Origin of the sequence: Sphingobium sp. LB126, assembly GCF_002795205.1 — a bacterium.
Taxonomy (GTDB): domain Bacteria; phylum Pseudomonadota; class Alphaproteobacteria; order Sphingomonadales; family Sphingomonadaceae; genus Sphingobium; species Sphingobium chungbukense.
Window position 1 is genome coordinate 3,005,042 of the sequence record NZ_NETV01000001.1, and the last position, 114,476, is coordinate 3,119,517.

Consider the following 114,476-nt stretch of genomic DNA (forward strand, 5'->3'; position numbering starts at 1 on the left):
GTCGAGATCGAGAATCTCGCGCAACTGCATTTCGCCATTGTTGAGCGCGGTCGACCATTCGATGATCGCGTTGAAGGTGGTCGGGCTTTCGCACAGACCCAGGATCATCGTGTCGCGACCGGCCTCGATCCGCTTGGCGATGGCGATTTCACCCTCACGGCTGAGGAGTTCCACCGCACCCATTTCGCGCAGATACATGCGCACCGGGTCATCGGTGCGGTCGACGGTCTCTTTCTTCTTCTCGGTGACGGGGCGTGGCGAGCCGTCGTCATCGGCGCTGTCGTCCGCGCCGTCATCGTCGCCATCGTCGCGCTGATCCTCGCCGTCCTCGCCGGCTTCCTCATTTTCGACGATATTGACGCCCATCTCGTTGAGCGCGGACATGATGTCCTCGATCTGCTCGGAGGACATCTGGTCCTGCGGCAGGGCGTCGTTCAACTCGTCATAGGTGATGTAGCCGCGCTTTTTGGCACGGGCGATCAGCTTCTTGACCGACGCTTCGTTGAGATCCAGCAGCGGTGCATCGCCGGTATCCGTATCCTCGCCCGCACCCTTGCTGTTCGCCTTGCTCGCCATTTATTCGCCTTAACTCCGTCGACCCGAAAGGGCCAAACCAAATCATACCCGCCGATCCGGACGGATCGAATCAAACCCGCCGATCCGGATGGATCGGATCAAACCCGCCGATCCGGATGGATCGAATCAAACAATGTCTTCGGACTGCGCCAGTTCCGCCAGGCGGCGATCATGATCCAGTTTCAACTGCCGGACCCTTTGCTGCTCGGCAAAGCTGTCCTCGTTGAGATCATCTCTCGCCCGCCGGGTGGCTTCCGCCAACGCCGCCTCCAACTCCGGTCCCTGTGCCATCACCCGAATGGCCTCATCCAGATCGCGCTGCACGCGATCCGAGTCGGCCTTGCTTCCATGAGGAGTGAATGTGAACGTGTCGGCCCGGAGCATCCCCTTTGCCATATTATACACTTCACCTTGCCCCAATATGGTAAGGAGGCCATCCGTTTCAACTGTTTCTTTGCTGAAGGATGCCGCGATCATCACGTTCAGCAGTTCCGCGAGCACCGCATCGCCGATATGAAGCCCGGAAAGCATTTCCCGATGCAGCCCAATCTGCTCCGGATGCCGCAGCAGACTGGCGAGAACGGCCCGCAAAAGCCGCTGTTCCATTCCGCTCTCGCCGATCGACCGAGCCTCATTTCCCGCCGGAGGGAGAGGGGGCTTCCAATTGCCCCGACGGTCCCGTTGCCACCCCGGTCGCGTACCGCCGCCACGTTGATGCCGGGGGGCAAAGGCGGGCCGCGCAAAGAATAGCGTATCGTAACGTTCGCGGAAGGCATGGATATAATGCGCGCGCACGTCCGGATGGGTGATGGCGTCGGTAATCGCGGAAAGCCGCTGCTTGAGTGCGGCGCGCTGTTCCGGGGTATCGAGTGGTGCCGCTGCGCGCTCATATTTCCACAGGCGCTCCACCAGAGGTTCGGCGCCGACCAGCACGGCTTCCATCGCTGCGGCCCCCTCGGCACGGATCAGGTCGTCCGGGTCCTGTCCGGCAGGAAGCGTGGCGAAGGCAAGACTCATTCCCGGCCGCAACAAGGGCAGGGCGCGCGTCGCGGCCCGGATGGCGGCTTTCTGCCCCGCTGCATCGCCGTCAAAGCAAAGGATCGGTACTTCGGCCATCTTCCAAAGCCGTTCGATCTGATGCTCGGTCAGTGCCGTGCCGAGCGGTGCCGCCGCCTCGCCGAAACCCGCCTGCGCGAGCGCGACCACATCCATATATCCTTCGACGACGATGACCCTTCCGGCCTGACGGCTTGCAGGTGAAGCCCGATCGACATTGTAGAGGGTCCGTCCCTTGTCGAAGAGCGGCGTGTCCGGCGAATTGAGATATTTGGGCTCGCCCGCGCCCAGGATTCTGCCGCCAAAAGCGATTATGCGGCCCCTTATATCGCGGATCGGCAGCATCAATCGCCCCCGAAACCGATCATAAGTGTCGCGCTCCCCGTCGGGATCGATCAGCAATCCCGCTTCGATCAACAAAGGCTCGCCAAATTCCTTGAGCGCAGCCTTGAGCCGTCCGCGGCCATCGGGAGAAAATCCGAAGCCAAAGGCCTTGGCGGTCGCGGTGCTTATTGCCCGCTTCTGGAGATAGGCCCGCGCCTCTGCTCCCTCGATGCCGCCAAGCTGCTCCTCGAAAAAGGCCTGCGCCGCGGCCATGACATCGTGCAGCCCCTTGGCTTGTTCCTGCCGCTTGGCCGCTCTGGGATCGGGGGCGGGGACGTCCATGCCCGCCGTTGCGGCAAGTTCCTTCACGGCTTCCATGAAGGGCAGGCCGCGCTGGTCGGTCATCCAGCGGATCGCGTCTCCATGCGCTCCGCAACCGAAACAGTGATAGAAGCCCTTCTCGTCATTGATCGTGAAACTGGGCGTCTTCTCATTGTGGAAGGGACAGCAGGCCTTATATTCACGGCCCGCCTTCTGCACCTTCACCGTTCGCCCGATCAGCGTCGACAAGGATGTCCTGGCCCGCAACTCATCAAGAAAGGCCGGAGAAAGACTCATAAGCTTTTCCTAAAGCGAGCCCATCACCAGAGGAAGGGGCTTGATTGGTCGTTCTTAACTCAAGGCCGCCTTCACCAGCCCGCTGGCCTTGCTCATGTCGATCACCGATCCATGACGCTCCTTCAGCACGGCCATGACCTTGCCCATATCCTTGACGCTCGCGGCGCCGACCTCCGCCTTGATTCCTTCGATCACCGCGCGGGTCTCATCCTCGCTGAGCTGTTGCGGCAGGAAGCTGTCGATCACGTCCAGCTCCGCCTGTTCCTTCGCCGCCAGTTCATCACGCCCGCCGCCCTTGAACATCTCGATGGATTCGCGACGCTGCTTCACCATCTTCTGGAGCACTTCGACCACGACCGTATCGTCGTCCGGCACGCTGGAGGCCGTGCGCAGTTCGATATCCCGGTCCTTCAACTTCGCCAGGATCAGCCGCACGGCGGCCAGGCGATCCTTCTCCCCGGCTTTCATGGCTTCGATCTGGGCACTTTTGATGGCGTCGCGAATCATGCGAATGAATCCTGTTTCTCGGGAAAGGATCAGATATAACGCCAAAAGAGATTTTTAACAGGAGTTGACCGCAGGGCCTCACCCGCATACGTGACCGGCCGTTTAACCCGCTCGAGACGGGTTCCCGCAAAAGCATAAAGGACGATACGACCATGGCTGACGCCAAGACCCTCATTGTGCCCAAAGGAGCGACAGGGGTATTGGTTTTCGCCGATGGCTCCGCCGTCTTTGGCCGCGGCTTCGGCGCGACCGGCGATGCGGTGGGCGAGCTGTGCTTCAACACGGCGATGACCGGCTATCAGGAAGTGATGACCGACCCCAGCTATGCGGGCCAGATCGTCACCTTCACCTTCCCGCATATCGGCAATGTCGGCACCAATCTGGACGATGTGGAGGCGGATCTGCCTCATGCGCTGGGCTGCATCGTGCGTCAGGACGTCACGGAACCCAGCAATTTCCGCAATGTCGAACCCTTCGACCAGTGGATGAAGGAAAAGGGCCGCATCGGCCTGGCCGGCGTCGACACCCGCGCCCTGACCCGCATGATCCGCCTGAAGGGCGCGCCCAATGTCGTGATCGCGCACGATCCCGAAGGCAAGTTCGACCTCGAAGCCCTCGCCGCGAAGGCCGCCGCATGGCCGGGCCTCGAAGGTATGGACCTCGCCATCGAAGTGACGCCCAGGGAAAGCCGCCTCTGGAAGGATGGCGTGTGGCAGCTCGGCCATGGCTATGGCCTCAATGAAGCGGGCGAGGAAAGGCCCCATGTCGTCGCCATCGACTATGGCGCGAAGAACAACATCTTCCGCAACCTCGTAAAGGCCGGAGCCCGCGTCACCGTCCTGCCTGCCACCGCAAGCTTCGAGCAGGTGATGGAGCAGAGGCCCGACGGCGTCTTCCTTTCCAACGGCCCCGGCGATCCGGCCGCGACCGGAGAATATGCCGTGCCCGTCATCAAAAAAGTGCTGGAAGCCGACAAGCCCGTCTTCGGCATCTGCCTTGGCCACCAGATGCTGGCGTTGGCGGCGGGCGCGAAGACGATCAAGATGCACCAGGGCCATCGCGGCGCCAATCACCCGGTCAAGCGCCTGTCGGACGGGCTGGTCGAGATCACCTCGATGAACCACGGCTTTGCGGTGGACAGCGACACGCTGCCCGCCAATGTGAAGCCGACCCATGTGTCGCTCTTCGACGGCAGCAATTGCGGTATCGAACTGACGGATAAAAAGGCCTTCTCGGTCCAGTATCACCCCGAAGCCTCGCCCGGCCCGCAGGACAGCTTCTACCTGTTCCAGCGCTTCGTAGAGGGGCTTAAGTGAGCCTCAACCTGCCCCCGGTTGACGAAGCCCGCCTCGCGGCAGAGTGGGAGGCGGACAAGGCCGTCCTCGCCAATCTCGCGGCCAATGGCGACGTGGCGCGCATAGCCCGCCCGGTCGACGTCAGCTTCAAGGGCAGCGAGAAGGATTTCGAGCGTGTCCTGACCATCGCCAGCCAGTTCGGCTTTGTCGAACTGGACCGCGAGGAGGATGAGGATGGTGACCTGTTCCTCTTCCTCGAATGCGAGCAGCCGGTCGATGAACAATCGATCCGCGCGCTGACGAAGAAATGCCTCCAGATCGAAATTCTCTGTGGCGTCGAATATGACGGCTGGGGCTGCGAGGCCCGGTCCGGACACGTTCATTGACCGCCATTTTGCCCATCGTGCGCGCCAGCGCTTTCCACAGTTAAACCAGAGGCCGAATAATGCCCAAGCGCACCGACATTTCCTCCATCCTCATCATCGGCGCTGGCCCGATCATCATCGGCCAGGCTTGCGAATTCGACTATTCGGGCACGCAGGCGGTGAAAGCGCTCAAGGAAGAGGGCTATCGCATCATCCTGGTGAATTCCAACCCGGCCACCATCATGACCGACCCGGAATTTGCCGACGCGACCTATGTCGAGCCGATCACGCCCGAAATCGTGGCGAAGATCATCGAGAAGGAACGTCCCGACGCGGTGCTGCCGACCATGGGCGGCCAGACGGCGCTCAACACGGCGCTGGCACTGTTCAATGACGGCACGCTGGAGAAGTATGGCGTCAAGATGATCGGCGCCGATGCGCAGGCCATCGACAAGGCCGAGGATCGCCTCAAATTCCGCGACGCGATGGACAAGATCGGGCTGGAATCCGCCCGCTCGCGTATCGCGCACACGATGGAAGAGGCGATGGAGGCGCTGGAATTCACCGGTCTGCCGTCCATCATCCGCCCCAGCTTCACGTTGGGCGGTACCGGCGGCGGCGTCGCCTATAACAAGGAAGAATTCAAGCGGATCGTCAGCGAAGGCCTCGATGCGTCGCCAACGACCGAAGTACTGATCGAGGAATCGCTGCTCGGCTGGAAAGAATATGAGATGGAGGTCGTCCGCGACCGGAACGACAATGCGATCATCATCTGCTCCATCGAAAATGTCGACCCGATGGGCGTCCATACCGGCGATTCCATCACCGTTGCGCCCGCGCTGACGCTGACCGACAAGGAATATCAGATCATGCGCAACGCGAGCATCGCGGTGCTGCGTGAAATCGGCGTGGAAACAGGTGGTTCGAACGTACAGTTCGCAGTCAATCCGAAGGATGGCCGCCTGATCGTCATCGAAATGAACCCGCGCGTTTCCCGTTCCTCGGCGCTGGCGTCGAAGGCGACCGGCTTCCCCATTGCGAAGGTCGCGGCGAAGCTGGCCGTCGGTTACACGCTGGACGAGATCGAGAACGACATCACCGGCGCGACCCCGGCGTCGTTCGAACCCACCATCGACTATGTCGTGACCAAGATCCCGCGCTTCGCCTTCGAAAAGTTCAAGGGGTCTGAACCGCTGCTCGGCACGGCGATGAAGTCGGTGGGTGAGGTGATGGCCATCGGCCGGAATATTCATGAATCGATGCAGAAGGCGCTTCGGGGGCTGGAAACCGGCCTGTGCGGTTTCAATGAGGTCGATCATCTGGTCGGTGCGCCCAAGGACGACATCATCGCCGCGCTGGCCCAGCCGACGCCGGACCGGCTGCTGGTCGCCGCGCAGGCGCTGCGTGAAGGCCTGACCGTTGCGGAAATCCACACCATCGCGAAGTTCGACCCCTGGTTCCTGGAACGAATCAAGGAGATCGTCGACGCCGAAGCCGAAATCCTTGCCAACGGCCTGCCGCAGGATGCTGACGGGATGCGCCGCCTGAAATCCATGGGCTTTGCCGACAAGCGCCTTGCCTATCTCGCGCTCAAGTCCGCCAATTTGCGCGGCATGGAGCGGGGCATCGCGCGCGGTTCGGGCTTGATCCACGACGCGGTCAAGGCGATGACCGGCGGCGTCACCGAGGACGAAGTGCGCGCCCTGCGCCACAAGCTGGGCGTGCGTCCGGTCTTCAAGCGCATCGATACCTGCGCCGCGGAATTCGAGGCCAGGACGCCCTATATGTACTCGACCTACGAAGCGCCGATCTTTGGCGAGGCGGAGAATGAGGCGCAGCCCAGCGACCGCAAAAAGGTCGTGATCCTGGGTGGCGGTCCGAACCGCATCGGGCAGGGCATTGAGTTCGACTATTGTTGCGTCCACGCCTGCTTTGCGCTCAGCGAGGCTGGCTATGAGACCATCATGGTCAACTGCAACCCGGAAACCGTGTCGACCGACTATGACACGTCCGACCGCCTCTATTTCGAGCCGCTGACCGCTGAAGACGTGCTGGAAATATTGAGCGTCGAAATGGCGAACGGCACGCTGGCGGGCGTCATCGTCCAGTTTGGCGGCCAGACGCCGCTGAAGCTGGCGCAGGCGCTGGAGGATGCGGGCATCCCGATCCTGGGCACCTCGCCCGACGCCATCGACCTTGCCGAAGACCGGGAGCGTTTCGCGGCGCTGATCGACAAGCTCAAGCTCAAGCAGCCCGCCAATGGTATCGCCCGCAGCCGGGAGGAAGCGATCGCGGTCGCCAACCGCATCGGCTACCCCGTGCTGATGCGTCCGTCCTACGTCCTTGGCGGCCGCGCCATGGAGATCGTCGACGGTCAGGCGCAACTGGAGGAATATATCGCCACCGCCGTTCAGGTGTCGGGTGACTCCCCGGTGCTGATCGACCAATATCTGCGCGATGCGGTCGAGGTGGACGTCGATGCGCTGTGCGACGGCGACGATGTGGTGGTCGCGGGCGTGCTCCAGCATATCGAGGAGGCGGGGGTCCATTCAGGCGATAGCGCCTGTTCGCTGCCGCCTTACAGCCTGTCGGACGACATCATCGCGGAAATCGAGCGTCAGGCCGACGTCCTCGCCCGTGCCCTGTCGGTGCGCGGCCTCATGAACATCCAGTTCGCGGTCAAGGATGGCCCAGAAGGACAAACAGTCTATCTGATCGAGGTCAATCCCCGCGCCAGCCGCACCGTGCCCTTCGTGGCCAAGGCGATCGGTACGCCCATCGCCAAGATAGCGTCGCGCGTCATGGCGGGCGAGAAGCTGAAGGACCTGCCGAAGATCGACCGCAACGCGATCAGCCATATCGCAGTCAAAGAAGCCGTCTTCCCCTTCGCCCGCTTCCCCGGCGTCGATCCGGTCCTGTCGCCGGAGATGAAGAGCACCGGCGAAGTCATGGGAATCGATAGCGATTTTGCAACGGCCTTCGCCAAGTCGCAGCTTGGCGGCGGCACCGTCCTGCCGAAGAGCGGGACGGTATTCGTTTCGGTCAAGGACAGCGACAAGCCGGTCATCCTGCCCGCGGTGCGCAAGATGGCGGATCTGGGCTTCACCATCATCGCCACGGGCGGCACCGCCCGCTATCTGGAGGAGCAGGGCATCGCCGTGCAGCCGGTGAACAAGGTGGCGGAGGGGCGCCCCCATATCGTGGACAAGATCATCGATGGCGACGTGGATCTGATCTTCAACACGACGGAGGGCTGGCAGTCGCTGAAGGACAGCAAGGAAATCCGCACCAGCGCGCTCCGCGCCAAGGTCGCCAGCTTCACCACGGCGGCGGCTTCGGTCGCTGCGGCCGACGCGATCGAGGCTCTTCGGGGGCATGCCCTTGAAGTGCGGTCGCTCCAGTCCTATTATCCCGTGTCGCAAGCCTGATCCCCTGCATAGGAAACACGCTGCGGGTGGCCCCAAGGTCGGGGCCGCCAAAGGGAAGTTTTGACGAAGGATTTGCAAGAATGGCGACCGTCGAGAAGATGCCGATGCTGCAGATGGGCTATGACAAGCTCAATGCGCAGCTCCGCGAATTGAAGGCCGAACGGCCCTTGATCGTGGATGCCATCGAGGAAGCTCGTGCGCACGGCGATCTGTCCGAAAATGCCGAATATCATGCGGCGAAGGAACGCCAGGGCCAGGTTGAAGCCACCATTGCGGACTTGGAAGACAAGCTGTCGCGCGCCCAGATCATCGATCCCACCACCCTGTCCGGCGACAAGGTGGTGTTCGGCGCGACCGTCACCTTGCTCGACGAAGACGAGAAGCCGGTGAAATATCAGATCGTGGGTCAGGCCGAGGCGGATGCCAAGGCGGGCATGATCAGCTATAACAGCCCGCTCGGCCGTGCGCTGATCGGCCGCCAGATCGGTGAAGAGGTTGAAGTGTCCGTCCCCTCGGGCGACAAATTCTACCTGATCGACAAGATCGACTTCATCTGAAATCCATGAAACTGCCTGTCGGGCACATGACCAACTGGATTGCGGCGATCACTTTCGTCGCCTTCCTGCTGGTCTATCTGACCGGGCAGGTCGACAATGCCGCGATCATCGCCGGCTTCATCCCGGCGCGGGTCGAGGATGGCGCGCTGCTCGCGGGCATGGCGGCGGTGCCTGTATGGCTGACACCGATCAGTTGCACGCTGGTCCACGCCAATTGGCTGCACATCGCCTTCAACCTGTTCATGTTCGTCTTTTGCGGACGGCAGGTGGAACATGTGCTGGACAAGGGCGCGACGCTGATTCTGTATGTGGCCGGGGCCTACGGTGCGACGGCATTGCAATGGGCGATCGATCCCCATTCGACCAATCCCATGGTGGGAGCGAGTGGGGCGATTTCCGCGATCATCGCGACTTATGCGCTGCTTTACAGCCAGCAGAATGTCCGGCGCATCGGACCGCTTTCGGCCAGCCTGGTGCGGGCTCTGTGGCTCGCGGCCAGTTGGATCGCTATCCAGTTGATGATCGGTTTGGCCACGGCTGGCGGATTTGGCGACCTGGGCCAGATCGCGATTGCCGCGCATATTGGCGGCTTTCTGGTGGGGCTGGTGCTGACGCGCCCGTTGCTCCGCTGGCGCTTTCGCAAGCGGCCCCAGCCCCTGTCCTGAAAAAGCCCTATTCGGCCGAGGGCAATTCCGGTTCGAGCAGCTTGTGCAGATGCACGATCACATAGCGCATTTCGGCGTCATCGACCGTACGCTGGGCCGCCCCTCGCCATGCATTCTCGGCCGAGGCATAATCGGGAAAGACGCCGACCAGATCGATCGAGTTCAGATCCTCGAATTCCAGCGTCTGGGGATTTGCGACGCGACCACCCATAACAAGGTGCAGCTTGCTCATGGTATCTTATGTTCTCCTGTTCGATGAACGGGAACATTAGCAGGCCGCTCGTCCCCATCCAAGGGGGACGGCGGGCATATCGGCATGCTTTTGATGAAGAAGCAATTACGTTTTGGGCAACCGCGCCTTCAGAGCTGCGCTGAGCGCGTCGATCTTGCTGGCTACCAAAGCCACGGCGTCGTCCGTGAGGCGGGAGGTCCTGCCCCCCAGATCGGCCGAAGCGGCTGCATTCTTGGCCGATGAAGCGGCTTCTTTGGCCCCTTCGCCGACATCGTGCAGCACTTCGCCAGCGCTCGATTTCAGGCTTTCGGCGCTTTCCCCCGCAGCTGCGCGAGCGGCCAGCGCGGCCTCGATCACCTTGGCGCCGGCGGTGGATGCAAGGCCGGGCAGGGCTTGCATCGCCTTCCGGCTCTTGGGGAACATCCATGCAATGATCGCCCCTGCCGCCACGGCACCTGCGACCGCGGCGACCGGATGTTCCTGCACGATCTCATTGGCGCGCGCCGCCACCCGCTGGGTGCGGTCGCGCGCATCGGCATAGGCGGACGTCGCCTTGTCGAGCGCTTTGTCGCGTGCGTCCCCGGCTCGTTCCCGGCCGGCCTGGATCAGATCGCCCGCGCTTTCCCTGGCACGATCCGTCGTATCGCGTAACAGGCCCGACGCACTTTCCGCCATGTCGTTCGCCGCTTCACGGGCGCGCGTTATTTGAGAGCGGATATCAGCCATGGTCAGTCTCCGAAGTCTCGTCTGTGTGGTTGCTGATCCGAACGTATATCCGTCGGAAAAATGTCCCAAGGGGGCGCCGCATCACATAAAGGGCGAAGGCGCCCAACGCTGCCGCGGTTGCGGCCGGTCGTTGCTGTACTTTCGCCGCGGCATAGGCGGCGCCGTCCAGAACGGTTTGGCTGACCTTGACCTTGGCGTCATGTTTCAGCCGCGCCGGGGCGACCCGCTCCCTGGCGGTCTGCATGGTGGAGAGGAAGGTCGCCTTGCGCTCCTCTGCCCTATTTGCCGCCGCTTGATAGGCTTCTTCCCGGCTCATGATTTGACGGCCTTCTTCATCCGATCGATCCGTCCCTTGGCGAACAGCAGCAATATCAGGGCGAGGAGCAACCCGCCGCCGACGACGATGCAGATGGCCCAACCCATGCCCACGAGCGGTGCGAAAAAAAGAATCCCGCCGACCATAGAGGCCACAAGGCTGGCAAAGATCAATATGATGCTGACCCCTGCAAGGATCAGCGCCTCGCGGACTCCTGCGCCGATGATTCCCGCGCGTAGCTTCTGCCGTTCGACCTCCGCCTCGGCATAGGCGCGCCCATCGGTATATAGGCGCGCCCAAACATCACGAACGGACTCATCTCGCACGGATTCATTGCGGCCGGACTCGTCCTGCCCTTCGGAGCGCATGGGATCTTGCGTCAAAATATCCTCCGCCCCGGTAACAGGAGCTTTGATTTCATCATTTGGAATCAAGCGCTCAGGCGTCGTCGGATCCCTTGGCCAGGCGCATTAGCACGAAGCCGACCACGGCTGCCGCCCCGATCGCAACGGCCGGGCTCTTGCGTACGAAATCCCGGGCTTCGGTCATGAGTTCGTCGACATCCTTGCTGTCGAGCGTCTTGGCGGCGCCAGCCACCGATTCGGCCGCCTGTCGGGCATAATCGCCATATTGCGGCCCAAGCTTGGCATCGACCGTGCCGGCCGTGTCGGAAATCAGCTTGGCCAGGCTTTGCATTGCCGATCCGGTCTTGTCCTTGGCGACGCCTGCGGCCGATTTGGCGGTCTTGCTCGCCTGTTCCTTCAGCGGATCGACATGGGCTTTCCAATCGACGGCATTCAGCTTGTCCACGGCGGATTTGGCCGCTTTTTCGGCCTGGACCTTCAAGGGAGCGATCTGTGCGGTCCAGCCGTGCGCGGCGGCGCCGTTGCCTGGCTTTTTGGGGGCCTTGGCCTTGCGGGTGGCGGCGGTCTTGACCGGCGCGGCCTTCACCGCCTTGGCCGGCTTTGCCTTGGGTGATGAGGCACTGGGCGACGGCGTCTTGGCGGACTGGGGAGTGCCGGCTTTTCTGGTGCGCTTGGCGGGCGGGGTTTCCGGGGTGTCGGCCATCGTCCTAAGTCTCCCTTTGAAAGATACGGTGGAATCCGTGAAACGGTCGGGCGGCATTTTTCCAAATGCTTCGCCACCGTCCACAGTTCCGTTGCCGTTACTATTTTGAGCATCGGCATTTTTCGAGTCCTTGCAAGCCCCCGCATTGCCAAGCGGAGAGGGCGTGGCTAAGCGGGGCGCGAAAAGCGACCCAGAGCCCGTCCGCAGAGCCATTTCAAGGAGCGATCCATGACCGCCATTCTCGATATTCACGCCCGCCAGATCCTGGACAGCCGCGGCAATCCGACCGTCGAAGTCGATGTGATGCTGGAGGATGGCAGCTTTGGCCGTGCCGCTGTACCCTCTGGCGCATCGACCGGTGCTTATGAAGCGGTGGAGAAGCGGGACGGCGATAAGAGCAAATATCTGGGCAAGGGCGTGCTCGCCGCCGTCTCCGCCGTCAACGACGAGATCGCCGAGCAGATCATCGGCCTCGATGCCGAGGACCAGGCCGAGGTCGACGCCGCGATGATCGCGCTCGACGGGACGGAGAATAAGTCGAACCTCGGTGCCAACGCCATTTTGGGCGTCAGCCTTGCCGTCGCCAAGGCGGCGGCCGACGCGCGCGGCCTGCCGCTCTACCGCTATGTCGGCGGCGTCAACGCCCATGTCCTGCCGGTGCCGATGATGAACATCATCAACGGCGGCGAGCATGCCGACAATCCGATCGACTTCCAGGAATTCATGATCATGCCGGTCGGTGCCGAGAGCATTGCCGACGCCGTGCGGATCGGTTCGGAAATCTTCCATACGCTCAAGAAGGGCCTGCACGACAAGGGGCTGGCGACTTCGGTCGGTGATGAAGGCGGTTTCGCGCCCAACATCGCCTCGACCCGTGATGCGCTCGACTTCATCATGCTGTCGGTCGAGAAGGCCGGTTACAAGCCGGGTGATGACGTCGTGCTCGCGCTGGACTGCGCGGCGACGGAATTTTTCAAGAACGACAAGTACGAGATTTCGGGCGAAGGCCTTTCGCTCAGCCCGGTCGAAATGGCCGATTATCTGGCAGCTCTTTGCGCGGACTATCCGATCAAGTCGATCGAGGACGGCATGAGCGAAGATGATTTCGAAGGCTGGAAGGCGCTGACCGACAAGATCGGCGGCCAGGTTCAGCTGGTCGGTGACGACCTGTTCGTCACAAATCCCAAGCGCCTGGAAATGGGCATCGGCAAGGGGCTCGCCAATTCTCTGCTGGTCAAGGTCAACCAGATCGGCTCGCTGACCGAAACGCTGGCGGCCGTCGACATGGCGCATCGCGCGCGCTATACGGCGGTCATGTCGCACCGTTCGGGCGAGACCGAGGATGCGACCATCGCTGATCTCGCCGTCGCAACCAATTGCGGCCAGATCAAGACGGGTTCGCTGGCCCGCTCGGACCGGTTGGCCAAATATAACCAGCTGATCCGTATCGAAGAAGAATTGGGCGACATTGCCGTTTATGCGGGCCGTTCAATCTTCCGTTAATTCCTTTTTCGATCACTGGCCGCAACGACAGTAAAATTTCGCTTGCGGCCAGTCCGTCCCTGTGATTCAACTGGTCCATGGCGCATATCGCGAAACTCCGCATGTTGCTCTTTTCGGCTTTCGGGCCGGCGATTGCGGTGCTTCTTCTTCTTTTCTTCGCCGGCTATGTGGTGTTGGGTTCCAACGGCATCCTGGCGTGGGGCGATTATAAGCGACAGCTGCACAATGCGCAGGGCGAACTGAAGCAGGTCCAGGTGCATCGGCAGGAACTGAAGAACCGGGTGGATTTGCTCAATCCCCGGCGCGTCGATCCCGACCTCTCCGACGAACTGATCCGGCGGGAGCTGGGCGTCGTCCATCATGATGAAGTCATCGTCCCGCTAAATTGATCGTTCGGCACGGCTGATTGATCGTCTTGCCTTGCTTTGATGCCCCATGCCGCGTTGCATTTTGGGGCCTTCTGCCGCTATACCCGCCTTCCTTCCATCCTCACCCACGCAAAAGGATAATAGCCTTGGCGAAAACAACGACGCCGCGCCCTGCACGCGCGAAGGCAGCCAAACCAGCAGGTGCGGATCACAACCGTTTACGGCCTTCCTTGCCTGAGGATTATGAAGCGACGCGAGAGGAGTTGCTGGAATTTTACCGTCAGATGGTGTTGATCCGTCGTTTCGAGGAGAAGGCGGGGCAGCTTTACGGCCTGGGTCTGATCGGGGGCTTTTGCCATCTGTATATCGGGCAGGAAGCGGTGGCGGTGGGCATCCAGTCGGCGCTGAAGCCCGGCAAGGACAGCGTGATCACCGGCTATCGCGACCATGGGCACATGCTGGCCTATGGCATCGATCCCAATGTCATCATGGCGGAACTGACCGGCCGGGAAGCGGGCATTTCGCGCGGCAAGGGCGGATCGATGCACATGTTCAGCGTCGAGCATAAATTCTACGGCGGCCACGGCATCGTCGGCGCGCAGGTGTCGCTGGGCGCGGGGCTGGGCTTTGCGCACAAATATAATGGAGACGGCGGCGTGTGCGTCGCCTATTTCGGCGACGGCGCGGCGAACCAGGGCCAGGTCTATGAAAGCTTCAACATGGCCGAGCTGTGGAAGCTGCCGATCATCTTCGTGATCGAGAACAACCAATATGCCATGGGCACCAGCGTCAACCGCTCCTCGGCCGAGGACCAACTGTATCGCCGGGGCGAGAGCTTCCGCATTCCGGGCATCCAGGTGAACGGCATGGACGTGCTCGCCGTGCGCGGCGCGACGGAAGAGGCGCTCAAATGGGTGCAGGCGGGCAATGGCCCGATCCTGCTGGAGATGAAGACCTATCGCTATCGCGGCCACTCGATGTCGGACCCGGCCAAATATCGCTCGCGCGAGGAAGTGCAGTCGATGCGCGAGAAGTCCGATCCGATCGAGGGGGTGAAGAAATATCTCACCGCAGCGGGCGTATCCGAGGACGAACTCAAGACAATCGACCAGGACATCCGCAAAATCGTCAGCGACGCGGCGGACTTTGCCGAAACCTCTCCCGAACCGGAACTGCACGATCTGTATACCGACGTGCTGGTGGAGCAATATTGATGGGTATCGAGATCAAGATGCCGGCGCTGTCGCCGACGATGGAGGAAGGCACGCTGGCGAAATGGCTGGTGAAGGAAGGGGACGAGGTCCGCTCGGGCGACATATTGGCGGAGATCGAGACCGACAAGGCGACGATGGAGTTCGAGGCGGTGGATGAGGGCCAGATCGGCCGGATCGTCGTTCCCGAAGGCACCGAGGGGGTGAAGGTGGGCACCGTCATTGCGACGATGGCGGGCGAAGGGGCGGGCGAAGGGGCGGATGACGCGGCAGCGCCTGTTCCGGCTCCCAAGGCGGAAGCGCCCAAGGCTGAGGCGGCTCCCGAACCAAAGAAGGCGCAGAGCGGTACGGCGAAGCTGGTCCCTGAGGCGAAGGCGACCGTCAAGGACCCGGCGCTGCCCGAGGGCACCGAATATCTCAAGACGACGGTTCGCGAAGCGCTGCGCGACGCCATGGCGGAGGAAATGCGCCGCGACGAGCGGGTCTTCGTGATGGGCGAGGAAGTCGCCGAATATCAGGGCGCCTACAAGGTGACGCAGGGCCTGCTGGAGGAATTTGGCGACAAGCGGGTGATCGACACGCCGATCACCGAATATGGCTTTGCCGGGATCGGCGCGGGCGCGGCGATGGGCGGGTTGAAGCCGATCGTCGAGTTCATGACGTTCAACTTCGCGATGCAGGCGATCGACCATATCATCAACTCGGCGGCCAAGACCAATTACATGTCGGGCGGCCAGATGCGCTGCCCGATCGTGTTCCGTGGCCCCAACGGCGCGGCGAGCCGGGTCGCGGCGCAGCACAGCCAGAATTACGGCCCCTGGTATGCGGCGGTTCCCGGCCTGATCGTGATCGCGCCCTATGATGCGGCCGATGCCAAGGGGCTGCTCAAGGCGGCGATCCGCTCGGACGATCCGGTGGTGTTCCTGGAGAATGAGCTGGTCTACGGCCGCAGCTTCGATGTGCCCAAGGTCGACGATTATGTGTTGCCGATCGGCAAGGCGCGGATCATGCGCGAGGGCCGGGACGTGACGCTGGTGAGCTATTCGATCGGCGTGGGCGTGGCGCTGGAGGCGGCGGAGACGCTGGCGGGCGAGGGCATCGATGCGGAGGTGGTCGACCTGCGCACGCTGCGTCCGTTGGATACCGCGACGGTGTTGCAGAGCCTGAAGAAGACCAACCGCCTGGTGGTGGTGGAGGAGGGCTGGCCGGTCTGCTCGATCGCCTCGGAGATCGCGGCGGTGGTGATGGAACAGGGCTTCGACGACCTCGACGCCCCGGTGCTGCGCGTCACCAACGAGGACGTGCCGCTCCCCTATGCCGCCAACCTCGAAAAGGCCGCACTCATCGACCCATCACGCGTCGTCGCCGCTGTCAAAAAAGTCTGCTATCGCTGATAATGACGAGGAGGGGTGAGAAGTCTATCGCTCCCCCTCAGCTACAAGTGGAAGCTGTGACATTTTCCGGATTGTAAATGCCCACGCCGCCGGTTGGCCCAGCATATTCGCGATTGTCACGAACATACATCTCGGCTGTTTCGACCATGCTCGACAAATTGATCCAGCGTGATCCGACAAGCGGCTGATATCGATAGGCCACCTCTGCGAGGATGATGGCGCCGCCTTCCGGCGCCTTCAATGTTTGGCCGTTTATCGCTATCCCCGTCAAATTGGTGTCGCCTTGTTTACCGAACCCCGACGAATAACCGAGACTGCCCCGGCATCTTTGCCAACGAATACGATAGCGATCGGTCGTATTAGGATTTGCAACCGGCTCAAGGCTTGTCAGGATGACTTTGCCGTTGGTGAAAAGGCCGAGAGCTGAACCTTGAAGATCGGCTCCTGTCATCAGGTCGTTTATCTGGGCTTCCGTTATCTGCTTGGTCGACAGAAGATCGCCTGTTCCAATGCGTGAACCATCATCGGCAAGGCGCAGGGCCAGTTGGCTGACACGCATCTTGGTGACGGTGTAATTTGCGAGTTCGGCGGCCGTAAGCGTGGCCACCAGAACGAAGGGTAGGCAGAGTGCGAATTCGACCACTGCAATGCCCTTTTCCGTGTGGCGGAGCCTTGATGCCCAAGTTGGAACATGCTTGGAAAAATCGCCTTTCCATCTCATGGGCAATTCCTCACGACCGGGACGGGTTCTCCAGGCTTTTGACCATAGGGCTGGTTCGTCAGAACGGTCTTTGCTGAGAGATGGACCTTGCCGGACAGACCAATCATTTTGTCGAGCGGAAAAAATCGCGGATATTGTACATCGACAGTCAGCACTACGGCTGCCTGGGTGCCGCCCTGGCCTGCGCTGCCTCCATCCGCATCCCGTACGCCATTGGCGTTATTGTCCTGAAACGGTTCTCCACCATCGCAGATGCCGTTCCCGTTATTGTCGTTATAGGGTTCGGCTACAGCCTGAGCGGCTTTCGTATAGGAATAGAAATTGCGTCGACTGATGGTAACGTCGGCGTTTGCCGCCAAACGCTTTACCTGGGTTTCGATCTTCTGGTTGATGGCCACTTGCGTGCCTTCTTCCTGTCCGCTTTCCAATGTGGAATCCCGCGCGGCTTTCTGGACGACACCCTGGAGCACACCCTGCATATAGAGGGTATGGGCTAGATCGAGCGCGCCCAGCATCAGCAGCAGGAATATGGGTGCAATCAACCCGAATTCCGTGATGGCGGTGCCGTCTTGATCGCCGAAGCGACGCAGGGAATGAGTGAGCGAAGGCCGGGTCATCAACTTGTCAGCCTTAGCTGGGAGATTTGATTTGCAATATTGCGGAAAGTAGTTTGCAGAGCCGAAGAACTGCGGGCCGAGAAGAAGCGGTCGGTGCTGGCGCAAGTCTTCAACATATTTTCAATAGTGGTATTGGCTGTCCCAAACCAAACTACCCATAATGTGGTGTTGGGCATATTTTTTACCGCGGCGCAAATTGCCTGTGTACGGGCATTGACCTGTTGGGTCAGAGTTCCGGTTGTTGAGCATCCATCTGTCGGTTCGGTATTGGGATCCGTCTGCCGACGATCGTACCAAGCTATTCCATAGGCTTGGTAGTTACCAACACTGGTGCAGGCTTCACCATCGGTCATGAAGATCATATGCCGTTGGATTTCCCCGCCGCGCGCCGTGGTCGCATTGTCCGCGGCAAATAAACCGGTCGGTGACATTAATCTCGCACCCCAAAGCATACCGATGTCATGATAGGTGTTCGATCCAGGCGTAAGGGAGTCGACATAGCTATCGAAAGCGGATGCATCCGGCCAACTCTTCAGCCGCGAAGCTGGCGTTGTACAGGCATAAGAGCCGGTGCTAAAATTGGTGAAGGTGGTGATCTCATTAGTGCTACGCACGCTGTTGTTATTATAGTCAGCTTTTCTTTGATAAATCAGCTGGCCGAGTGCCGGAGCCCATCGGCTGCTATCTGAAAAGCCTGGTGGCGTGTTCACGTCGAGATCCAGAGCCCCATATGGAATCGGCATATAAGAGCTTGCCCGAACGGTTTGCCTCTCTTCTATACAGCCATCCCATGTAAATGTTTTGTTCACAAAGCTGTTACCGGTCGCCGTGGTGAGGGAGGCGGGTTCCGCCCAACCGTCCCCATTCTTCAGCGCGCGAATGTCGAATGTTACGGGATGATAATACCACGCGCGAAACATCTGGGCGTCGCCATCGGTATAATTCACCCACTGAAAGGTATAAGTTCTTGTAAAATCTCTGGATTTTGTCCTATATTTGCAATTGTTGTTACCGCTTTTCCAACTGACAAATTCACGCTGAACGTCCTGCCAGGTTTGAGTCGCTTCCCAGTTACCGTGACCCTGGATGCCTCCATTACTCTCGTTTTTACCAAGGCTCATTGCCGCGCCCGACTTAACTTGCGTGATTTCGGCAGGAACCGTATAGCTGTTTTGGCATTCCGCTTCGCTTGTGGTCGTCGCGCTTTTGTTGGACCAGTTAATGTCTGGCCAATCTTTCTTAGATCCATCAACAAAGCTCACCGGGCGGCCGTAGACTGCGACTATTTCCCTGGATTGATAAGTGGCGTTATCAACAAACCAATTGGATGGAAGCAATTTACCAACATTTACATTGGTATCGTAAGGCACGAAGCCGAAACGAATTTGCGTTTCCGTGCTCGTTCCTCCAGAGGGGGCGCCGCCATCGCAAGTCGCTATTGTGTCCAGGCGCGCGACGATTTCGTAAAAACAACGAACTGCGCGTTGCAGACCGACGATCTTGTCTTCCGTGTCACCTGGGATGGGGCTGCCCATGGATCCCGTAACGTCGAGTACGAACATCACGTCGGTATTCGGAAGGCGCATTTCAGCGTCGCATGCAACTTCGATGGTTTTGGAAGCAATACCGAAAATGCGCATAATCGCCATGGGAAGTGGGACGGATGCCGTGCCGGTAACCTTTCCGGCGGATTCGTTGAACGACCGCATCACGGTTCCACTGCCATAGGAACCTGGCCGGAAATTGGCGTCGAACATTCCCGTGGCGGCGTTCAGGGCCTGATTGTTGTTGGCGGCCCATGCACCGCCCCCCATGGTCTTGCGCCCCGCCAGCGCCCCGGCATCGCAGGCTTGTTGCAGCCTGGCCTTGGTCAAATAGATGCGGCTCATATCGACGCCGCCGCCAATGAGGCCCATAAGAGGAAGAACCGCCGCTGCGACCATCGCCAGCGTATTTCCCGCCTGATTGTGATAAAGTCGCGTCAGTGTAAACAGTGTGCGCTTGATCCTATCGCCCATGATCCGTTTCGCCTCAACTTGCCCCGCACCTCCAATTCGGGCAGGGCTGCCCCCGCCCAACAAAGGGCATTTGACCGGATCACTATGACGCTTGGGGTTAAAAAGCTGATAATTTCGGCAAAATCCATTTCTATTGATATATGCTAATGGTTCATTATGAGCGCTGATCTTTCGCCATTTGCTCTATTGCTAAGCGCCTATGCGGGCCGTGACATTTCACGTCATCGGTTCGTCTGGGCACTCGATGCGCGGTTCGCGCGTTTGATAACTACCACCAGCGAGCCGATGATCGGTCAGATGCGTCTTGCCTGGTGGAACGATGCATTGACCGATCAAAGCGGCGCGAAGGGCCAAGGCGAACCCTTGATCGATGCGCTGCGGCAAATGGGAGCAATACCGCTGCATGGGCTTTCGCAATGGCTCGATGGCTGGGAGGCCCTGATCGGAGAGATCGACCTCCATGCCTATGCGGAGGGGCGAGGCGGTGGTCTGTTTCAGGCCCTGGCTGGTGAGAGCGATATTCCCGCCTGGCTGACTCAGGCAGGAGCGGCCTGGGCGCTGTGGGATCTGTCGGGGCATAGCGGTGATCCGGACATGGCCGAAAGGGCGATCGCGATGGCGCAGGCCTATCTCATGCGTGAAGAGCCGGTCTGGCGCAGCGAATGGCGCCCATTGCGCATTGCCTACCACCTCGCGCGCGAAGATATCGCGAAGGGGCGTTGCGCACCGACGGGATTGACCCCTGCGCTGTATCTGAGATTGATGCGTGTCGCGCTGATGGGACGATAGGGGGATTTGAGGTGGGGCGAATTTTGGCGGGCGCGATGGCCGCGCTGCTGTTGGCGGCTGGCGGGCTGTTTTGGTGGCAGGGGCGGGCGAGCAACGAAGCTGTCCCCCAACCGCTGATCGGCTCTCCACCTCCGCCCGTCGTTGACGCATTGCCGGAAGGCGATCCCGATGCCGTCGGGGATGCGCCGCCCATGCCCGGAGAAGCATCCCCGCAAAGCCGGGAGCAGAAGCGCTTCGGCCGGTATGATCGCAACCGGGACGGCGTCATCACGCGGATCGAGATGATGGGCAGCCGGGTAAAGGCGTTCAAGGCACTCGACAGCAACAACGACAATCTCCTCTCTTTCGAGGAGTGGGCCGTGACGACTTCGGATCGCTTCGCGAGCGCTGACGCCAATGGCGATGGCAAGCTGACGCCCGCCGAATTCGCCGCCACCGCGCCGCAGCGGAAAGCGGCGCCGAAATGCAAATGCTGAAACGTCAGGCGGGCTGAAACTCGCCCAGCCATTGCCCCAGGGCGGCGCGGGCGCGGGCGGTCATGGCTTCCTTGCGCTGCTTTTTCTTGACGTCGCTCAGCGGCGGGAACAGGCCGAAATTGACGTTCATCGGCTGATAATCCGCCGTTTCGACATTGCCGACGACGTGGCCCAATAATGCCCCCAGTGCCGTTTCAGGCGGCAAGGCGGCCAGCGGCCTGCCCAATATCTCCGCCGCCGCAAAGCGTCCGGCAAGCAGGCCGATCGCGGCGCTTTCGACATAGCCTTCACAACCGGTCACCTGCCCGGCAAAGCGGATATGCGGCGCGCTCCTGAGGCGTAATGTGGCGTCCAGCAGCTTGGGGCTCTGGATGAAGGTATTGCGATGCAGCCCGCCCAGCCGCGCGAATTCCGCCTTCTCCAATCCAGGAATGGTGCGGAACAGTTCGCTCTGCGCACCGTGCTTCAGCTTGGTCTGGAACCCCACCATGTTCCACAATGTGCCCGACGCATTGTCCTGACGCAGTTGCACGACGGCATAGGGCCAGCGCCCGGTGCGCGGGTCATCCAGGCCCATCGGCTTCATCGGCCCATGGCGCAGCGTTTCGGGACCGCGCGAGGCCATCACCTCGATCGGCATGCACCCTTCGAAATAGGGCGTGTCCTTTTCCCATTCCTTGAACTCGGTCTTTTCACCATCGATCAGTCCCTGGACGAAGGCCTGATACTGCTCCTTGTTCATGGGACAGTTGATGTAATCCTTGCCTTCGCCGCCACCGGGGCCGATCTTGTCCCAGCGATTGGCCATCCAGCATTTGTCCATGTCGATGCTGTCGAAATGCACGACCGGGGCGATGGCATCGAAAAAGGCGAGATGATCGATCCCCGCGGCCTGGCCGATGCTGGCCGCCAGCGACGGAGCCGTCAGCGGGCCGGTCGCAACGATCGTCATGCCTTCGGTCGGAAGGGTGTCGACCCGTTCCCGTACGATTTCCACATTGGGATGTTCGGAGAGTGTACGGGTGACGCCATCGGAAAAGATATGGCGATCCACTGCCAGAGCCGATCCGGCAGGCACCTTGGCCGGTTCCGCCTGTGCCATGATGAGCGATCCCAGCCGCCGCATTTCCTGATGCAGCAGGCCGACCGCATTCTTGTCCGCGTCGTCGGAGCGGAAGCTGTTGGAGCAGACCAGTTCGGCGAGCCCTTCGGTCTGGTGCGCGGGCGTCATGTCGCCGCTCCCGCGCATTTCCGACAGGCGGACCTTCATCCCGGCTTGCGCCAACTGCCATGCCGCTTCGGACCCGGCGAGACCGCCTCCAATGATGTGAACCTGATGCATGGGGGGACCCATGGTCCCCTCCGCGTCGCAGGTCAACCGCTGTTCAGGCCGCTACCAACTTCGCCTCGCCGTAAAAGGCGGGTTCGTCCAATATCCCTTCGCGCTTGGCGACGACGGTAGCGACCAGTACTTGCCCCGCGACATTGACGGCGGTTCGCCCCATGTCGAGGATCGGGTCGATGGCGAGCAGCAGGCCCGCGCCCTCCAGCGGCAGGCCCAGGGTGGAAAGAGTGAGCGTCAGCATGACGATCGCACCGGTCAGTCCGGCGGTCGCCGCCGATCCCACGACCGACACGAAGACGATCAGGCCATAATCCGCCGCATGCAGGGGAATGTTATAGAAATTGGCGATGAAGATGGCGGCCAGCGCGGGATAGATGGATGCGCAACCGTCCATCTTGGTGGTCGCGGCAAGGGGAATGGCAAAGGCGGCATAGCCCTTTTCGACACCCAGCCGTTCCGTCACGGTTTCGGTGACGGGCATGGTGCCGACCGAGGATCGCGATACGAAGCCCAGTTGGATCGCCGGCCATGCCTTGGCGAAGAAGGGCAGGGGTTTCAGGCCATTGGCGATCAGCAGCAGGGGATAGACGACCAGCAACACCAGCGCGAGACCGAGATAGACCGCGCCTGCGAAAGTGCCGAGCTGGGCGAGCGCGCTCCAGCCATAGGTGGCGATCGCGCTGCCGATCAGCGCGGCCGATCCGATGGGAGTGAGGCGGATGATCCACCCCAGGATCGCGCGCACGACTGCGAGCAGCGACCGCACGAAGGCCAGGAACGGTTCGGCCTTGTCCCCGACCTTGAGCGTCGCGAGGCCCACGGCGATCGAGATCACCAGAAGCTGGAGGATGTTGAAGGAAAGGGTCGTGGTGGCGCCGGTTTCCGCGACCTTGGTGCTGGCCGACAGGGCGAAGCTGTTGCCGGGGACGAGGCCTTTGAGGAAATCGAGCCAGCCGCCCATGGAATCCGGCTTGCCGACCGGCAGCGCCTGGTCATGCAAGCCGGCGCCCGGCTGGATGATCAGGCCGATGGCCAAGCCGATGATCACGGCGATGAGCGCGGTGAAGGCGAACCAGAGCAGCGTCTGCCCCGCCAGTCGCGCCGCGTTGTCGAGCGCGCGCAGATTGGCGATCGAGGCGACGATCGCTGCGAAGACCAGCGGCGGGACGACCGCCTTCAGCAGCGAGACGAAGATCGATCCCGTCGTCTTGAGCGCTGTCGCCAAACCGTTGAGTTCGCCATTCGGCCCGGTTCCCAGCGACCGCGCGACAAGGCCGAGCGCCAAACCGAGCGCCATGCCGGCCAGGACCTGAAATCCGAAACTGCGATAGTTGAGGGCCATGGTTCCATTTCCTCGCGACAACCGGCGCGCGATATGGGGAGCGACCTCGCCAAATGCGCACAAGCAATTCTTTATGGGGATGAACGCGGATAAGGACGCCCTCTTTCCGCAGTACTGACGTCCAAACGGATTGGCCGCCGCGATCCGCTATGCCACACGGAATGGCGAAATCCAGCATGGAGATGCGATTTGTTGAGAAGATGGGTGGTTCTGGCGGCGCTGCTGTTATCCCAGGCCGCGCAGGCAGCGGGCGATCCGCTATTGGCAAAGGCGGTGTTGATGAAATCCATCGCTTTCCGCACCGTGGAGGGGGAGGGACAGGTTCCCGCGCTGGCCGCCTATTACGCCTCGATATTGAAAGAGGCCGGATTTGCCGGCGCGGAGATCGAGATCACGCCCATGGGTGAAACGGCTATGCTGGCCGCGACGATCCAGGGCAGCGATCCCCGGCTCAAGCCGCTGTTGATGATCGGCCATATGGATGTGGTGGCGGCGAATGCGGCGGACTGGAAGCGCGATCCTTTCGCGCCGGTCGAGGAGAAAGGCTATATTTTCGGCCGGGGAGCGGAAGACAATAAATATGATGTCGCCATGATGGTGGCGACCATGGCCGGGTTGAAGCGCGCGGGCTGGCAACCACGCCGTACCGTTACCCTGCTGCTGTCGGGGGACGAGGAAACCCATATGGCGACGAGCCGGATACTGGCGGCGAAATACAAGGATGCCGAATTGCTGCTGAACGGCGATGGCGGCGGCGGCCTGCTCAACGAAGAGGGGCGGCCGGTGCTGTATCAGTTGCAGGCGGGGGAGAAGACCTATGCCGATTTCGAGATCGGCTTTACCGATCCGGGCGGCCATAGCAGCGCGCCGACGCCGGGCAATCCCATCTATCGCATGGCGCGGGCGATCGACCGGATCGCGGCCTATCGCTTCGCGCCGATGCGCAATGAACTGACGAAGGCGTCCTTGCTCCTGTCTGCCGACCGGATCGGCGGAGAGGTCGGCGTCGCCATGCGGAGCTATGCGAAAAACGGCGACGCAAGGTCTGCCGATCTTCTGTCCGAATATCCCGAATTCATCGGGCAGGTGCGGACCACCTGCGTCGCCACCATGGCACAGGCGGGACATGCGCTGAACGCCCTGCCGCAAAGCGCGAGGGTCAGTGTGAATTGCCGTATCTTCCCCGGTGTCGCGATCGAGACGGTCAAGGCCGAGCTGGAGCGGGTGGTGGCGGATTCGAGCGCGTCGATGACAGTGCTGGACGATCCCGCGGGCAGCGATGCCTCACCGTTGCGGGCGGATGTGATGAGAGCGGTGACGGCGGCGATCTCGGCCCGGCATCCGGGCATTCCGGTCATTCCCACCATGTCGGCGGGGGCGACGGACAGCCTTCATTTCCGGGCGCTGGGCGTCCCCTGCTATGGGGTGTCCGGCCTGTTCCAGCGGGGCGAGGACGGTTTTGCCCATGGGCTGGACGAGAGGGTTCCGGTGGCCGGTATCCCGGCGGCGCTGGGCCAGTGGGAAAGCATTGTGAAGGCGCTGGCGGGGTGAAAAGTCCATGAATGCCATGGCGAAATGAAAGGGGTTCGCCATGGCATTTGTTTCGGAAATGAAACGGTATTGAGTTACCCGCGCTCTGCCGCCACGCTGTTCGCGGCCGACAGCACGGCCTGGACCGAAGCGGTCGCGATGTCGGTGTCGGTGCCGATGCCGAAGATGGTGCGGCCGTCGGGCGTGCGGCATTCGACATAGGCGGCCGCCGCGACGTCCGTGCCCGCGCCGATGGCATGTTCGCTATAGTCGGCGACCTCCAGATCGACGCCCAGCTCGTCGCGCAGAGCGGCCAGCACGGAAGAGATCAGGCCGTTGCCCCGGCCGGAAATGCTCCGTTCGCCGCCCTTGTGCGCGATCTTGCCGGTGAAGATGCGGTCGCCCGCGGCGCCGCTCTCATGATAGTCGATCAGGCTGTAGGGCTGCTCGCCCGCCAGACGGTAATGGGTTTCGAACGCGCCCCAGATGTCGGCGGCGTTCAACTCGCGGCTGCTCTGGTCGGCCAGCGCCTGCACGACCTTGGAGAAGTCGGCCTGCATCCGCTTGGGCAGTTTCAGCCCCTTGTCCTGTTGCAGCACCCAGGCGACGCCGCCCTTGCCGGACTGCGAATTGACGCGGATCACCGCTTCATAGTCGCGGCCCAGATCTTTGGGGTCGATCGGCAGATAGGGCACGTCCCAGATCTGGTCGTTGCGCGCCTCCTGGCTCGCGAAGCCCTTCTTGATCGCGTCCTGATGGCTGCCGGAAAAGGCCGTGAACACCAGTTCGCCCGCATAGGGATGGCGGGGATGGACCGGCAACTGGTTGCAATATTCGACGGTCTGGATGACTTCGTCGATGTCGCTGAAATCCAGGCCGGGATTGATGCCCTGGGTGTACATGTTGAGCGCCACCGTCACCAGGTCGCAATTGCCGGTGCGTTCGCCATTGCCGAACAGGCAGCCCTCGACGCGATCCGCGCCCGCCATCATGCCCAGTTCCGCCGCCGCGACGCCAGTGCCCCGGTCATTATGGGTGTGCAGCGAGATCACCACGCTGTCGCGCCTGGAAATGTTGCGGCAGATCCATTCGATCTGGTCGGCATAGATATTGGGGGTAGCCGCCTCGACCGTGGCGGGCAGGTTCAGGATCAGAGGGCGATCCGGCGTCGGGCGCAGGATGTCCATCACCGCCTCGCAGCATTCCAGGCTGAAATCCAGCTCGGCGGTGGAGAAGGTTTCCGGCGAATATTCGAAATGCCAGTCGGTGTCCGGCTGCTTCGCGGCATTGTCGCGCAGCAGCTTGGCGGCGTTGATCGCGATTTCCTTGATCTGCGGCCGGTCCATCTGGAACACGATGTTGCGCCATGCCGGGGAGACGGCGTTATAGACGTGGACGATGGCCTTCTTCGCGCCGCGCAGGGATTCGAAGGTGGTGGCGATCAGGTCTTCGCGGGCTTGCGTCAGCACCTGCGGGAACACGTCGTCGGGGATCGCGCCTTCACGCACCAGACCGGAAATGAAGTCGAACTCGGTGGCGCCCGCGCTGGGGAAGCCGACCTCGATCTCCTTGACGCCGACCTTCACCAGCAGGTCGAAGAAGCGGCGCTTCTTTTCCGCGTTCATCGGGTCGATCAGCGATTGGTTGCCGTCGCGCATGTCGGTCGACAGCCAGCGCGGCGGCGCGGTGATGACGTTCGAGGGCCACTGGCGATTGGGCAGGTCGACCTGCGGGAAGGGCCGGTATTTCAGCGAGGGATCGTTCAGCATCATGGGAAAGCTACTTCTCTGCATACGGGCGGCCGCAGCCTGCCCGGTGGTACGACTATCTGCTTGATTATGCCCTTAGGCGTATGGCCGCGTCATTCAAGCGAAGAGCAGCACAAATACCACGCCTAAGGGCGTGTAAGTCGTAGCAGGGGAAGAAGCGCGCGCTGCATGATGGGGCGGCTTTACCCGGAGTTGGGGGAAAGCGCAAGGTTGGTGTTCTTTGTGGATGAGGGGGAGCGGGCCTGCGGCCCGCGCGGTCCTTTGGACCGCAACCCCCTCACCCAGCTACGACTAGGCAGCAAGCTGCCAAGTCTGCGCAGCCCTCTCCCTCAAGGGGAGAGGGGTATTGAGGCGCTTATTTCTGGAAGGCGACGATGATCTTCAATTCCACATTGTCGCCGACCATGGGCACGCCATAGCCCATGCCGAAATCGCTGCGCTTGATCGTGGTGGTGGCGACGAAGCCGACATTCTCCTTGCCGCCCATCATCGCCGGGGCCTTGCCCGCGCCATAGAATTCGGTGTCGAGCGTCACCGGCTTGGTCACGCCCTTGATCGTCAGGTTGCCGCTGATTTCCGCTTCCGTGCCCTGTACCTTCACGCCGGTCGAGACGAAGGTGGCCTTGGGGAATTTCGCGGAATCGAAGAATTCCGGCTTCATCAGATGTTCGTCCAGCTTGGCGATGCCGGTCTTCAGGTTGGTGACGGGAACCTCGACCGAAACCTTGGCGGCGGACGGATTCTTCGGATCGAGCGTCAGCGTGCCGGTCGATTCGGAAATGACGCCCATATTGTTGGAAAAGCCCATATGGTCATAGGCGAAGACGATCTGGGTATGGCCGGGGTCGATGGTATAGCTGCCCCCCGTGACGCGCGCGGCGTCCTTTGCGCCGGGGGCCGCGGGCATTTGCTGGGCGACGACGACGCTGCCGCCGGCAAGGGCGATGAGCGCAGCGGCGGGGATCAGATATTTGCGCATGAAGGATATTCTCCGGAAACGTTCAGGGGACGCTGCCAGAATAGGCAACGTCCCCCGATTGTTCCAGAGCCGTAACCGGAAACAAAGGGTTACCGGTTGAGACCTCTTAGGCGTTTGCATCAAGCCGCCCTGGACCCCGGCCTTCGCCGGGGTGACGGCCGATGCGTGGCCGTCAGTTCTTGTCCTTGTCGACCAGCTTGTTCGCGCCGATCCAGGGCATCATGGCGCGCAGCTTGGCGCCGGTTTCCTCGATCGGGTGGCGCTGGGCGGCGATGCGGCTGGCCTTGAGTTCCGGCTGGCCGGCGCGGTTGTCGAGCACGAAGTCCTTGACGAAGCGGCCCGACTGGATGTCGGCCAGGACGCGCTTCATTTCCTTCTTGGTTTCTTCGGTGATGATGCGCGGGCCGGTCTTGATGTCGCCATATTCGGCGGTGTTCGAGATCGAGTAGCGCATGTTGGCGATGCCGCCTTCATACATCAGGTCGACGATCAGCTTCAACTCGTGGAGGCATTCGAAATAGGCCATTTCCGGGGCGTAGCCGGCTTCCACCAGCGTTTCGAAACCGGCCTGGACCAGCGCGGTAGCGCCGCCGCACAGCACGGCCTGCTCGCCGAACAGGTCGGTTTCGCATTCCTCGCGGAAGTTGGTTTCGATGATGCCGCTGCGGCCGCCGCCGACGCCCGAAGCGTAGGAGAGGGCGATGTCATGCGCATTGCCGGTCGCGTCCTGATGGACGGCGATCAGGCAGGGCACGCCGCCGCCGCGCTGATATTCGCTGCGGACGGTATGGCCCGGACCCTTGGGCGCGATCATGATCACGTCGACGTCGGCACGCGGCTCGATCAGGCCGAAATGCACGTTGAGGCCATGCGCGAAGGCGAGTGCGGCGCCGGGGCGCAGATTGGCGTGGATGTCGGCGGCATAGATGGCGGCCTGATGCTCGTCGGGCGCCAGGATCATGAGCACGTCGGCCCATGCGGCGGCGTCGGCGTTCGACAGAACCTTGAAACCGGCGCCTTCGGCCTTCTTGGCGCTGGGCGAACCGGGGCGCAGGGCGATGGCGACTTCGGTGACGCCCGAGTCACGCAGGTTCTGGGCATGGGCGTGGCCCTGCGAGCCGTAGCCGAGGATGGCGACCTTCTTGCCCTTGATCAGGCCGATGTCGGCGTCGCGGTCGTAATACACCTTCATTTGACGTTCCTTCTTTCAGTTCGGTCGGCGCCTTGCGGAGCCTGGATTTGCGGTGAGGGGGAACCACCTGCGCGCGGGGGAGGGGTTTTCGCCCTCACCCTCCCACCGCTGCGCGGTAGGCCCCTCCCTCTCCCGGTGGGAGAGGGGTTATTTCCCTGGAGCGCACCGCGCTCCAGCTATGTGTTGTCGCATCGTTGGCGCAGAAAACCGGTGCCCACTTTTCTGCACGATGCTTCAGTTCGGCTCCTTGCCGCGGATCAGGCCGACGACGCCGGTGCGGCCGACTTCGACCAGGCCGATCTGCCGCATCAGGGCGACGAAATTGTCGATCTTGTCGGTGGTGCCGGTGATCTCGAAGATGAAGCTCTCGATCGTGGTGTCGACCACCTTGGCGCGGAAGACGTCGGCCAGGCGCAGCGCCTCTATCCGGTCCTCGCCCACGCCAGCCACCTTGACCAGCGCCAGTTCGCGCTCGACGAAGGGGCCGTTGTCGGTGAGGTCCGTGACCTTGTGCACCGGCACCAGCCGGTCGAGCTGGGCGATGATCTGGTCGATCACCTTAGGCGGCCCGCTGGTGACGATGGTTATGCGGCTGATCGCATGGTCCGGGGTGATGTCGGCCACGGTCAGGCTGTCGATATTATAGCCGCGCGCGGTGAACAGGCCCGCGATGCGCGCCAATATGCCCGCTTCGTTCGAAACCGTCAGCGACAGGACATGCCGCTCGCTATACTCTTCCTGAATATGCATCAGATCGTTCCGTTATCCGCTTCTTCGCGCGATTCTCCGCCTTCATGGCGCTGCGAAATCATGCCCGTGAAGGCGTAGTGCCAACTGCCGTCGTCCCTGTGGGCGAGACGCACCGGAAAGCCCGCAATCGCGTCGAACATCCGTTCCAGATGCTCGCCCACATAGCGGGGGCTGACCAGCAGGCGGCCGATATGGCGTTCGTGAAAGTCGAAGCCCGTATCCAGATGAACTTCCCAATCCTCATTTTCGGGATCGCTATGGTCCACCGTCCAGCCCGTCAGTTCGGACGTGCCGGCAATCCGTTCGAAATCGAACGGTTCGCTCACATGAATGCGGAGCTTGAGATGTTGCGTCACATCCCCATCCTCACACCAGCGCCTTCGCCTCATCCGACAGGGTGCCCTCGACCTGGCTGGGGTCGAGCAGCATGTCGGTATGAGCCGCGCCCGACGGGATCATCGGGAAGCAGTTGGAAAGCTTCGCCACGCGGCAGTCCACGATCACCGGGCCGGGCGTGTCGATCATCTGGCGGATGCCCGCTTCCAGTTCCTGCGGGCCTTCGATGCGGATGCCGGTCCAGCCATAAGCTTCGGCCAGCTTCACGAAGTCGGGCAGGCTGTCCGAATAGCTGTTGGAATAGCGGCTTTCATAGGTCAGTTCCTGCCATTGGCGGACCATGCCCATATATTCATTGTTCAGGATGAAGATCTTGACCGGCAGGCGATATTGCGTGGCGGTGCCCATTTCCTGGATGTTCATCTGGATCGAGGCGTCGCCCGCGACGCAGACCACCAGGCTGTCGGGATTGCCGACCTGCGCGCCGATGGCCGCCGGGAAGCCATAGCCCATGGTGCCGAGGCCGCCGGAGGTCAGCCATTTATTGGGTTCATCGAAACCGAAATGCTGGGCCGCCCACATCTGATGCTGGCCGACTTCGGTGGTGATGATGACGTCCTTTGCCGACCGTGAGGCCTTGTAGAGCTGCGCGATCGCCTCCTGCGGCATGATCTCTTCGTGGCTGTCGGGATAGGCGAGGCAGTTGCGCGCGCGCCAGCCGTCGATCCGGGCCCACCATTCGGAAAGGTCCGCCGCCTTGTGGCCACGATCCTTCCACAGCGCGATCATGTCGGTCAGCGCGCTGGCGACATCGGCGATGACGGGCAGATCGACCTCGACCGTCTTGTTGATCGAGCTGCGGTCGATGTCGATGTGGATCTTCTTCGCGTTGGGCGCGAAGGCATCCAGACGGCCGGTCACGCGGTCGTCGAAGCGGGCGCCGACGCAGACGATCAGGTCCGCCTTGTTCATCGCCCAATTGGCTTCATAGGTGCCGTGCATGCCCAGCATCCCGACCCATTGCGGCGCGGAAGCGGGATAGGCGCCCAGGCCCATCAGCGTCGATGTGACGGGCGCGCCGGTCAGCGCCGCGATCTCCCGCAGCAGCGTGGACGCTTCCGGACCGGAATTGATGACGCCGCCGCCCGTGTAGAAGATCGGGCGCCGGGCAGCCGCCAGCATCTCGACCGCGCTGGCGATCGCGGCCGGGTCCGCCTTGGTCTGCGGGTGGTAGCTGGCATGCTCGAACGTCTCGGGCTTTTCATAAGGCGCCGTCGCGATCTGGACGTTCTTGGGAATGTCGATGACGACCGGGCCGGGGCGGCCGGTGGTGGCGATATGGAAGGCTTCGTGGATGACGCTGGCCAGCTTGTTCGGCGACTTCACCAGATAATTATGCTTAGTGCAGTGGCGCGTGATGCCGACCGTGTCCGCTTCCTGGAAAGCGTCGGTGCCGATCAGTTGCGTCGGAACCTGGCCGGTGATGACGACCATCGGGATCGAATCCATCAGCGCGTCGGTGATGCCGGTGACGGCATTGGTCGCGCCGGGGCCGGAGGTGACGAGCACGACGCCGGGCTTGCCGGTCGAACGCGCATAACCCTCCGCCATATGGGTCGCGCCCTGTTCGTGGCGAACGAGCACGTGGCGGATCTTCGGATGATTGAAGAGTGCGTCATAAATGGGCAGCACCGCGCCGCCCGGATAGCCGAACACGACCTCGACCCCCAGGTCGATCAGGCACTCAACCAATATGTCCGCGCCGCTCTTTTCGGCCACGATAAGATCCTTCCGCTTGATGCAGGTGGGCCATCTGCGCCAGATCAGGCACGATGGCAAGGCGGCTGCGTCTATTGGACATAAAATGGCAAGTCAATAGTTATTGTTGTAATTTTATTACCAGTTCATCCACAATTTTATCATCTATTGATCGTGTTTCGCGGGGCCACGCCGCCGGGGGTTGGCGGGAAAACCAGGTATATTGGCGCTTGGCATATTGGCGCGTGGCGATCCGTCCCCTTTCCAGCATGGTTTCGCGATCGATCGCGCCCCGCAGCCAGTCCGCGATGTCCGGAACGCCGATCGCGCGCATGACGGGCAGGTCGGCCGCGAGTTGCCGCGCGAGCAATGCCTCCACCTCCGCTACGGCGCCGCCATCGATCATCTGTTCGAAACGCTGGTCGCATCGCGCGATGAGCCAGTCGCGGGGGGGCAAGAGGATAAGGGGCGACAGCGTTATGCGGTCGCCTATGCCGCCGCTCTTATATTGCTGCCACGCCCGCAGGGGCTTGCCGGTCGAGCGGATCACCTCCAGCGCACGGGCGACGCGGGTGGTATCGGCCGGGGCAAGGCGGGCAGCGGCTTCCGGGTCTTCGGCGGCGAGGGCCGTGTGCGCCTCCGCCACCGGCATGGCGCGAATGGATGCGCGGATATCGGCATCGATGTCGGGAACCGGAGCAATGCCGTCGAGCAGCGTCCTGAGGTAGAGGCCCGTGCCGCCGACGAGGATGGGAAGGCGCCCTTCATCAAGTGCCCTGTCCACCTCCAGACGCGCCTCGGCGGCCCAGCGCGCGGCCGTGCAGGCTTGCGCGCCGTCGATATGGCCGAAGAGGCGGTGCGGGGCCCGGGTCATTTCCGCCGGCGAGGGGCGGGCGGAAAGGATCTGGAGGTCGGCATAGACCTGGCTGGCGTCGGCATTGATGACGACGCCATTCGCTGCGCGGGCGAGCCGAACCGCAAGCGCGCTCTTGCCGCTGGCGGTAGGCCCGGCAATAAGCGCGACGCGTGGGCGGGATTCGCCCTTCGAAGTATCAGGAGTATCCATGTTCGTCGCGACCTTAGTGGCAAGTGCGGCCTTGAGTCAGGACAATATTGCCGAGGCCGTCGGACGGCTGGCAACGGCGGGGTGCGCGCCCGTCGATAGCCAGTGGCTGGACGAGGACAAGGCGGCCGACATTTTCTTCGGGCAGGACCCGGTCGCGGCGCGGGCCGCCCTGACAGATGTGGGCGAAAAAGTCGACGTGATCGTCCAACTGGCCGAGGGGCGCGAGAAGAAACTGCTGATCGCGGACATGGATTCCACCATGATCACGGTCGAGTGCATCGATGAACTGGCCGATTATGCCGGGATCAAACCGCAGATCGCGGAAATCACGGAGCGGGCGATGCGCGGCGAACTGGATTTTGCGGGCGCGCTGCATGAGCGCGTGGCATTGCTCAAGGGACTGGCGGACGGAGCCATCGACCAGTGCCGGACCGAGCGGGTGAAGATCATGGGCGGAGCGAAGGCCCTTGTGCGCACGATGAAGGCGCGGGGAGCTAGGACCCTGCTCGTATCAGGTGGTTTCACGCGCTTCACCGGGCCGGTCGCCGAAGAAATCGGCTTCGACGCTGCCGTTGCCAATGTGCTGGAGATTGCGGACGGAGCGTTGCTGGGCACGGTGACGATGCCGATCGTGGACGCGGCGCGCAAACGCGCCGAACTGGAAGCGGCGATCGAGGGAGGGATCGATCGGGCCCTGACGCTGGCCGTGGGCGATGGCGCCAACGACATTCCCATGATCCAGGGAGCCGCGCTGGGCGTCGCCTATCATGCCAAGCCCAAGACAAGGGAGGCGGCTGGCGCGGAGATCGTGCATGGCGACCTGTCCGTGCTCCTCTATGCGCAGGGCATCGCTTCGGCGGAATGGGTCGACGGCTGATCGGTCTTCGGCACGGTTAAGCGCTGCTTAAGCACCGTTCGTCGTCATTTCGGGCCGGTAATGGAATCGAATTCCACCTTCGCTCGTTTCACCTGCGCTGCACTCCGCAGTGTCCAAATCTAGCCGGCGCACGGTCCTCGTAGCGCCAAGGGAGAGGGTATGAAAATCAGGTTATTGGCACTTCTCGGCGGTACGGCGCTTGCCTTGAGCGCCTGCGCGTCGACGAGGGATGAACCTGTCGCACCTGCGCCGCCGGTCGGTCCTGGGGCGATCAGCGGCACCGTCGCGGCGGACCGCAACGGCGACGGCATTGTCGATGGCTATTATTCGCCCGACGGCATGTATCATGAGATCCAGGGTCCGCCCTGTCCGCCGCCCCCGCCGCCTCCGCCGCCCTCGCGTCGTGGAGAACGCGGCTGACAAAGGCATCTGTTCGGGCGCGGCATCATCGCCGCGCCCCTTTTCATCGGATGATATGGGCTTCGGCACTGTTGCTTGCCCCCTGGCCCGGACAGGTCATCGCACAATCCAGCGCGACGTCGGAAGCCGCACGGACCAGCGTGGCCGCTGAAATCCGTTCGTCGGTCGGCGGGAAGCTCAGGGATTTCTACGGCCCGCGCGGCTATTGGCCGCTCTGGATCGAAAAGGGCAAGGTCGGGCCGCAAGGCGACGCGCTGATCGCCCTTATGGAGGGTGCGGATGCGGATGGGCTGAAACCCGGCGATTATGATCTCCGCGCGTTGAAGAGGTTGAAGGGCGACGCCGATGCGAACGGCGATCCCAAGCTTCTGGCGCGTGCGGATCTTGCCTTTTCCAAGGCCTTCGCCGCGTTGGTGAGCGACATGCGCAAGCCTTCGCGCAAGGTGAAGGTGCGTTATCTCGATCCGGAGGTGGAACCGAAGGACGAGGAGCCGCGGGAGATATTGCGGGCCGCGGCAGTGGTGCCATCCTTTGTCGATTATGTGAAGGATATCGGCTGGATGAATCCCTTCTACGTGAAGCTGCGCAAAGCGCGGACGGGGTTCGCCGAGAGGTGGAGCGGCCTGCCGCAGGTTGCGCTACCGGCCGATGTGAGGCTGCGTCCCGGCATGAAGTCCGGCGCCGCGCCCTTGCGGCGGCGGCTGGGGCTGGAGAGCGGCGCTGCCTATGACAAGGTGCTGGCCGCGAAGGTGAAGGCCTTCCAGGGCGACCATGGCCTGAAGCCCGATGGTGTTGCGGGAACGGCCACCATTGAAGCGCTCAATCGTGGTGACGGCTATTATGATCGTTTGATCGCGCTCAATCTGGAGCGCGCGCGGTTGCTGCCCGGACCCTATACGCGGCATGTGGTGGTCGACGCGGCCTCCGCGCGGCTCTGGTATTTCAGCAAGGGCGCGCAGGACGGCACGATGAAGGTCGTGGTCGGCGCGAAGGAAAGCCAGACGCCGATGATGGCGGGCATGGTGCGCTATGCGACGCTCAATCCCTATTGGAACGTGCCGTCCGATCTGGTCGAGCGCAAGCTGGCGCCGAAGATGCTGAACGGCGCATCGCTGACCAAATTGCATTACGAGGCGCTGTCCGACTGGAGCGTCAATGCGCAAAGGCTCGACCCGGCGAATATCGACTGGCGAGCCGTGGCCGACGGCCGGACGGAACTGCGCGTGCGCCAGCTTCCCGGCGGCGACAATGCGATGGGGAAGGTCAAGTTCATGTTCCCCAATGACCTCGGCATCTACCTGCACGATACGCCCTCGCGCGATCTTCTGGCGAAACCGGCGCGACAGTTCAGCAATGGCTGCGTGCGGTTGGAGGATGCGCAACGGCTGGGGCGCTGGTTCTTCGGAAGGCCGCTCAAGGCCGAGAGCGACAAGCCGGAGCAGCATGAACCCTTGCCCCAGCCGGTGCCGGTCTACCTGACCTATCTGACCGCGATAGCTTCGGGCGATGGGGTGCAGTTCCTGCCCGATGTCTATGGTCGGGATGTCATGTAGCGCCCGGCAGCCGCCGACGCATCGGCCTGGTTCGGATCATATTCTAAGAGTGCGCTGCGTGAAATCGTACGCAGGCCGCGCGCTCCAAGCTTTTGTTGTCGCATCGTTTCAAGCGCAAAACCGGTTCCCACTTTTGCGCACGATGCTTTAGAGCGCGCTGCGCTAAATCGTACGCGAGCCGCACGCTCTAAGCTTTTGTTGTCGCATCGCTTTAAGCGCAAAACCGGTTCCCACTTTTGCGCACGATGCTCTAGAACCCGGCCATCAGGCCGTCGATCGCCCCTTGCAGGATATAGCTCGCCGCAAGCTTGTCGACCAGTTCGCCCCGGCGGGCGCGGCTGGCGTCGGCTTCCAATAATGTCCGCGTCACCGCCTGGGTCGACCAGCGCTCGTCCCACAGCAGGATCGGCAGGCCCAGGTCCCCGATATTGCGTCCAAAGGCGCGGCTGGCCTGGCTGCGCGGGCTTTCGCTGCCGTCGAGATTGAGCGGCAGGCCGATGACCACGCCCTTCACCTGCTGCTGTTCCATGAAGGCGGCCAGCGCGACCTTGTCCTTGCTGAACTTGCCGCGCGACACGGTATGGGCGGGACTGGCGATCGACCAGCCCGCATCGCACAGCGCAAGGCCGATCGTCTTGGTGCCCACATCGAGACCGATCAGGCGGCCACCATGCGGCAGGGCGTCGCGGAAAACCGCGCGATCGGTGGTGAGGATGGGCATGTCTACTTCTTCAGAAAGGCGGCGAGCCGTTGCTTTGCGTCTTCGCGCACATCGGCCCAGAACAGCGCATAGTCATAGACGTGATAATTATTGCCCGGCAAGGTGAAGGGCCCCATGTCCACCGGCTCCCCGATCATCAGCACGCCGCTGGTGTCGCAGCGCGCCGGGACGATGCCGGGAAGGAGCCGGGTCGGCATGTCGGCGTTCCGGGCGTCGAGCGTGCCGCGATTGGCGCTGGCAGGCGCAGCGCCGTTGAAGGCTCCGGTGATCGGATTGGTGCAGAGCATGTGCGTGCCCTTGTGCGGCTTGCCGGTGAAGCTGGGTTTGCGCTCGAAGCTCTCGATCACGGCGGAAGGATCGGCCGGTTCGGCATAGCTTTGCCAGCTCACGATGCAATGCGACTGGGCGCGCCGCGCGCAGGCGGGCAGGCCCAGGGCAGGAAGGTCCGCTTCGACCGAGATCGGCCAACCCACGGCATAGACGGCGGCGACGCGGTTGGCGACGGGCTTGCCGGCGACCTGTTCGCGCAGAAGCCTGAGCAGATGGAGAGACCCCTGACTGTGCCCGGCAAGGATCAGCGGCCCGTCGGGATTGGCTTTCAGGAAGGCGGCGAAGGCTTGGCTGACGTCGCGATAGGCGACGGCGAGCGCCTGCTCTCCGGCGGGCTTGTCGGTCAGGAAAGCGCCGTAATTGGCCTGGCGATAGCGCGGAGCCCAGATCGAGCCGACGGCGTTGAACGCGCTGGCTTGGCTCTTCACGAACCGCCGGGCGGTGTCGAGCGAGTCCCGGTCGTCGAGGCGCATGTTCCAATGCGCGCCGCCCAGCGTGGTGATGTAGGAGGTCGGGTGGATGAAGAAGACCGCCGCCTTCTGTGCCGACGGCGCGTCCTTCACGCCCTCCGGCGTCCAGAGGGCGGGATTGTCCTTCGCGATGTCGGGGCGGGCGATCCACATCTTGGGATCGTCATAGGCTTGGGCGGGAAGCGGAGCGATCTGCGCGAAATCCTCCCGCGGCACCATCACCATGCGGATCAGTTGCATGCCCCAGATGCGATAGGCCAGCAATGCCGCGATCACCAGCACGATCAGGCCGGCAACGACATAGAGGAACTTGCGGGCCAACAGGCGCTCTCCATCATGGTGGTGTGTTTCTGTCTGGCGCAAGCGCGCCATGCGCGCAAGGACTTGAAGCATAAGAGCGCCAATGGTAGCGGCGGCCCATGTCGATAGACCTTCAGACCGTGAAAAAGATCGCCAGCCTTTCGCGCATTTCGGTGACCGACGCCGAAGCCGAAGCCATGGTGCCCGAACTCAACAACATCCTGGGCTGGGTGGAGCAACTGGGCGAGGTGGACGTGACCGGCGTCGAGCCGATGACCGCCGTCATCCCCAACCATCTGCGCCTGCGCGAGGATGCCGTCACCGACGGCAATGTGCGCGACAAGGTGCTGGCCAATGCGCCGCAGGCCGAACATGGCTTCTTCGCGGTGCCCAAGGTGATCGAATAATGACCGAACTTACCAATCTGACGGTCGCGGAAATCCGCGACGGCTTCCGCGCAGGCGACTTTTCGGCGCGCGAAGTGGCGCAGGCGTTCAACGCCAATGTCGCTGCCGCCAAGGCGCTCAACGCCTTCATCGTCGAGACGCCGGAAAAGGCGCTGGAAGCCGCCGATGCAGCCGACAGGGCGAAGGCCGCGGGTGAGGCGCTGAAACCGCTTTCGGGCGTGCCGATCGGCATGAAGGACCTGTTCTGCACCGAGGGCGTGCAGACGACTGCCGCCAGCCACATGCTGGAAGGCTTCACGCCGACCTACGAGTCCACGGTTTCGAAAAAGCTGTGGGATGCTGGCGCGGGGATGCTGGGCAAGCTCAACCTCGACCAGTTCGCCATGGGATCGTCCAACGAGACGAGCTATTTCGGCAATGTGATCTCGCCCTGGAGGCGGGGTGGCGGCGACAATGCCGCTTTGGCGCCGGGCGGCTCATCGGGTGGGTCTTCGGCGGCGATCTCCGCGCGGCTGTGCCCGGCGGCGACCGGGACCGACACCGGCGGGTCTATCCGCCAGCCCGCCGCCTTCACCGGCATTTCGGGCATCAAGCCGACCTATGGCCGTTGCTCGCGCTGGGGCATCGTGGCCTTCGCCTCGTCGCTCGACCAGGCAGGGCCGATGGCGCGGACGGTGCGCGACAATGCGATCCTGCTGGAGACGATGGCGGGCTTCGACCCCAAGGATTCGACTTCGCTCGATCTGGCCGTGCCGCAGTGGGAAGCCAATCTGTCGAGCGATCTCAAGGGCAAGAAGGTCGGCATTCCCAAGGAATATCGCCCCGATGGCCTGAACGCGGAAATCTCCGCCATGTGGGATCGCGGGATCGAATGGCTGAAGGACGCGGGCGCCGAGGTGGTGGAAGTGTCGCTGCCGCACACGAAGTACGCGCTGCCGACTTACTATATCATCGCGCCTGCCGAGGCTTCGTCGAACCTCGCCCGCTATGACGGCGTGCGGTACGGCCAGCGCGACCTGCCCGATGGAGCGGGCTTGCAGGACATGTATGCCGCCACCCGCGCCTTGGGTTTCGGACCGGAGGTCAAGCGCCGCATCATGATCGGCACCTATGTGCTCTCGGCGGGTTTCTACGACGCCTATTATACGCAGGCGCAGAAGGTGCGGGCGCTGATCGCGCGCGATTTCGAACTGGCGTTCGAGAAGTGCGACCTGCTGCTGACGCCGACCGCGCCCAGCGCATCCTTCGCGCTGGGCGAGAAGCAGGCCGATCCGCTCGCCATGTATCTGAACGACGTCTTCACCGTGCCGGCTTCGTTGGCCGGTTTGCCCGCCATGGCGGTGCCGGGTGGGCTGGACGCGCAAGGACTGCCGCTGGGGCTCCAGATCATCGGCAGGGCGCTGGACGAGCAGACCGTGCTGAATGCGGGCCTTGCGATTGAAGAACGCGCGGGCTTCACGGCGCGGCCGGAGAAATGGTGGTAAGCAATCCGTGCTCCTGCGAACGCAGGAGTCCAGGGCCAACTGGCTCTGCACTCACCCTGGGTTCCTGCCTTCGCAGGAACACTTGAGGACAAGAATATGACTGAATCAACCTATCGCATTCAGGGCGCAACCGGCGAGTGGGAGGTCGTGATCGGCCTGGAAGTCCATGCGCAGGTGACGAGCCAGGCGAAGCTCTTTTCCGGCGCGGCCACGGCTTTCGGCGCGGAGCCGAACACGCAGGTGTCGCTGGTCGACGCCGCCATGCCCGGCATGCTGCCCGTGCCGAACCGGGAGTGCATCCGTCAGGCTGTGCGTACCGGCATGGCGATCGAGGCCAAGATCAACAAATGGTCGCGCTTCGACCGCAAGAATTATTTCTACGCGGACTTGCCGCAGGGCTATCAGATCAGCCAGCTTTATCACCCGTTGGTGGGAGAAGGCGCGATCGAGATCAGCCTGGACGACAAGAATCCCGACGCCGCGACCAAGACGATCGGCATCGAGCGCATCCATGTCGAGCAGGATGCGGGCAAGCTGATGCACGATCAGCATCCGACGCGATCCTATGTCGACCTGAACCGTTCGGGCGTGGCGCTGATGGAGATCGTGTCGAAGCCCGACATGCGTTCGCCCGCCGAGGCCGGGGCCTATCTGTCGAAGCTGCGGACGATCCTGCGCTATGTCGGGTCGTGCGACGGCAATATGGATCAGGGTTCGATGCGTGCCGACGTCAATGTTTCGGTTCGCAAGCCCGGCGACCCGTTCGGCACCCGCACCGAGACGAAGAATGTGAACTCGGTCCGCTTCGTCATGGCGGTGGTCGAGCATGAGGCCAGCCGTCAGGTCGACGTGCTGGAGGCCGGCGGCAAGGTGGTGCAGGAAACCCGGCTTTACGATCCGGACAGGAATGAAACGCGTTCCATGCGGTCGAAGGAAGACGCGCATGACTATCGCTATTTCCCGGACCCGGACCTGCTGCCGCTGGAACTGGACGATGCGTTCCTGGAGGAATGCCGCCAGTCGCTGCCCGAACTGCCGGACGCCAAGCGTCAGCGCTATGAGCAGGCGCTGGGCCTTTCCGCCTATAATGCCGCGACCCTGACCGCCGACGCCGACACGGCCCGCTGGTTCGAGGCATTGCTGGCCGAGGGCGCGCGCATCCAGAAGAAGAGCGAGGGCGAGGTTGCCAAGGCTTCGGCCAACTGGCTGCTGTCGGAGCTTTACGGCGCACTCAATCGCCTGGGCAAAAGCCTGGATGACAGCCCGGTGGGGCCTGAGGAGGGCGCGGAACTGCTGGCCCTGGTCGCGGATGGCACGATCAGCGGCACCATCGCCAAGCAGGTGTTCGAGATCATGCTCGAAACCGGTGAGCGTGCACCGAAGATCGTCGAGGAAAAGGGCCTCAAGCAGACCAGCGACACTGGTGCGATCGAAGCGGCGGTGGCCAAGGTGCTGGCCGACAATGGCGACAAGGTCGAGCAGTACAAGGCGGGCAAGGAAGCGCTGTTCGGCTTCTTCGTCGGCCAGACGATGAAGGCGATGCAGGGCAAGGCCAATCCTCAGGTCGTCAACGAATTGATCAAGAAGGCGCTTGGCTGATCAGTCCATTTTGGTGCGATCTCTGCGTGGCAGGGATCGCACCATCTGTACGTCGGCCATTTGCCGTTTTAAGCCCTTGAATATAGCCGCAATGAGTCGGGGGACGCGGCTGTAAACGGGGGTCATTTCATGCGTTATATGTTCGGTTACGCCGTCTTGTGCCTGCTGCTGGGCTGTCTGTCGCCCACGGCCATGGCGCAGGAGAAGTCCGCCGTCCGGCAGGGTTTCGTTCTCGATCCCCATTCGACCAGGATCCTGCTGTTCCGGCCGAAGGTGACGGTCGGCAGCCAATCGACCGCGGGCATGTTCGAGCCCAATGCCGACTGGACGCAGCAGGCGCGCGACAATCTGGATATGGCGCTGGGGGAGGCGCAGCAGAGGCTGGGCAATGAGATTGTCGTGCCGGACGATGTCCTGGGGCAGCAGGCCGAAAGCCTGGCGGAATATCAGTCGCTGTTCGCCATTGTTGCGCAGTCGGTGATCGAATTCCAGTTCTTCCCCGGCAACCGCCTGCCGACCAAGAAGCGGAAGGATGCGGCGTTCGACTGGACGCTTGGCCCCGGCGTGTCCGCGCTCGCCGCCCGATCCGGCGCGCGTTATGGCCTTTTCATCTTTACCGAAGATCAGTTCGGGTCGACCGGACGCAAGATTTTTCAGGTCTTTGCCGCCATGGGCGGCGTCGGCATCCAGTCGGGCCAGCATAAGGGCTTTGCCGGGCTGGTCGATCTTTCCAACGGCGATCTGCTGTGGCTGAACGCCGATCTCCAAATGGGCGGCGACGTCCGCACCGGGGAGGGCGCGCGCCGCCGCGTCGCCCAGTTGCTGGAGGATTTCCCCGGCAGCACTGCCGACTTTGCCGCCGCGGCCCAGTGAGACGGGTCTTGTTGCGGGCGATCCCGCTCCTGGCGCTGATGCTGCCGGTTATGGCGACCGCTGCCCCGACGCCTGCCGATCTGCCGCCCTATATGCAGGCCTATCAGCCGCAGGGCACGGATGAGCGCGGCCTCTGGATGCTGGCCGACGAGGATGAACGGGACCTCAGGGATTCGAAATTCGTCATCAACGATCCGGCATTGCAGGCCTATGTGGGCAGCGTGTTGTGCCGGGCGGTGGGCGAGGATCGCTGCCGGGGCGTGCGCATCTATCTGGTGCGGGTCGCTTCCTTCAACGCCAACATGGCGCCCAATGGGGCGATGCAGGTGTGGAGCGGGCTGCTGCTGCGGGTCCGGAACGAAGCGGAACTGGCGGCTGTCCTTGGCCATGAATTCGCGCATTTCGAACTGCGCCACAGCCTTGCGGGTTTCCGCCGTCAGCGTTCGGCCACGGACATTGCGGCCTGGGCTGCCTTTCTGGGACAATATGGTCCGACCATCCAGCAGGCCGCGATCGGATCGATCTTCCAGTTCAGCCGGGAGCAGGAAAAACAGGCCGACCTTCTGTCGCTCAAATATGCGATCCAGTCGCCCTATTCGGCGCAGGCCGCTTCCCACATCTGGCAGCGATTGATGGATGAGGCGGACGCGACCGCCCTGGGCCGCAAGCAGCGCAGCCAACGCTATGACCGGGTCGCCTTCTTCTCGACCCATCCGACCAATTTGGAGCGCGCTACCTATCTTTCCACCCTGTCCGCCGATGTCGCGGCAAAGCCGGAGGGGACGGAGGGCTATGCGGCGGCGCTCGCCAAATGGCTGCCGGATTTCCTGTCCGACCAGTTGAAGCTCAACGATTTCGGCGGGACGGAATATCTGCTTTCCTCGCTGGCGGGGGATCATTGGAGCGCGCCGCTGCTCTTCGCCCGCGCGGAACTCTACCGGTTGCGGGGCAATCCGCGCGATCTGGTGGCGGCGGCGGATTTCTACAAATCGGCCCTGACCGTTGATTCCGGCCTTTCGGAGGCCTGGCGCGGATTGGGCCTGTGCCTGATGCGCGACCGCCGGCAGGCCGAAGGGGCCGCCGCACTCAAAAACTATATCCGGCTGCGTCCGCAGGCAGCCGATATTTCCATGCTGAACGCAATGATCGGCGAATAGGACATCTCCCATGGCGAAACGAATTTTTTCCCTTCTGGCCGCGATGGGCGCGGCATTTTCGGCCCAGCCGCTGATGGCGGGCAATGCGTTGATGCCGGCGGGCACGTCGGTTGCCGTCGCCAAATCGGCGCTGACGGTCACGCCGGAGCGCGAGTGGAACCGGTTGTCGGCGCGCCCCGGCCGCAATTCGGAAACATGGACGCTGGACGGCGACGACCTCAACGGCGTCAATTTCTACAGCATCGAAACGGGGCGTACCCTGTTCCGGGAAGTGAGCAAGAAGACGAAGCCGCTGCCGCGCTTTTCCTCCACCATGTTGCTGACCGACATTCCGGCGTTGCTGGAGAACAGCTACCGCATCGCCCTGGGCACGACGCTCTTTTCCATGACGAGCATCGATCCGGTGCCGTTCCTGGGCGCGAAGGGCGTGCGCTTTTCCTACAGCTTCCGCAAGCAGATGGAGGATGTGTCGCGCCATGGCGAAGCGGTGGGGGCCATCGTCGGCGGCAGGCTCTATCTGATGACCTTCGACGCGCCGGCCATTCTCTATTTCGACCGGGATGTGGCTGGCTTCCGGCAGATCGTGACGTCCGCCCGGCTGGAAAACCCGGCGGTGCCCGCGAGGCGCTGAAAACGGCTGAAATGAAAAGGGGCGCTGCCGGGGGAGGCAGCGCCCCTTCCTTTACTGCCATGACTCCGTGGGGACGGACGTCATGGCGCAATGGCGGACCGGGAGGGTCTGTGGGGTGTGGCCCGCCAATTCTTCAGTGACAAGACGTCACAGGATGAAGTTAACCGTCGCCCGCAAGGAGATGGCGACGTGATTTTGTTGCTGCTCCGCGCCGAATTCGCCGCCCACGCGGAAACTTTCGGTGCCGCCGACAAGGCGCGCGCGCCCGGTCCAGCCGCTGGTCCGCTTGTCGGCGATCAGGGTGAAGTCCTCGCCACCAGTGAAATGCGCCGTCGTGTCGCCTAGCGAACCGCCGATGATCTGACGCCGTCCGCCTTCCAGTTCGACCCGCATCCAGCCGTCATCCCGGTTGAGGCTACCGAAATCATAACCCAGCGTCACATTGCCGCTGGCGGTCAGTTCATCGCTGCTGCGTCCGTCGACGATCAGGTTGAAGGCATCGCCGCCACCGGTTTCGCCATAGCCCTTTTCCTTGAGGCGGTAATAATCGATGCCGACCGCCGGGCGCAGGGTGAAGCGGTCGAAGTGCATCTCGTAGGAACCGCCCGCCGTCGCCGAATAGAGCGTGCCCGACCAGTCGCCCTTGGCGGTGCGGACGACGTCGCCGCTTTCGAAATGGCGGCTGCCGCTGAAGTCGATCTTCGCCGCCGACAGGCGGGCATAGGTTTGCAGCGGCCCCCAATCCCCGCGCCAGTGCGCCGCCAGTTCGAACTGGTCGGAATCGACCGCATTGTTCGTGATGCCTGAGGAATCACTGCCATGGATATAGGCGAACGACCCGCCGAACGCGCCCAGGCCGGTCAGATATTCCGCGCCGAAGCTCGCCCCCCAGCCGTTGATGTCATAGGAGCCGGTGTCGCCCACGCTTTTCGAACTGCCGAAGGCGACCTGCTGCAACCAGAAGCCCAGATGGCCGTCGGCCGTGCGGTAGATGCCGCCCGGATCGGACAGGATGCGGGCGGTGGCGCGCGAACCGGCCGTCACCGCCTCGAACGTGCCGCCGGCATGGTCGGGCAGCATCTGTTGCAGATCGGCCTTCAGCGTGCCTCCGTCCGTGATGGCGAGATAGGTTTTCGCCATCACGCTGTCCTTGTCCAGCGCATGGAAGATCGCGTCATAGGCCCGCGCCGTCGATCCGGTCAGGCCCAGTTCGGAGACCGTCTTGGCCTTGATCGACAAGGTGACCTCGCCGGTCGACGCATTGCCCGTCACCGTGCCGCTGAACATATAGGGGATCAGCGTGGTGCTGGAGAGGACGGGCGTGCCGGTCAGCGATCCGGCGCGGACGATCACATAATCGCCTTGTGAACCAGTGACGCTGGTGAGGGTGGCCTTGACCTGCGATCCGCTGGCGAAGGTCGCGGTGCCACTGACGTCGTACAGCGTATTCCTGTTGTTCGCTGCGTCGATCGTCACCCCGATGACCGAAGAACCGCCCATGGTCAGCGAAGCCAGTGCGATCGTGCCGGTGTTGGAGGCATTGAGCGTGCCGCCGTTCACGACCACCGCGCTGTTGGCCGCGTTGCTGATCGCGCCGTTGAACGCGCTGGTGCCCGACAGGATGAGAGTGCTCGCGCTGCCGCCGAAATCGACGCCGCCATTGACCTGGGACGTGCCTGACAGGTTCAGGCTGGAGCCGTTGCCGCCCAGGATGACGTCTCCCGTCAACGCGGACGAACCGGACAATGCCAGGCTGTTGCTGCCCGCGCCCAGATCGACGTCGCCGGTGATCGTGCCCGCGGAAACCGTGACGACGTCGTTGCCCGATCCCAGCCGGATGTCGCCTATGATCTTCGGCGCGGTCGCGGTCGCGGAAGCCAATGCCTGGGTCAGCGTTACGCCGCCGCTGTTGGCGGTCATGTCGATCGCGATATTCGATCCGTCCTTGCCGCCCGTGGCCGTGATCGCCCCGGTGTTGGCGAGGCTCGACACCGTGCCGGAGGAATCGAGGATGGCGGTGGCCGCTCCCTTGTCCGTGCTGAGCGCCGTGGCGGAGATGGTGCCGCTGTTGATGATGGAACCGCTGCTCGCGCCCGTATCGATCACCAGGGCGCGGGCCGATGTGCCGGCGAGGCTCGAACCGGTTGCGCCCACCGTGCCGCTGATCTGGATGGTGTTTGCCGTGGCGCCGCTGCCCAGCCGGACGGCGGTCGCGTTGCTGTCATAGGATATGGCGCCGACCGTTCCCGTGATCAGCATGCCCTTGGTCAACGCCACATCGCCGCCCAGGCCGCCGACGACCAGGCCGTTGGCGTTCACGCCGTTATAAACGCCATAGCCCGCGATGGCGCCCTTGACGATCAGGCCATAGCCGGAGCTTTCCGCCGCGACCGCGCCGATGACCGTGTCCGCCGTGGCGGATCCGATCTGGACCGATGGTGCCGCGCCATAGGTGATGATCGCCGCCGAACCTTCGGTGCTGTCCGTCAGGCCGTCATTGTCGACGTCGGGCTTGGTGCTGTCGAGCGTGGGAGGGATGTCGAAGATGATCCCGCCGGTGACATTGCCCGCGATCGTCACCGCCGACCCGCCTTGCAACAGGTCGTCGCTGTCCAGTTTCGACGTGTCGGTCGGCCGCGTGGTCGAACGATAGCCGGTGCTGGTCACGGAGCCCTGGATCTTGACCGCGCCGGTCACATCGCCCTGCAATGCCACGCCGACGCTGTTGGCACCGACCACGGTGGTCGTCCCGCGGATGGTGACGTTGCCGGTCACGCCATTGGCGATGACGCCATGGCCATTGTCGCCCAGGACGCTGGTGCCGCCGCTGGTCGAAAGATTGCCCACCAGCGGGCCGTCGATCCGGACGCCGGCGGACTGGTTGCCTTCGATCGTGATGGTGCCGCTGCTGTCGATGTTGCCGCTATGCACGCCGCCCGACTGGACCCAGATGCCATTGCGGCCCGTCCCCTTGGCGAAGGGGCCGTCGATGTCGCCGTCATTGTCGCTGTCGGTGGCGGTATAATTTTCATCCAGCGTGATGGTGCCGCTATGGGTGATGTTGCCGCTTCTGCCCGCGGTGGACAGGATGCCGGTCGCGCCGTCCGCATCCGATATCTTGAGCGTACCGGCGTTGCCGACCTTGTTGTTGCTGTCCTGGGTGATGGCGGTGCCGCTGGTCAGGGTGATCGAACCGGCGGAACTGACGGTGATGTCGTCGGCGGCACCATTGGCGGCGGTGGAGGTCTTGACGGCGGTGGTGGTGGACGAGCCGATGGTGGTTTCCGCCGCCGCATCGACCACCGTCAGGGCGACCAGAACGGGAGCAATGGCCGTGCAGGCCAGTAGATTTCGCATGATGTCTCCTCTGCGTGCCGCGCCTCTTTTCGATGAGCGCGCATGCGGCGGAGACGGCGCCCAAGCGCCCGTTCCGTCAGTAAAAAATAATGCGATGCAGGATCAGAAGGCGAAATCCAGCCCCAGCCGCACGGTTCGCGGCCGCAGCGGCGTCACATAATCGCCGCGCAGGTCGAAGGGCGTGCCGAGCGAGAAGCGGTTGCCGCTGCTGTCGAGCAGGTTGGAGAGCGACAGCGACCATTGCACGGCCCCGCGCGACAGGCTGGCGCTGAGCGCGGTGTCGACATAATCGCCCTGTTCGCGTCCCAATATCGGCCCCACGCCCAGCCGCGACTTGCCGACATAGCGCGCCGATCCGCTGAGGTGGAACCGCATATCGCCACCCACCGGCGCCCGATAGTCGAAGCCGATCCGCCCGCCCCAATTGGCGACGTTGGGCAGGGCGAGCGTCTGCCCCTCATAGGAGAGCATCCGCACGAACTGGGTCGGACGGCTGAGGCGGCTGTCGTTGAAGATGATGCTGCCGTCCAGTGTCAGACGCGGCACAGGGCGAACGGCGACCCGTCCCTCCACCGTATAGATGCGCCCGTCGCCGATATTGGCGGTGGTCGGGATGCCGATACGGTCGGTGACGTCGGCCTGGATGTCCCTCCACCTGGTATAGGCGACATTGCCGGTCAGCGCGACCGGATCGACGCCGGGCACGCCCTTGCGGAAACCCAGTTCCAGCGTCGAGGCGCGGTCGTTGCGGAAGCGCTGGATATGCTGGTCGTCCACCGCAAGCCCGCCGGGGCGGAATCCCTGCTGGAAACGGGCATAGAGCGTCATGCCCGGCAAGGCGTCGGTGAGGAGCGAGAGGGACGGGAGGAAGATCGTCTCGTTCCGGTTCGCCTGCGCCTCTGCCCTGGCGATGGCGGCGACGGACAGGAAGGCGATCGGATCGAGCGCCTCGCCGCTCAGGCGGCTGTTGGTCAGCCGTCCGCCGATCGTGGCGATCAGGCCCGTGACGGGTTCGAAGGAGGCTTCGCCAAACAGCGTCGCCTCACGGATGCGGTTGTGGACGCCGGTCGAGGATGCAGGCAAGCCGCGCCCGTACATCGGCACGCCGGGAATGACCTGTGTCTCGATGGGTGGCGTGCCATAGGAGGTCAGCGACCGCCGGATATCCGACGTGCTTTCCAGATAGGAGGCGCCCAATATCCAGCCCAGGCCATTGTCCAGGTCGCGGACGATGCGGTTTTCGGTGGAGAAGATGTCGACCTTGTTCCTTTGCCGGAACAGCGCTGCCGGGCCGCCGGGCGGCGTGGCATCGTAGCTTTCCGACAGGATATTGCGCACAAAGCCGGTCGAGGACACGAAACGCAGATCGTCCCATTGTCGCTCGATCCGCAGGTTGGCGAGCGCATAGTCGGACGAATAGGGCTGGGCCACCGCGGAGGCGCGTTTCAGATCCCCGATCAGCTTGGCGGCATATTGGGCATCGTCGCCCTTGATCCGCTGGTAGACGCCGGTGAGGTCGATGGTCCAATTCTCGTCCGGCGCGAAACGCAATGCTGCCCGGCCGCCATAGGTGCGGGTGCGGTTGACGTCATTCCTGCGGCGCAGGACATCGTCGATATAGCCGCCATCCTGCACGCCATAGCCGACGACGCGCAGTGCGATCTTTTCCGATATGATGGGGAGGTTGATCGTCGCGGCCAGATCGCCGCTCGGATCGCCGTGCTGCGTCGCGCCCAATCCCGCGGAAATCTGTCCCCCCGCACGCCCCAGATTGGGTGCATTGGGGATCATGCGCACGATCCCGCCCAGCGAACCGGCGCCATAGAGCGTGCCCTGCGGCCCCTCCAGCACCTCGATGCCCTGCATGTCGTAGAGCTTCAGGTCCGGATCCGGTGCGGCATAGTTGAGGCGCATGTCGCCCAGATACTGGCCGGTCGTCGCCTGCGTCGGCCCTGCGACCCCGCTATCGGCGATGGCGCGGATGAACAGCTTGTTCCGCCCAGCGCCCGCATGGGTGGAACTGAGGCTCGCCACGCGGAAGATCAGGCTGGCAGTCCCGCCCGCCGCCTCCGCGGCTGTGAAGCCGTTGTCACCGACCGCATCCACCATCCCGGCATAGCGGGGCAGGGGAGTGTCGCGCTTGGAGGCGGTGACGATGATTTCGGCGGGTTCCTGCTCGATCTCCGACGTGGGCGCGGCGACGGCGATGCGCCGCTGTTCATGCACCGCATGCGCCCGGACGATCCGATAGGTGTTGCCGTCGATCCGCCGGATGGCGGCGCCGCTGCCCCTGAGCAAGCGCTTGAGCGCGCCCTCCACCGACAGGCGGCCATGAACGGCGGGGGTGGCGATTCCGGCCAGCGACTGGTCCGACATGCCGATGCTGGCGCCGGTCTGGCGGCCGAGCGCGATCGCCGCCTCGCCCAGCCGTCCGGGGGCGATGCTGATATTCTGTCTTTCCGCCGCCCGCACGGGCGAAGCGGCCACTATGGCGAGGGCGGTGACGAAAAGGACGTCAGCGTGGCGGGCCATCCCCCTCCTTCAACAGCCAGACATCTCCCTGCCGGACGGCGCGCAGCCCCATCAGTGGCGCGGCCTGGCCAAAGAAACGCACGGGATCGCGGTCCAGGCGGATCGTGCCGGTAAAGCGCATCGCGCCCGCGCCTGGCGTGGCGTCCAGCTTGACCCCCAGCGACCGGGCGATATCGCCGCTGATCTGCGCGACCGGGGCATTGGCGTAGGTCAGGCGGCCCTGTCGCCAGCTTGCGACGCTATCCGTGGCGATATCCATGACGCGCAGGCCGCTTTCGTCGTGGGTCAGGGCGCGGCCCGCAGGCAGGGCGATCGCCTCCGCCTTCGGATTGTAGATCACCTCGCCTTCGGACACGCCGATCCGCGTCATGCTGCCGCTATGCACGATGTTGAAGACGGTGCCCGCATCCTCGAACACCGCCTCGCCCACGGTCACGCGGAACGGATTGGCGGCGTCATGACGGACGGTGAAGGCCGCCTCGCCGCCGTCGAGCGCCGCAAAGCGCGCGTCACGGCGGTCGAAGCGCATGGTCGTGCCGCCATTCAATTCGACGCGTGTGCCATCATCCAGCGCGACGGTACGGGTTTCGCCGGGACGGGTCGTGACGGTGTAGATGTCCGGCCGGTTCATGAGGTGCAACGAAACCACCCCGGCCAAGGCCGCCGCGACCGCGCCGCCCGCCATCGCGAATTTGGGCCAGCGCATCGGCTTCCAACCGCGCGGCCCGGCATCATTGGCAGGCACGGCGATGGAGACGGGCTCGGCCGGGACGATCTCCGCCAGATCGGCGTCGGCCGCCATCAGGGCGTCGTAGACGGCCGCATGCGCCGGATCAGCCTCCAGCCATCCGGTGAAGGCTTCCCAATCGGCAAATTCAGGATCGCGCGTGCGGATGACCCATCCGAGTGCCTCCTCATTCATCATGGCTACAGCCCTGTTCATGTCAGCCCCTCATCTGAGCCAGACGCCGCCGCCCGTCTCATTCCGTATCCATTTTCTGCTTGAGGGCGATCATGGCACGATAGGCCTTTTGCAGATCCTTCTCCACCGTGGTCAGGCTGACGCCCAGTTCCTCCGCGATCAACCTCTGGCCCACCCCCTCCAGGCGGAAGCGGCGGAAGACCAGTTCGACGCGCGGCCCCAGCGATTGCAGGACGGCGCGGGCCTCATCCAGCTTCTCGGCCAGGATCAGCCGCTCGTCTATCGCGATGTCTTCTGACGGATCGGCCATCACGCCGCCCGCACCTTCCGCCCAATCCTGTTCCCGCCGCCCGCGCCGGGTGGCGGAACGATAGCGGTCCAGCATCAGATTGTTCGCCATGCGATAGAGATAGGGCAGCGGGTCGGCGATCGGGCCGAGATCCTTCTCCTCCAGCTTCATCCACATGTCCTGCAACAGGTCCTCGGACTCGTCGCCCGCGCCGCGTGCGCGCAGGAAACGCAGCAGGGCGGGGCGGTTGTTCAGGAAGATGGCGGAGAGGCCGGTAGCCATGAAGAACGTGCGTCCAATGGGATCAGGCGGTTGCCATAAAGGGCCGATGGAGGTGTTGCAACGGGCAAGCAGCGGAAGGAGCGTGGCATTTACAGGACGCCCATGCCTGTTCTAGGGCCGGAGGGCAGGCCGGCAGGAGGATCGATGCAGCTTACAGGGCAGGTGGACGCAGCGGCGGCGCGGACAGCAGGCATGGATGCCGGGAAATTGCAGGCGTTGGCCGATTTCGTTCACGAAACCTATGTCGCGCCCGGCAAGCTGCCGCATATGCAGTTGCTGGTGTCGCGTGATGAGCAGCCGCTCCTTGCGGTTCGCAGCGGCTTGGCCCGGGCGACGGGTGAACCGCTGGCGGGGGACGCGCTCTATCGCATCGCCTCCATGACCAAGCCCGTGACCTCGGTGGCGTTCATGATGCTGGTCGAACAGGGGCTGGTTGCGCTGGACGATCCGGTGGCGAAGGTGCTGCCGGAATTTGCCGGCCTGGCTGTCGGCGCGGACGGCAAGGGACGGATGCAGCGGCCGATGCTGATGATCGACCTGCTGCGGCACACGTCCGGCCTCACTTATGGTTTGCAGCGGCAGACCGCGATCGACGCGCGTTACCGGGATCTTGGCCTCGACGAATTCCAGCAAAAGCGCAGTCCCGATGAGTTCATTGCCGCACTCGCCTCGCTGCCGCTGGAATTTTCGCCGGGAGAGCGGTGGAATTATTCGGTGTCGACCGACGTGCTGGGCGTGGTGGTGGAGCGCCTGAGCGGCCTCGATCTGGAGCGCTTTTTCCGGGAACATATCTTCGATCCGCTGGGCATGGCCGACAGTTTCTTCGAACTGCCGGAGGATCGTGTCGAGCGGATGACCGACGCCTGGCAACTCGGCCCGGATCGCACGCTTTCGCTTTACGAGCGGGGCGCACGCAGCGGCTGGCGCAGGCCATTGACACTGCGTTCCGGCGGCGGCGGACTGGTGTCCTGCATGGCGGACTATCACCGCTTCGCCCGGATGCTCCTGCGTGGCGGGGAATTGGACGGCGTGCGGTTGCTGAAGGCGGAGACAGTGGCGGCGATGCACGCCAACCACCTGCCGGGGGGCAAGGACCTTTCCAGCCTGTCCTCCTCCATGTTCAGCGAGGCGGACTATGCCGGGGTCGGCTTCGGGCTCGGCTTTGCGACTGATCTTGTGACGCAGGAATATTATTGGGGCGGGGTGTTCTCCACCTTCTTCTTCATCGACCCGGTGGAGCGGTTGATCGGCATCTTCATGACCCAGCATTTCCCGTCGAGCATCTATCCGGTGCGGGGGGAATTGCGGCGCGGCATTCGCGATGCGATCGTCGACAGGCGGGGAAATCCCGATTAAATTTGTTGCGCTGCAAAATTTGCTGTTGGCGAGGGGCAGGGGGCATGCAATCATCCCTGCCGAACGCACGGCAAAAGGGGCACGCGCCATGAACCTCAAAGGCCAACCCACTCTTCCCAAGCCCGCTCCCCGGCAGGTCGATCCGCAGGTCCTTGCCCATGAGATCGTCGAGCGGCTGACCTATCGCATCGGCAAGAATGCGGAGGCGGCGAAACCCCATGACTGGCTGCACGCCGTCATCCTCGCCATTCGCGACCGGGTGATCGATGCGTGGATCAACTCCACCCAGAAAACCTATGAGGAGCAGGGGCGCAGGGTCTATTATCTGAGCCTGGAATTCCTGATCGGCCGCCTGATGCGCGATGCGGCGTCCAACATGGAAATGCTGGACGACATGCAGGCGGCGCTGAGTTCGCTGGGTGTCGATATCGACATCATCGCCGCGCTGGAACCGGATGCGGCGCTGGGCAATGGCGGCCTGGGGCGGCTGGCGGCCTGTTTCATGGAGAGCATGGCGACGGTCGACGTGCCCGCCTATGGCTATGGCATCCGTTATGTGAACGGCATGTTCCGGCAGGAGATTTCGGACGGTTGGCAGGTGGAACTGCCCGAAACCTGGCTGACCCACGGCAACCCCTGGGAATTCGAGCGGCGCGAGGCGAGCTATGAGATCGGTTTCGGCGGCCGCGTCGATCCGTCGGAAAGCGCGGATGCCGGGCCGCACCAGATGCGCTGGCGGCCCGCCGAGCGGGTGATCGCCACGCCCTATGACACGCCGATCGCGGGCTGGCGGGGCAAGCGGGTCAATACGCTGCGCCTCTGGGAAGCGCAGCCGATCGACCCGATCCTGCTCGATCGCTTCAATGCGGGCGACCATCTGGGGGCGCTGACCGAGAGCAACCGGGCCGAGGCGCTGACGCGGGTGCTTTATCCGGCCGACAGTTCGCCTGCGGGACAGGAATTGCGGCTGCGGCAGGAATATTTCTTCTCCTCGGCTTCCTTGCAGGACATCGTCCGGCGCCACATTCAATATTTCGGCGATATCCGCACCCTGCCCGACAAGGCGGCGATCCAGCTCAACGATACCCATCCCGCCGTCGCGGTGGCGGAGTTGATGCGGATATTGCTCGATCATCATGGCCTGGATTTCGACGAAGCCTGGGACATGACCCGGCGGACGTTCAGCTACACCAACCACACGCTGCTGCCCGAAGCGCTGGAAAGCTGGCCGGTGCCGCTGTTCGAGCGCATGCTGCCCCGGCACATGCAGATCGTCTATGCGGTGAACAGCCGGTTGCTGGGCGAGGCGCGGCGGTCGGGCCAGTTCGACGACCGGTCGATCGGCACGATTTCCCTGATCGACGAAGGCGGCGAGCGGCGCGTGCGCATGGGCAATCTGGCCTTTGCCGGGTCGCACAGCGTCAACGGCGTGTCGGCGCTGCATACCGAACTCATGAAGGAGACGGTGTTCGCCGATTTCCACCGGCTCTATCCGGCGCGGATCAACAACAAGACCAATGGCGTCACCTTCCGCCGCTGGCTGATGCAGTGCAACCACGGGTTGTTCGAGCTGATCCGCGAGGCGATCGGCGACCGTTTCATGGACGATCCGGAGGCTTTGCGCGACCTCGATCGCTTCGCCGACGACAGCGCCTTCCAGGAGAAATTCCTGGCGGTGAAGCGCGGCAACAAGGTCGCGCTGGCCGACCTGCTGCGTCAGCGGGTGAATGCGCGGATCGATCCCGCCGCGCTGTTCGACATCCAGATCAAGCGCATCCATGAATATAAGCGGCAATTGCTCAACATCATCGAGGCGGTGTCGCTCTACGACCAGATCCGCTCGCATCCGGAAAAGGACTGGGTGCCGCGCGTCAAGCTGTTCGGCGGCAAGGCGGCGCCGAGCTATCACAATGCCAAGCTGATCATCAAACTGGCGGGTGACGTGGCGCGGGCGGTCAATCATGACCCGGCGGTGCAGGGGCTGCTCAAGGTGCAGTTCGTGCCCAATTACAATGTGTCGCTGGCCGAGGTCATGATCCCGGCGGCGGACCTGTCGGAGCAGATTTCGACGGCCGGCATGGAGGCGTCGGGGACCGGCAACATGAAGTTCGCGGTCAACGGCGCGCTCACCATCGGTACGCTCGACGGCGCCAATGTCGAGATGCGCGACCATGTGGGCGAGGAGAATATCGTGATCTTCGGCCTGACCGCCGCCCAGGTGAACGAGCGGCGCGCGCAGGGATATCATCCGCGCGATGTCATCGCTCAGAGCCGGGAACTGGGACAGGCGCTGGACGCTATTGCCAGCGGGGTCTTCTCGCCGGACGATCCGGGGCGTTACCGGGATTTGGTGCAGGGTATCTATGATCATGACTGGTTCATGGTGGCGGCCGATTTCGACAGCTATTCCTCCGCTCAGCGGCGGGTGGACGCGATGTGGCGCGATCAGGCGCTATGGGCGAAGATGGCGATCCACAATGTCGCGCGCATGGGATGGTTCTCGTCCGACCGCACGATCAGGGAATATGCGGCGGACATCTGGAAGCTGTCGGTTTGAGCGGAGGCCGGAATTAGGGTGGCATTGACGCCGGAACAGATCAGCCGGCTGCTGGAGGGGCGGGAGGATGATCCCTTTGCGACGCTGGGCGTCCACCCGGCGGATGCGTCCGGGGGGAAAGGGGGCTTTACCGCCTGCCTTTTCCTGCCCGAAGCGGTCAGCGTCACGGCGCACAGGCTGGACGGCAAGGCGGTCGGGACGCTGGCGCAGGTCGATCCCGCCGGGCTGTTCTTCGGCAAGCTGTCGATCCGCAAGGCGCAGCCGCTGCGCTATCATGCGACCTATGCCGATGGCGGCGCATATACGCTGATCGATCCCTACAGCTTCGGGCCGGTGCTGGGGCCGATGGACGATCATTATTTCGCCGAAGGGTCTCACGCGCGCTTGTTCGACAAGATGGGCGCGCATCCCATCACCCATGAAGGCGTTGAAGGCACGCATTTTGCCGTCTGGGCACCCAATGCCCGGCGCGTGTCGGTGGTGGGCGATTTCAATCGCTGGGACGGGCGCAGGGGAGCGATGCGGCGGCGGCAGGATGCCGGGATATGGGAAATCTTCCTGCCCGAAGTCGGCGCGGGCAGCCCCTACAAGTTCGAGATCGTGGGACCGGACGGCGCCGTCCTGCCGTTGAAGGCCGACCCCTTCGCCTTCCAGTCGGAATTGCGGCCCTCCACGGCCTCCATCGTGGCGGCGAAGCCCGACCATGAGTGGGGCGATCAGCATCACCGCGCTTATTGGGAAAAGGCCGATCCGCGCCGCGAGCCGATTGCCATCTACGAAGTCCATGCCGGGTCGTGGCAATGCGACGAGGATGGGAGTTTCCTGCACTGGGATGCGCTGGCCAACCGGCTGATCCCCTATGCGGTCGGCATGGGCTTCACCCATATCGAATTCCTGCCGATCAGCGAATTTCCCTATGACCCGAGCTGGGGATACCAGACCACCGGCCTTTATGCGCCGACGGCGCGTTTCGGCGATCCGGCGGGGTTCGCGCGCTTCGTCGACGGCGCCCATCGGGCGGGGTTGGGCGTCATCCTCGATTGGGTGCCGGCGCATTTTCCGACCGATGCCCATGGGCTTGCCCGCTTCGACGGCACGGCGCTTTACGAACATGAAGACCCGCGCAAGGGCTTCCACCCCGACTGGAACACGGCGATCTACAATTTCGGCCGGCGCGAGGTGGCACAATATCTGGTCAACAACGCGCTCTTCTGGGCCGAGCGCTATCATGTCGACGGGCTGCGCGTCGATGCCGTCGCCTCGATGCTCTATCTCGATTATTCCCGCAAGGATGGGGAATGGATTCCCAACAAGCATGGCGGACGGGAAAATGTGGAGGCGGTGGAGTTCCTCCAGCAGATGAACAGGGCGCTCTACGGCACCCATCGCGGCGTCATGACGATAGCCGAAGAGTCAACGAGTTGGCCCAAGGTTTCGCACCCTGTCCATGAAGGGGGGCTGGGCTTCGGCTTCAAATGGAATATGGGCTTCATGCACGACACGCTGCGCTATCTGGCGCGCGATCCGGTGCACCGCGCCCATCATCATGACGACATCACCTTCGGCCTGCTCTACGCCTTTACCGAGAATTTCGTGCTGGCATTGAGCCATGACGAGGTGGTGCACGGCAAATCGTCGTTGCTGCACAAGATGGCCGGGGACGATTGGCAGAAATTCGCCTGCCTGCGGGCCTATTACGCGATGATGTGGGGCTATCCCGGCAAGAAGCTGCTGTTCATGGGCCAGGAATTCGCCCAGCGCGAGGAATGGAGCGAGGCGCGGGCGCTGGACTGGCACCTGCTCGATCACAAGCCGCACCGGGGGGTGCAGTTGCTGGTGAGCGATCTCAACCGCCTCTACCGTTCCCGTCCGGCGTTGCATGCGCGCGACTGCGAGGCGGAGGGGTTCGAATGGGTGCTGGTCGACGCGGCCGGGGACTCCGTCTTCGCTTGGGTCCGGCGGGCACCGGGCGCGGCGCCCATCGTCGTCATCAGCCATTTCACGCCGCTGCTGCGCCATGGCTACCGGATGCGCCTTCCCTCGGGCGGACGCTGGCGCGAGGTCATGAACAGCGACGCATCCGAATATGGCGGCAGCGGCGCGGGGAATATGGGGATCGTCACCGCCGATGAGGAGGGATGGGCGCATGTCACCATTCCGCCCTTCGGCACGCTGATGCTCGAACTGGACTATTAAGCCGAAGTTGAAGGAGAGGAATGCCGATGCCACCGGGAAACCAGCCGATTGCGCGTGACGCCATGGCCTATGTGCTGGCGGGCGGGCGCGGCAGCCGGCTTGCGGAACTGACCGACCGGCGCGCCAAGCCCGCCGTGCATTTCGGCGGCAAGGCGCGGATCATCGACTTTGCCCTCTCCAATGCCCTCAACAGCGGCATCCGCCGCATCGGCGTCGCCACCCAGTACAAGGCCCACTCGCTGATCCGTCACCTCCAGCGCGGCTGGAACTTCCTGCGGCCCGAACGCAATGAAAGTTTCGACATCCTGCCCGCCAGCCAGCGCGTGTCCGAAAGCCAATGGTATGAGGGCACGGCCGATGCCGTGTTCCAGAATGTCGACATCATAGAAAGCTATGCGCCGGAATATATGGTCATTCTGGCGGGCGATCATGTCTACAAGATGGACTATGAGCTGATGCTCCAGCAGCATGTCGACAGTGGCGCGGATGTCACCGTCGGCTGCATGGAGGTGCCGGTTGCGGAAGCCAGCGGCTTTGGCGTCATGCATGTGGATGAGCAGGACGTGATCACCGCCTTCGTCGAAAAGCCGAAAAAGCCGCCGCATATACCGGGCAATCCCGGCATGGCGCTGGCATCGATGGGCATCTACGTGTTCCGCACGGCTTTCCTGATCGAGGAACTGCGCCGCGATGCCGACGACCCGGCAAGCCATCGCGATTTCGGCGGCGACATCATCCCCCATATCGTCAAGCATGGCAAAGCCGTCGCCCATCGCTTTTCCAACAGTTGCGTGCGCGCGGAAAGCGAGCCGGTGCCCTATTGGCGGGACGTCGGCACGATCGATGCCTATTGGCAGGCGAATATCGACCTGACCGACGTGGTGCCCTCGCTTGACCTGTATGACCGGAGCTGGCCGCTCTGGACCTATTCCGAAGTCACGCCGCCCGCGAAATTCGTGCATAATGAGGAAGGACGGCGCGGTTCCGCGACATCGTCGCTGGTGGCGGGCGGTTGCATCGTGTCGGGATCGTCATTGCATCGCAGCCTGCTCTTTTCGGGCGTGCGGACGCACAGCTTCTCTTCCGTCACCGAAAGCGTCGTCATGCCCGACTGCGTGATCGGGCGCGGGGCGCGGTTGCACAAATGCGTGCTGGATTCGGGCGTCATCATCCCGCCGGGGCTGATCGTGGGCGAGCATCCCGACCATGATGCGCGGCGTTTCCGCCGCACCGACAGCGGCGTGACGCTGATCACCCAATATATGATCGAACGGCTGGTGGACTGATCTTGGGCAAGACGGCTTCGATGCAACTGCTTTCGGTCGCGTCCGAAATCTATCCGCTGATCAAGACCGGCGGGCTGGCCGATGTGGCGGGCGCATTGCCCGGCGCGCTGGCGGGTCATGATGTCGCCGTGCGGACGCTGGTGCCGGGCTATCCTTCGGTGCTTGCGCGGCTGGGCAAGGCGAAGGCGGTGCGGCGCTATGACGCGCTGTTCGGCGTGCCGGCCACGGTCCTGGCCGGGAAGGCAGGGGAGCTTGACCTGCTGGTGCTGGACGCGCCCGATTTCTTCGCGCGCGAGGGCGGACCCTATGGCGACGCGGGCGGCCGGGACTGGACCGACAATTGGAAGCGCTTTGCCGCTTTGTCCCGCGTGGGTGCCGACATCGCCGCCCAGGGGATAAAGGGCTGGCGGCCGGATCTGGTCCATGCCCATGACTGGCAGGGGGCGATGACCGCCGCCTATATGCGCTTTGGTCCCGCTCATGCCGTGCCCAGGGTGGTGACGATCCACAACCTGGCTTTTCAGGGCCGGTTCGGCGCGGATATCTTTCCGCATCTGGGCCTGCCGCCCGAAGCCTGGGGCGTGGATGGCGTCGAATATTATGGCGGCACCGGCTTTCTGAAGGCAGGCCTGGTATCCGCCGACGCGATCACCACGGTCAGCCCGACCTATGCCGACGAAATCCGCTCGCCCGTCCATGGCATGGGGCTGGACGGGCTGATCAACGGCCGCGCCGACCGGCTGCATGGCATATTGAACGGCGTCGACACGGCGATCTGGGACCCGGCGACCGATCCGCTGCTGGCGCGGCGATATAGCGCGAGGGCGCTTGGCGGACGCACCGCGAACCGCCGCGCGCTGGAGGCGCATTTCGGCCTGGATCGCGACGATGCGCCGCTCTTCATCATCGTCAGCCGCCTGACCTGGCAGAAGGGCATGGATATGGTGATGGGCGCCATCGACCACCTCGTCGGGCTGGGCGGCAAGCTGGCCGTGCTGGGATCGGGCGATCATCCGCTGGAGGGCGCATTCCTGGCGGCGGCGGACCGGCATCGCGGGCGGGTGGGCGCGCAGATCGGTTATGACGAGCCGCTATCTCATCTGATGCAGGCGGGCGGCGACGCGATCCTGATCCCGTCGCGCTTCGAGCCTTGCGGGCTGACGCAGCTTTACGGGTTGCGCTATGGCTGCGTGCCGGTGGTGGCGCGGGTCGGTGGCCTGGCCGATACGGTGATCGACGCCAATGAGGCAGCGGTCGGTGCGGGCGTGGCGACCGGCCTGGTCTTTGCGCCGTCCGATCCGCTGGCGCTGCATGGCGCGATTGCACGGACCATCCGGCTGCACGCCTCAAGGCCCGATTGGCAGGCGATGCAGCGGTCGGGCATGCGCGCCGACTTTTCCTGGACCCACAGTGCGGCGCGCTATGCCGAACTGTTCCGGGCGCTCGTGCAAGAGGCGGTATGAGCCGGCACGCGCTGGGCCCCGAAATCCACGCGCAGGGAACCCGTTTCCACGTCCATTCGCCCGATGCGGACCGGCTTTGGCTATGCCTGTTCGATGCGGAAGATCGCGAGACCCGCCTGCCGATGGCGCGGGACGGCAAGCATGCCTGGTCCCTGGACGTGCCGGGTGCGGGCGAGGGCACGCGTTACGGCATTCGGGCGGACGGAGCCTATGATCCCGGCGCGGGGCTGTGGTTCGATCCCGACAAATTGCTGCTCGATCCCTATGCTGCGGCGATCGACCGGGCATTCGTTTACGATCCCGCTCTCGCCGCGCCGCGAGGAGAGGGCGCCGATACCGCCCCGCTGATGCCCAAGGGCGTGGTGACGGCGCCGCTTCCGCCTGTCGCCGTCGCGCCGCCATTATTTCGTCCCGGCGGGCTGATCTACGAAGTGCAGGTCCGCGGCTTCACCATGCTGCATCCCGACATTCCCGAAACGCAGCGCGGGACGATCGCGGCGCTGGGTCATCCCGCGGTGATCGACCATCTGCGCCGCCTGCATGTGTCGGCCGTCGAACTGATGCCGGTGAACGCCTGGATCGATGAGCGGCATCTGGGGCCGCTCGGCCTGCGCAACGCCTGGGGCTATAATCCGGTCGGCTGGTTCGCGCTCGATCCCCGGCTGGCGCCCGGCGGCATGGCGGAACTGCGCGGTGCGGTGGCGGCACTGCATGAGGCGGGGATCGGTGTGATCCTCGACATGGTCTATAATCATGACGGGGAAAGCGATGCGTGGGGCCCGACATTGTCGCTGCGCGGCCTCGATGCCCGGAGCTATTTCCGGCATGAGCCCGATGGCCGCCTGATCAACGATATGGGAACGGGGAACAGCATCGACTGCAACCATCCGCTCACCCAAAGGCTCATCCTGGACTCGCTCCGTCATTTCGTGAGCGCGGCGGGGGTGGACGGTTTTCGCTTCGATCTCGCCCCAGCGCTGGGACGCTTGCCGACGGGCTTCGATCCAGAGGCGCCGCTGCTGCAAGCGATGCGCGCGGACCCGTTGCTTTCCGACCGGATACTGATCGCGGAGCCATGGGATATCGGCCCCGGCGGTTATCAACTCGGCCGTTTCGATGAGGGCTGGCTGGAATGGAATGATCGCTATCGCGACGATCTGCGGCGTTTCTGGCGCGGCGACCGCTGCACGCTGGGCTCGCTGGCGACGCGCCTTGCGGGGTCTTCGGACATATTCGGCGAAGGCTCCAGGACCCGCACCGTCAATTTCCTGGCCGCCCATGACGGTTTCACGCTGGCCGATGTGACGGCCTATGCGCACCGCCACAATGAAGCCAATGGCGAGCAGAACCGCGACGGCCATGGCGAGAATTTCAGTTGGAACAACGGCGTCGAGGGGGCGAGCGCCAATCCGGCGATCCAGGCCGCGCGGCGCCGGGACATCAAGGCCTTGCTGGGCACCCTGTTCTGCTCGCGCGGCACGATCATGCTGACGGCTGGGGACGAGTTCGGCCGCTCGCAGCAGGGGAACAACAATGCCTATGCGCAGGACAATGCGATCGGCTGGGTCGATTGGACCGGACGCGACCGGGAGATGGAAGCCTATGCCTTCGCGCTGGCGGCCCTGCGGGCGTCGCAACCGGACCTTCAGGATGTGGGCTGGCTGACCCCGGGGGACGTCGAATGGCTCGATGAACAAGGGCAACCCCTGACCGTCGCGCAATGGGAAGATCCGGACCGTCGCTGCCTGGCCATGCGGTTCCGCCGATCGGGCCTTGCCATTTTCGTCAACGGTGACGATCGGCCCCGATCCTTCGGTGGGGTCAGCGTCCCGGCCCGGACGGTCCTACCCATCCCGGCGGATCAGGCGACGGCTTAGCCGTTATTCGCGTGAAAGGGATCAGTTACGCAATGCCGCGGCGTTCATGGCATCGGTTCGCGCCTTGCTCAAACAACGCTTGAAATCGGCGGGCTGCCGCAAGCCGTTCATGCCTTCATAGCCACAGGCCTGCCGGGCCGCGATCATGATCCTTCGATCAAGCGCCGCGCGTCCATCCGCACTGGAAAGTGGAAGGTCCGCCGTTTCCACGGCCACGGATCGCGTCACCGTTCCGCTGGCGGCATCATATGCCACCATGATGCCGGTATCGGCATGAGCCAATGAGGGCAGGGTAGTGCTTGCCAAGGCGACGAGAAGCACGGCCCTGGCGGGGCGAGGAAAATCGGGCATGGCATCCTCCTGTATCGGGTTCGGCCTTTGGCCGATCCTCCGGTGCCGGCGGGGCCGCCGGCGCTACTGTGAAGTGGAGATTCCATCTCCTTTTTTCAACGCGTGCCGCCTTCCGGGATGACCGCAGGCGCCGGGAGAGGAATGCGCCAGAATGCACAGGGAACCAGATTGCCGGTTAAGCCGTTCATCTTCCAGCAAGAATTGGAGAGGGGCGATGAATGACTCCATCAAGCCGCCAGCCATGATGGGCATTGCCTTCGGGCTGCTGCTGTCGATCGACCTGTGGTGCTGCGCGGCACTTGTGGTGAAGGCGCTGCTTTGATCGCCGCGCCCGACATCCTGATCGATCAAGAATAAATCGTTACGGATTGAGAATCATGCATTGGCCAATGGCGGATTTTCGCGGTCATTTCGTTTCACAAGAAAACTGAGGAACCGGCTGGGCGTGGGGATGCGCCTGGCCTGATTGTCTTGTGGAGAGATGCGGTGCCGCGTGCTGTGCACATGGTTCCTGCCTGAAGGGCCCATGACCCCGAAAGGGGCAAATAGGGGACCGTTTATGCAGAATTTCTCATCCGTTCGTCGTGCCGCCTTGCTGCTTTCCTGCTGCATCGGCGCTGTATCGTCCCATGCCTGGGCCCAGGAGCCGGATACGGAAGACGCCGGCACGATCACCGTCACCGGGCGCCGCATCTCTCAATCGGCAGAGGCAATCGGCGAGGACAAGGTCAGCAACGTCGTCGCGATCACGCGCGAAGCGCTGCTGTCGGCGCCGTCGGGCATTTCGGGCCTGAAGATGCTGGAGCAGTTGCCCGGCTTCAACGTGCAGACCGACGGCGCGCTCGGCCTCTATGAATTCGGCAACAGCGTCCAGACCCGCGCCTTCAACCTGGACCAGATCGGTTTCGTGGTCGATGGCATCCCGACCGGGCGCAGCGACGCCTTCGGCGGCAGCCCGGTGTTCCGCTATGTCGACAATGAAAATCTGGGCGTGGTGGAGGCCGCGGTCGGCGCTGGCGATGTCGGCTTGCCCAGCTATTCGACGCTGGGGCCGGTGGTGCAGTATAACAGCATCGCGCCGCAGGACGAGATGGGCCTGTTCGTGTCGCAGAGCTTCGGCGATTTCGGCATGAAGCGCACCTTCATCCGTGCCAGCACCGGACGGGTCGGCCCGTTCAAGGCCTATGTCAGCCGCACCAAGCTGAACAGCGACCTGTGGCGCGGCCCGGGATCGGTCGATCGCGAACATTGGGAAGGGCAGATCCACGCCGATCTGGGCGGCGACAGCTGGGCGCGGTTCAAATTCGTGTCGAACGATTTCTTCGACTATGATTCGCCCACCATTTCCCGCGCCCAATATAATTGCACGGTGAAAAGCGTGGTCGGCGCCTGCGGTCGCGATTTCGCCTATATAGAAAATGTGCCGAACACGACGCCCGGCTTCGCGCCGACGACCGCAGGCGTCTATTATTCCAACGCCAATTATGCACAGGTCTACAACCTCGCCATCAACGTGCGGAAGGACAAGCTCTACGGCGCCACCTTCCATGCGGGCATCGCGGACGGCGTGTGGGCTGAATCGACGCTCTATTGGGAGGACAAGGGCGGTTACGGCGTGTCGCCCGACACCTATTCCAACTCCCTGACCCGCTACAATGCCGAGGTCGCGGTCGGCCTGCCGGTCACGCGGCCCAAGGGGATCGAGTTCGGCCGGTCCGGCGTGGGCGGCGACCGCTACGGCATCACCACCAAGCTGCACTGGGAAATGGGCGCCAACACGGTCGAGGCGGGCGTCTGGGCGGAAGTCGACAAATATCACCGCACCCAGGCCCGCTACAACACGGTCGATGGTGCGCCCGACAGCGCGCCCAATCTCAATGAACTCGTCTATCTGCGCCGCGACTATCGTTCGAAGCGCGACACGATGCAGATCTTCCTGAAGGACACGTTGAAGCTGGCGGATGAGCGGCTGGTGCTGGACTTCGGCTTCAAGGGGTTGATGCTCGACTATCGCTATAACGGCTATCGCGACTTCGACGATTATTACCGGATGGTCGGCGGCGTGGCGCGTCCGGGCTATGGCCAGAGCATCAATACCGCCCATTACAAGGACATGTTCCTGCCGATGGCGGGCCTGCTCTACAAGATCGACGAGCGCACGCAGGTCTTCGCCTCCTATGCCGAGAATATGGCGCTGCCCAAGGGGATGGACGACATCTACTCCGTCATCCGTCCCGGCGGCCTGCGCGTGCCGCAGCCGGATGCCGAACGCTCGCAGAATATGGAAATCGGCATCCGCACCAATCAGGGGCAACTCTACGCCTCGCTCGCGGGCTTCTACACCAAGTTCAAGAACCGCATCCAGTCGATCACGACGATCCTGCCCGGCAGCGGCGGCGCGGCGACCGAGACCTTCTATCAGAATGTCGGGCGGGTGCGCTCCTATGGTGCGGAATTCAGCGGCACCTACAAGCCGTCTTTCCTGAACGGGCTGGCCTATGGCAACCTCAACGTCACCTACAACAATGCCAAGTTCCAGGACGACATTCCGGCCGCCACGCCCATCCTGATCGCGGACAAATATATTCCCGACAGCGCCAAATGGATCGTCAGCGGCGGCGTGACGATCGAACCGGCAAGCTGGCTGGTCGCCAACATATCGGGCAAATATACCGGCAAGCGCTGGTCGACCTTCACCAATCAGGCGGGGTCGAGCGTACCGGGCTTCACCGTGTTCAACGCCTATGTCGACATCGGCGACGGCTGGAGCTTCGGCCCGGTCAAGAGCGTCAAGGCGCGCTTCAATATCGACAATCTTTTCGACAAGGACAGATTGTCCTACATCTCCTCCTCGGTGACGGGCGACGGCTTCTTCCGGCCGCTTTCGCCGCGCACGTTCCAGTTCACTATTTCGGGCGAGATTTGATGCGATTGACACTGATGATGGGGGCAGCGTGGGTCGCGCTGCTCCCCGCCGCGGCACAGGCGCAGGAGGTGCCGAAGAAGGTCTACCAGCTTCACCAGAGATTGTTGACGCTCGACAGCCATCTCGACACGCCCGCCTCGCTCGACCTGCCCGGCTGGTCGATCGAGGAGGAGCATGGCGTCCACACCGACTATACCCAGGTCGACCTGCCTCGCATGAAGAAGGGCGGCCTCGACGGCGGTTTCTTTGCGATCTACACGCCGCAGGGGCCCCTGACGGAGGAGGGATTCCGCAAATCGCGCGACTTCGCGCTGCTGCGCGGCGTCTCGATCCGCGAGATGGTGGCGGCGGACCCGGCCAATTTCACGCTGGCGCTGGAGGCGAAGGATGCCGCGCCGATCGCGGCGTCGGGCAAGCGGGTCGTCTATATGTCGATCGAGAACGCCTATCCGCTGGGCGAGGACGTGTCGCTGCTCAAGACCTTCTACGACATGGGCGTGCGGGTGTCGGGCTTTGCCCATTTCGCGCACAACCAGTTCGCCGACAGCTCCACCGATCCGTCGAAGAAGCCGCGCTATGGCGGCCTCAGCCCGCTGGGCAAGGAATTGCTGAAGGAGATGAACCGGCTCGGCATCGTGCCGGACGCGTCGCACAGCAGCGATCAGGTGCTGGACGATCTGCTGGCGCTTTCCACCTCGCCGGTCCTGCTGACCCATTCGGGTTGCAAGGCGGTCTACGACCATCCCCGCAACATCGACGACGATCATCTGAAGGCGCTGGCGGCCAAGGGTGGGGTGATCCAGATAAACGCCTTTGGCGCCTATCTGCGTGCGTCGAAGCCCAATCCGCAACGGCAGCAAGCGTTGCAGGCGCTGTTCGGCCAGTTGCGCGAGGACGCCAAATTGTCTCCGGAAAAACGCGCCGAACTGCTGGCGAAGCGGCAGGAGATCGACCGGCTCTATCCCGAGACGGACCGGGCGACCTTCGACGATTTCATGGCCCATATGCTCCATGCCCTGAAGGTGGTGGGCCCCGACCATGTGGGCATCGGCGCCGATTGGGACGGCGGCGGCGGCGTCGTCGGCCTGGAGGATGTGCTCGACCTGCCCAAGATCACGGCTGCCTTGCTGAAGGCAGGGTATAGCGAGGCGGATGTACAGAAGATCTGGTCGGGCAATGTCCTGCGGATACTGGCTGCCGCGGAAGCCGCAAAGGGGAAATAGGAGGCCGTGTACAGCGCGTCGCCTGCCCCCATGTGCGAGGCATGCGGGCGGGCGTGGCGCTGATCGTTTCGTTCATCCAACGATATATTGTCATGATGAAAGCCGCTGCTAGATTTCCCGCAAAATAAGGGAGAGGGTCGTGGCTAAATTGGTCAGGCGCGCATTGCGTGCGCTCAATCGTCGGCGCTATATCCGTCAGCGCCTCGAGCAAATCCGGCAGGAAAGCTGCGTTTCCGACAGCGGGGCGTTCACCGTCAAGACCTGAGGCGTTCCATATGGGGCGTGTAAAACGCCCGCAAGCGTTCGAGGATTCGCGACGGTCGCGGTTTGTCTGCCCGCCAAATGCGATCAACGTCCAACAGGTTGAAATCTGATCGGATGCCTTCCGCGGTAACTTCATGGCCGATCAGGTGCCCGGTTCGGCGGAAAAGGGGCATATCAAGGAACCAATAGCCGCCGCCCTCCACGGTCAGGACATGAAGACGGTTGCGCTCGTCCCAGTTTAAAATGCCGGTGACGATATGGCGGGTACCCCTCGGCATTCCACATCTCCCTACAAAGCCGGTGCGGTGCGCCCCCGCATGGCTTCACATCTGATCCCTTGGCGATCGGGGAGTTAGTAAACCGATAGCTCGGTCCCTACGACCTTTAGGCTGGAGAGCCCTGGACATGCGTCGCAGGCTCCCCGACCATAGGGTCAGGGATGTGTGGGCTGCAACGGACAGTCCAACCGGCTATTCGGGGTTACTAAGCCCCAGAACCGTGCGTGGCGGCTCCGAGGTCTCTATCGGCCAAGGAGAGGGCGGAGGCAACACATTCCGTCCGAGCGAGCGCAAAGGCGCAGAAATCCAACAAAAAAGGGAGCGTGCGCCGAAACGGCAAAACCGACATGCGATCATTGCCGCACCGTCCGAATTACCGTCTTTTTCGGACGGTAGCGAAAGACGACTTCGGTAAGTGGCTGAGATATATGGTGAGCCCTGCTGGATTCGAACCAGCGACCTACTGATTAAAAGTCAGTTGCTCTACCGACTGAGCTAAGGGCCCTCATGTCCTGAGGTTCGCACGCACTAGTGGCGACGATGCGGCTGGTCAACCACCTGAACGCATTATTGGTGTCGCTTTTTGCAGGCGGCTCCGCAAATGCCGGACGCAGTGCCCGGAAACGGGATCGCGCCAGTCCGGCGCGATCGCGGCAAGCGGTGTCAGCACGAAGGCGCGCTCCCGGAAAGCGGGATGGGGGATATGCAGCGACCGGTTGTTCCAGCGCCCTCCGGACCAGAGGATGATGTCGATATCGACACTCCGCGCCCCCCATCGCCGGAACCGCCGCCGGCCCAATTGCCTTTCGATGTCCTGCAAGCGCCGCAGCATCGCATCCGGCGGCAAGATGCTCTCCAGCAACAGCGCGCCATTGGCGAAAACCCGCCGGGAAGGCCCCATGGGCGGCGTCGTCAGCAGGGGAGCGACCGCCCGGATGTTTCCCAAGGCGGCGATCCCGGCCACAGCCTCCCCCAGCAGCCGTGCAGGCGTGCGTCGTGCCGACAGCGGCCGGTTCGATCCCAGCGCAAGCGCATAAAGGTGACGAGTGCTTGTCTTCCCCATCATGCTGCGCCTATCGGGTCCTCATGACGCTGGAAAGCCCCATCCCGCATACAGAGCCGCCCCATGATTGCCAGCTCTGCCCCCGCCTGGTCGCCCTGCGCGCGGAGTGCCGGGCCGAGCATCCCGGATGGTGGAATGCGCCGGTCCCGTCCTTTGGCGATCCGATGGGCAGGATCGCGATCGTCGGCCTCGCGCCCGGCAAGCAGGGCGCCAATCGCACCGGCCGCCCCTTTACCGGCGATTTCGCCGGCGACCTGCTGTTCGCCACGCTCGGCAAATTCGGCCTGACGGAGGGAACCTACGAGGCCCGGCCCGATGACGGCCTGACGCTGCGCGACATCATCATCGTCAATGCGGTCAAATGCCTGCCGCCGCAGAACAAGCCGCTGCCGGAGGAAATCCGCAATTGCCGGGCTTTCCTGAAACCCGCGGTGGCGGCGCTTCCCCATGCCCGCGTCTTCATCGCCCTGGGCCAGATCGCGCACCAGTCAGCGGTCAAGGCGCTGGGCGGCAAGCTGCCCAAGGCCCGCTTCGCCCATCTGGCCGAGCATCGCATGCCCGATGGCCGGATCGTGATCGATAGCTATCACTGCTCGCGCTACAACCAGAATAGCGGGCGATTGACGGCCGAGATGTTCGAGGCCGTCTTCGCCCGGGCGCTGGCGATCAGCGGATGAGATAGTCGAGATAGGCCCCGTCCGGCGGTCCGTCGAGCGCCGCCATCATCGGCGCGATCAGCCCCTTGTCCAGCATCGCGCCCGCCGCCTTGTGCGCGTCGACATCGGCCCATCGCTCGATGAGGACGAAGCGGCGTTCATTGCCTAGGTCCCGCAGCATCTCCACGCCTTCGCAGCCGGGCAGGGGGCGAACCGCATCGGCTATCGCGCGCAGGGCGGTTTCCAGCGTCGCGTCCATGCCTTCCTTCGCGTGCATGATATAGTGGCGGGCAACGGTCATCGTCTCTCTCCTGTCATCGGATGTCCTGCTTATCAGATGTGCTGCCTGTCAGATATCTTGGGCGATCCGCGCATAAAGTTCCGGCCGCCGGTCGCGGAAGAAGCCCATGCCCGCGCGATGCGTCCTGGCCTGCTCCAGGTCCAGCGTGGCGACCAGCGCGCCATGGTCCTTCGCATCGGCCTCCGCGGCGAAATCGCCCCACTGGTCGGTAATGAAGCTGTGGCCGTAGAATTTCTGCCCGTCCTCCTCGCCGATCCGGTTCGCGGCGATTACCGGCATGCAGTTGCTGACGGCATGGCCGATCATCGCGCGGCGCCACATGCGGCTGGTGTCGAGGTCCGCATCATAGGGCTCGGAACCGATGGCCGTCGGATAGAACAGCATCTCCGCCCCCATCAGCGCCATCACCCGGGCGGTTTCGGGATACCATTGGTCCCAGCATATGCCGACGCCGATGGTGCCGAACTTCGTCGGCCACACCTTGAAGCCCGTATTGCCGGGGCGGAAATAATATTTCTCCTCATAGCCCGGCCCGTCGGGAATATGGCTCTTGCGATAGACGCCCATGATCTCGCCCTCATCGTCGATCATGGCGAGCGAGTTGTAATAATGATGCCCGTCGCGCTCGAAGAAGCTGGTCGGAATATAGACGCCTTCCGCCTTCGCCACCTTGCGCATTTCCTGCACGGCGGGATGCTCGTCGAGCGGCAGGGCGCCCGCGAACAGAGCCTCATCCTCGACCTTGCAGAAATAGGGGCCTTCGAACAGTTCGGGCGGCAGGACGATCTTCGCGCCCCGCGCGGCCGCTTTCACGACATGGCCCGCGACCATGGCGATATTGTCCGCCCGGTCGTCGGAAAAGGCGAGCTGGAGCGCGGCGACGGTGATTTTGGTCATCGATAACACCCTAAAGACGAATGCCCATCCGGGCGGCAATGGCAACTGTGAGGAGATAGAGCAGGATCGTCAGCACGCAACCCGCGATCAGCGCAGGACCAAAGCCAACCCCACGCCGCAGCAGCATCGGGATCAGCAGGAACATCGGCAGGGAGGGGATGACATAATAGAATGTCGCCTCGGCATGGCGCGCCATATTCTCCGCGTCGGGCCGGTCGTTCCACAGCCAGATCATCCCCAGCACCGAAATCAGCGGCAGCGACGCGATCAGCGCGCCCAGCCCCGGATAGCGCCGCGAGACCACCGAGACGATGGCGATGATGATCCCGGAGATCAGCGCCCGCAGCGCTAGCATCGCGCTCATTCAGGCCGACGGCATCTGCTGGCTGCAACAATGGAAGCTGCCGCCACCCGACAGGATCGCATCGCTGCGCAATCCGACAATCTCCCGGCCGGGGAAGAAGGGTTTGAACGCATCCAGAGCCGCCTGATCATTGGGCTGGCCATAGATGGGCACGATGACGGCGGCATTGCCTACATAGAAATTCATGTAGCTCGCCGGAATGATCTCTCCGTCCACGACCACGCGGCCGGGGGAGGGGATCGACGCCACCTCCACGCCGAAGGCCTTGGCCCGCGCCCGCGCATCGGCATAGATCGCCGCATTGGGATCGTCGTCGGTGCTCGCTTCAGGCAAAGCCAGCACGCCCGGCGCCACGAAGCGCGCCAGATTGTCGACATGGCCGTCCGTATGGTCGTTCAGCAGCCCATCGCCCAGCCACAGCATGTCGGAAAGCCCCAGCGATCCGGCCAGCAGGGTTTCGATCTTGCCCCGGTCCAGTTCCGGATTGCGGTTGGGATGGAGCAGGCATTGCTCGGTCGTCACGAACAGCCCGGTGCCGTCGGTATCGACCGCTCCCCCTTCGAACACCCAATGCTGGGTGGAAGTCGGCAGCCCCGTCATCGCCGCCAGCCGCGCCCCGATATCCTCGTCGCCCGGCATCTGATATTTGCCGCCCCAGCCATTGAAGCCGAAATCCACCAGCGCCCGCTCCGCGCCCCGCTTCACCGCGATCGGCGCCGTGTCGCGCAGCCAGACATCGCCCAGCTTCTGCACGACGATGGAGACGCCCGGCGCCACCAGCCCGCGCGCGACTTCCGCATCGCTCTCTTGGGCGCACACCAGCCGCACGTCCTCGCCCTTGCCCCCGGCATGGAGCGCACTGGCGAAATCCGCGATCTGCTGCCGGGCATCGTCGAACGCGCCAGGCCACTCATCGGGATTGGTGGGAAAGCCGATCCAGGTCCAGTCATGCGGCGCCCATTCGGCTGGCATACGGAAAGTCATGGGCTTGGCTCCTGTTTGCGGGGTATCCACCGCGCCCTCTACAGGATCGCGCTACGCATTCCAGAGACATTATGAGGAATGGCTGATTTGGGGTGGGTTGCGGACTGGCCGCTCATGTGTCGATAATGCAACCTACCATAGTGAAGTAGGGGGCATTCATGAGCGTGGCTGTTGGATTGCTCGTTGCGGCTTTGGCCACCAACCCTGACAGATGGATAGACGACTATGGCCGTGCCAGCGCCAAGGCAGTAGTCGGGGAGTGTCTTACAGAGGCACGCCGCGCACTCTCTGATCCCCTGGGCTGTGTGCGCCGCGCATTAGATATCTGTGAAAATGAGCATGGAACCTATCAGAGAGCGATGAACGATTGTGCGACATTTTCCCGTTTGGCGTGGGAAGCTCGGCGCGCGACAGTTGCAAAGCAACTTATGGCCGCGCAACAGGTTTCTGCGAACTTTCATTCGCCAGACCGGCTCATTGCTCTGTTAGCTGAGAGTGAAAAGCACTGGGATGCTTGGAATAGCACTGACTGTGAAATGCAGGCAGCGTTAAGCGAGGGTGGCACTTTCCACCGCTTCGCTCGCGATATGTGCCTATCGGACCACGCGGCCTACCGCACCCTCGAACTTGAAGCACTGGCCGAAGACTGGGGAAAGATTTTCACTGTCGATGGTCTATGACTTGGCTTTTGTGAACGCCTGAAACTTGTCGCCTTAAGACCCCCCACCGATAGGATCATCAACGGGAACCTGGCGCTCATGATGTGTGTCAAATTGGCAACAAGTGGTTTAAAAATCATCCTATTTCTCCAACGAGGCGGAATTCTGCCTGTCCTATTCCGCGCCGCCCGACCTATCTCCGCATCGCTCTTTGAAACGTCCGGCCAATCGCGCCCTCACGCATATGCGCGCGCAGCCACGCGCGCGCATGCAGTGTGAACTTCGGCGCGTGTTTCCCCAAAAAATGGCGGAAAACCGTTACTTCCCCGCCCGGCTCTTGTCACGGATAGCCCGGAACTCGTCGCCCGGCATCCAATTGGGCCAGTCGGTCGTGTTGGCCAGCGCCCGCCCGACATCATAGTAAAGCTTGAGGTCGGCCTTCACGCCGCTCCAGTCCCATTTGGGATCATATTCGTCCTTGGGGCCGTGATAGCGATGCTCCTCATAATCCTTGGCCGCCTTGGCGCCCGCAGCCGGGCCACCCTTCACCAGATCCTGCCCACCCTCGAAATAGAGCATCGGCACGCCATGCTTGGCGAAGCTGAAATGGTCGGAGCGGTAATAGAAGCCCTTTTCCGGTGTGGGCTCCAGACTGGCGACCCGCTTCTGCGCGGCCAGCGCCTTGTCCAGATAAGCGTCGAGCTGCGACTTGCCCTTGCCGATCACGACGACATTCTTCGCGACCCCCGCCATGCTGAGCGCGTCCATATTGACGCCGCCCACCGTCTGTCCCAGCGGGAAGACCGGATGATTGCCATAATAGGCCGACCCCAGCAGCCCCGATTCCTCCGCCGTCACCGCCAGGAAGACCTGGCTGCGATCGGTCGGCCCGGCCTTCATATTCGCCTCCGCCAGGGCCACCAGCGCCGCCGTTCCGGTGGCATTGTCGATGGCGCCATTGCAGATGTCATCCCCGTCCGGTGCCGCCTTGCAATGGCCCAGATGGTCCCAATGCGCGGCATAAAGCACATATTCGTCAGGTCGCGTCTTGCCGGGCAGCAGCGCCACGACATTCTTCGAACTATGCTTGCGAACGGCATTGTCGAAGGAGACGCTGGCCTTCACGCCCTTGAGCGGCATCGCCTTGAATCCGCGCTTCTTCGCCGCCGCCATCAGCGTGTCGAGGTTCAGCCCCGCGCTCGCCATCAGCGCCGCCGCCTTGTCCTTCTGCATCCAGCCGATCGCGGCGGACTGATCGGCATTGCCATTGGCACTGTCCGCGACATGCTGCGCCCCGGTCCAGCTCGACTGCACGACATTCCAGCCATAGGCGGCGGGCACCGTGTCATGCACGATGATCGCCGCCGCCGCACCCTGCCGCGCGGCTTCCTCGAACTTGTAGGTCCAGCGGCCATAATAGGTCATTGCCCGTCCGCTGAACGGTCCGCGCAGCGTCGGGTTCTGATAGTCGGGATCGTTCACCAGGATGACGACCGTCTTGCCCTTCACATTGACGCCGGCATAATCGTTCCACTTCTTCTCCGGCGCGTTGATGCCATAGCCGACGAAGACCACGGGGCTATCCTTGATCTCGATATGCGACTGGCCGGTGCGATAGGTGGCGATGACCATTTCCGGGCCGTAATCCGCGGAAACCACTGTCTTTCCGCCGCTGAAACGGAGCGGCGACACATTCTTCGCATCGATCTCGACCAGCGGCACGTCCTGGAACCAGCTTCCCTTGTTGCCGGGCTTCAGCCCCAGCGCCTCGAACCGCCGGACCAGATAGGAGAGCGTCTTTTCCTCACCCACGGTTCCCGGCGCCCGCCCTTCATAGGCGTCGGAGGAGATTTCCTTCACCACCTCCTTCATCGTGTCGATCGAAGGGCCATCGGCGGATGACGCGGCGGAGGCGGACAGGGCGCAGGACAGCGTGACGAGTGGCAACGTGATCTGGGTGAAGGACAAGCGCATCGGGGGAACCTCGACAGGGGGACCCGTGCGATGATGACACCCCGCGACGGGCCCGGCAAGCATGGGTCGTTGACAGTTTTACGATCGTATATATTTCTGACCCCATTGGGGGGAGTTTTCATGCAATTGAAGTTTCTGAATTATTTGCCATTGGTTGCGCTTGCCGCGCCGGCCCATGCGCAAAGCGATGCCGCCAAGGCATTCGGATCGCGTCCGATCATCGATGTCAGCATCTCGCCGGATGGAAAGTCGCTGGCATTGGTCGAACCGCTGGTCGGGCGCGGTTCGGTCGTATCCGTCGTCCGCGCTGACGGTAGCGCCGAACCCAAGCCGGTGCTCGTGTCGGATGGCAAGGAAGACCGGTTGTTCGGTTGCGCCTGGTCGAGCAACGCCAGGATCGTCTGCAATGCCTATATGATCAGTTTGATCTATGGCGAAAGGCATGGGTGGACGCGGATGCTGGCGGTCGATGCCGACGGCGGCGAACCCAAGATCGTCAGCGCACGTGGCAGTTCCGATCAGTTGGGCTTCGTCCTGGCGGGTGGGGACATTATCGACTGGCTGGGCAAGGATGGAGAGGATACGGTTCTGATGGACCGCTATTATCTGCCGGAAACGACTACGGGCAAGCTGAACGCCGATCAACGCAAGGGGCTTGGGGTTGAGCGGGTGAATACGCACAGCCTGGTCCGCACCGCGGTCGAGCCGCCGCGTGGCAATGCGGTAAACTACATCACCGACGGCCATGGCAATGTCCGCATCATGGTGACGCGTCCGACGACGAATATGGGCTATGGCGGTCATCGCTATGATTATTTCTATCGCAAGAAGGACAGCCGGGAATGGCTGCCGCTTTCGACGCAATCGGTTTCCGGCATCGTCGCCAGCGGGTTCCAGGCCGCTTCTGTCGATCCCGCCCTGGACGTCGTCTATGGCAGCGAGGCGGTGAACGGCCGGGAGGGTATCTATCGCATCAACCTGGACGGCAGCATGAAGAAGGAACTCGTGTTCGAGCAGCCTGGTGTCGATGTCGACGATCTGATCCGCATCGGTCGCCATCGGCGCGTGGTCGGCGTCAGTTGGGTCACGGACCGCCGCCATTCGGTGATGTTCGACCCGGAGCTCAAGAAATTCGCCGCGGCCCTGGCAAAGGCGCTTCCCGATGCGCCGCTCGTCACCTTTGTCGACAGTAGCGAGGATGAGAGCAAGCTGGTCCTGCTGGCCACCAGCGACGTCGATCCCGGCAAATATTATCTGTTCGACAAGCAGACCAGGCAATTGGCAGAGATCGCCCCGATGCAGGCCGCATTAGGGAGCTACAAGCTGTCCCCGGTCCGATCGATCAGCTTTCCGGCGTCGGACGGCACAGCCATTCCCGCCTATCTGACCCTGCCGCCCGGCAGCGATGGCAAGGGGCTGCCGGCGATCGTCATGCCGCATGGCGGTCCCTGGGCGCGGGACGAATGGGGCTTCGACTGGCTGGCCCAGTTTTTCGCGCATCAGGGCTATGCCGTGCTTCAGCCCAATTTCCGTGGTTCGACGGGCTTCGGGACGGAATGGCTGGGCGGCAGCGGGTTCAAATCCTGGCAGCAATCGATCGGGGACATCAACGATGCGGGCAAATGGCTGATCGGGCAGGGCATTGCGGCGCCGTCCCGGCTGGCGATCGTGGGCTGGTCCTATGGCGGCTATGCGGCGCTTCAGTCCGCGGTGGTGGATCCGCAACTCTTCAAGGCGATCGTCGCCATCGCTCCTGTGACGGACCTTGGCGACCTGCAGGCCGAATGGAAAAGCGATCTCAGCCCCAGCACGCTGGAGGCGATGTTCGGTGATCTGTCGGTGGCGCAGGCTGGTTCGCCCGCGCGCCACGCCGATGTCTTCGCCGCGCCGGTCCTTCTGTTCCACGGCGATCTCGACCAGAATGTATCCGTGTCCGAATCCCGCCTGATGGCATCGCGGCTGCGCGGCAAGGGGAAGTCGGTCGAACTGGTCGAATATAAGGGGCTGGACCATCAGTTGGTCGATGGTCAGGTGCGAAGCCAGATGCTCGACCGTGCCGACCGCTTCCTGCGCGACGCCCTTCACCTGTCGCCCGCCAACCCCTGACCGGCAAAAAGAAAGGGGCGGTCCGATGGGACCGCCCCTTTTCCCTGTTTCGATATTCGCCGCCGATCAGCGCGAATAGAATTCGACGACCAGATTGGGTTCCATCTTCACCGGATAGGGCACTTCGTCCAGCGACGGAACGCGGACATAGGTGACCTTGGCGGCGCCATCGGGCGACACATAGTCGGGGATGTCGCGTTCGGGCAGGCTCTGCGCTTCCAGGACCAGCGCCATTTCCTGCGCCTTCTTGCCCAGGGTGATCTCGTCGCCCGGCTTCACCAGACGGCTGGCGATGTTGCACTTCACGCCGTTCACATAGATGTGGCCGTGCGAAACGATCTGGCGGGCCGAGAAGATGGTCGGCGCGAACTTGGCGCGATAGACCACGGCGTCCAGACGGCGCTCGAGCAGGCCGATCAGGTTCTGACCGGTATCACCCTTCATGCGGGCGGCCTCGATGTAGCTCTTCTTGAACTGCTTCTCGGTGATGTTGCCGTAATAGCCCTTCAGCTTCTGCTTGGCGCGCAGCTGGATACCGTAGTCGGACATCTTGCCCTTGCGGCGCTGGCCGTGCTGGCCGGGGCCATATTCACGCTTGTTGACCGGGCTCTTGGGGCGACCCCAGATGTTCTCGCCCATGCGGCGGTCGAGTTTGTACTTCGCGCTGGAACGCTTCGACATATTCCATCCTTCGATTTGCTAACTACGTTGTTCCCGGTCATCGCCTGCTTGCCGCAAGGGGGCAGGGCCACCGCTTCACCGGGATGCGGGGCCAATCGCGAAGCGGCGCCTATGACGAAGCGATGGCGCCATGTCAACCCTCGACAGGGCTTGTTTCCGGGCTTAGTCAGCGGGGCCATGAATCCCGAAAGCTACACCACCATGGCCGAAGTCCGCGCAGGGGTGGACGAAATCGACCGTCAGCTTGTCGCGCTGCTCGACCAGCGCTTCGCCCATATGCGCGCCGCCGCCCGGATCAAGCCGACACGCGCGGCCGTGCGCGACGAGCCCCGCAAGGCTGAGGTCATCGAAAATGTCCGCGCCGAAGCCGAACGGCTCGGTGCCCCCGCCGACGTGATGGCCGAGTTGTGGGATCGATTGGTCGAAGCTTCGATCGCTTATGAGATGGCGGCGTTCGACAGCCTCAAGGGCTGACGTGCGCGAGGGCAGGAGCCCTGGCCCATCGTTCGACCTTTAGCGCGCTCGCGGATTGCCCAGAGCCGACAGGACGCCGCGCAAGGTCCGCACCTCCAGATGGTTCCAGCCCGGCTTGGTCAGCAGGTTGCGCAATGTCCGCTTGGTTGCGGGCGCACGGTCGGGCGGGAAGAAATAGCCGGCGCCTTCGAGCAATGTCTCGAACTGCCCGATCATCCCCTCCAGTTCCGCCTGTGGCGCCGGTTCGCCCAGATCGACCACGGTCGGCTGCTCCAGCCCGGCCTGTTTCGACCATTCATAGGCGCACAGGATCACCGCCTGCGCCAGATTGAGCGACCCGAATTCGGGATTGATCGGCACGGTCAGGATCTTGCGGGCGAGCGCCACATCCTCGGTCTCCAGCCCCGACCGTTCCGGCCCGAACACATAGGCGCAGCGCCCGGAAGCGGCATGGATTTCCCTTGCGGCCTCGTCCGGCGTCACGACCGGCTTGGTCACGCCCCGCTTGCGCACCGTCGTCGCATAGACATGGGCGCAATCGGCCACCGCATCGGCCAGCGTCTCGAAAACCTCGGCCTTGTCCAGCACCACATCGGCACCAGCCGCGGAAGGCCCCGCATCGGGATTGGGCCAGCCATCCCGTGGAGATACCAGCCGCATTTCGGTCAGTCCGAAATTCAGCATGGCCCGCGCCGCCTTGCCGATATTCTCGCCGAGCTGGGGCCGAACCAGAACGATGACGGGCGGCGGGGCCGCAGCCTCAGTCACTGCCGACTTCCTTCACGGTCGAGGCGAAATCCTCGAAATCCCGCGCGTCGGTGAAATCCTTGTAGACGCTGGCGAAGCGGATATAGGCGACGCTGTCGAGGCGTTTCAGCCCCTCCATCACCATCTCGCCGATCGCCCGCGCCGGGACTTCGCCGTCGCCGCTGGTTTCCAATTGCCGCTGGATGCCGGAGATCAGCTTTTCCAGACGGCTGGGATCGATCGGCCGTTTCCGGCAGGCAATCCCGATGGAGCGCGCCAGCTTGTCGCGGTCGAACGCTTCCTTGCGCCCCTCGCTCTTCACCACCCAGATGTCGCGAAGCTGTATCCGCTCGAATGTGGTGAAGCGCGCGCCGCAGGCTTCGCACTGCCGCCGGCGGCGGATGGCGGCGCCATCCTCCGTCGGGCGGCTGTCCTTCACCTGACTGTCGTCATGGGCACAGAAAGGGCAGCGCAAGCGGTCTTACCCTTCGTAGATCGGGAAACGGGCGCAGAGGGCCGACACGCGCTCGCGCACATTGGCTTCCACGGCGGCGTCGCCATGCTCACCATGATCGCGCAGCCCTTCCAGAACGTCCGCGATCATGTCGCCAATGGCTTCAAATTCCGCCACTCCGAACCCGCGCGTCGTTCCCGCGGGGGAACCCACGCGGATACCGCTGGTCTTGGTCGGCGGCAACGGGTCGCCCGGCACGCCATTCTTGTTGCAGGTGATGAAGCTGCGCTCCAGCGCCTCGTCCGCATCCTTGCCCGAAATGCCATAGGGGCGCAGGTCGATCAGCGCCAGATGCGTGTCGGTGCCGCCGGACACCACGGCCAAGCCGCGCTGCTCCAGCTTGCCCGCCAGCGCCTGGGCATTGGTGACGATCGCCTGGGCATAGGTCTTGAATTCGGGACGCAGCGCCTCGCCGAAAGCCACCGCCTTGGCGGCGATCACATGCATCAGCGGCCCGCCCTGAAGGCCGGGGAACACCGCCGAATTGATCTTCTTCGCGATGGCTTCGTCATCGGTCAGGATCATGCCGCCACGCGGACCGCGCAGGGTCTTGTGCGTGGTGGTGGTCACGACATGGGCATGGCCGAAGGGGGTGGGATGCGCGCCACCGGCCACTAGCCCTGCAAAATGCGCCATGTCGACCATCAGCAGCGCGCCCACCTTGTCCGCGATCGCGCGGAACCGCGCGAAGTCGAGGTGACGCGGGTAGGCCGAACCGCCAGCGATGATCAGGGTCGGCTTGGCCTCGATCGCCTGCGCTTCCAGAGCGTCATAATCGATGACATGCGTGTCCTCGCGCACGCCATATTGCACGGCATTATACCATTTGCCCGACAGCGCGGGCTTGGCGCCATGCGTCAGGTGGCCACCGGCGTCGAGCGACAGGCCCATGATGGTGTCGCCCGGCTTGGTCAGCGCCAGCATCACCGCGCCGTTCGCCTGCGCGCCCGAATGGGGCTGCACATTGACGAAGCCGCAATTGAAGATCTGCTTCGCACGGTCGATGGCGAGCTGCTCGACCTCATCCGACGGCGCGCAGCCCTGATAATAGCGCTTGCCCGGATAGCCCTCGGCGTACTTGTTGGTGAAGACCGAACCCTGCGCCTCCAGCACCGCCTTCGAAACGATATTTTCCGAGGCGATCAGCTCGATCTGGTTCTGTTCGCGCTTCAGTTCCTTGGTCACGCCCGCGAAGACCGCCGGATCGGCATCGGCCAGGCTGCGCGTGAAATAGCCTTCCGAACGGATTTCGGACAGGGGGGAGAGGGTGGCTGTGCTCATGCAAAGTCTCCTTACAGCGCAGGCTGGGACAGTTTCTCGACGCGGCCAGCATGGCGGCCACCGCCGAATTCGGTGGAAAGAAAGGCGGCGACGCAGGCCTTGGCCATGTCCACGCCAGTCAGGCGCGCGCCCAGGGCAAGGACGTTGGCGTCATTATGCTCGCGGGAAAGCGCCGCCGACAGAGGTTCCGAAACCAGTGCGCAACGACAGGCGGGGTTGCGGTTGACGGCGATCGAAATACCGATCCCCGATCCACACAGCGCAATGCCACGCTCGGCGGCGCCCGATGCTATGGCTGTCGCCAGTTTGTAACCGAAATCGGGATAATCCACGCGGTCCGCGGTTGCCGGACCCAGGTCATCGACCTCATGGCCTTCGGAGCGCAGCCAGTCTGCGAGTTCCGCCTTCAGATCGACGGCGGCGTGATCGGAAGCGAGGGCTATTTTCACGGCTAAGTTGTCCTGTCACGCAAAAGGTGATTCGTTCTCGCGCCTATTAGGGGGTGCGCTGCAATATTGCCACCGTCCACCTGCCAACCTATGGCCTGCCTCATGGCAGGCACGATTTTATCCATATTGATGCTGGCGGGCATGGCGCTGACCGGCGGCGGCATCTATGCCGTCGTGAAGAAACGCGACCGCAAGCGTGGTACATTGATGATCGTCGCGGGGCTGGTGATGTTCGCCAATGTCGCCATCACCGCCATTCCCGGCCCGGATCTTCCCATGCTGGAAAACGGCGGCCGTTAAACCCGGAGTGCCAAGGCGGTCAGCAGATCGGTCTGGGTGATGAGGCCGCGCAGCATCCGGTCGTCATCCACCACGATCGCCTCGCGCCGCTTTCCACCCGTCAAGGGACGCAGCAGAGCCGCCACCGGCGTATCGACATGCACGACATAAGGTGCCGAAGCGATGTCACGCGCGCGCTCACCCTGTCGTGCGAGGTCCAGCGGGCCCACCACGCCATGCACGCGCCCGCCATTGTCCAGCACCGGCAAGGACAGCAGCCGCCGGTCATGGAGCAATTCCCGCACCTCGGCCACCGGCTGGCCTTCCCGTACGGAGATCACGTCGCGCGACATGATCTCGCCGCAACGCAGCCGGCCATGGGTCCGCTCGGCTGCGCGCATCTCCGCATCGTGCAGGACGGCCTGTAAGTCGGCGGCATCGACGTCCAGTGCCTCGCCATAGGCGCGCAGTGCTTCCTCGACATCCTGCTCCGACGGCGTGCGCAGCAGGGGAGCGGGGTCGCTCGTGTCGTGGGGACTGGGCGCCTTCGACACGATATGGGGGTAATTATGCCCCACCATGCGATGGAACAGGATCGCAACGGCCACGAGCAGCGCCGTGTTCACCGCCACCGGTATGAAGGCGAACAGGTAGCTTGGCGCGCCATGGGTGGCGCCCAGCACCGTCGATAGCGCAATCGCGCCGCCCGGGGGATGAAGGCAACGGAAGAGCGACATGGCTCCAATCGCGAATCCGACCGCCAGCGCGGCCGCGATCGTCGGATCGGAGATCAGCTTCGCCACGGTGATCCCAGCCAATGCCGATACCACATTGCCGCCAAGGACCGGCCAGGGCTGGGCCAGCGGACTGGCTGGAACAGCGAAGAGCAGCACGGCCGAAGCGCCCATCGGCGCCACCAGCAGCGGATGGGCGATCCCGTTCCCCAGCATCAATCCGCAGAGCAGGCCGGTGACGGCGATCCCGCCAATGGCTCCGCTCGCCGCCTTCAACCGGTCCAGAAAGCCCGGCCCTGCCGGTGCAGGAATGAAGGCGCTGTAATAGCGGCTCCAGATCAGGCGGACGTCATTCTTTGGTTCGCTCATGCCGGGCGCCGCTAAGGCGGCTGATCTTTCAGGCCAAGCGCGAATTTTCTTCGGCGCTTCAATATCTGCTTGCCGCGCCGCAAAAGAAAAGGGGCCGCCGCAGCAGCCCCTCATTCTCTTAAATCCCGGCCGAACTCAACGGATCGGCGAATCCGGCGACAACCGCATGTCGAGATAATTGTCGACCGACTTCATCAACTGCTCCAGCTCATGCTCGAAAAAGTGGTTCGCGCCACGGATTTCGTCATGATGGATGGTGATGCCCTTCTGGGTGCGCAGCTTGTCGACCAGCTTCTGCACGGCGCTGGCGGTCACGACCTCGTCGGCCGTCCCCTGCACGATGATGCCCGAGGAAGGGCAGGGCGCCAGGAAGGAGAAGTCATACATGTTCGCCGGCGGCGCGACCGAGATGAAGCCCCGGATTTCCGGCCGCCGCATCAGCAACTGCATGCCGATCCACGCGCCGAAGGAGAAGCCGGCGATCCATGTCGTCTGCGCCTCCGGATGGAAGCTCTGCACCCAATCGAGCGCGGCGGCGGCATCGGACAGTTCGCCAATGCCGTTGTCGAACGTGCCCTGGCTGCGCCCTACGCCGCGGAAGTTGAACCGCAGCACCGCGAAACCGCGCCGCACGAAGGTCTTATAGAGCGCCTGGGTGATGCGGTCGTTCATCGTGCCGCCACCCTGGGGGTGGGGATGCAGGATCATCGCGACCGGTGCGCGGGGGCGGGGCGGGGGACTGAAGCGGCCTTCGAGGCGACCTTCGGGACCGGGAAAGATTACGTCGGGCATGGCACCTGTTATGGTTCTGGGCGGCCCAACCCCAAAACAGGGCGAGCCGCGAATGGAGACGGCGCAGCATCATATGCTGGCGCTGCGCGACAGACCGCCTATATAGAAGTCGCCACCATTTCCGCAATCAATGAGTGTTTCTTGGGCCGCACTTCCGACCGTCTCTATCTGGATCATGCCGCCACCACGCCCATCTTGCCCCAGGCGAAGGCCGCGATGGTCGCGGCGCTGGAAAGCTGGTCCAACCCCTCCAGCCCGCATGGCGACGGCAGGGCCGCCCGCGCCGCGCTGGAGGATGCCCGCCGCCGGATCGGCGGTGCGCTGGGGTGGGACGGGCCGATCATCTTCACCTCCGGCGCCAGCGAAGCCATCGCCATCGGCCTGACCCGCGCCAAGGCGAAGCGCATCCTGACCTCGCCGGTGGAACATGATTCGGTCCTGCGCGTCACCCCACGAGCCGAAAGGCTGAACGTGACGGCGGAAGGCCGCATCGCCTTCGGTCGCCCTTTGGATGAGGCACTGTTCGCTGTCCAGCACGTCAACAACGAAACCGGCGTCATCCAGCCCCTGAAGGAAATGGATCGTCAGGGCACGATCCTCTTTGCCGACTGCGCGCAGAGCGCCGCCAAGCTCCCGCTCCCCGACGCCGATATGATCGCCATCAGCGCGCACAAGTTCGGCGGTCCTCCGGGCATAGGCGCGCTGCTGATCAAGGATCTCGCCCTCATCCATGCCAGCGGCGGTCAGGAACAGGGCTATCGCGCAGGCACCGAGAATCTTCCGGCCGTTCTCGCCATGGCCGCGGCGCTCGAAGCCCGCACCGACTGGCTTCCCCGGGCCGCTGCCCTCCGCGCCAGACTCGATGCCGCGATCGAAGCGTCGGGCGGCCAGATCGTCGCCCGTGATGCACCGCGCATCCCGACCATCGCCAGCTACCGTATGCCCGGCGTCTCCGCGCGCGCCCAACTCATCCAGTTCGATCTTGTGGGCATTTCCGTCTCGGCGGGCAGCGCCTGTTCCTCCGGCTCGCTCAAGACCAGCCACGTGCTCCACGCCATGGGCTGGGACGAAGCGCAGGCGGGCGAAGTCATCCGCGTCAGTTTCGGCCCCGGCACCTGCGAAGCCGACATGGATCGCTTCATCGCCCAATGGACCCGCATGGCGGCCCGCGCCCGATGACCATCTATCTCGATTATCAGGCGACCACGCCTCTTGCGCCCGAAGCCTTTGACGCCATGGTCCCGCTGCTCCGCGACCAGTTCGCCAACCCCCACAGCCCGCACCGCCTGGGCCGTGCCGTCACCGCGCAGGTGGAAATCGCCCGCGCCGAAATCCTCAAGCTCCTGCCCGAAGGCGGCCGTCTCCTCTTCACCTCCGGCGCCACCGAGGCGCTGAACATGGCGATCCAGGGCGCCCCGCCCGGCGGCATCGTCACCATCGCGACGGAACATGCCGCCGTCCTCGACACGGTCGAGGCACAGGGCAGGGCAGGGCGCGACATCACCATCCTCCCCGTGGGCACCGACGGCCTCGTCGACCTGGACGAAGCCGCCAGGGCCATCCGCCCCGGCGTGGCGCTGGTCGCGGCGATGCTGGTGAACAATGAGATCGGTGTCATCCAGCCCATCGCCGAGCTCGCGGACCTCGCGCATAGGGCGGGCGCGCTGTTCCTGTGCGACGCGGTGCAGGGCTATGGCCGCGTGCCCATCCCGGACTCATGCGACATGATCGCGATCAGTGCCCACAAGATCCATGGGCCCAAGGGCATTGGCGCGCTCTGGTTGCGGGATGGCGTGACCCTGACCCCCATCATCCATGGCGGCGGACAGGAAGGGGGCCTGCGTTCGGGCACCCTGTCGCCTGCCCTCTGCGCGGGTTTCGGCGCTGCCGCCCGCCTGATGCGCGAGCGCGCGGAAACCGACGGCGCCCATGTCGAATCGCTCTGGACAGCCGCCCGCGCCCTCTTTTCCCGATGGACGCTCAACGGCAGCGCGGATCGGCGCTATCATGGCAATCTGAACCTCCGCCGGGCGGGAGTCGACGGCGCAAGATTGCTCTCCGATTGCCGCAATGTCGCTTTTTCGCTTGGCAGCGCTTGCGCAAGTGGGTCCGGGCGGCCTAGCCATGTGCTTCGCGCACTCGGCCTGTCAGACGCCGAGGCGCGTGGATCGGTGCGAATCGGCTTCGGCCGGTATACGACGCTGGCCGAACTGGAGGATGCAGCAGGGATAGTGAATGAGGCAGCCGAAAGGTCGGCGCCGTAAATCGGGGAACGTCGCACCATGACCAGGGTAGTCTTCATCAGTGCGGATGGAGAGCATAAGCAGGAAGTCGAAGCGCCGGCGGGATCGGTCCTGCTGGATGTCGCCCAGGCGGCCGGCCAACCGCTGGAAGGTACCTGCGAAGGGCAGATGGCCTGCTCCACCTGCCATGTGATCGTCGATGCCGCCGATTTCGCGAAGCTCAAGAAGGCCAGCGAGGATGAGGAAGATATGCTCGACCTCGCCGCCGCCGCAACCCGCACCAGTCGCCTGTCCTGCCAGATCGTGCTGGATGAGAAGCTTGAAAGCCTGACGGTCCGCATTCCCGGCGAATTCAACAATATGCAGGGGATGTGAATTTTGCCCAAGCGCCTGATTCTCGCGTCCCTGCTGCTCGCGGCCTCGGCGTCGGCGCAGCAGGAAACCCCGCGCCAGTCGCTTCTGCCGCCCGCGCCGCGTTACATGGTCAGCGAATCGGCGATGAAATCCGTTCGCAATCCCAAGGAGATCGAGGCCGAAACCGGCGGCCGCCTGGGCGTGGCGCTGGTCGACAGCAAGGGGGCGCTGATCCTGGGCTTCAACCGGGATGAGCGCTTTGCCATGTGCTCGACCTTCAAGGCGCCGCTCGCCGCCGCCGTCCTGACAGGCGCGGAAGGCGGCAAATTCGGGCTCGAAGGCCAGATCAGCTTCACCAAGGCCGACCTCCTCGACTATGCCCCGGTCGTCAGGAAGAACGCCAAGCGCGGCCGCATGTCGATGGAGGAGCTGGCCGCCGCCGCGGTGGAAGTCAGCGACAACAGTGCCGCGAACCTGCTGCTCCCGATGATCGGCGGCCCTGAAGGCCTCACCCGATATGTCCGCGCCCACGGCGATATGGTGACGCGCCTCGACCGCACCGAGCCGGCTCTCAATGAAAATGCCGAGGGTGACGAGCGCGACACCACCAGCCCCGCCGCCATGGCGGGCCTGATGGGCCGCCTGATCTTCCGTGATCTGAAGCCGGAAAGCGCCGAAAAGCTGCGCGGCTGGCTCAATGCCAGCACGACCGGCGGCAACCGCATCAAGGCGGGCCTTCCCAAGGACTGGATTTCCGGCAGCAAGACCGGAAGCTGCGGTACGGCCTATAATGACGTCGCCCTGGTGAAGGCCCCTTCGGGAGAGGAATATATCCTCGCCATCTATCTCGACCGGCCCACCGTCGATGCCAAGGCGGCCGAGGCAGCGATCGCCGAAACCGCCCGCGCAGCCCTGGATTTCGTTGGAAAGGCGCAGAAAACGGGACTCGAATGAAATCCGCCTCGCCGGAAGTCGATCTTCTAGGCCCTTGCCTTCCCTTGCACCTTTCGCCATATGCCGCGCCGGGAGTCGGGCGGACGTAGTCGTCGCGAACCTGGTCAGGTCCTGACGGAAGCAGCCACAGTGATTTCGCTGCGGGTCGTTCCGGCTCCCACCTCCACATGATCGCGGCGTCGGCCGGTCGCATCCGGCAGCGAAACAAATCCCGCCCTTCAAAGGCTTTCCGGCTTCGACAGCCTCGCTCCAAGCCGCTAGACTGACCGAATGTCCGATTCACCCCAGCCCTATCGCGTCCTCGCGCGCAAATACCGCCCGCGCAATTTCCGCGAACTGATCGGGCAGGATGCCATGGTCCAGACACTGGGCAATGCCATCCGTCGCGGGCGCCTGGCCCATGCCTTCCTGATGACGGGCGTGCGCGGGGTGGGCAAGACCTCCACCGCCCGCCTGATCGCCAAGGCGCTGAATTGCATTGGCCCGGACGGGCAGGGCGGTCCCACGATCGATCCCTGCGGGGTCTGTGAACCCTGCATGGCGATCGCCGAAGGCCGCCACATCGACGTGGTGGAGATGGACGCCGCCAGCCATACCGGCGTCGACGACGTGCGCGAGATCATCGAGGCAGTGCGCTATGCCGCCGTCTCGGCCCGCTACAAGATCTACATCATCGACGAAGTCCACATGCTGTCCAAGAACGCGTTCAACGCGCTCCTGAAGACGCTGGAGGAACCCCCCGCGCATGTGAAATTCCTGTTCGCCACGACCGAAGTGAACAAGGTGCCGGTGACTGTCCTGTCGCGTTGCCAGCGCTTCGACCTGCGCCGCATCCCGGCGGAACTGCTGGCTTCCCACTTCGCCCATGTGGTCGAGGCGGAATCGGTCGCCGCCGAGCCCGATGCGCTGGCCCTGATCGCGCAGGCCGCCGAAGGCTCCGCCCGCGACGGCCTCTCGATCCTCGACCAGGCGATCGCCCATGCGGAAATGGGCGAAGGCGCGCCCATGGTCACCGCTGCTCAGGTCCGCGAGATGCTGGGCCTGTCCGATCGCGGATCGACCCGCCGTCTGCTGGGGCTCTTGCTGGAGGGTGACACCGGCGCACTGCTCGGTGCCGTCCGCGACCAATATGCGCTGGGCGTCGAGCCGCTGTCGTTGATGCGCGGGCTGCTCGAACTGGTCCATGCCGTCACGCTGGTCAAGGCGGGGCGCGACATCGCCAATCCTGGCCAGTCCGCCGAGGAACGCGAAGCGCTGGCCGACTGGGCATCACAATTGGGTTTCCCGCCGTTGCACCGCCTCTGGCAGCTTCTGCTCAAGGGCCATGACGAGGTCGCGAGCGCCGCGCTCCCGATCGAAAGCTGTGAAATGGCGCTGCTGCGCGTGATGCACGCGGCGACCATGCCCGATCCGGGCGAGATCGCCCGCCTGCTGCGCGAAGGTGTTCCTGCTGCCACCGCCGGTCAGGCGCCCGCAGCGGCGGCGACGTCAGGCGCGCCTGCCACCCAACTCCCCGCCAGCTTCGAGCAACTGATCGAAGCCTTCTGGCAGCGCGGCAAGGGCCAGCTCGCGCAGGAACTGCATGATTGTGTCGGCGTTGTCCGTTATGCCCCTCCGGAACTGGACTATGTGCCGGCGCCTTCGCTGCCGTCGGATTTCGCCGGACGACTGGCTCCGGCCCTGCGCGAGGTCACCGGAACGGCCTGGCGCGTCACTCCGGTCGAAGGCCCCGCCGCGCCGACCCTGCTGGAACAGGAGATGCGCAAGGCGGCGGAGACCCGCGCGGACATCATGGAAACCCCGGTGGTCAAGGCGGCGATGGCCGCTTTCCCCGATGCCGAGCTCAGCGATGAGCTTGAACAATGGAGTGCAGAGCAATGAAGGATCTGAACGAAATATTGGGCATGGCGAGCCGCGTGCAGGAGGAACTGCAACGCGCGCAGGACAATCTCGACAAGATCGAGGTGGAGGGCGCGGCAGGCGGCGGCCTGGTGAAGGTCCGGGCTTCGGCCAAGGGGCGCATCACCGGCGTTTCCATCGACGACAGCCTGTTGGCCGTGTCGGAAAAGCAGATGCTGGAGGACCTGATCGCCGCAGCCTTCAACGATGCGCGGAAAAAGGCCGATGAAGTTTCCAGCGCCGAAATGGGCAAGATGACCGCCGGATTGCCGCTGCCCCCCGGCTTCAAGCTGCCTTTCTGATCAAAACTGTGGCAGATCAGCCCTTATTCATCATTCCGGATCGATAAGGCATGATTGAACCATGCGACGAGCATCCCCATAAAGGCGATGAACCGCATGACTGGGTGGAATGAACACCCCGGAGAGTGAATGACTACGCAATATCCCCTTCTTCCCCTGCGCGACATCGTCGTCTTCCCGCAGATGATCGTGCCGCTGTTCGTAGGCCGCGACAAAAGCGTGTCCGCGCTCGAATCGGCGATGGAAGGCGACAAGGAAATCTTCCTCGTTTCCCAGCTCGACCCCGCAGAGGATGATCCGGGTCAGGATTCGCTCTACGATACCGGCGTCATAGCCGTGGTCCTGCAATTGCTGAAGCTGCCCGACGGCACGGTCCGCGTGCTGGTGGAGGGCAAGCAGCGCGCCCGGCTTGGCGGCATCGCCAATGCCGATGGCCATATGGTTGCCGATGTGACCGAGGTCGAGGAACTGGCCGCCGAAGGGCCGGAAGCCGCCGCGCTGATGCGTTCGGTGGCCGAGCAGTTCGAAAATTACGCCAAGCTCAACAAGAAGCTGCCCGCCGAAACGCCGGTGCAGTTGCGCGAGATCGAGGATGCGGGCCGCCTGGCCGACGCGATCGCCGCCAATATCAACGTCAAGGTGGCCGACAAGCAGTCGCTGCTGGTCGAAGCCGATCCGGTCAAGCGGCTGGAGATGGTCTTCGCCTTCATGGAGGGCGAACTGGGGGTACTCCAGGTCGAAAAGAAGATTCGCGGCCGCGTGAAGCGGCAGATGGAAAAGACCCAGCGCGAATATTATCTGAACGAGCAGTTGAAGGCGATCCAGCGCGAGCTGGGCAATGGCGAAGGCGAGGAAGGCGACGAACTTGCCGAACTGACCGAAAAGATCGCCAAGGCCAAGCTCAGCAAGGAAGCCCGCGCCAAGGCGACGGCGGAGCTCAAGAAGCTCAAGGGCATGCAGCCCATGTCCGCCGAAGCGACGGTCGTGCGCAACTATCTCGACGTGCTGCTCGGCCTGCCCTGGGGCAAGAAGGGCAAGGTCAAGACCGACCTCAAAAAGGCGCAGGCGATCCTGGACGAGGATCATTTCGCGCTGGAGAAGGTCAAGGACCGGATCATCGAATATCTGGCCGTTCAGGCGCGCACCAACAAGCTGAAGGGGCCGATCCTGTGCCTCGTCGGCCCTCCGGGCGTCGGCAAGACCTCGCTTGGCCGCAGCATCGCGAAAGCCACGGGCCGCGAATTCGTACGCCAGTCGCTGGGCGGCGTGCGCGACGAAGCGGAAATCCGCGGCCACCGCCGGACCTATATCGGCTCGCTGCCCGGCAAGATCGTGACCAACCTCAAGAAGGCCGGGACGATGAACCCGCTCTTCCTGCTGGATGAGATCGACAAGCTGGGTCAGGATTTCCGGGGCGATCCGGCTTCCGCGCTGCTGGAGGTGCTGGACCCCGAACAGAACAGCAAGTTCCAGGATCATTATCTGGAGATCGATGTCGATCTTTCGGACGTGATGTTCGTGACGACCGCCAACTCGCTGAATTTGCCGCAGCCCTTGCTCGATCGCATGGAGATCATCCGGCTCGAGGGCTATACCGAGGATGAGAAGGTCGAGATCGCCCAGCGGCACCTGCTGCCCAAGCAGATCGACGCCCATGGCCTCAAGGAAGGCGAGTTCGAAGTCACCGAGGAAGCGGTCCGCGACCTCATCCGCTATTATACCCGCGAAGCCGGCGTCCGCACGCTGGAGCGGGAGGTGGCGCGCCTCGCCCGAAAGGCGCTGCGCAAGATCCTCGAAGGCGCCTATGCGAAGGTGACGATCACGCCGGAAAATCTGGCGGACTATGCCGGCGTGCGGAAATTCCGCCACGGTGTGGGCGAGGAGGAGCATCAGATCGGTGCGGTGACGGGCTTGGCGTGGACCGAGGTGGGCGGCGAACTGCTGACCATCGAGGCGGTGACCGTGCCCGGCAAGGGCGCGATCAGGACCACCGGCAAGCTGGGCGAGGTCATGAACGAGTCCGTTCAGGCGGCCTTCTCCTACGTGAAGGCGCGCTCGCCCGGTTACGGGATCAAGCCCAGCATCTTCACCCGCAAGGACATCCACATCCATCTTCCCGAAGGCGCGGTGCCCAAGGACGGTCCGTCGGCGGGCATCGGCATGGTGACGACCATCGTGTCGACGCTGACCGGCATCCCTGTTCACAAGGATGTGGCGATGACCGGCGAAGTCACGCTGCGCGGGCGGGTGCTGCCGATCGGCGGCCTCAAGGAAAAGCTCCTCGCGGCGCTGCGCGGCGGTATCAAGACAGTGCTGATCCCGCAGGAAAATGAGAAGGACCTCGCCGAGATCCCGGCCAATATCAAGGAAGGGCTGGAGATCGTTCCGGTGTCCCATGTCGATGAGGTGCTGGCCCGCGCGCTGATCTCCAAGCCGGAGGCGATCGCCTGGACGGAGGAAGACGATCTCGCTGCCCAACCCAGTCCGGCGCAGGGCCGGGATGGGGAAGCCTCCATCCGGCATTGATCTGGGTGATGAAAGCGGCGTTCGGCGGTTGTTCGACGAGGTTTTGGCTTAAAATCTTGTCTGAGTAGCCGCTGACGCCGCTTTCCCTTTGACAAGCCCCGAAAGCTGGGCCTTATTGCCGCGCCTACGCCGCGATTCCTAAACTTATCCAACCAGCTAGAAGGGGGTTCCCAAGGCATGAACAAGCAGGATCTTATCGGCGCGGTCGCTGAAAGCAGCGGCCTGAGCAAGAGCGACGCTAGCAAGGCCGTCGAAGGCGTTTTCGACGCGATCACCGGGGCGCTCAAGAAGGGCGACGAAGTTCGCCTGGTCGGTTTCGGCACCTTTTCAGTTTCGCAGCGCAAGGCCTCTACCGGCCGCAATCCGCGCACCGGCGAGACCATGACGATCAAGGCTTCGGCCCAGCCCAAGTTCAAGGCCGGCAAGGGCCTGAAGGACTCGGTTAACTAAGAGTTTCAAGGGCGCTCTTCTGCACGGGCGCCCTTGCCAGTTTCCAGAGCCGGCATCGCGGTTGGCGAAAGTTTTACGGAGAGAATGGCGCAGCAGCAGGGAGTTGAGAATCCCGTGGCGCGCGCTGATTTGAAGGGTTGGAAAAGGGGGGAGGGCGCCCAGCTCTTCGCCCCTTTTCTTTTTTATTTTTGCCTCGCGCCATTTTCTCCGATCAGGCCGCTTGACGGCGGGGTATGGGCCGCATATGTGGCCCTTCTCTCGGGGCAAACGCCCCTGTGGCGATCGTAGCTCAGTTGGTTAGAGCGCCGGTTTGTGGTACCGGAGGTCGCGGGTTCGGATCCCGTCGATCGCCCCATTTTCTCTCTTATCCCTTGATAATCAGGGCTTCGCATGAAGCCCGGCGCGCTCTATAGCGCCTCCATGGATGATGCGCGCGACATGGGGCTGACCCTCAATCCCAAATATGACAGGGACGGCCTGATCACCGCCGTCGTGACCGATGTGGACAGCGGCGAGGTGTTGATGGTCGCGCACATGAATGCGCAGGCGTTGAAGCTGACCGTCGACACGGGCCTTGCCCATTTCTGGTCGCGCAGCCGCCAATCGCTCTGGAAGAAGGGTGAGACCTCCGGCCACATGCTGCAAGTCCGCGATCTCCGCATCGATTGCGATCAGGATGCGGTCTGGGTGAAGGCGGTCCCGGCCGGTCCCACCTGCCACACCGGGGCGCGTTCCTGCTTCTTCCGCCACATCGGCCCGGACGGCCTGACGCCGGTTGAGCCGAGCGCCGATGCGGCTGACTAGCCTTTGCGCGCTGTTCCTGCTCGCGGCATGCCAGCGCGAAGCTGCGTCTCCTGAGCGGCATGAAACGGGCGTCCAGACCAGTTCGGGGCTCGAACGCGCGGCCATCGAAACCGGCGTGATCGCCGATGCCGCGAAAATCCCGGCCATCGGCCTCTACCAACGCACCCATGAGGCGGGCCGCGACGCCCTCTGCGTGATCCCGGCGAAGAATGGCGACTATCGTTTCGGCCTGGAAGCAACCTTCGGCGAGGATCAAAGCTGCGTGGGCAGGGGATCGGCGCGCCGCGCGGGCGACAAGTTGATCCTCAGCTTTTCCCGCAGCGATCATTGCATCGTGGTGGCCCAATATGACGGCGACCAGATATCGCTGCCCGGCGTGGTCGACATGAAATGCGCGGATGTCTGCAAGGGTCGGGGGACGCTGGAAGGCGTCAGCTTCCCGCGCGTGACGAGCGATGTCGCATCCGCCTTGCAGCTACGCGACAGCAGCGGCGGTCCACTCTGCCAGGCCGATTAACCGGAAGCGGGCTGCCATCTATTCGCAGGGAACGGTCGCCAGTCGCATCGACCGCTGATGCAGGCCCAGTGTGAACAGGAAGATCGCCAGCCCGCCCAATGCCAGCGCCGCGCCGATCCACCCGGTCGAGGTCAGCCCATAGCCCGCAGCGATCGCCATCCCCCCGAGCCAGGGCCCCAGCGCATTGGCGAGATTGAAGGCGGCATGATGCGCTGCCGCCGCCAGCGTCTGCGCATCCCCCGCCACGTCCATCAGCCGCGTCTGCAACACGCTGCCCAGACCGCCGCCAGCGCCGATCAGGAAGATCACCAGTGACAGGCTCCAGATATTCCCCGCCATCAGCGGGAATAGCGCCAGCGATCCGGCGCTCCACAGCAGCACGATGATGGCTGTCCGGCTCTGCGCCCGGTCCGCCGCCCAGGCCGCGACCAGATTGCCGATCGTCAGGCCGATACCGAACACCGCCAGCACCAGCGGCACCAGCCGCTCCGACACATGGGTCACGGAAATCATGGTGGACGCGACATAGGTGTAGACCGCGAACAACCCGCCGAAACCGATCGCCCCGGTCAGCAGCGTCAGCACCACCTGCGGTTCCCTGAAGGCGCCCAGTTCCCGCATCGGGCTGGCCTGCGGATCGCCGGCATCGCGCGGCGCGTAGAGCGCCACCAGCGTCATGGTGATCACCGCCAGCAGCGCGACGACGCCGAAGCCCCAGCGCCATCCCAGCGCCTGTCCCAGCCAGTTCGCCACCGGAACGCCGATCACGGTCGCGACGGTGAGGCCGGTCATGACCCGCGCCACCGCCAGCGCGCGCCGGTCACTGGGCACCAGGGACGCGGCGACCAAAGCCGCCACGCCGAAATAGGCGCCATGGGGCAGGCCGCTCAGGAAGCGGAAGATCAGCATGGTCGTGTAGTCGGGCGAAAGGGCGCTGAGGCCATTGCCGATCGCGAACAGGGCCATCAGCCCGATCAAGAGCGTCCGTCGCGGCAGCCGTGCGCCCAGCACGGCGATGACCGGCGCGCCGACCACCACGCCCAATGCATAGGCGCTGATGGCATGGCCCGCCATCGGCTCGCTGATCCGCAGGTCGCCCGCGAAAAAGGGCAGCAGGCTCATCGCCGCAAATTCGGTCGTGCCGATGGCGAAGGCGCCCATGGCGAGCGCAAGAATGACGAGAGCGGGGTGAACCGCACGATCGGCCTGCGCCATCGGCTGCTCCATGTTGCGATGCGATAGGGGTTAAGGCCTGCACATGATAGCGTTACCTGGCAAAATCAAGCCGAAGACGGCATGATTTTATCGCAGTTGCGTCAGCGCGTGCCGCAACTCAGCTTGCATGGCTCGTGTCCAGCCTCTTGCCATTGGTGATGACCACCAGATCGCCCAGCTTCGTCACGCCGAACAGCTTTTTCGCGAACGGCTTGGGCACGCCGATGCAGCCATGGGTGGCATTGCCCCATTGCACGTCGCTGCCATGGATGGCCACGCCGTCGCTGGTCAGCCGCAACGTGTGAGGCATGGGGGCATTGTTATAGGTGCGGCTGTAATGGTCGGCATCCTTCTGGATGATCGGAAAGGCGCCGAGCGGGCTGGGCTTGTCGTCCGCGCCATAGATGATGACCGCCGACCCGATCTCATAGCCTGCGCGGAAGACGGACAATGTCTGCGCCTTGAGGTCGACGGTGATGATGACCGGCCCGGTCGCTGGCGCGCCGCCCTCGTCCCAGACATAATCGCCATGGCGGAAGGGGCCGTCGATCGGCAGGACGCGCTTCACCATCAGCGCATGGGGATCGACCGCGACGGGCTGGGCACGGGTGCGTTCGACCGGCTGGTCTTGCTTCGGCTGGGCTTGCTTCGCGACGGTCCGCGTGGTCGTGGGTTGGTCCGGCCTCCCCGGCTCCAGGTCGCGCCCACGCCCGATCGACAGGCCGAGCAACAGCAGCACGGCGGCCGCGCCGCCCCCGATTGCCAGCTTCACTCCGGTCGAAACCCGTCCTGCCATGAACCGTCCTTAGCGATCTTTGGGCGGCTCATGGCAGAAAAAGGTTAAGGCTTCAGCCCTCGCGCTCGACCTCCGCCGCCGCGATGGCGGTCAGGTTCAGGATGCCGCGCGCCGTCACGCCGGGTGTCAGCACGTGGATCGGCTGGGCCAGACCGACCAGCATCGGCCCGACCGTCGGAGAACTGGATGAAGCGGACAAGGCCGTGAGCGTGATGTTCGCCGCATCCAGATTGGGCATGACCAGTAGATTGGCTGAACCCTCGAACCGCGAATCCGGGATCAACCGCTCCCGCAGGCCCTGGCTCAGCGCCGCATCGGCGTGCATTTCGCCATCGACCATCAATTCGGGGGCGGCCTGCTTCACCAGCTTGAACGCCTCGCGCATCTTGCGCGCGCTGGGCGAATGCGACGCCCCGAAATTGGAGTGGGACAGCAGCGCGACGCGGGGCGTCAAACCGAAATGCTTGAGTTCCGTCGCGCCCAGCAGCGTCATTTCGGCGATCTGTTCCGGCGTCGGATCGGGCACCATATGGGTATCGGTGATGAACAGCGCGCCCGCATCCAGGATCAGGCCCGACAGCGCGTAGACGCGGCTGTTGCCCGGCGTGCGGTCGATGATCCGCAGCGCATGTTCCACTTCACCCCAATAGTCGCTGTTGCCGCCGACCAGCGCCGCATCGACCCGCCCGGTGCGCAGCAACATGGCGGCGGTCACGCTGGGCCGGCGATAGACATGGCGGACTACTTCGGCGCCAGACACCCCCTTGCGCGCGGCGACGGCGCGATAGCCCTCGACCAATTCGCCCATCAGCAGATGATCGGTTTCCGGATCGATCACCTCGACGTCGCGGTCCAGTTCGAAGCGAAGGCCGAGATTGGGCAGCTTTTCCTTCAGGATTCGCCGCCGCGCCACGATCACCGGGCGGACGATGCCTTCGTCCAGCGCGTCCTGAATGGCGCGCAGCACGCGATCATCCTCGCCTTCCCCATAAGCGATGCGGCGCTGGGCACCCCGGGCCGCCTCGAACACCGGCAGCATGAGCTGGGCCGAGCGGGCATTCTGCTGCATCAACTGCCGCTTGTAGACCTCAAGGTCGAGTTGTTTCTTGGCGACGCCGCTATCCATTGCCGCCTTGGCGACGGCGCAGGCGATCTCCGCGATCAGGCGCGGGTCGAAGGGGGTGGGGATGATATAGTCCGGCCCGAACACCAGCTTGCGCCCGCCATAGGCCTGCGCGACGCTGTCATGGGCGGGCATGCGGGCGAGATTGGCGATGGCATCTGCGGCGGCGACCTTCATCGCCTCGTTGATCTCGGTCGCGCGTGCATCCAACGCCCCCCGGAAGATATAGGGGAAGCACAGGACATTGTTGACCTGATTGGGATAGTCCGAGCGGCCCGTGGCGATGATCGCGTCGGGCCGCGCCTCCCGCGCTGCCTCCGGGCGGATTTCCGGCTCCGGATTGGCGAGCGCGAAGATCAGCGGATTGGGCGCCATCAACGGCAGCCATTCCGGCTTCAGCACGCCCGGCGCGGACAGGCCCAGGAACAGGTTTGCGCCCGGCAGCACGTCGGGCAGGGTGCGCGCATTGGTGGTGCGGGCATAGCGGGCCATGTTCGGCAACATGCCCTCGCGCTCCGAATGGATGACGCCATCCTTGTCGGTCAGCGTCACATTGTCGATCGGCAGGCCCATCGACACCAGCAGGTCGACGCAGGCCAGCGCCGCCGCACCCGCGCCGGATGTCACCAGCTTGGCGTCGGCCAGCGTCTTGCCCTGCAACACCAGCGCATTGCGCACCGCCGCCGCCACCACGATGGCCGTGCCGTGCTGGTCGTCATGGAAGACGGGAATGTTCATCCGCTTCTTCAACGCCGCCTCGATGGCGAAGCATTCCGGCGCCTTGATATCCTCCAGGTTGATGCCGCCGAATGTCGGCTCCAGCAGGGCGACGGCCTCGATGAACTTCTCCGGGTCGGTCGTGTCCACCTCGATATCGAACACGTCGATATCGGCGAACTTCTTGAAGAGCACGGCCTTGCCCTCCATCACCGGCTTGGACGCCAGCGCGCCGATCGCGCCCAACCCCAGGACCGCCGTCCCGTTGGAGATCACCGCGACCAGATTGCCCCGCGCGGTATAGTCCATCGCCTTTTCGGGGTCTTGCGCAATGTCGACGCAGGGCGCGGCGACGCCGGGCGAATAGGCCAGCGCCAGATCGCGCTGGTTGACCATGCGCTTGGTCGGTTCGATCCTCAGCTTTCCGGGCTGCGGATAGCGGTGATAGTCCAGGGCGGCGCGGCGGGTGTTTTCGTCCATGACAGGGGCCTTAGAGTTGCTTTTCGGGAGGGGCAATGGTGGAGCGCTCCCAGGGGGGGCTGGGGGCGTAGAGCTGGATGAGAAAATCGACGAAGGCGGTGATGGCGAGGGGCGGATTGCTCTGCGGCAGGTGCACGGCATAGAGGCCGACGTCCGCCGACCCTTCATGATCGGGCATGATCTGGCGGATATCGCCGCGCTCCAGCGCGTCGCTCACGTCCCACAGGGATCGCAGCGCAATGCCCACGCCCGCCATCGCCAGTTCGCGGACCATCTCGCTGCTGTTGGTGCGGACATGGCTGACGCCCTCGACCGCGATCGATCCGGCCGGCCCGCTCAGCCGCCAGGGCAATTGTCCGTCCGCCGCGAGCAGGCGATGCCTGCGCAGATCGGCAACGCTTTCCGGTGTTCCGAACCGTTGCAGATAGGCCGGCGCCGCGCACAGGACGCGCCGGTTGGTCGCCAGTCGGTGGGCGGACAACCCCGGTCCCGGATCGGCGGTGATGCGGATCGCCAGGTCCGCCCGCGTCGCCAGCAGGTCGGCATAATCGTCCGACAGGTCGATGCGCATCCGCACCTTGGGATGCGCGTCCAGGAACCGCTCCAGCCAGGGCGCGACATGCATGCGCCCGAAGGATGTCGGCGCCGTCACCCTCAGCGTTCCCGCCGCCTCCGCCGACGTGCCGGACACGCGGCGCTCCGCTTCATCCAGTGCCGCCAATATGTCGCGCAGATCCTCATGCAGCCGTTCGCCAGCGGGCGTCAGAGCCAGCCGCCGCGTGGTCCGGTGAATAAGCCTCGTTCCCAGCCGGTCCTCTAGCCGCACCAGCCGTTTCGACACCATGGCGGGCGAGATGTTCAGCCGCCGTCCCGCCGCCGCCATGCCCCCTTCGTCCACGATGGTCGCGAACAGGTCATAATCCGGGTCCATCATTTGTTTCACCAGAAGAAAGTCTGAATTCCAATAATGGCGTCTACACGCTATAATGCAATCCGTCTATGGTCCCGCCCCAAAGGAGATGACCTCATGACCATGACCGATCGCGCAGGCCTGAAGGTCGCGCAGCAGCTTGCCAGCTTCATCGAGGAGCGCGCTCTTCCCGGTACGGGGATCGAAGCGGCCTCTTTCTGGCAGGGCACCGCCGCGATCTTCGCGCAGTTCGCCCCGGAAAACGCCGCCCTGCTGGCCAAGCGGGACACGATCCAGGCACAGGTCGACGCCTGGCATCAGGAAAGGGCAGGGCAGCCCATCGACGGCGCGGCCTATCAGGGCTTCCTGCGCGAGATCGGCTATCTCGTCCCCGAACCCGCGCCCTTCCAGATCGGCAGCGAGAATGTCGACGATGAGGTCGCCCGCCTCGCCGGACCGCAATTGGTCGTCCCGATCCTCAACGCCCGCTTCCTGCTGAACGCGGCCAACGCGCGCTGGGGCAGCCTTTATGACGCGCTCTACGGCACGGACGCGATTCCCGGCACGGCGACGGGCAAGGGCTATGATGCACAGCGCGGCGCGCAGGTCATCGGCTGGGCGAAGGATTTCCTGAACCGGGCCGTTCCGTTGAAGGGGCATGCAGGCTGGGCCGACATCGTCCGGCTGCATGTCTGGAACGGCGAACTGCACCTGCATCTTCGGGAAGGGCATGGTGTCGTGGCGACCAGCCTGCGGCCGGCGGACGGTTTCGTCGGCTATAGCGGCGATCCGGCAGAACCCAAGGCGATCCTGCTACGGCACAATGGCCTGCATATCGAGCTGGTCATCGACCGTTCCCACCCGATCGGCAGGGACGACCCGGCAGGCATTGCCGACGTCATCCTGGAATCGGCGCTGACCACGATCTGCGACCTGGAAGACTCGGTCGCCGCCGTCGATGCGGAGGACAAGGTCGCCGCCTATTCCAACTGGCTCGGCCTGATGCAGGGCGACCTCACCGACACGTTCGAGAAGAACGGCCGGCGAATGACCCGCGCCCTCAACCCCGACCGCGGCTATATCGCGCCCGACGGCGGCCACTTCACCCTGCCGGGCCGCAGCCTGCTCTTCGTCCGCAATGTCGGTCATTTGATGACCACGCCCGCCGTCCTGCTCGCCAACGGTCAGGAAGCGCCCGAAGGCATTTTGGACGGCATCGTCACCACGCTGATCGCCCTGCACGACCTGAAGCGCGAAGGCGGCAACAGCCGCGCCGGCAGCATCTATATCGTCAAGCCCAAGATGCACGGCCCCGAAGAGGTCGGCTTCACCAACCGGCTGTTCGATGCGATCGAGGACCTGCTCGGCCTCGGCCGCCACACGCTGAAGGTCGGCGTCATGGACGAGGAACGCCGCACCTCGGCCAACCTCGCCGCCTGCATAGAGGCGGTGAAGGACCGCATCGTCTTCATCAACACCGGCTTCCTCGATCGCACCGGCGATGAAATGCACACGTCGATGCGCGCCGGTCCGATGATCCGCAAGGGCGAGATGAAGAGCAGCGACTGGATCACGGCCTATGAAGACCGCAACGTCCAGATCGGCCTTGCCTGCGGGCTTTCGGGCCGCGCCCAGATCGGCAAGGGCATGTGGGCCGCGCCCGACCGCATGGCCGATATGCTGGACCAGAAGGTCGGCCATCCCAAGAGCGGCGCCAACACCGCCTGGGTTCCGTCCCCGACGGCGGCGACGCTGCACGCGACCCATTATCACGGCATCGACGTTTTCGCCCGCCAGGCCGAGCGGAAGATGGAAGCGATCGCGCCTCTGGACAAACTCCTGACCATCCCGGTCGCGCAGGGCCGCAACTGGTCGGAGGAGGAGATCGCGCAGGAACTGGACAATAACGCACAGGGCATCCTCGGCTATGTCGTCCGCTGGATCGACCAGGGCGTCGGCTGCTCGAAGGTTCCCGACATCCACGACATCGGCCTGATGGAAGACCGCGCCACGTTGCGCATTTCCTCGCAGCATATGGCGAACTGGCTGCTCCACGGCGTCTGCACGAGCGAACAGGTCGACGCCGCCTTCACCCGCATGGCCGCCAAGGTCGATGCCCAGAATGCGGGCGATCCGCTCTACCGGCCGATGAGCGGCCATCCGGAAAGCCTCGCCTGGCAGGCCGCCCGCGCCCTGGTGTTCGAAGGGGTCGCGCAGCCCAACGGCTATACCGAACCGTTGCTCCACAAATATCGAGCACTGGCCAAGGCGGCGGCCTGATCTTGCCAATCGGGTGGGGAAGAGGCACCAAAAGCCCATGCCTCTTCTCCACCGCCGTCACCTTCTCCAGCAGGGCGCAGCGCTCACCGGCCTGCTCCTCGCCAGCCCGCGTCTCTTCGCGCAGGAACGCGCTGCCGAATCGCTCAAGCCCCTCACGACCGATGTCATCCCGATCGGCCGAGAAGAACGCGCCGCCCGCCTCGCCCGTGCGCAGCAAGCCATGCGCGCCCGGAATATCGGGGCCCTCTTCGTCGAACCCGGCGCGAGCCTCATCTACTATACCGGCGTGCGCTGGTGGCGCAGCGAGCGCCTGACCGCCGCCATCATCCCGGCGGAGGGCGCGCCGATCATCGTCTGCCCCTTTTTCGAACGCCCCTCGGTCGACGAATCGCTCGGCATCGAAGCGGAAACCCGCGTCTGGCAGGAACATGAAAGCCCCTATGCCGTCATCGCCGCCTATCTGAAGGAAAAAGGCCTCACCCAATCCCGCATCGGCATAGAGGAAAGCGTCCGCTATTTCGCCGTCAACGGCCTTCAATCCGCGCTCCCGCAGGCCCGGATCGTCCGCGATCCCGTTACCCGGGCCCTGCGCATGCGCAAGACGCCCGCCGAAATCGCCCTGATGCAGAAGGCCGCCGACGTCACGCTCGCCGCCTATCGCTGGACTTATCCGCGGATCAAGACCGGCATGCCGCGTCAGGACATCGCCGCCCTGATGGACGCCGCCACCACAGCGCTGGGCGGCAAGACCGAATTCAACCTCATCCTGCTCGGAGAAGCCGCCGCCTATCCCCATGGCAGCGGCAAGCCCCAGAAGGTCACGTCCGGCGAAGTCGTCCTCATGGATTGCGGCTGCACGGTCGAGGATTATCAATCCGACATCAGCCGCAGCTTCATCCACGCCGCCGCCCCCACGCCCCAGCAACGCAAGGTCTGGAACGAAGTCGCCCAGGGCCAGAAAATCGCCTTCGCCGCCGCTAAAATCGGGGCGCCCGCAGGCACGGTCGATGACGCCGTCCGCACTTATTATGAGAGCCTCGGTTACGGCCCGGGCTATCAATTACCCGGCCTGTCCCACCGCACCGGCCACGGTATCGGCATGGAAGGCCACGAACCCGTCAACCTCGTCCACGATGAGAAAACCTCCCTGGCCGAAGGCATGTGCTTCTCCAACGAACCGGGCCTTTACCTGCCCGGCGTCATGGGCATCCGACTGGAGGATTGCTTCCACATGGGCGCCACCGGCCCCATCTGGTTTTCCAGGCCGCCTGCCTCAATCGAGAACCCCATCGACTGATATTCCCATAAACGACGAAAAGCCCCGCTTGTGCGTTGGAGCGCTTCCCACTAAATCGCCCGCATGACCTCGACCAACGACATTCGCCGCTCCTTCCTCGACTATTTCGGGGCCAACGGCCACACCATCGTTCCGTCCGCGCCTCTGGTGCCGCACAACGACCCGACGCTGATGTTCGTCAATGCGGGCATGGTGCCGTTCAAGAATGTCTTCACCGGCCTCGAATCCCGCCCCTACAACAAGGCGACGTCGAGCCAGAAGTCGGTCCGCGCCGGCGGCAAGCATAACGACCTCGACAATGTCGGCTACACTGCGCGCCATCACACTTTCTTCGAAATGCTGGGCAATTTCAGCTTCGGCGACTATTTCAAGGAACAGGCGATCACCCACGCCTGGACCCTGCTGACCAAGGAATGGGGCATTCCGGCGGAGAAACTCACCGCCACCGTCTATCACACCGACGACGAAGCCTTCGACCTCTGGAAGAAGATCGCCGGGCTCCCTGAGCACAGGATCATCCGCATCCCCACCAAGGATAATTTCTGGGCGATGGGTGACAGCGGCCCCTGCGGTCCCTGCTCGGAAATCTTCTACGACCATGGCGATCATATCTGGGGCGGCCCTCCGGGAAGTCCGGAGGAGGATGGCGACCGCTTCGTCGAGATCTGGAACCTCGTCTTCATGCAATATGAGCAGGAAGCGAATGAGATCGTCAGCGAACTGCCCAAACCCAGCATCGACACCGGCATGGGTCTGGAGCGCATCGCGGCGGTGCTGCAAGGCGTCCATGACAATTACGACACCGACACTTTCAAGGCGCTGATCGAGGAATCGGGCGCGCTCACGAAAACCGCCATCGATGGCGAGTTCAAGGCCAGCCACCGCGTCATTGCGGACCACCTCCGTTCGACCAGCTTTCTGATCGCGGACGGCGTGCTTCCCGCCAATGAAGGCCGCGGCTATGTGCTGCGCCGCATCATGCGCCGCGCCATGCGCCACGCCCACATCATCGGCGCCAAGGAACCGTTGATGCACCGCCTCGTCGGCAGCCTCGTCTCAGAAATGGGCGGCGCCTATCAGGAACTGGTCCGCGCTCAGCCGCTGATCGAGGAAACGCTGCTGCGCGAGGAAACCCGTTTCCGCAAGACGCTGGAAAACGGCCTGAAGCTGCTCGACGAAGCCACCACCGACCTGTCGGAAGGCGGCACGCTGCCGGGCGAAACCGCTTTCAAGCTCTACGACACTTACGGCTTCCCCTATGACCTGACCGAAGACGCGCTGCGCTCGCGTGGCCTCGGCGTCGACCGGACCGGCTTCGACAAGGCGATGGCCGAGCAGAAGGCCGCCGCCCGTGCCGCATGGAAGGGATCGGGCGAAAAGGCGTCGGACGAAATCTGGTTCGACATCGCAGAAAGCACCGGCAGCACCGAGTTTATCGGCTACACCGCGACCGTGGGCGAGGGTGAAGTGCTCGCGCTGGTGAAGGACGGCGCCCGCATCGACGCCGCCGGGCCGGGCGATGAAGTCACCATCATCACCAACCAGACGCCCTTCTACGGCGAAAGCGGTGGCCAGATGGGCGACGCCGGCACGATCAGTTCGCAGGCTGGCCTTGTCGCAGACGTCGAAGATACCGCCAAGCCCTTGGGCCGCCTCCACGCCCACAAGGCAAAGGTCGGCGCGGGCAAGATCAAGGTCGGCGACACGGTGCATCTCAGCGTCGACACCCACCGCCGCGACCGCATCCGCGCCAACCACAGCGCCACGCATCTTTTGCACGCCGCGCTGCGCAACGAACTGGGCGCGCATGTGACGCAGAAGGGCAGCCTCGTCGCGCCGGAACGCCTGCGTTTCGATTTCTCGCACCCGGAGGCGCTGACCCATAGCCAGATCGCCGCGGTCGAAAGCCAGGTCAATGAGCAGATCCGCCACAATGAAGCGGTCACCACGCGCCTGATGACCCCGGACGACGCGATCGCCGCAGGCGCCATGGCCCTCTTCGGCGAAAAATATGGCGATGAAGTCCGCGTCCTGTCGATGGGCAAGGGCGACGGTCAGGATAATGGGCACAATTATTCGGTGGAACTGTGCGGCGGCACCCATGTCCGCGCTACCGGCGACATCGCGATCCTCAAGATCATCTCGGAAAGTGCCGTCTCGTCCGGCGTCCGCCGTATCGAAGCACTGACCGGCGAAGCGGCGCGCCTCTGGCTCTCCGACCGCGAAGAGCGCCTGCGCCAGTCGGCCGCCGCGCTCAAGACGACGCCGGAAGAGGTCCCCGCCCGCATCGCCGCACTGGTCGAACAGAGCCGCAAGCTCGAACGCGAACTGGCTGAAGCGAAGAAGGCATTGGCGCTCGGCGGCGGCGGTTCCGCTCAGGCCGCTGGCCCGGAAAAGGTCGGCGCGATCAACTTCATCGGTCAGGTGATCGAAGGCCTCGACCCCAAGGAACTGCGCGGCCTGGTCGACCAGAACAAGACGACGCTCGGCAGCGGCGTCTCTGCCGTGCTCGCCGTGGTCGATGGCCGCGCGAGCATTGCGGTCGGCGTTACCGACGACCTGGTGGGAACCATCAGTGCCGTCGACCTCGTCCGCGCAGGCGTCGAGGCCCTTGGCGGCAAGGGCGGCGGCGGCCGTCCCGACATGGCCCAGGGCGGCGGGCCCGAAGGTGACAAGGCGCATGCCGCGATCGAAGCGGTCAAGGCCACCCTCGCCAACGTTCCGGCATAAGTCATACCATAACCTTCCTCTGGCTCTGGAAGAGAGGCACTCACCACTCTCTCAGGGCGCAGGGCAGCGCTGTGAGCGAAGCGAATATAGGGAACGCTGCAATGGGGTGGTTTGGCGATAGTCCGGTTTTGGAGGCGAATGGCGCTATTCAAGCAATTCTAAGCGCTCAGCTTGGATCATTGGTTTTCCCGTCGCACCGTTTGCGATGACCTGACCAGACAAACGCACCTTTTGCTCGATAAACCCGTTTTTGTCAGGGCGAGAGGTATGAACAATTCTGTCATACGCCCCATCGACGGCTTCATTGGCTGTGGCAAAATCGGTTGTTCCGGGGCACTGATCGGAGGTGAGATGGGCGCCGCATTCGATGCAACCCTGCTCAGCATAGGCATGAAGTATCGCTGTGCCTTCCACCTGATCGCCGGCCGATACAGTCCAGCACCGATCCGCAGCGATTTTTATCGGTCCTGATCCGCAAGATGTTAAAGCGATGAAGGGTAAAAGGAATGTCCGCATCTAGGCATTTTCACACCATGCCTAAAAGTCTGCAAGTGGTCGTTTTCAGACCTCGCTTTAATGATCGGATCGGTGCCTAGATGATGGGCTAGGGATCATCCGTGGCCCTAAAGCTACAGCATTCTCGAAAAGCATCCTATTTTCTTCAGGAGGACAGCATTTTGTCTGTCCTATTCCATACCCACAGGATTATGCCGCATCGCTCTTTAAAAAAAAACGCACCACCATGCATACGCGCGCGCGGGCACGCGCGCGCATACACTGTGAACTTTGGCGTAAAACGGCCGGAAAAACGGCGATGAAGCTGCTCGGAACGGAAGCTCGTCCCAACCGCCGGGCCTTCATGATATAAAAGCCTGTCCTACGGGACCGGCCATGCGCTATGCCGCTAACCGTGTCATTGATGATGCCCGATCCTGTCCGGAAAAGCTGATCATACCCCCATGGACCTGCCCGCCATACTCTCCGAAATCGTCGCTCATGCAGCGGACCGGGAGGATCGCGGCACGGTCGCCAGTTACATTCCTGAATTGGCCAAGATCGATCCCGGCCAGTTCGGTATCGCCGTCGCCACCGCCGATGGCCGCCTGATCGCCGGCGGCGACGCCGACACAGGCTTTTCGATCCAGTCCATTTCCAAGGTTTTCGCCCTGACCCTTGCTCTCGGCAAGGTTGGCGACCAACTCTGGGAGCGGGTGGGGCGGGAGCCCTCCGGCAATGCCTTCAACTCCATCGTCCAACTGGAGCAGGAACAGGGCATCCCGCGCAACCCGTTCATCAATGCGGGCGCCATCGTCGTTGCCGACGTCAATCTGGGCGGTCATCAACCGCGCGTGGCGATTGGCGAAATGCTTCGGTTCGTGCGCTATCTGGCGGGCGATGACAGCATCGCCATCAATGAAACCGTCGCGGCTTCCGAAACCGCGACCGGTTTCCGCAACATGGCGCTTGCCAATTATATGCGCGCCTTCGGCAATGTCCGCCATGCGGCCGATCTGGTGCTGGGCAGCTATTTCCATCAATGCGCGATCGAGATGAGCTGCCGTCAGCTTGCTCTGGCGGGCCGTTATCTGATGCTCGACGGCCGGCACCCCGAAGGTGGCCGGGTCGTTTCCTCCAGCCGCGCCAAGCGCATCAATGCACTGATGCTGACCTGCGGTCATTATGACGCATCCGGCGATTTCGCCTTCCGCGTGGGCATTCCGGGCAAATCCGGAGTCGGTGGCGGCATATTGGCGATCGTGCCCGGCCGTGCCTCGATCGCGGTGTGGGCGCCCGGCCTCAATGAAAATGGCAACAGCCAGCTTGGAACGCTGGCGCTGGAAGAACTGGCGCGCCGTACCGGCTGGTCCGTCTTCAGCCCGCCGAATGAACTTTAAGGCACCTCATCCGGCCGCAACCGCCGCAGCTTCGGCGCGGTTTCCAGTTGGGCGGCCTCCTTGATCCCCATCCGCAAGTCTTCGCGAGTCTGGTGGATGGAAGCGATCACCGGTCCCATCGCGACCCCCAGGTCGACGAGCGCCGTCTCGGCAAGCTGGAGCGAACTTTCCAGTGTTTCCGGCACCGCATCGCTCGCCCCGGCCTTGTAGAGCTGGGCTGCATGATCGGTGTCGCGCGCTCGGGCGATGACGGGCAGATCCGGCACCCAACCCCGCACCCGCTTGGTGACACGTACGGACAGCACGGGATCGTCCATGGTCAGGATCAGCGCACGGGCGTGGCCCAGCCTCAGCTTGTCCAGCATTTCGGTTCGCGATACGTCGCCGAACAGGATCGGGTATCCGTCACGCCGCGCCTCCGCGACGACATCGGGGTCCGATTCGACGACGATGAACCGCTGCTTGTGCAGGACCAGCAGGTCGCAGACCATCCGCCCGACCCGGCCGAAGCCGATGACCACGGCGGCGGCTTCGGCATGGTCCTCGCTGACTTCCACGGCCTCTTCGCCCAGCGCCATTTCCAGCCGGCGGGCGATATCATGCCCCAGTCGCGCCAGAAGCGGGGTTATGGTGAGGCCGATTGCGGTCACGATCTGCCAGAATGTGGCCGTCGAGGGCAGGATCAATTGCGCGGCGGCCGCCGCGGAAAGCACGATCAGCGTGGTTTCCGACGGACTGGCCATCAGCACGCCGACCTCGAGGGCAACACCCTTTCGCGCCCCGGAAATGTAGAGCAGCGCGGCGGTGACGATCGTCTTGGCGAGTACGACGCCCGCCACAGCCAATATGAGGCTCGGCCAATTGGCGAGGATGACCCGCACATCGAGCCCCATGCCGACGGTGATCAGGAACACCCCGAGCGCAAGGCCCTTGAACGGGGCGGTCATCACTTCAACCTCACCATGATAGTCGGTTTCGGCGATCAGCAGGCCGGCAAGGAGGGCGCCGACGATCGGGGACAGACCTGCGATCGATGTAGCGAGGCTGGAGACGATGACCACCAGCAGGCTGGCGGCGAGAAAGACTTCGGGACTTTTGGTGCGTGCGGCCTGGCGGAAGATGTGCGGCAGGCAGAGGCGCCCCAGAACCAGCATGACGGCAATGGTGATGCCGCTCTTGAGCAATGTATCGGCCAGTTCGCTCCACGGACCATCGGGGCTGGCCGCCACCGATGGTGCAAGCGCGCCCAGCATGAAGATGATGGGGACGAGCGCGAGGTCCTCGAAAAGCAGCATGGAAAAGGCGGCACGGCCGACCGCGCTTTGCGTCCCGACCATAGGAAGCACCACCGCCGTTGATGACAGGGCGAGCGCGAGCCCCAGGCCAAATGCTCCCGCGGGGGATTGGCCCAATATGTAAAGCCCGGCGGCGATCAATGTACCGCCGCCGATCAATTCTGCGGCACCTACTCCGAATACTTGCGTCCGCATGGTCCAGAGGCGCCGAAAGCTGAGTTCCAGTCCAATGGAGAACAACAGCAATATGACGCCGAGTTCCGCAAAGGGTTCAATGGCTGCCCTGTTGGAAATGGTGACATGATAGAGCCACGGATATTGGCTGACCAACGCGCCCAGTCCGGATGGACCGACCGCCAGTCCTACCAGGATGAAACCGATGACGGGGCTGATCCGGAACCGGGCAAAGCCGGGAATGACCAGTCCCGCCGCACCCAGGATGACCAGGGAATCACTGAAGCTTTGTGGATTGATCGCGTCGGCCATGACCGATCATTGCGGCAATCGCCGCCGATATCCAGCGTTAAGGCGAGGAATGCGTTGGTGCGGACGGCGGGACTTGAACCCGCATTCCCAGGGGGAGGCGGATTTTAAGTCCGCTGCGTATACCGATTTCGCCACGTCCGCTTGGGCAGACATCCCCTGAAGGCTAATAGGGCACAGGTCAAGATATGGTTGAAGTTGAACGACGGCGCTGATCGACCCCCTGTACCAAGGCCCCGAGATGCTGGTGCATGCGATTCGAAACCGCTGGAACATCGCGCAAATCTCGCCGAGGGCGGCTCAGCCAAGATCGTCGCCCAGTGATAGCAACGGGTTCAAAATGGTCTTTCAGCAAGATGAGGCGTCTCGAAACGAGGCGTCCGCCTCCTTTCGATCCGGACACTTCCTCCTTACCCTCCATCAAGGTCCGTCAACGGTCTAGATGGCCTTGACGTTCAGCCGTTCCCGCATTTCCTTGCCGGGCTTGAAATAGGGAACGCGCTTGGCGTCGACCGGGACTTGCTCACCGGTCCGCGGGTTGCGACCGGTGCGCGCGTCGCGGGCGCGCGTGGTGAACGCGCCGAAGCCGCGCAGTTCCACACGTCCGCCGTTGGAAAGGCGGTCGACAATCTCCTTGAAGAAGAGATCGACGATCCTTTCGACTTCCTGGAGGTTGAGGGTTGGATTTTCCTCAGCCAGTCTCTGTATCAGTTCCGAGCGTATCATTGGTCCTTCAGACTCCCCCTTCTGGTTCCCGGTTTATTTATAATGAATCCCAAAGCTTCTGACAATCAGCCAATATCGGTAGGTCTTTCTCATTTTGGGAATAGAAAAAGCCCGCCAGAGACAAGTTCCGGCGGGCTCTATTACTTAAGTTAGATACCGAAGGAGATTAACCTTCGTTCTTGGCTTTCAGGGCTTCACCCAGAATGTCGCCCAGCGAAGCACCGCTGTCTGACGAGCCATATTGTGCGACAGCCTGCTTCTCTTCGGCGATCTGCATCGCCTTGACCGAGAAGGTCGGCTTCTTGGCGCGGTCGAAACCGGTGACCATCGCGTCGAACTTCTGGCCAACCTGGAAGCGTTCCGGACGCTGTTCGTCGCGGTCGCGGCCAAGGTCGCTGCGCTTGATGAAGCCGGCGGCTCCGTCTTCGCCAGCCTGGACTTCCAGGCCGCCGTCGCGCACTTCCAGAACCGTCACGGTGACGATCGCATTCTTGTTGAGACCGGCAGCCGCAGCAGCCGTGCCGCCAGCGGCCGGGCCACCACGCTCGAGCTGCTTCATGCCGAGGCTGATACGCTCCTTCTCGATGTCGATGTCGAGAACGACGGCCTGAACCGTCTCGCCCTTGCGGTGCAGAGCCAGCGCGTCCTCGCCCGAAATGCCCCAGGCGATGTCGGACATGTGGACCATGCCGTCCACGTCGCCATCCAGACCGATGAACAGACCGAATTCGGTTGCGTTCTTGACTTCGCCCTCAACGGTAGAACCGATCGGGTGACGTTCGGCGAAGCTGTCCCAGGGGTTGTTCTGAGCCTGCTTGAGGCCGAGCGAGATGCGACGCTTCTCGGGATCGACTTCCAGGATGATGACGTCGACTTCCTGGCTGGTCGAAACGATCTTGCCGGGATGGACGTTCTTCTTGGTCCAGGACATTTCCGAAACGTGGACCAGGCCTTCGATGCCCGGCTCCAGTTCGACGAACGCACCATATTCGGTGATGTTCGTGACGCGGCCCGACAGCTTGGCGCCGACGGGGTACTTGGCGCTGGCGCCTTCCCACGGATCGCTTTCCAGCTGCTTCATGCCCAGGCTGATGCGCTGAGTGTCGCGGTTGATGCGGATGATCTGCACGCGGACGGTGTCGCCGATGTTGATCATCTCGTTCGGGTGGTTGATGCGCTTGTACGACAGGTCGGTGACGTGCAGCAGGCCATCGATGCCGCCCAGGTCAACGAACGCACCATAGTCGGTGATGTTCTTGACGACGCCCTCGATGATCTGACCTTCGGCCAGCGTCTGAATGAGGCCCGAGCGCTGTTCGGCGCGGGTTTCTTCCAGGATGGCGCGGCGCGACACGACGATGTTGCCGCGGCGGCGATCCATCTTCAGGATCTGGAAAGGCTGCGGGATGTCCATCAGCGGGGTGACGTCGCGCACGGGGCGGATATCGACCTGCGAGCCGGGGAGGAATGCCACGGCGCCGTCCAGGTCGACGGTGAAGCCGCCCTTGACGCGGCCGAAGATGACGCCTTCGACGCGGGCGTTTTCGGTGAATTCGGATTCCAGCTTGTCCCAGGCGGCTTCGCGGCGAGCGCGGTCGCGCGACAGCATGGCTTCGCCATGGGCGTTTTCGACGCGGTCGACATAGACTTCGACTTCGTCGCCGACCTTGAGGTCAGCCTTCTGACCGGGCGCGGCGAATTCGCGCAGCGGCACGCGGCCTTCCGACTTCAGGCCGACGTCGATCAGCGCCATGTCGTTTTCGATGCCGGTTACGGTGCCCTTGACGACGCGACCTTCGAAGCCGCCATCCTCGCCACCGAGGGAATCATTGAGAAGCGCGGCGAAATCGTCGCGCGAGGGGAATGCCGTAGAGGCCATGTTGTAGTCCTTCACTCGTCATTGCTGGCCTACCGGTTGTGTCCGGTGGTCTTTGAGGCCAAACAGTCCGCACGGCCGGATTGCCGCACGAACATCCTTTCGGCCATGTCGAGTCGACACCCGTGGATAAGCGAAAAGGGCGCCTGGGAAACCCCGGCGCCCGGCATCGCGTCAGGCGTTGCGCCGACGTTCCAACTGGGCATCCACCAATGCAATGGCTTGCTGGACGGCGGCGTCTATAGTCAAATTGCTGGTGTCGAGCAAGTCCGCGCCATCGGCCACACGCAATGGAGCATGGTCGCGGCTCATGTCGCGGGTGTCGCGGGCCTGGATGTCCGCGATCAGGCTGTCCATGTCGGGATGGCCGCCATGAGACAGGGCGTCGTCATAGCGCCGCTGGGCACGGACGTGGACGCTGGCGGTGACGAAGATCTTGGCGTCGGCATCGGGGGCGATGACCGTCGCGATATCGCGCCCGTCCAGGATGGCACCGCCGGGTTGGGTGGCGAAGTCGCGCTGTCGTTTCACCAGCGCCTGCCGGACGCTTGGGTGGATCGAGACCCGGGAGGCGAGGGAGCCGACCGCCTCGCTGCGGAGCGCGGGGTCGGCGAGGACGCCATCGTTGAAGGAGCAGGCGGCCAGAGCGTCCGCTTCATGATCGGGATCGCCGCCGGTTTTCAGGACGGCAAGGCCGACCGCGCGATAAAGCAGTCCGGTGTCGAGGACGGGGAGGCCATAATGGCGGCCCAGCGCCTTGGCGATCGTGCCCTTGCCCGATGCGGCGGGGCCATCGACGGCGATGATCATGATGCTTTGCCTTTCCGCAGCGCCTTGGCGAGACCGATCAGGGCAATGAACGCCCAGACGATTTCCAGCGCCATCGACGCCACGTTGAAATGAACGGTCAGCGAATAGATCAGCAGCAGCGCGCCGACCAGATTCAGCAGGTTGAAGAGGGTGAAATTCAGCGTCTTCGCCATGTTGCTATAGGCATAGGCAACGACCATCAGGCCGCTGCCGACCAGGCCTATGGCATTGGCGAAGTCGAAGGTCATGCCATGGCCCCCAGCGATGCGAGCAGGGCGGTGAAGCCGGGAAAGCTCGTCGCGACCGGGCGCATGTCATCGATGGTGACGCCGTTTTTCGACACCAGGCCGGCGATCGCAAAGCTCATGGCGATGCGGTGGTCGAGCTTGGTCGCGATCGGTCCGCCGCCGGTCAGCAGCGCGCCGCCGCTGCCCTCTATGACGATACCGTCCTCCAGTTCCTCTACGGTGACGCCGATGGCGCGCAGGCCCGTCGCCATGGTGGCGATACGGTCCGATTCCTTGACGCGCAGTTCTTCAAGGCCGCGGAAGACGCTGCGCCCTGCCGCAAAGGCTGCCGCGATGAAGGCGACGGGATATTCGTCTATCATCGAGGGGGCGTTGGCCGGATCGGGCTCGATGCCCTTGAGCGCGGAGGCGGTGATGACGAGGTCGCCCACGGGCTCGCCACCGACCTCGCGGGGATTTTCGATGGCGATGTCGCCGCCCATCTCGCGGAGCAGGTCGACAAGACCGGCGCGGGTCGCGTTGAGGCCGACATTGGTGATCGTCACCTTCGAGGCCGGCACCAGCAGCGCAGCGACCATCGGGAAGGCCGCGGAGGACGGGTCGCCCGGCACAGTGATCGATTGCGGGCGGAGTTCGGCTTCGCCCCTGAGTGTAATGATACGGGTGCCGTCGGCCTCCACCTCTATGTCGAGGTCGGCGCCGAAGCCCTTGAGCATGCGTTCGCTATGGTCGCGGGTCGGGATCGGTTCGACGATGCGGGTGATGCCGGGGGCGTTGAGGCCTGCCAGCAGGATCGCGGATTTCACCTGCGCCGAGGCGACGGGCAGGCGGTAGTCGAGCGGCACCGCCGGGCAGACGCCGCGCATGGTGAGCGGCAGGCGATCGCCGGGGCTGGTCGTGAAGCTGGCGCCCATGCGGGACAGGGGCTCTGTGACGCGGGCCATGGGGCGCTTGCTGAGCGAGGCGTCTCCCACGAAGGTCGCGGTGATCGCATGACTGGCGACAAGGCCCATGAGCAGGCGGGTCGACGTACCGCTATTGCCCATGTCGAGCGCGCTTTGGGGCTGGAGCAGGCCGCCGACGCCGACGCCATGGATGTGCCAGATGCCTCCCTCATCCCTGCGGATTTCGGCGCCCATCGCCCGCATCGCTGCGGCGGTGGCGAAGACATCCTCTCCTTCCAGCAGGCCTTCGACGCGGCTTTCGCCCACGGCCAGCGCGGAGAGCATCAACGATCGGTGCGAAATGCTCTTGTCGCCCGGCACCGTGATCGATCCGGAAAGGGCCGGGGCAGCGGTGAAGGTCTTGGGGTGTGGCTGGTCGGAAGAAGCGGTCACGGGGAAATCCGTCTGTAAGACTTGAAAAAATGCGCCCGGCTTTTGACAGGGCGGTTTCGCTATGGCAAGGCGCCGTCTCTTCGCGGGCGACCCAGTCGTGCCGCGTAATATCTGTTCTGAGCACTCGCAAGAGAAGGAAAAGGCCGGACATGGTCAAGGCTGAATGGGGCACGAAGCGTACCTGCCCGAAATGCGCCACGCGCTTCTACGATCTGGGCAAGGATGACCCTATCACATGCATCAACTGCGGTACGGCCTGGGAGCCCGAGCCGGTGCTGAAGTCGAAGCAGCCGTTGCCCTATGAGGAAGCGCCCAAGAAGGTCATCGAAACCGCCGATGGCGAGATCGAAACGGCTGACGACGATCTGGACCTGGATCTGGACGTGGATGATGACGGCGATTCGCCGGATAATGACGTCGATCTGGGCGGTGACGACGACCTGGGCGTCGATGCCGGCGGCGACGATGGCGAGGACGACAATTAATTGAATTTTGTGCTTGCCAAGGAGGTCGCCGCCACCTAATGGCAGCGACCTCGCAAGGCGCCGCCCCAACGGCGCCGACACTGGAAAACGGGGCCTTAGCTCAGCTGGGAGAGCGCCTGCATGGCATGCAGGAGGTCAGCGGTTCGATCCCGCTAGGCTCCACCAGTTTTTCGGTTTTACCGGAAAACTCCCGTCATTCGGCCGGCGGTGTCACACCGGACATGGTCTGATCCATTGGGATGCGGCATCACGCCGCAACATGATGGGGCCTTAGCTCAGCTGGGAGAGCGCCTGCATGGCATGCAGGAGGTCAGCGGTTCGATCCCGCTAGGCTCCACCAATTTTCTAAATCGAGAATGTGGGCACGGACTTTCGTGGCAGATGCCCTTGTAGCGAGTGGCGACTGGCATGTTGCCGCAATCTTCCTGTCGTCGGCCCGCCGAATCTTACCCTTCCGGTCCGACGAAGGCGGGGTGTGCCCTACAGACGGCGTTCCATGAAGACGGATGCGTCGCCATAGGATGCCGACCCATCCGGCAGGCGTACGAAGCCCTGCGACGACCAGAAGCTGTCCGCGCCGTTGACCGCCATCAGGCGAATCGCCGCAAAGCCTTCTGTCCTGGCCTGCTCCACCACCTTGGCCATGGCGCTCTTTCCCGCGCCCGTTCCACGGGCCGAGGGAAGAAGGGCGATGTCGTGAAGATAATAGACGTCGGCATCGGCGGGGATGCCGCCCAACCGCATGTTGAGCGCGGGAGGCTGCTCGCTGCGCCAAGGGTGGGCGATGAGATAGCCGAGGGGCTGGCCCTCGCTTCGCAGGATCAGGCAGCCGGACGGATAAAGCGCCAGCCGTTCCGCATATATGGCTTCATCTTCGGTATAAGCGCCGTGGACAGTATCCGAAATGACCTTTACCGTCGGAAGGTCGGCCTCGCGCATCGACATCCAGCCGTCGCTCATGCAGGCTGGACGAAGCTGTCCATCACCCGTTTCCGTCCCGCCGTTTCGAAATCGATCTCCAGCTTGTTGCCTTCGATTTCCGCGACGGTGCCGTAGCCGAATTTCTGATGGAAGACGCGCAGGCCTATGCTCATGTCGTCGCGGCCCTTGTTGCCGAGCGACACCGCCGATGCGCGGGCTTCCACGATCCGGACGGGTTCTTTTACGAACTGGCCGCTTTGCTGGGCGCGTTGCCAGCCCGGGCCGCGACCGCTGCCGCGCTGGACATTGGCGAAGGGGTCGGCGCGTTCCGACCAGTTGGCGCGCCAGAGCGAGGCGCCGCCGGACATGCTGTTTTCCTCCTCGACATGTTCGGGCGGGAGTTCGCCCACGAAGCGGGAAGGGATGGAACTGGTCCATTGGCCATAGATGCGGCGGTTGGCGGCGTGGAGTATGATACAGCGCTTCCGCGCGCGGGTGAGCGCGACATAGGCGAGGCGGCGTTCTTCCTCCAGGCTGTTCAACCCGCCTTCGTCGAGCGCGCGCTGGGAGGGGAAAATGCCTTCTTCCCAGCCCGCCAGGA

The 114,476-nt window shown here is 63.5% G+C and carries 103 protein-coding genes, 5 tRNA genes, 1 other RNA gene and 1 pseudogene (2 of these 110 running past the window's edge); 54 read left to right on the forward strand and 56 right to left on the reverse strand.

The features are described 5' to 3' along the window. The 3 genes from rpoD to CAF53_RS14755 form a co-directional block, all read right to left on the reverse strand. Positions 1–576: the 5' end (the start) of an RNA polymerase sigma factor RpoD gene (gene rpoD / locus CAF53_RS14745; RefSeq protein WP_046765684.1), read on the reverse strand. The gene continues 1,470 nt to the left of window position 1, outside the view; only the first 576 of its 2,046 coding nucleotides appear in the window; its start codon is at positions 574–576; its stop codon lies off the left edge, out of view. Positions 577–702: 126 nt separating this feature from the next. Continuing rightward, complete coding sequence (dnaG, locus tag CAF53_RS14750; RefSeq protein ID WP_100238467.1) at positions 703–2,574, reverse strand: DNA primase; 1,872 nt, start codon at positions 2,572–2,574, stop codon at positions 703–705. 54 nt (positions 2,575–2,628) lie between these two features. After that, positions 2,629–3,081, reverse strand: a complete 453-nt coding sequence (locus CAF53_RS14755) for a GatB/YqeY domain-containing protein (RefSeq protein ID WP_100238468.1) — start codon at positions 3,079–3,081, stop codon at positions 2,629–2,631. 152 nt (positions 3,082–3,233) lie between these two features. Between CAF53_RS14755 and carA the strand changes: the two genes are divergently transcribed. The 5 genes from carA (at position 3,234) to CAF53_RS14780 (ending at position 9,391) form a co-directional block, all read left to right on the forward strand. Next, the gene (gene carA / locus CAF53_RS14760; RefSeq protein ID WP_100238469.1) at positions 3,234–4,397 is read left to right on the forward strand and encodes a glutamine-hydrolyzing carbamoyl-phosphate synthase small subunit; all 1,164 of its coding nucleotides are present in this window, start codon (positions 3,234–3,236) and stop codon (positions 4,395–4,397) included. Further along, entirely contained in the window at positions 4,394–4,762 is a 369-nt protein-coding gene (locus tag CAF53_RS14765; RefSeq protein ID WP_046765688.1) for a ribonuclease E inhibitor RraB, read from the forward strand. Before carA ends, CAF53_RS14765 begins: the two co-directional genes overlap by 4 nt. Positions 4,763–4,821: 59 nt before the next feature. Next, positions 4,822–8,169, forward strand: a complete 3,348-nt coding sequence (gene carB / locus CAF53_RS14770; protein ID WP_100238470.1) for a carbamoyl-phosphate synthase large subunit — start codon at positions 4,822–4,824, stop codon at positions 8,167–8,169. Between the two features lie 80 nt (positions 8,170–8,249). After that, on the forward strand, positions 8,250–8,726 hold the full coding sequence (gene greA / locus CAF53_RS14775) for a transcription elongation factor GreA (RefSeq protein WP_046765690.1): 477 nt from the start codon (positions 8,250–8,252) through the stop codon (positions 8,724–8,726). 5 nt (positions 8,727–8,731) lie between these two features. Continuing rightward, positions 8,732–9,391, forward strand: coding sequence for a rhomboid family intramembrane serine protease (locus tag CAF53_RS14780; protein ID WP_046765691.1), 660 nt, complete (start codon positions 8,732–8,734; stop codon positions 9,389–9,391). Between the two features lie 7 nt (positions 9,392–9,398). Here CAF53_RS14780 and CAF53_RS14785 read toward each other — a convergent pair whose 3' ends face one another. The 5 genes from CAF53_RS14785 to CAF53_RS14805 all read right to left on the reverse strand — a co-directional run bounded on the left by CAF53_RS14785 (position 9,399) and on the right by CAF53_RS14805 (position 11,733). Beyond that, positions 9,399–9,623 (reverse strand): DUF4170 domain-containing protein, encoded by a 225-nt coding sequence (locus CAF53_RS14785; protein ID WP_046765692.1) that lies wholly within the window; start codon positions 9,621–9,623, stop codon positions 9,399–9,401. A 105-nt stretch (positions 9,624–9,728) separates the two neighbouring features. Continuing rightward, positions 9,729–10,349, reverse strand: coding sequence for a hypothetical protein (locus CAF53_RS14790; protein ID WP_100238471.1), 621 nt, complete (start codon positions 10,347–10,349; stop codon positions 9,729–9,731). Further along, entirely contained in the window at positions 10,342–10,665 is a 324-nt protein-coding gene (locus CAF53_RS14795) for a hypothetical protein (RefSeq protein ID WP_100238472.1), read from the reverse strand. Before CAF53_RS14795 ends, CAF53_RS14790 begins: the two co-directional genes overlap by 8 nt. Then, positions 10,662–11,048, reverse strand: coding sequence for a hypothetical protein (locus CAF53_RS14800; protein WP_332307429.1), 387 nt, complete (start codon positions 11,046–11,048; stop codon positions 10,662–10,664). Before CAF53_RS14800 ends, CAF53_RS14795 begins: the two co-directional genes overlap by 4 nt. A 55-nt stretch (positions 11,049–11,103) precedes the next feature. Next, positions 11,104–11,733 carry a hypothetical protein gene (locus CAF53_RS14805; RefSeq protein WP_100238473.1) on the reverse strand — a complete coding sequence of 210 codons (630 nt, stop codon included), beginning with the start codon at positions 11,731–11,733 and terminating at the stop codon, positions 11,104–11,106. 228 nt (positions 11,734–11,961) lie between these two features. On the opposite strand from CAF53_RS14805, the gene eno reads away from it, so the two are divergent. The 4 genes from eno (at position 11,962) to CAF53_RS14825 (ending at position 16,209) form a co-directional block, all read left to right on the forward strand. Further along, entirely contained in the window at positions 11,962–13,236 is a 1,275-nt protein-coding gene (gene eno, locus CAF53_RS14810; protein ID WP_100238474.1) for a phosphopyruvate hydratase, read from the forward strand. Between the two features lie 77 nt (positions 13,237–13,313). After that, positions 13,314–13,625, forward strand: coding sequence for a septum formation initiator family protein (locus CAF53_RS14815; protein WP_046765698.1), 312 nt, complete (start codon positions 13,314–13,316; stop codon positions 13,623–13,625). A 125-nt stretch (positions 13,626–13,750) separates the two neighbouring features. After that, on the forward strand, positions 13,751–14,818 hold the full coding sequence (gene pdhA, locus CAF53_RS14820; RefSeq protein ID WP_046765699.1) for a pyruvate dehydrogenase (acetyl-transferring) E1 component subunit alpha: 1,068 nt from the start codon (positions 13,751–13,753) through the stop codon (positions 14,816–14,818). Next, positions 14,818–16,209 (forward strand): pyruvate dehydrogenase complex E1 component subunit beta, encoded by a 1,392-nt coding sequence (locus tag CAF53_RS14825; protein WP_046765700.1) that lies wholly within the window; start codon positions 14,818–14,820, stop codon positions 16,207–16,209. The genes pdhA and CAF53_RS14825 overlap by 1 nt, the downstream gene beginning before the upstream one ends. A gap of 37 nt (positions 16,210–16,246) precedes the next feature. Here the strand turns inward: CAF53_RS14825 and CAF53_RS14830 are convergent, their stop codons facing one another. Genes CAF53_RS14830 through CAF53_RS14840 form a run of 3 tightly spaced genes read right to left on the reverse strand, consistent with a single transcriptional unit; the run spans position 16,247 to position 19,565 of the window. Continuing rightward, entirely contained in the window at positions 16,247–16,930 is a 684-nt protein-coding gene (locus tag CAF53_RS14830) for a TadE/TadG family type IV pilus assembly protein (RefSeq protein WP_100238475.1), read from the reverse strand. Continuing rightward, complete coding sequence (locus CAF53_RS14835; protein WP_046765702.1) at positions 16,927–17,547, reverse strand: TadE/TadG family type IV pilus assembly protein; 621 nt, start codon at positions 17,545–17,547, stop codon at positions 16,927–16,929. The genes CAF53_RS14830 and CAF53_RS14835 overlap by 4 nt, the downstream gene beginning before the upstream one ends. Continuing rightward, positions 17,547–19,565 (reverse strand): Tad domain-containing protein, encoded by a 2,019-nt coding sequence (locus tag CAF53_RS14840; RefSeq protein ID WP_100238476.1) that lies wholly within the window; start codon positions 19,563–19,565, stop codon positions 17,547–17,549. The genes CAF53_RS14835 and CAF53_RS14840 overlap by 1 nt, the downstream gene beginning before the upstream one ends. Before the next feature lie 156 nt (positions 19,566–19,721). On the opposite strand from CAF53_RS14840, the gene CAF53_RS14845 reads away from it, so the two are divergent. Both CAF53_RS14845 and CAF53_RS14850 read left to right on the forward strand, forming a co-directional pair. Beyond that, a complete protein-coding gene (locus tag CAF53_RS14845; RefSeq protein WP_100238477.1) occupies positions 19,722–20,354 on the forward strand; it encodes a hypothetical protein in 633 nt (210 codons plus the stop codon). An 11-nt stretch (positions 20,355–20,365) separates the two neighbouring features. Next, a complete protein-coding gene (locus CAF53_RS14850; RefSeq protein ID WP_046765705.1) occupies positions 20,366–20,830 on the forward strand; it encodes a hypothetical protein in 465 nt (154 codons plus the stop codon). Positions 20,831–20,834: 4 nt separating this feature from the next. Here the strand turns inward: CAF53_RS14850 and trmFO are convergent, their stop codons facing one another. Together trmFO and CAF53_RS14860 are read right to left on the reverse strand one after the other, a co-directional pair. Beyond that, positions 20,835–22,172 (reverse strand): methylenetetrahydrofolate--tRNA-(uracil(54)-C(5))-methyltransferase (FADH(2)-oxidizing) TrmFO, encoded by a 1,338-nt coding sequence (gene trmFO / locus CAF53_RS14855; RefSeq protein ID WP_100238478.1) that lies wholly within the window; start codon positions 22,170–22,172, stop codon positions 20,835–20,837. 43 nt (positions 22,173–22,215) lie between these two features. After that, on the reverse strand, positions 22,216–23,517 hold the full coding sequence (locus CAF53_RS14860) for a dicarboxylate/amino acid:cation symporter (RefSeq protein WP_100238479.1): 1,302 nt from the start codon (positions 23,515–23,517) through the stop codon (positions 22,216–22,218). 189 nt (positions 23,518–23,706) lie between these two features. Between CAF53_RS14860 and CAF53_RS14865 the strand changes: the two genes are divergently transcribed. Next, entirely contained in the window at positions 23,707–25,068 is a 1,362-nt protein-coding gene (locus CAF53_RS14865; protein ID WP_100238480.1) for a M20/M25/M40 family metallo-hydrolase, read from the forward strand. A 74-nt stretch (positions 25,069–25,142) separates the two neighbouring features. Here the strand turns inward: CAF53_RS14865 and leuA are convergent, their stop codons facing one another. The 7 genes from leuA to miaA all read right to left on the reverse strand — a co-directional run bounded on the left by leuA (position 25,143) and on the right by miaA (position 32,897). Next, complete coding sequence (leuA, locus tag CAF53_RS14870) at positions 25,143–26,819, reverse strand: 2-isopropylmalate synthase (protein WP_046765708.1); 1,677 nt, start codon at positions 26,817–26,819, stop codon at positions 25,143–25,145. 352 nt (positions 26,820–27,171) lie between these two features. Beyond that, complete coding sequence (locus CAF53_RS14875) at positions 27,172–27,795, reverse strand: YceI family protein (protein WP_100238481.1); 624 nt, start codon at positions 27,793–27,795, stop codon at positions 27,172–27,174. A 172-nt stretch (positions 27,796–27,967) separates the two neighbouring features. Further along, positions 27,968–28,987 carry a ketol-acid reductoisomerase gene (gene ilvC, locus CAF53_RS14880; protein ID WP_100238482.1) on the reverse strand — a complete coding sequence of 340 codons (1,020 nt, stop codon included), beginning with the start codon at positions 28,985–28,987 and terminating at the stop codon, positions 27,968–27,970. A gap of 234 nt (positions 28,988–29,221) precedes the next feature. Beyond that, complete coding sequence (ilvN, locus tag CAF53_RS14885; protein WP_046765711.1) at positions 29,222–29,737, reverse strand: acetolactate synthase small subunit; 516 nt, start codon at positions 29,735–29,737, stop codon at positions 29,222–29,224. Then, positions 29,737–30,093: a hypothetical protein gene (locus tag CAF53_RS14890; RefSeq protein WP_100238483.1), complete on the reverse strand. Its 357-nt coding sequence runs from the start codon at positions 30,091–30,093 to the stop codon at positions 29,737–29,739. Before CAF53_RS14890 ends, ilvN begins: the two co-directional genes overlap by 1 nt. 10 nt (positions 30,094–30,103) lie before the next feature. Further along, positions 30,104–31,852 (reverse strand): acetolactate synthase 3 large subunit, encoded by a 1,749-nt coding sequence (locus CAF53_RS14895; RefSeq protein WP_100238484.1) that lies wholly within the window; start codon positions 31,850–31,852, stop codon positions 30,104–30,106. A 100-nt stretch (positions 31,853–31,952) separates the two neighbouring features. Next, complete coding sequence (gene miaA / locus CAF53_RS14900) at positions 31,953–32,897, reverse strand: tRNA (adenosine(37)-N6)-dimethylallyltransferase MiaA (RefSeq protein ID WP_100238485.1); 945 nt, start codon at positions 32,895–32,897, stop codon at positions 31,953–31,955. Here miaA and serB point away from each other — a divergent pair. From serB to CAF53_RS14915, 3 genes are all read left to right on the forward strand, one after another. Beyond that, on the forward strand, positions 32,896–33,774 hold the full coding sequence (serB, locus tag CAF53_RS14905; protein ID WP_100238486.1) for a phosphoserine phosphatase SerB: 879 nt from the start codon (positions 32,896–32,898) through the stop codon (positions 33,772–33,774). The two genes, miaA and serB, sit on opposite strands and share 2 nt — an antisense overlap. Before the next feature lie 159 nt (positions 33,775–33,933). Further along, positions 33,934–34,194, forward strand: coding sequence for a hypothetical protein (locus CAF53_RS14910; protein WP_046765716.1), 261 nt, complete (start codon positions 33,934–33,936; stop codon positions 34,192–34,194). A gap of 50 nt (positions 34,195–34,244) precedes the next feature. Next, positions 34,245–35,747 carry a L,D-transpeptidase family protein gene (locus CAF53_RS14915; RefSeq protein ID WP_100238487.1) on the forward strand — a complete coding sequence of 501 codons (1,503 nt, stop codon included), beginning with the start codon at positions 34,245–34,247 and terminating at the stop codon, positions 35,745–35,747. A gap of 250 nt (positions 35,748–35,997) precedes the next feature. On the opposite strand, the gene ruvX is transcribed toward CAF53_RS14915, so the two are convergent. Both ruvX and CAF53_RS14925 read right to left on the reverse strand, forming a co-directional pair. Beyond that, positions 35,998–36,468 carry a Holliday junction resolvase RuvX gene (ruvX, locus tag CAF53_RS14920; protein WP_100238488.1) on the reverse strand — a complete coding sequence of 157 codons (471 nt, stop codon included), beginning with the start codon at positions 36,466–36,468 and terminating at the stop codon, positions 35,998–36,000. Positions 36,469–36,470: 2 nt separating this feature from the next. Continuing rightward, positions 36,471–37,589, reverse strand: coding sequence for a DUF3089 domain-containing protein (locus CAF53_RS14925; RefSeq protein ID WP_100238489.1), 1,119 nt, complete (start codon positions 37,587–37,589; stop codon positions 36,471–36,473). Positions 37,590–37,687: 98 nt separating this feature from the next. Here CAF53_RS14925 and gatC point away from each other — a divergent pair, with 98 nt between their 5' ends. From gatC to CAF53_RS14955, 6 genes are all read left to right on the forward strand, one after another. Then, positions 37,688–37,975 carry an Asp-tRNA(Asn)/Glu-tRNA(Gln) amidotransferase subunit GatC gene (gene gatC / locus CAF53_RS14930; protein WP_046765720.1) on the forward strand — a complete coding sequence of 96 codons (288 nt, stop codon included), beginning with the start codon at positions 37,688–37,690 and terminating at the stop codon, positions 37,973–37,975. Then, positions 37,975–39,459 carry an Asp-tRNA(Asn)/Glu-tRNA(Gln) amidotransferase subunit GatA gene (gatA, locus tag CAF53_RS14935; RefSeq protein WP_100238490.1) on the forward strand — a complete coding sequence of 495 codons (1,485 nt, stop codon included), beginning with the start codon at positions 37,975–37,977 and terminating at the stop codon, positions 39,457–39,459. Before gatC ends, gatA begins: the two co-directional genes overlap by 1 nt. A gap of 96 nt (positions 39,460–39,555) precedes the next feature. Then, on the forward strand, positions 39,556–41,058 hold the full coding sequence (gene gatB, locus CAF53_RS14940) for an Asp-tRNA(Asn)/Glu-tRNA(Gln) amidotransferase subunit GatB (RefSeq protein ID WP_100238491.1): 1,503 nt from the start codon (positions 39,556–39,558) through the stop codon (positions 41,056–41,058). 129 nt (positions 41,059–41,187) lie between these two features. Then, on the forward strand, positions 41,188–41,931 hold the full coding sequence (locus CAF53_RS14945; protein ID WP_046765723.1) for a hypothetical protein: 744 nt from the start codon (positions 41,188–41,190) through the stop codon (positions 41,929–41,931). 8 nt (positions 41,932–41,939) lie between these two features. Continuing rightward, a complete protein-coding gene (locus CAF53_RS14950) occupies positions 41,940–43,088 on the forward strand; it encodes a M48 family metallopeptidase (RefSeq protein WP_242443447.1) in 1,149 nt (382 codons plus the stop codon). Positions 43,089–43,098: 10 nt separating this feature from the next. Further along, positions 43,099–43,719 carry a hypothetical protein gene (locus CAF53_RS14955; RefSeq protein WP_100238492.1) on the forward strand — a complete coding sequence of 207 codons (621 nt, stop codon included), beginning with the start codon at positions 43,099–43,101 and terminating at the stop codon, positions 43,717–43,719. A gap of 147 nt (positions 43,720–43,866) precedes the next feature. Here the strand turns inward: CAF53_RS14955 and CAF53_RS14960 are convergent, their stop codons facing one another. The 4 genes from CAF53_RS14960 to CAF53_RS14975 form a co-directional block, all read right to left on the reverse strand. Then, positions 43,867–47,076, reverse strand: coding sequence for an autotransporter outer membrane beta-barrel domain-containing protein (locus CAF53_RS14960; protein ID WP_100238493.1), 3,210 nt, complete (start codon positions 47,074–47,076; stop codon positions 43,867–43,869). A gap of 102 nt (positions 47,077–47,178) precedes the next feature. Beyond that, positions 47,179–49,608 (reverse strand): TonB-dependent receptor, encoded by a 2,430-nt coding sequence (locus tag CAF53_RS14965; RefSeq protein ID WP_100238494.1) that lies wholly within the window; start codon positions 49,606–49,608, stop codon positions 47,179–47,181. Further along, the gene (locus CAF53_RS14970) at positions 49,592–50,533 is read right to left on the reverse strand and encodes a FecR domain-containing protein (RefSeq protein WP_100238495.1); all 942 of its coding nucleotides are present in this window, start codon (positions 50,531–50,533) and stop codon (positions 49,592–49,594) included. Before CAF53_RS14970 ends, CAF53_RS14965 begins: the two co-directional genes overlap by 17 nt. A gap of 55 nt (positions 50,534–50,588) precedes the next feature. Then, complete coding sequence (locus tag CAF53_RS14975) at positions 50,589–51,101, reverse strand: RNA polymerase sigma factor (protein WP_046765728.1); 513 nt, start codon at positions 51,099–51,101, stop codon at positions 50,589–50,591. A 144-nt stretch (positions 51,102–51,245) separates the two neighbouring features. On the opposite strand from CAF53_RS14975, the gene CAF53_RS14980 reads away from it, so the two are divergent. The 6 genes from CAF53_RS14980 (at position 51,246) to glgX (ending at position 61,836) form a co-directional block, all read left to right on the forward strand. Beyond that, the gene (locus CAF53_RS14980; RefSeq protein WP_100238496.1) at positions 51,246–52,457 is read left to right on the forward strand and encodes a serine hydrolase domain-containing protein; all 1,212 of its coding nucleotides are present in this window, start codon (positions 51,246–51,248) and stop codon (positions 52,455–52,457) included. An 88-nt stretch (positions 52,458–52,545) separates the two neighbouring features. After that, positions 52,546–55,014, forward strand: a complete 2,469-nt coding sequence (locus tag CAF53_RS14985) for a glycogen/starch/alpha-glucan phosphorylase (RefSeq protein ID WP_046765730.1) — start codon at positions 52,546–52,548, stop codon at positions 55,012–55,014. An 18-nt stretch (positions 55,015–55,032) separates the two neighbouring features. Further along, positions 55,033–57,210, forward strand: a complete 2,178-nt coding sequence (glgB, locus tag CAF53_RS14990; RefSeq protein WP_100238497.1) for a 1,4-alpha-glucan branching protein GlgB — start codon at positions 55,033–55,035, stop codon at positions 57,208–57,210. Positions 57,211–57,236: 26 nt separating this feature from the next. After that, positions 57,237–58,496 (forward strand): glucose-1-phosphate adenylyltransferase, encoded by a 1,260-nt coding sequence (glgC, locus tag CAF53_RS14995; protein ID WP_046765808.1) that lies wholly within the window; start codon positions 57,237–57,239, stop codon positions 58,494–58,496. Between the two features lie 20 nt (positions 58,497–58,516). Next, positions 58,517–59,959, forward strand: coding sequence for a glycogen synthase GlgA (gene glgA / locus CAF53_RS15000; RefSeq protein WP_100238842.1), 1,443 nt, complete (start codon positions 58,517–58,519; stop codon positions 59,957–59,959). Further along, positions 59,956–61,836, forward strand: a complete 1,881-nt coding sequence (gene glgX, locus CAF53_RS15005; protein ID WP_100238498.1) for a glycogen debranching protein GlgX — start codon at positions 59,956–59,958, stop codon at positions 61,834–61,836. The genes glgA and glgX overlap by 4 nt, the downstream gene beginning before the upstream one ends. A gap of 21 nt (positions 61,837–61,857) precedes the next feature. Here the strand turns inward: glgX and CAF53_RS15010 are convergent, their stop codons facing one another. After that, positions 61,858–62,187: a UrcA family protein gene (locus CAF53_RS15010; protein WP_046765733.1), complete on the reverse strand. Its 330-nt coding sequence runs from the start codon at positions 62,185–62,187 to the stop codon at positions 61,858–61,860. Between the two features lie 559 nt (positions 62,188–62,746). Between CAF53_RS15010 and CAF53_RS15015 the strand changes: the two genes are divergently transcribed. From CAF53_RS15015 to CAF53_RS29035, 3 genes are all read left to right on the forward strand, one after another. Beyond that, positions 62,747–65,113 (forward strand): TonB-dependent receptor, encoded by a 2,367-nt coding sequence (locus tag CAF53_RS15015; protein WP_100238499.1) that lies wholly within the window; start codon positions 62,747–62,749, stop codon positions 65,111–65,113. Continuing rightward, positions 65,113–66,336, forward strand: coding sequence for a dipeptidase (locus CAF53_RS15020; protein WP_046765735.1), 1,224 nt, complete (start codon positions 65,113–65,115; stop codon positions 66,334–66,336). The genes CAF53_RS15015 and CAF53_RS15020 overlap by 1 nt, the downstream gene beginning before the upstream one ends. A 139-nt stretch (positions 66,337–66,475) precedes the next feature. After that, entirely contained in the window at positions 66,476–66,601 is a 126-nt protein-coding gene (locus tag CAF53_RS29035) for a hypothetical protein (protein ID WP_269748661.1), read from the forward strand. On the opposite strand, the gene CAF53_RS15025 is transcribed toward CAF53_RS29035, so the two are convergent. The 3 genes from CAF53_RS15025 to folK all read right to left on the reverse strand — a co-directional run bounded on the left by CAF53_RS15025 (position 66,591) and on the right by folK (position 67,941). Continuing rightward, positions 66,591–66,878 carry a DUF5818 domain-containing protein gene (locus CAF53_RS15025; RefSeq protein WP_197707424.1) on the reverse strand — a complete coding sequence of 96 codons (288 nt, stop codon included), beginning with the start codon at positions 66,876–66,878 and terminating at the stop codon, positions 66,591–66,593. The two genes, CAF53_RS29035 and CAF53_RS15025, sit on opposite strands and share 11 nt — an antisense overlap. Positions 66,879–67,307: 429 nt before the next feature. Then, positions 67,308–67,383, reverse strand: a tRNA-Lys gene (locus CAF53_RS15030). 45 nt (positions 67,384–67,428) lie between these two features. Beyond that, on the reverse strand, positions 67,429–67,941 hold the full coding sequence (gene folK / locus CAF53_RS15035; RefSeq protein WP_100238843.1) for a 2-amino-4-hydroxy-6-hydroxymethyldihydropteridine diphosphokinase: 513 nt from the start codon (positions 67,939–67,941) through the stop codon (positions 67,429–67,431). Between the two features lie 23 nt (positions 67,942–67,964). On the opposite strand from folK, the gene CAF53_RS15040 reads away from it, so the two are divergent. Next, positions 67,965–68,618: a uracil-DNA glycosylase gene (locus tag CAF53_RS15040; RefSeq protein WP_046762740.1), complete on the forward strand. Its 654-nt coding sequence runs from the start codon at positions 67,965–67,967 to the stop codon at positions 68,616–68,618. On the opposite strand, the gene CAF53_RS15045 is transcribed toward CAF53_RS15040, so the two are convergent. The 4 genes from CAF53_RS15045 to CAF53_RS15060 are packed head-to-tail and all read right to left on the reverse strand — an operon-like array spanning position 68,608 to position 71,143. Beyond that, positions 68,608–68,898: an antibiotic biosynthesis monooxygenase family protein gene (locus tag CAF53_RS15045; protein ID WP_046762741.1), complete on the reverse strand. Its 291-nt coding sequence runs from the start codon at positions 68,896–68,898 to the stop codon at positions 68,608–68,610. The genes CAF53_RS15040 and CAF53_RS15045 overlap by 11 nt on opposite strands. 48 nt (positions 68,899–68,946) lie before the next feature. After that, a complete protein-coding gene (gene aguB / locus CAF53_RS15050) occupies positions 68,947–69,795 on the reverse strand; it encodes an N-carbamoylputrescine amidase (protein ID WP_100238500.1) in 849 nt (282 codons plus the stop codon). 10 nt (positions 69,796–69,805) lie between these two features. Beyond that, a complete protein-coding gene (locus CAF53_RS15055; protein ID WP_046762743.1) occupies positions 69,806–70,159 on the reverse strand; it encodes a DUF3147 family protein in 354 nt (117 codons plus the stop codon). Beyond that, complete coding sequence (locus tag CAF53_RS15060; protein ID WP_100238501.1) at positions 70,160–71,143, reverse strand: agmatine deiminase family protein; 984 nt, start codon at positions 71,141–71,143, stop codon at positions 70,160–70,162. 158 nt (positions 71,144–71,301) lie between these two features. Here CAF53_RS15060 and CAF53_RS15065 point away from each other — a divergent pair, with 158 nt between their 5' ends. Beyond that, entirely contained in the window at positions 71,302–71,823 is a 522-nt protein-coding gene (locus CAF53_RS15065) for a lysozyme inhibitor LprI family protein (protein ID WP_100238502.1), read from the forward strand. A 297-nt stretch (positions 71,824–72,120) separates the two neighbouring features. On the opposite strand, the gene CAF53_RS15070 is transcribed toward CAF53_RS15065, so the two are convergent. Further along, on the reverse strand, positions 72,121–73,776 hold the full coding sequence (locus CAF53_RS15070) for a M28 family metallopeptidase (RefSeq protein WP_100238503.1): 1,656 nt from the start codon (positions 73,774–73,776) through the stop codon (positions 72,121–72,123). 120 nt (positions 73,777–73,896) lie between these two features. Between CAF53_RS15070 and CAF53_RS15075 the strand changes: the two genes are divergently transcribed. Then, a complete protein-coding gene (locus tag CAF53_RS15075; RefSeq protein ID WP_100238504.1) occupies positions 73,897–75,882 on the forward strand; it encodes an alpha/beta fold hydrolase in 1,986 nt (661 codons plus the stop codon). Between the two features lie 66 nt (positions 75,883–75,948). Here the strand turns inward: CAF53_RS15075 and rpsD are convergent, their stop codons facing one another. Beyond that, positions 75,949–76,563 carry a 30S ribosomal protein S4 gene (gene rpsD, locus CAF53_RS15080; RefSeq protein ID WP_100238505.1) on the reverse strand — a complete coding sequence of 205 codons (615 nt, stop codon included), beginning with the start codon at positions 76,561–76,563 and terminating at the stop codon, positions 75,949–75,951. 177 nt (positions 76,564–76,740) lie between these two features. Between rpsD and CAF53_RS15085 the strand changes: the two genes are divergently transcribed. Next, positions 76,741–77,037 carry a chorismate mutase gene (locus CAF53_RS15085; RefSeq protein ID WP_100238506.1) on the forward strand — a complete coding sequence of 99 codons (297 nt, stop codon included), beginning with the start codon at positions 76,741–76,743 and terminating at the stop codon, positions 77,035–77,037. Between the two features lie 39 nt (positions 77,038–77,076). Here CAF53_RS15085 and CAF53_RS15090 read toward each other — a convergent pair. The 4 genes and pseudogenes from CAF53_RS15090 to rpiB all read right to left on the reverse strand — a co-directional run. Beyond that, positions 77,077–77,787, reverse strand: a pseudogene (locus tag CAF53_RS15090) (RNA methyltransferase); the annotation flags it as partial. A gap of 10 nt (positions 77,788–77,797) precedes the next feature. Next, the gene (nrdR, locus tag CAF53_RS15095; protein WP_013040447.1) at positions 77,798–78,259 is read right to left on the reverse strand and encodes a transcriptional regulator NrdR; all 462 of its coding nucleotides are present in this window, start codon (positions 78,257–78,259) and stop codon (positions 77,798–77,800) included. A gap of 6 nt (positions 78,260–78,265) precedes the next feature. Further along, entirely contained in the window at positions 78,266–79,579 is a 1,314-nt protein-coding gene (glyA, locus tag CAF53_RS15100) for a serine hydroxymethyltransferase (RefSeq protein WP_100238508.1), read from the reverse strand. An 11-nt stretch (positions 79,580–79,590) separates the two neighbouring features. Next, a complete protein-coding gene (rpiB, locus tag CAF53_RS15105; protein WP_100238509.1) occupies positions 79,591–80,028 on the reverse strand; it encodes a ribose 5-phosphate isomerase B in 438 nt (145 codons plus the stop codon). 102 nt (positions 80,029–80,130) lie between these two features. On the opposite strand from rpiB, the gene CAF53_RS15110 reads away from it, so the two are divergent. Next, on the forward strand, positions 80,131–80,328 hold the full coding sequence (locus CAF53_RS15110; protein ID WP_046763248.1) for a hypothetical protein: 198 nt from the start codon (positions 80,131–80,133) through the stop codon (positions 80,326–80,328). On the opposite strand, the gene CAF53_RS15115 is transcribed toward CAF53_RS15110, so the two are convergent. Both CAF53_RS15115 and CAF53_RS15120 read right to left on the reverse strand, forming a co-directional pair. Then, complete coding sequence (locus tag CAF53_RS15115) at positions 80,325–81,410, reverse strand: HPP family protein (protein WP_046762751.1); 1,086 nt, start codon at positions 81,408–81,410, stop codon at positions 80,325–80,327. The genes CAF53_RS15110 and CAF53_RS15115 overlap by 4 nt on opposite strands. A 135-nt stretch (positions 81,411–81,545) precedes the next feature. Then, entirely contained in the window at positions 81,546–82,202 is a 657-nt protein-coding gene (locus tag CAF53_RS15120) for an alpha/beta hydrolase (protein ID WP_046762752.1), read from the reverse strand. 141 nt (positions 82,203–82,343) lie between these two features. On the opposite strand from CAF53_RS15120, the gene CAF53_RS15125 reads away from it, so the two are divergent. From CAF53_RS15125 to CAF53_RS15185, 12 genes are all read left to right on the forward strand, one after another. Beyond that, positions 82,344–83,381, forward strand: coding sequence for an aminotransferase class V-fold PLP-dependent enzyme (locus tag CAF53_RS15125; protein ID WP_100238510.1), 1,038 nt, complete (start codon positions 82,344–82,346; stop codon positions 83,379–83,381). Beyond that, a complete protein-coding gene (locus CAF53_RS15130) occupies positions 83,378–84,466 on the forward strand; it encodes a cysteine desulfurase family protein (protein ID WP_100238844.1) in 1,089 nt (362 codons plus the stop codon). Before CAF53_RS15125 ends, CAF53_RS15130 begins: the two co-directional genes overlap by 4 nt. A gap of 18 nt (positions 84,467–84,484) precedes the next feature. Continuing rightward, positions 84,485–84,820 carry a 2Fe-2S iron-sulfur cluster-binding protein gene (locus CAF53_RS15135; protein ID WP_046762755.1) on the forward strand — a complete coding sequence of 112 codons (336 nt, stop codon included), beginning with the start codon at positions 84,485–84,487 and terminating at the stop codon, positions 84,818–84,820. 18 nt (positions 84,821–84,838) lie between these two features. Then, positions 84,839–85,753 carry an SGM family class A beta-lactamase gene (gene blaSGM / locus CAF53_RS15140; RefSeq protein WP_242443484.1) on the forward strand — a complete coding sequence of 305 codons (915 nt, stop codon included), beginning with the start codon at positions 84,839–84,841 and terminating at the stop codon, positions 85,751–85,753. A gap of 67 nt (positions 85,754–85,820) precedes the next feature. Further along, positions 85,821–85,918, forward strand: an RNA gene (gene ffs / locus CAF53_RS15145) — signal recognition particle sRNA small type. Between the two features lie 105 nt (positions 85,919–86,023). Then, the gene (locus CAF53_RS15150; RefSeq protein WP_100238512.1) at positions 86,024–87,634 is read left to right on the forward strand and encodes a DNA polymerase III subunit gamma/tau; all 1,611 of its coding nucleotides are present in this window, start codon (positions 86,024–86,026) and stop codon (positions 87,632–87,634) included. Continuing rightward, complete coding sequence (locus CAF53_RS15155; RefSeq protein ID WP_046762757.1) at positions 87,631–87,954, forward strand: YbaB/EbfC family nucleoid-associated protein; 324 nt, start codon at positions 87,631–87,633, stop codon at positions 87,952–87,954. Before CAF53_RS15150 ends, CAF53_RS15155 begins: the two co-directional genes overlap by 4 nt. A 129-nt stretch (positions 87,955–88,083) precedes the next feature. Further along, on the forward strand, positions 88,084–90,480 hold the full coding sequence (gene lon, locus CAF53_RS15160; RefSeq protein WP_046762758.1) for an endopeptidase La: 2,397 nt from the start codon (positions 88,084–88,086) through the stop codon (positions 90,478–90,480). A gap of 177 nt (positions 90,481–90,657) precedes the next feature. Continuing rightward, positions 90,658–90,930 (forward strand): HU family DNA-binding protein, encoded by a 273-nt coding sequence (locus CAF53_RS15165; protein WP_013846598.1) that lies wholly within the window; start codon positions 90,658–90,660, stop codon positions 90,928–90,930. A gap of 278 nt (positions 90,931–91,208) precedes the next feature. Beyond that, positions 91,209–91,285: transfer RNA gene (locus tag CAF53_RS15175), tRNA-His, on the forward strand. Between the two features lie 65 nt (positions 91,286–91,350). Further along, on the forward strand, positions 91,351–91,734 hold the full coding sequence (gene hisI, locus CAF53_RS15180; protein WP_046763249.1) for a phosphoribosyl-AMP cyclohydrolase: 384 nt from the start codon (positions 91,351–91,353) through the stop codon (positions 91,732–91,734). Continuing rightward, positions 91,721–92,251 carry a hypothetical protein gene (locus CAF53_RS15185; RefSeq protein ID WP_046762759.1) on the forward strand — a complete coding sequence of 177 codons (531 nt, stop codon included), beginning with the start codon at positions 91,721–91,723 and terminating at the stop codon, positions 92,249–92,251. Before hisI ends, CAF53_RS15185 begins: the two co-directional genes overlap by 14 nt. Positions 92,252–92,269: 18 nt before the next feature. Here the strand turns inward: CAF53_RS15185 and CAF53_RS15190 are convergent, their stop codons facing one another. The 4 genes from CAF53_RS15190 to CAF53_RS15205 form a co-directional block, all read right to left on the reverse strand. Beyond that, entirely contained in the window at positions 92,270–93,466 is a 1,197-nt protein-coding gene (locus CAF53_RS15190; protein WP_084733060.1) for an MFS transporter, read from the reverse strand. Positions 93,467–93,584: 118 nt separating this feature from the next. Then, the gene (locus tag CAF53_RS15195; RefSeq protein WP_100238514.1) at positions 93,585–94,262 is read right to left on the reverse strand and encodes a L,D-transpeptidase family protein; all 678 of its coding nucleotides are present in this window, start codon (positions 94,260–94,262) and stop codon (positions 93,585–93,587) included. Positions 94,263–94,314: 52 nt separating this feature from the next. Continuing rightward, entirely contained in the window at positions 94,315–96,582 is a 2,268-nt protein-coding gene (locus tag CAF53_RS15200; protein WP_046762762.1) for an NADP-dependent malic enzyme, read from the reverse strand. A 10-nt stretch (positions 96,583–96,592) separates the two neighbouring features. Next, positions 96,593–97,516 carry a LysR family transcriptional regulator gene (locus CAF53_RS15205; protein WP_046762763.1) on the reverse strand — a complete coding sequence of 308 codons (924 nt, stop codon included), beginning with the start codon at positions 97,514–97,516 and terminating at the stop codon, positions 96,593–96,595. A 93-nt stretch (positions 97,517–97,609) separates the two neighbouring features. Here CAF53_RS15205 and CAF53_RS15210 point away from each other — a divergent pair, with 93 nt between their 5' ends. The 3 genes from CAF53_RS15210 (at position 97,610) to alaS (ending at position 103,799) form a co-directional block, all read left to right on the forward strand. Further along, entirely contained in the window at positions 97,610–99,772 is a 2,163-nt protein-coding gene (locus CAF53_RS15210) for a malate synthase G (protein WP_100238515.1), read from the forward strand. A gap of 37 nt (positions 99,773–99,809) precedes the next feature. Continuing rightward, positions 99,810–101,069, forward strand: coding sequence for a Xaa-Pro peptidase family protein (locus CAF53_RS15215; protein WP_100238516.1), 1,260 nt, complete (start codon positions 99,810–99,812; stop codon positions 101,067–101,069). A gap of 63 nt (positions 101,070–101,132) precedes the next feature. Beyond that, complete coding sequence (gene alaS, locus CAF53_RS15220; RefSeq protein WP_046762766.1) at positions 101,133–103,799, forward strand: alanine--tRNA ligase; 2,667 nt, start codon at positions 101,133–101,135, stop codon at positions 103,797–103,799. Between the two features lie 144 nt (positions 103,800–103,943). Here the strand turns inward: alaS and CAF53_RS27105 are convergent, their stop codons facing one another. Beyond that, positions 103,944–104,315, reverse strand: coding sequence for a hypothetical protein (locus CAF53_RS27105; RefSeq protein ID WP_157801265.1), 372 nt, complete (start codon positions 104,313–104,315; stop codon positions 103,944–103,946). A gap of 443 nt (positions 104,316–104,758) precedes the next feature. Here CAF53_RS27105 and CAF53_RS15230 point away from each other — a divergent pair, with 443 nt between their 5' ends. After that, entirely contained in the window at positions 104,759–105,694 is a 936-nt protein-coding gene (locus tag CAF53_RS15230; RefSeq protein ID WP_046762768.1) for a glutaminase, read from the forward strand. On the opposite strand, the gene CAF53_RS15235 is transcribed toward CAF53_RS15230, so the two are convergent. The 7 genes from CAF53_RS15235 to aroA form a co-directional block, all read right to left on the reverse strand. Further along, positions 105,691–107,475: a cation:proton antiporter gene (locus CAF53_RS15235; RefSeq protein WP_046762769.1), complete on the reverse strand. Its 1,785-nt coding sequence runs from the start codon at positions 107,473–107,475 to the stop codon at positions 105,691–105,693. The two genes, CAF53_RS15230 and CAF53_RS15235, sit on opposite strands and share 4 nt — an antisense overlap. 55 nt (positions 107,476–107,530) lie before the next feature. Beyond that, a tRNA-Leu gene (locus CAF53_RS15240) sits at positions 107,531–107,616 on the reverse strand. Between the two features lie 294 nt (positions 107,617–107,910). After that, the gene (locus CAF53_RS15245) at positions 107,911–108,198 is read right to left on the reverse strand and encodes an integration host factor subunit beta (RefSeq protein WP_046762770.1); all 288 of its coding nucleotides are present in this window, start codon (positions 108,196–108,198) and stop codon (positions 107,911–107,913) included. A gap of 166 nt (positions 108,199–108,364) precedes the next feature. Then, the gene (rpsA, locus tag CAF53_RS15250; protein WP_100238518.1) at positions 108,365–110,077 is read right to left on the reverse strand and encodes a 30S ribosomal protein S1; all 1,713 of its coding nucleotides are present in this window, start codon (positions 110,075–110,077) and stop codon (positions 108,365–108,367) included. A gap of 171 nt (positions 110,078–110,248) precedes the next feature. Then, positions 110,249–110,884, reverse strand: a complete 636-nt coding sequence (locus CAF53_RS15255; RefSeq protein WP_046762772.1) for a d(CMP) kinase — start codon at positions 110,882–110,884, stop codon at positions 110,249–110,251. Then, entirely contained in the window at positions 110,881–111,132 is a 252-nt protein-coding gene (locus CAF53_RS15260; RefSeq protein ID WP_046762773.1) for a hypothetical protein, read from the reverse strand. Before CAF53_RS15260 ends, CAF53_RS15255 begins: the two co-directional genes overlap by 4 nt. Continuing rightward, positions 111,129–112,469, reverse strand: coding sequence for a 3-phosphoshikimate 1-carboxyvinyltransferase (aroA, locus tag CAF53_RS15265; RefSeq protein ID WP_100238519.1), 1,341 nt, complete (start codon positions 112,467–112,469; stop codon positions 111,129–111,131). Before aroA ends, CAF53_RS15260 begins: the two co-directional genes overlap by 4 nt. A gap of 149 nt (positions 112,470–112,618) precedes the next feature. On the opposite strand from aroA, the gene CAF53_RS15270 reads away from it, so the two are divergent. The 3 genes from CAF53_RS15270 (at position 112,619) to CAF53_RS15280 (ending at position 113,294) form a co-directional block, all read left to right on the forward strand. Beyond that, positions 112,619–112,954: a TIGR02300 family protein gene (locus CAF53_RS15270; RefSeq protein WP_100238520.1), complete on the forward strand. Its 336-nt coding sequence runs from the start codon at positions 112,619–112,621 to the stop codon at positions 112,952–112,954. 89 nt (positions 112,955–113,043) lie between these two features. Next, positions 113,044–113,119, forward strand: a tRNA-Ala gene (locus tag CAF53_RS15275). 99 nt (positions 113,120–113,218) lie between these two features. Beyond that, positions 113,219–113,294, forward strand: a tRNA-Ala gene (locus CAF53_RS15280). Between the two features lie 140 nt (positions 113,295–113,434). On the opposite strand, the gene CAF53_RS15285 is transcribed toward CAF53_RS15280, so the two are convergent. After that, entirely contained in the window at positions 113,435–113,914 is a 480-nt protein-coding gene (locus tag CAF53_RS15285; protein WP_100238521.1) for a GNAT family N-acetyltransferase, read from the reverse strand. Then, positions 113,911–114,476, reverse strand: the 3' portion of a protein-coding gene (locus CAF53_RS15290; protein WP_100238522.1) for a UvrD-helicase domain-containing protein. It continues 1,711 nt past the right edge of the window; only the last 566 of its 2,277 coding nucleotides appear in the window; its start codon lies off the right edge, out of view; it ends in the stop codon at positions 113,911–113,913. Before CAF53_RS15290 ends, CAF53_RS15285 begins: the two co-directional genes overlap by 4 nt.

Excerpts from the sequence above, each read along its gene's own strand:
- CAF53_RS15130 (WP_100238844.1), top strand. The coding sequence starts at position 83,378 with ATGACCATCTATCTCGATTATCAGGCGACCACGCCTCTTGCGCCCGAA.
- glgX (WP_100238498.1), top strand. The coding sequence starts at position 59,956 with ATGAGCCGGCACGCGCTGGGCCCCGAAATCCACGCGCAGGGAACCCGT.
- CAF53_RS15010 (WP_046765733.1), bottom strand. The coding sequence starts at position 62,187 with ATGCCCGATTTTCCTCGCCCCGCCAGGGCCGTGCTTCTCGTCGCCTTG.
- CAF53_RS14915 (WP_100238487.1), top strand. The coding sequence starts at position 34,245 with ATGATATGGGCTTCGGCACTGTTGCTTGCCCCCTGGCCCGGACAGGTC.
- CAF53_RS27105 (WP_157801265.1), bottom strand. The coding sequence starts at position 104,315 with ATGCGGACATTCCTTTTACCCTTCATCGCTTTAACATCTTGCGGATCA.
- CAF53_RS15245 (WP_046762770.1), bottom strand. The coding sequence starts at position 108,198 with ATGATACGCTCGGAACTGATACAGAGACTGGCTGAGGAAAATCCAACC.
- CAF53_RS15215 (WP_100238516.1), top strand. The coding sequence starts at position 99,810 with ATGCCTCTTCTCCACCGCCGTCACCTTCTCCAGCAGGGCGCAGCGCTC.
- folK (WP_100238843.1), bottom strand. The coding sequence starts at position 67,941 with ATGGGGAAGACAAGCACTCGTCACCTTTATGCGCTTGCGCTGGGATCG.
- CAF53_RS14780 (WP_046765691.1), top strand. The coding sequence starts at position 8,732 with ATGAAACTGCCTGTCGGGCACATGACCAACTGGATTGCGGCGATCACT.
- CAF53_RS15085 (WP_100238506.1), top strand. The coding sequence starts at position 76,741 with ATGAATCCCGAAAGCTACACCACCATGGCCGAAGTCCGCGCAGGGGTG.
- gatB (WP_100238491.1), top strand. The coding sequence starts at position 39,556 with ATGACTGAATCAACCTATCGCATTCAGGGCGCAACCGGCGAGTGGGAG.
- CAF53_RS14945 (WP_046765723.1), top strand. The coding sequence starts at position 41,188 with ATGCGTTATATGTTCGGTTACGCCGTCTTGTGCCTGCTGCTGGGCTGT.
- CAF53_RS14790 (WP_100238471.1), bottom strand. The coding sequence starts at position 10,349 with ATGGCTGATATCCGCTCTCAAATAACGCGCGCCCGTGAAGCGGCGAAC.
- CAF53_RS14805 (WP_100238473.1), bottom strand. The coding sequence starts at position 11,733 with ATGGCCGACACCCCGGAAACCCCGCCCGCCAAGCGCACCAGAAAAGCC.
- CAF53_RS15255 (WP_046762772.1), bottom strand. The coding sequence starts at position 110,884 with ATGATCATCGCCGTCGATGGCCCCGCCGCATCGGGCAAGGGCACGATC.
- gatC (WP_046765720.1), top strand. The coding sequence starts at position 37,688 with ATGTCGATAGACCTTCAGACCGTGAAAAAGATCGCCAGCCTTTCGCGC.
- CAF53_RS15025 (WP_197707424.1), bottom strand. The coding sequence starts at position 66,878 with ATGCCGAGGGGTACCCGCCATATCGTCACCGGCATTTTAAACTGGGAC.
- CAF53_RS14970 (WP_100238495.1), bottom strand. The coding sequence starts at position 50,533 with ATGATGAATGAGGAGGCACTCGGATGGGTCATCCGCACGCGCGATCCT.
- glgA (WP_100238842.1), top strand. The coding sequence starts at position 58,517 with ATGCAACTGCTTTCGGTCGCGTCCGAAATCTATCCGCTGATCAAGACC.
- CAF53_RS15185 (WP_046762759.1), top strand. The coding sequence starts at position 91,721 with ATGCGGCTGACTAGCCTTTGCGCGCTGTTCCTGCTCGCGGCATGCCAG.
- CAF53_RS15210 (WP_100238515.1), top strand. The coding sequence starts at position 97,610 with ATGACCATGACCGATCGCGCAGGCCTGAAGGTCGCGCAGCAGCTTGCC.
- CAF53_RS14860 (WP_100238479.1), bottom strand. The coding sequence starts at position 23,517 with ATGGCCCTCAACTATCGCAGTTTCGGATTTCAGGTCCTGGCCGGCATG.
- carA (WP_100238469.1), top strand. The coding sequence starts at position 3,234 with ATGGCTGACGCCAAGACCCTCATTGTGCCCAAAGGAGCGACAGGGGTA.
- glyA (WP_100238508.1), bottom strand. The coding sequence starts at position 79,579 with ATGAGCACAGCCACCCTCTCCCCCCTGTCCGAAATCCGTTCGGAAGGC.
- miaA (WP_100238485.1), bottom strand. The coding sequence starts at position 32,897 with ATGGATACTCCTGATACTTCGAAGGGCGAATCCCGCCCACGCGTCGCG.
- CAF53_RS15120 (WP_046762752.1), bottom strand. The coding sequence starts at position 82,202 with ATGCCCGACGTAATCTTTCCCGGTCCCGAAGGTCGCCTCGAAGGCCGC.
- CAF53_RS15190 (WP_084733060.1), bottom strand. The coding sequence starts at position 93,466 with ATGGCGCAGGCCGATCGTGCGGTTCACCCCGCTCTCGTCATTCTTGCG.
- rpsA (WP_100238518.1), bottom strand. The coding sequence starts at position 110,077 with ATGGCCTCTACGGCATTCCCCTCGCGCGACGATTTCGCCGCGCTTCTC.
- CAF53_RS15270 (WP_100238520.1), top strand. The coding sequence starts at position 112,619 with ATGGTCAAGGCTGAATGGGGCACGAAGCGTACCTGCCCGAAATGCGCC.
- greA (WP_046765690.1), top strand. The coding sequence starts at position 8,250 with ATGGCGACCGTCGAGAAGATGCCGATGCTGCAGATGGGCTATGACAAG.
- CAF53_RS14965 (WP_100238494.1), bottom strand. The coding sequence starts at position 49,608 with ATGGCCCGCCACGCTGACGTCCTTTTCGTCACCGCCCTCGCCATAGTG.
- CAF53_RS14960 (WP_100238493.1), bottom strand. The coding sequence starts at position 47,076 with ATGCGAAATCTACTGGCCTGCACGGCCATTGCTCCCGTTCTGGTCGCC.
- CAF53_RS14785 (WP_046765692.1), bottom strand. The coding sequence starts at position 9,623 with ATGAGCAAGCTGCACCTTGTTATGGGTGGTCGCGTCGCAAATCCCCAG.
- CAF53_RS15195 (WP_100238514.1), bottom strand. The coding sequence starts at position 94,262 with ATGGCAGGACGGGTTTCGACCGGAGTGAAGCTGGCAATCGGGGGCGGC.
- aguB (WP_100238500.1), bottom strand. The coding sequence starts at position 69,795 with ATGACCAAAATCACCGTCGCCGCGCTCCAGCTCGCCTTTTCCGACGAC.
- CAF53_RS14955 (WP_100238492.1), top strand. The coding sequence starts at position 43,099 with ATGGCGAAACGAATTTTTTCCCTTCTGGCCGCGATGGGCGCGGCATTT.
- CAF53_RS14980 (WP_100238496.1), top strand. The coding sequence starts at position 51,246 with ATGCAGCTTACAGGGCAGGTGGACGCAGCGGCGGCGCGGACAGCAGGC.
- ilvC (WP_100238482.1), bottom strand. The coding sequence starts at position 28,987 with ATGAAGGTGTATTACGACCGCGACGCCGACATCGGCCTGATCAAGGGC.
- hisI (WP_046763249.1), top strand. The coding sequence starts at position 91,351 with ATGGATGATGCGCGCGACATGGGGCTGACCCTCAATCCCAAATATGAC.
- CAF53_RS15285 (WP_100238521.1), bottom strand. The coding sequence starts at position 113,914 with ATGAGCGACGGCTGGATGTCGATGCGCGAGGCCGACCTTCCGACGGTA.
- CAF53_RS15205 (WP_046762763.1), bottom strand. The coding sequence starts at position 97,516 with ATGATGGACCCGGATTATGACCTGTTCGCGACCATCGTGGACGAAGGG.
- CAF53_RS14840 (WP_100238476.1), bottom strand. The coding sequence starts at position 19,565 with ATGGGCGATAGGATCAAGCGCACACTGTTTACACTGACGCGACTTTAT.
- CAF53_RS15020 (WP_046765735.1), top strand. The coding sequence starts at position 65,113 with ATGCGATTGACACTGATGATGGGGGCAGCGTGGGTCGCGCTGCTCCCC.
- carB (WP_100238470.1), top strand. The coding sequence starts at position 4,822 with ATGCCCAAGCGCACCGACATTTCCTCCATCCTCATCATCGGCGCTGGC.
- CAF53_RS15200 (WP_046762762.1), bottom strand. The coding sequence starts at position 96,582 with ATGGACGAAAACACCCGCCGCGCCGCCCTGGACTATCACCGCTATCCG.
- CAF53_RS15235 (WP_046762769.1), bottom strand. The coding sequence starts at position 107,475 with ATGGCCGACGCGATCAATCCACAAAGCTTCAGTGATTCCCTGGTCATC.
- CAF53_RS15155 (WP_046762757.1), top strand. The coding sequence starts at position 87,631 with ATGAAGGATCTGAACGAAATATTGGGCATGGCGAGCCGCGTGCAGGAG.
- CAF53_RS15045 (WP_046762741.1), bottom strand. The coding sequence starts at position 68,898 with ATGACCGTTGCCCGCCACTATATCATGCACGCGAAGGAAGGCATGGAC.
- leuA (WP_046765708.1), bottom strand. The coding sequence starts at position 26,819 with ATGATGCTGAACGATCCCTCGCTGAAATACCGGCCCTTCCCGCAGGTC.
- CAF53_RS15260 (WP_046762773.1), bottom strand. The coding sequence starts at position 111,132 with ATGACCTTCGACTTCGCCAATGCCATAGGCCTGGTCGGCAGCGGCCTG.
- ilvN (WP_046765711.1), bottom strand. The coding sequence starts at position 29,737 with ATGCATATTCAGGAAGAGTATAGCGAGCGGCATGTCCTGTCGCTGACG.
- CAF53_RS15110 (WP_046763248.1), top strand. The coding sequence starts at position 80,131 with ATGGCAGGCACGATTTTATCCATATTGATGCTGGCGGGCATGGCGCTG.
- CAF53_RS15075 (WP_100238504.1), top strand. The coding sequence starts at position 73,897 with ATGCAATTGAAGTTTCTGAATTATTTGCCATTGGTTGCGCTTGCCGCG.
- CAF53_RS14835 (WP_046765702.1), bottom strand. The coding sequence starts at position 17,547 with ATGACCCGGCCTTCGCTCACTCATTCCCTGCGTCGCTTCGGCGATCAA.
- CAF53_RS14825 (WP_046765700.1), top strand. The coding sequence starts at position 14,818 with ATGGGTATCGAGATCAAGATGCCGGCGCTGTCGCCGACGATGGAGGAA.
- CAF53_RS15165 (WP_013846598.1), top strand. The coding sequence starts at position 90,658 with ATGAACAAGCAGGATCTTATCGGCGCGGTCGCTGAAAGCAGCGGCCTG.
- CAF53_RS14910 (WP_046765716.1), top strand. The coding sequence starts at position 33,934 with ATGAAAATCAGGTTATTGGCACTTCTCGGCGGTACGGCGCTTGCCTTG.
- CAF53_RS14815 (WP_046765698.1), top strand. The coding sequence starts at position 13,314 with ATGGCGCATATCGCGAAACTCCGCATGTTGCTCTTTTCGGCTTTCGGG.
- gatA (WP_100238490.1), top strand. The coding sequence starts at position 37,975 with ATGACCGAACTTACCAATCTGACGGTCGCGGAAATCCGCGACGGCTTC.
- CAF53_RS15065 (WP_100238502.1), top strand. The coding sequence starts at position 71,302 with ATGAGCGTGGCTGTTGGATTGCTCGTTGCGGCTTTGGCCACCAACCCT.
- CAF53_RS15135 (WP_046762755.1), top strand. The coding sequence starts at position 84,485 with ATGACCAGGGTAGTCTTCATCAGTGCGGATGGAGAGCATAAGCAGGAA.
- CAF53_RS14875 (WP_100238481.1), bottom strand. The coding sequence starts at position 27,795 with ATGCGCAAATATCTGATCCCCGCCGCTGCGCTCATCGCCCTTGCCGGC.
- CAF53_RS14795 (WP_100238472.1), bottom strand. The coding sequence starts at position 10,665 with ATGAGCCGGGAAGAAGCCTATCAAGCGGCGGCAAATAGGGCAGAGGAG.
- CAF53_RS14845 (WP_100238477.1), top strand. The coding sequence starts at position 19,722 with ATGAGCGCTGATCTTTCGCCATTTGCTCTATTGCTAAGCGCCTATGCG.
- glgC (WP_046765808.1), top strand. The coding sequence starts at position 57,237 with ATGCCACCGGGAAACCAGCCGATTGCGCGTGACGCCATGGCCTATGTG.
- eno (WP_100238474.1), top strand. The coding sequence starts at position 11,962 with ATGACCGCCATTCTCGATATTCACGCCCGCCAGATCCTGGACAGCCGC.
- dnaG (WP_100238467.1), bottom strand. The coding sequence starts at position 2,574 with ATGAGTCTTTCTCCGGCCTTTCTTGATGAGTTGCGGGCCAGGACATCC.
- CAF53_RS14985 (WP_046765730.1), top strand. The coding sequence starts at position 52,546 with ATGAACCTCAAAGGCCAACCCACTCTTCCCAAGCCCGCTCCCCGGCAG.
- CAF53_RS15070 (WP_100238503.1), bottom strand. The coding sequence starts at position 73,776 with ATGCGCTTGTCCTTCACCCAGATCACGTTGCCACTCGTCACGCTGTCC.
- rpsD (WP_100238505.1), bottom strand. The coding sequence starts at position 76,563 with ATGTCGAAGCGTTCCAGCGCGAAGTACAAACTCGACCGCCGCATGGGC.
- CAF53_RS14755 (WP_100238468.1), bottom strand. The coding sequence starts at position 3,081 with ATGATTCGCGACGCCATCAAAAGTGCCCAGATCGAAGCCATGAAAGCC.
- serB (WP_100238486.1), top strand. The coding sequence starts at position 32,896 with ATGTTCGTCGCGACCTTAGTGGCAAGTGCGGCCTTGAGTCAGGACAAT.
- trmFO (WP_100238478.1), bottom strand. The coding sequence starts at position 22,172 with ATGCATCAGGTTCACATCATTGGAGGCGGTCTCGCCGGGTCCGAAGCG.
- lon (WP_046762758.1), top strand. The coding sequence starts at position 88,084 with ATGACTACGCAATATCCCCTTCTTCCCCTGCGCGACATCGTCGTCTTC.
- CAF53_RS15015 (WP_100238499.1), top strand. The coding sequence starts at position 62,747 with ATGCAGAATTTCTCATCCGTTCGTCGTGCCGCCTTGCTGCTTTCCTGC.
- CAF53_RS14975 (WP_046765728.1), bottom strand. The coding sequence starts at position 51,101 with ATGGCTACCGGCCTCTCCGCCATCTTCCTGAACAACCGCCCCGCCCTG.
- CAF53_RS14830 (WP_100238475.1), bottom strand. The coding sequence starts at position 16,930 with ATGAGATGGAAAGGCGATTTTTCCAAGCATGTTCCAACTTGGGCATCA.
- CAF53_RS15150 (WP_100238512.1), top strand. The coding sequence starts at position 86,024 with ATGTCCGATTCACCCCAGCCCTATCGCGTCCTCGCGCGCAAATACCGC.
- alaS (WP_046762766.1), top strand. The coding sequence starts at position 101,133 with ATGACCTCGACCAACGACATTCGCCGCTCCTTCCTCGACTATTTCGGG.
- CAF53_RS15060 (WP_100238501.1), bottom strand. The coding sequence starts at position 71,143 with ATGACTTTCCGTATGCCAGCCGAATGGGCGCCGCATGACTGGACCTGG.
- CAF53_RS15230 (WP_046762768.1), top strand. The coding sequence starts at position 104,759 with ATGGACCTGCCCGCCATACTCTCCGAAATCGTCGCTCATGCAGCGGAC.
- CAF53_RS15055 (WP_046762743.1), bottom strand. The coding sequence starts at position 70,159 with ATGAGCGCGATGCTAGCGCTGCGGGCGCTGATCTCCGGGATCATCATC.
- CAF53_RS15040 (WP_046762740.1), top strand. The coding sequence starts at position 67,965 with ATGACGCTGGAAAGCCCCATCCCGCATACAGAGCCGCCCCATGATTGC.
- ruvX (WP_100238488.1), bottom strand. The coding sequence starts at position 36,468 with ATGCCCATCCTCACCACCGATCGCGCGGTTTTCCGCGACGCCCTGCCG.
- CAF53_RS15115 (WP_046762751.1), bottom strand. The coding sequence starts at position 81,410 with ATGAGCGAACCAAAGAATGACGTCCGCCTGATCTGGAGCCGCTATTAC.